General features: G+C 73.0%; 83 protein-coding genes, 5 tRNA genes and 3 pseudogenes. 74 read left to right on the top strand and 17 right to left on the bottom strand.

The window, feature by feature from the left end:
- Window positions 1-70, bottom strand: a pseudogene (locus IE98_RS48505) (roadblock/LC7 domain-containing protein); the annotation flags it as partial.
- 10 nt (window positions 71-80) lie between these two features.
- Window positions 81-3,638 carry a nitrate- and nitrite sensing domain-containing protein gene (locus tag IE98_RS0134485; RefSeq protein ID WP_078661526.1) on the bottom strand — a complete coding sequence of 1,186 codons (3,558 nt, stop codon included), beginning with the start codon at window positions 3,636-3,638 and terminating at the stop codon, window positions 81-83.
- Between the two features lie 462 nt (window positions 3,639-4,100).
- Here IE98_RS0134485 and IE98_RS0134480 point away from each other — a divergent pair, with 462 nt between their 5' ends.
- The 8 genes from IE98_RS0134480 (at window position 4,101) to IE98_RS0134445 (ending at window position 7,399) form a co-directional block, all read left to right on the top strand.
- Window positions 4,101-4,322: a hypothetical protein gene (locus IE98_RS0134480; protein ID WP_030275733.1), complete on the top strand. Its 222-nt coding sequence runs from the start codon at window positions 4,101-4,103 to the stop codon at window positions 4,320-4,322.
- A 152-nt stretch (window positions 4,323-4,474) separates the two neighbouring features.
- Entirely contained in the window at window positions 4,475-5,275 is an 801-nt protein-coding gene (locus tag IE98_RS0134475) for a fumarylacetoacetate hydrolase family protein (protein ID WP_030275732.1), read from the top strand.
- Window positions 5,268-6,773 carry a glutamate--tRNA ligase gene (gene gltX, locus IE98_RS0134470; protein WP_030275731.1) on the top strand — a complete coding sequence of 502 codons (1,506 nt, stop codon included), beginning with the start codon at window positions 5,268-5,270 and terminating at the stop codon, window positions 6,771-6,773. Before IE98_RS0134475 ends, gltX begins: the two co-directional genes overlap by 8 nt.
- Window positions 6,774-6,949: 176 nt before the next feature.
- Window positions 6,950-7,021: transfer RNA gene (locus IE98_RS0134465), tRNA-Gln, on the top strand.
- Between the two features lie 21 nt (window positions 7,022-7,042).
- Window positions 7,043-7,115, top strand: a tRNA-Glu gene (locus IE98_RS0134460).
- 35 nt (window positions 7,116-7,150) lie between these two features.
- Window positions 7,151-7,223, top strand: a tRNA-Glu gene (locus IE98_RS0134455).
- 24 nt (window positions 7,224-7,247) lie between these two features.
- Window positions 7,248-7,320: transfer RNA gene (locus IE98_RS0134450), tRNA-Glu, on the top strand.
- A 4-nt stretch (window positions 7,321-7,324) separates the two neighbouring features.
- Window positions 7,325-7,399 (top strand) — tRNA-Gln (locus IE98_RS0134445).
- Window positions 7,400-7,569: 170 nt separating this feature from the next.
- Here the strand turns inward: IE98_RS0134445 and ndgR are convergent.
- Window positions 7,570-8,283 (bottom strand): IclR family transcriptional regulator NdgR, encoded by a 714-nt coding sequence (ndgR, locus tag IE98_RS0134440; protein ID WP_030275730.1) that lies wholly within the window; start codon window positions 8,281-8,283, stop codon window positions 7,570-7,572.
- Between the two features lie 237 nt (window positions 8,284-8,520).
- Here ndgR and leuC point away from each other — a divergent pair, with 237 nt between their 5' ends.
- The 4 genes from leuC to IE98_RS0134425 all read left to right on the top strand — a co-directional run bounded on the left by leuC (window position 8,521) and on the right by IE98_RS0134425 (window position 11,940).
- Window positions 8,521-9,942 carry a 3-isopropylmalate dehydratase large subunit gene (leuC, locus tag IE98_RS0134435; protein WP_030275729.1) on the top strand — a complete coding sequence of 474 codons (1,422 nt, stop codon included), beginning with the start codon at window positions 8,521-8,523 and terminating at the stop codon, window positions 9,940-9,942.
- Window positions 9,943-9,945: 3 nt separating this feature from the next.
- Window positions 9,946-10,542, top strand: coding sequence for a 3-isopropylmalate dehydratase small subunit (gene leuD / locus IE98_RS0134430; RefSeq protein ID WP_030275728.1), 597 nt, complete (start codon window positions 9,946-9,948; stop codon window positions 10,540-10,542).
- Between the two features lie 374 nt (window positions 10,543-10,916).
- Window positions 10,917-11,105, top strand: a complete 189-nt coding sequence (locus IE98_RS47155) for a hypothetical protein (protein ID WP_078661527.1) — start codon at window positions 10,917-10,919, stop codon at window positions 11,103-11,105.
- A gap of 133 nt (window positions 11,106-11,238) precedes the next feature.
- Window positions 11,239-11,940: an HU family DNA-binding protein gene (locus IE98_RS0134425; RefSeq protein ID WP_030275727.1), complete on the top strand. Its 702-nt coding sequence runs from the start codon at window positions 11,239-11,241 to the stop codon at window positions 11,938-11,940.
- 178 nt (window positions 11,941-12,118) lie between these two features.
- Here IE98_RS0134425 and IE98_RS0134420 read toward each other — a convergent pair whose 3' ends face one another.
- Both IE98_RS0134420 and cofC read right to left on the bottom strand, forming a co-directional pair.
- Window positions 12,119-12,343, bottom strand: coding sequence for a hypothetical protein (locus tag IE98_RS0134420; protein ID WP_030275726.1), 225 nt, complete (start codon window positions 12,341-12,343; stop codon window positions 12,119-12,121).
- A 21-nt stretch (window positions 12,344-12,364) separates the two neighbouring features.
- Window positions 12,365-13,042, bottom strand: coding sequence for a 2-phospho-L-lactate guanylyltransferase (gene cofC / locus IE98_RS0134415; protein ID WP_052391367.1), 678 nt, complete (start codon window positions 13,040-13,042; stop codon window positions 12,365-12,367).
- Window positions 13,043-13,330: 288 nt separating this feature from the next.
- Between cofC and IE98_RS0134410 the strand changes: the two genes are divergently transcribed.
- From IE98_RS0134410 to IE98_RS0134400, 3 genes are read left to right on the top strand one after another with little or no spacing between them, the layout of a single operon-like run.
- Window positions 13,331-14,161 (top strand): lysophospholipid acyltransferase family protein, encoded by an 831-nt coding sequence (locus IE98_RS0134410; RefSeq protein ID WP_052391366.1) that lies wholly within the window; start codon window positions 13,331-13,333, stop codon window positions 14,159-14,161.
- Complete coding sequence (locus tag IE98_RS0134405; RefSeq protein ID WP_030275723.1) at window positions 14,158-15,159, top strand: NAD(P)H-dependent glycerol-3-phosphate dehydrogenase; 1,002 nt, start codon at window positions 14,158-14,160, stop codon at window positions 15,157-15,159. The genes IE98_RS0134410 and IE98_RS0134405 overlap by 4 nt, the downstream gene beginning before the upstream one ends.
- Window positions 15,160-15,198: 39 nt before the next feature.
- The gene (locus IE98_RS0134400; RefSeq protein WP_030275722.1) at window positions 15,199-16,344 is read left to right on the top strand and encodes a D-alanine--D-alanine ligase family protein; all 1,146 of its coding nucleotides are present in this window, start codon (window positions 15,199-15,201) and stop codon (window positions 16,342-16,344) included.
- 134 nt (window positions 16,345-16,478) lie between these two features.
- On the opposite strand, the gene IE98_RS0134395 is transcribed toward IE98_RS0134400, so the two are convergent.
- Both IE98_RS0134395 and IE98_RS0134390 read right to left on the bottom strand, forming a co-directional pair.
- Window positions 16,479-16,982, bottom strand: coding sequence for a DUF3515 domain-containing protein (locus IE98_RS0134395; RefSeq protein WP_030275721.1), 504 nt, complete (start codon window positions 16,980-16,982; stop codon window positions 16,479-16,481).
- A gap of 19 nt (window positions 16,983-17,001) precedes the next feature.
- The gene (locus tag IE98_RS0134390; RefSeq protein ID WP_030275720.1) at window positions 17,002-17,235 is read right to left on the bottom strand and encodes an Lrp/AsnC family transcriptional regulator; all 234 of its coding nucleotides are present in this window, start codon (window positions 17,233-17,235) and stop codon (window positions 17,002-17,004) included.
- Between the two features lie 160 nt (window positions 17,236-17,395).
- Here IE98_RS0134390 and IE98_RS0134385 point away from each other — a divergent pair, with 160 nt between their 5' ends.
- The 3 genes from IE98_RS0134385 (at window position 17,396) to thiD (ending at window position 20,416) form a co-directional block, all read left to right on the top strand.
- Window positions 17,396-18,364 carry a thiamine-phosphate kinase gene (locus tag IE98_RS0134385; RefSeq protein ID WP_030275719.1) on the top strand — a complete coding sequence of 323 codons (969 nt, stop codon included), beginning with the start codon at window positions 17,396-17,398 and terminating at the stop codon, window positions 18,362-18,364.
- 171 nt (window positions 18,365-18,535) lie between these two features.
- Window positions 18,536-19,561, top strand: coding sequence for an ATP-dependent 6-phosphofructokinase (locus tag IE98_RS0134380; protein ID WP_030275718.1), 1,026 nt, complete (start codon window positions 18,536-18,538; stop codon window positions 19,559-19,561).
- Window positions 19,562-19,585: 24 nt separating this feature from the next.
- Window positions 19,586-20,416 (top strand): bifunctional hydroxymethylpyrimidine kinase/phosphomethylpyrimidine kinase, encoded by an 831-nt coding sequence (gene thiD / locus IE98_RS0134375; protein WP_052391361.1) that lies wholly within the window; start codon window positions 19,586-19,588, stop codon window positions 20,414-20,416.
- A 137-nt stretch (window positions 20,417-20,553) separates the two neighbouring features.
- Here thiD and rpmB read toward each other — a convergent pair whose 3' ends face one another.
- The gene (rpmB, locus tag IE98_RS47150) at window positions 20,554-20,739 is read right to left on the bottom strand and encodes a 50S ribosomal protein L28 (protein ID WP_014138233.1); all 186 of its coding nucleotides are present in this window, start codon (window positions 20,737-20,739) and stop codon (window positions 20,554-20,556) included.
- A gap of 325 nt (window positions 20,740-21,064) precedes the next feature.
- Here rpmB and IE98_RS0134370 point away from each other — a divergent pair, with 325 nt between their 5' ends.
- From IE98_RS0134370 to mutM, 10 genes are all read left to right on the top strand, one after another.
- Entirely contained in the window at window positions 21,065-22,702 is a 1,638-nt protein-coding gene (locus IE98_RS0134370) for a DAK2 domain-containing protein (protein ID WP_030275716.1), read from the top strand.
- Window positions 22,703-22,750: 48 nt separating this feature from the next.
- Entirely contained in the window at window positions 22,751-24,952 is a 2,202-nt protein-coding gene (recG, locus tag IE98_RS0134365) for an ATP-dependent DNA helicase RecG (protein WP_030275715.1), read from the top strand.
- A gap of 135 nt (window positions 24,953-25,087) precedes the next feature.
- On the top strand, window positions 25,088-25,600 hold the full coding sequence (locus IE98_RS0134360) for a hypothetical protein (RefSeq protein WP_030275714.1): 513 nt from the start codon (window positions 25,088-25,090) through the stop codon (window positions 25,598-25,600).
- A gap of 125 nt (window positions 25,601-25,725) precedes the next feature.
- Window positions 25,726-26,310, top strand: a complete 585-nt coding sequence (gene rsmD, locus IE98_RS0134355) for a 16S rRNA (guanine(966)-N(2))-methyltransferase RsmD (RefSeq protein ID WP_030275713.1) — start codon at window positions 25,726-25,728, stop codon at window positions 26,308-26,310.
- A gap of 30 nt (window positions 26,311-26,340) precedes the next feature.
- Window positions 26,341-26,826, top strand: coding sequence for a pantetheine-phosphate adenylyltransferase (gene coaD / locus IE98_RS0134350; RefSeq protein WP_030275712.1), 486 nt, complete (start codon window positions 26,341-26,343; stop codon window positions 26,824-26,826).
- A 221-nt stretch (window positions 26,827-27,047) separates the two neighbouring features.
- Window positions 27,048-28,184, top strand: coding sequence for an ATP synthase F0 subunit B (locus IE98_RS0134345; RefSeq protein ID WP_030275711.1), 1,137 nt, complete (start codon window positions 27,048-27,050; stop codon window positions 28,182-28,184).
- Window positions 28,185-28,357: 173 nt separating this feature from the next.
- Entirely contained in the window at window positions 28,358-29,002 is a 645-nt protein-coding gene (locus IE98_RS0134340) for a YceD family protein (RefSeq protein ID WP_030275710.1), read from the top strand.
- 2 nt (window positions 29,003-29,004) lie between these two features.
- Window positions 29,005-29,178, top strand: a complete 174-nt coding sequence (rpmF, locus tag IE98_RS0134335; RefSeq protein ID WP_030275709.1) for a 50S ribosomal protein L32 — start codon at window positions 29,005-29,007, stop codon at window positions 29,176-29,178.
- 20 nt (window positions 29,179-29,198) lie between these two features.
- Window positions 29,199-29,975, top strand: a complete 777-nt coding sequence (gene rnc, locus IE98_RS0134330; protein WP_043175798.1) for a ribonuclease III — start codon at window positions 29,199-29,201, stop codon at window positions 29,973-29,975.
- A 10-nt stretch (window positions 29,976-29,985) separates the two neighbouring features.
- Complete coding sequence (gene mutM, locus IE98_RS0134325) at window positions 29,986-30,849, top strand: bifunctional DNA-formamidopyrimidine glycosylase/DNA-(apurinic or apyrimidinic site) lyase (RefSeq protein WP_030275707.1); 864 nt, start codon at window positions 29,986-29,988, stop codon at window positions 30,847-30,849.
- Between the two features lie 262 nt (window positions 30,850-31,111).
- Here the strand turns inward: mutM and IE98_RS0134320 are convergent, their stop codons facing one another.
- Window positions 31,112-32,032 (bottom strand): hypothetical protein, encoded by a 921-nt coding sequence (locus tag IE98_RS0134320; protein ID WP_052391364.1) that lies wholly within the window; start codon window positions 32,030-32,032, stop codon window positions 31,112-31,114.
- Window positions 32,033-32,215: 183 nt separating this feature from the next.
- Here IE98_RS0134320 and IE98_RS0134315 point away from each other — a divergent pair, with 183 nt between their 5' ends.
- The 5 genes and pseudogenes from IE98_RS0134315 to ftsY form a co-directional block, all read left to right on the top strand.
- Entirely contained in the window at window positions 32,216-33,511 is a 1,296-nt protein-coding gene (locus tag IE98_RS0134315) for a hypothetical protein (RefSeq protein WP_030275705.1), read from the top strand.
- Between the two features lie 174 nt (window positions 33,512-33,685).
- Complete coding sequence (locus IE98_RS0134310; RefSeq protein ID WP_052391360.1) at window positions 33,686-34,009, top strand: acylphosphatase; 324 nt, start codon at window positions 33,686-33,688, stop codon at window positions 34,007-34,009.
- A 399-nt stretch (window positions 34,010-34,408) separates the two neighbouring features.
- Window positions 34,409-34,612 carry a hypothetical protein gene (locus IE98_RS0134305; protein ID WP_030275703.1) on the top strand — a complete coding sequence of 68 codons (204 nt, stop codon included), beginning with the start codon at window positions 34,409-34,411 and terminating at the stop codon, window positions 34,610-34,612.
- A 230-nt stretch (window positions 34,613-34,842) separates the two neighbouring features.
- Complete coding sequence (smc, locus tag IE98_RS0134300; protein WP_052391359.1) at window positions 34,843-38,547, top strand: chromosome segregation protein SMC; 3,705 nt, start codon at window positions 34,843-34,845, stop codon at window positions 38,545-38,547.
- Window positions 38,535-39,617: pseudogene (ftsY, locus tag IE98_RS47145) on the top strand (signal recognition particle-docking protein FtsY); the annotation flags it as partial. The gene smc and the pseudogene ftsY, both read left to right, overlap by 13 nt.
- A gap of 43 nt (window positions 39,618-39,660) precedes the next feature.
- On the opposite strand, the gene IE98_RS0134290 reads toward ftsY, so the two are convergent.
- A complete protein-coding gene (locus IE98_RS0134290; protein WP_030275700.1) occupies window positions 39,661-40,362 on the bottom strand; it encodes a bifunctional DNA primase/polymerase in 702 nt (233 codons plus the stop codon).
- Window positions 40,363-40,912: 550 nt separating this feature from the next.
- Here IE98_RS0134290 and IE98_RS0134285 point away from each other — a divergent pair.
- The 6 genes from IE98_RS0134285 (at window position 40,913) to IE98_RS0134260 (ending at window position 49,382) form a co-directional block, all read left to right on the top strand.
- On the top strand, window positions 40,913-42,367 hold the full coding sequence (locus IE98_RS0134285) for a hypothetical protein (protein WP_030275699.1): 1,455 nt from the start codon (window positions 40,913-40,915) through the stop codon (window positions 42,365-42,367).
- A 354-nt stretch (window positions 42,368-42,721) separates the two neighbouring features.
- Complete coding sequence (locus IE98_RS0134280) at window positions 42,722-44,050, top strand: ammonium transporter (protein WP_030275698.1); 1,329 nt, start codon at window positions 42,722-42,724, stop codon at window positions 44,048-44,050.
- Window positions 44,050-44,388: a P-II family nitrogen regulator gene (locus IE98_RS0134275; protein ID WP_030275697.1), complete on the top strand. Its 339-nt coding sequence runs from the start codon at window positions 44,050-44,052 to the stop codon at window positions 44,386-44,388. The genes IE98_RS0134280 and IE98_RS0134275 overlap by 1 nt, the downstream gene beginning before the upstream one ends.
- A 91-nt stretch (window positions 44,389-44,479) precedes the next feature.
- Window positions 44,480-46,939 carry a [protein-PII] uridylyltransferase gene (locus IE98_RS0134270; protein ID WP_030275696.1) on the top strand — a complete coding sequence of 820 codons (2,460 nt, stop codon included), beginning with the start codon at window positions 44,480-44,482 and terminating at the stop codon, window positions 46,937-46,939.
- Window positions 46,940-47,071: 132 nt separating this feature from the next.
- A complete protein-coding gene (ffh, locus tag IE98_RS0134265; protein WP_030275695.1) occupies window positions 47,072-48,640 on the top strand; it encodes a signal recognition particle protein in 1,569 nt (522 codons plus the stop codon).
- A gap of 199 nt (window positions 48,641-48,839) precedes the next feature.
- Window positions 48,840-49,382 carry a GNAT family N-acetyltransferase gene (locus IE98_RS0134260; protein WP_030275694.1) on the top strand — a complete coding sequence of 181 codons (543 nt, stop codon included), beginning with the start codon at window positions 48,840-48,842 and terminating at the stop codon, window positions 49,380-49,382.
- A 105-nt stretch (window positions 49,383-49,487) separates the two neighbouring features.
- Here the strand turns inward: IE98_RS0134260 and IE98_RS0134255 are convergent, their stop codons facing one another.
- Window positions 49,488-50,306: a class I SAM-dependent methyltransferase gene (locus tag IE98_RS0134255; RefSeq protein ID WP_078661524.1), complete on the bottom strand. Its 819-nt coding sequence runs from the start codon at window positions 50,304-50,306 to the stop codon at window positions 49,488-49,490.
- A gap of 199 nt (window positions 50,307-50,505) precedes the next feature.
- Between IE98_RS0134255 and proS the strand changes: the two genes are divergently transcribed.
- The 18 genes from proS to IE98_RS0134165 all read left to right on the top strand — a co-directional run bounded on the left by proS (window position 50,506) and on the right by IE98_RS0134165 (window position 68,625).
- On the top strand, window positions 50,506-51,918 hold the full coding sequence (gene proS, locus IE98_RS0134250) for a proline--tRNA ligase (protein WP_030275692.1): 1,413 nt from the start codon (window positions 50,506-50,508) through the stop codon (window positions 51,916-51,918).
- 467 nt (window positions 51,919-52,385) lie between these two features.
- On the top strand, window positions 52,386-52,964 hold the full coding sequence (locus IE98_RS0134245) for a hypothetical protein (protein ID WP_030275691.1): 579 nt from the start codon (window positions 52,386-52,388) through the stop codon (window positions 52,962-52,964).
- A 465-nt stretch (window positions 52,965-53,429) separates the two neighbouring features.
- On the top strand, window positions 53,430-53,861 hold the full coding sequence (rpsP, locus tag IE98_RS0134240; RefSeq protein ID WP_030275690.1) for a 30S ribosomal protein S16: 432 nt from the start codon (window positions 53,430-53,432) through the stop codon (window positions 53,859-53,861).
- Window positions 53,862-53,863: 2 nt separating this feature from the next.
- Window positions 53,864-54,103 carry an RNA-binding protein gene (locus tag IE98_RS0134235; RefSeq protein ID WP_030275689.1) on the top strand — a complete coding sequence of 80 codons (240 nt, stop codon included), beginning with the start codon at window positions 53,864-53,866 and terminating at the stop codon, window positions 54,101-54,103.
- Window positions 54,104-54,383: 280 nt separating this feature from the next.
- Entirely contained in the window at window positions 54,384-55,052 is a 669-nt protein-coding gene (gene rimM / locus IE98_RS0134230) for a ribosome maturation factor RimM (RefSeq protein WP_030275688.1), read from the top strand.
- A gap of 1 nt (window position 55,053) precedes the next feature.
- Window positions 55,054-55,872, top strand: coding sequence for a tRNA (guanosine(37)-N1)-methyltransferase TrmD (trmD, locus tag IE98_RS0134225; protein WP_030275687.1), 819 nt, complete (start codon window positions 55,054-55,056; stop codon window positions 55,870-55,872).
- 155 nt (window positions 55,873-56,027) lie between these two features.
- Window positions 56,028-56,378, top strand: coding sequence for a 50S ribosomal protein L19 (gene rplS, locus IE98_RS0134220; protein WP_030275686.1), 351 nt, complete (start codon window positions 56,028-56,030; stop codon window positions 56,376-56,378).
- Window positions 56,379-56,479: 101 nt separating this feature from the next.
- Window positions 56,480-57,319: a signal peptidase I gene (lepB, locus tag IE98_RS43510; protein WP_052391358.1), complete on the top strand. Its 840-nt coding sequence runs from the start codon at window positions 56,480-56,482 to the stop codon at window positions 57,317-57,319.
- Window positions 57,303-58,283, top strand: coding sequence for a signal peptidase I (gene lepB, locus IE98_RS0134210; RefSeq protein WP_030275684.1), 981 nt, complete (start codon window positions 57,303-57,305; stop codon window positions 58,281-58,283). Before lepB (IE98_RS43510) ends, lepB (IE98_RS0134210) begins: the two co-directional genes overlap by 17 nt.
- 239 nt (window positions 58,284-58,522) lie before the next feature.
- Entirely contained in the window at window positions 58,523-59,515 is a 993-nt protein-coding gene (gene lepB, locus IE98_RS0134205; RefSeq protein WP_030275683.1) for a signal peptidase I, read from the top strand.
- A 243-nt stretch (window positions 59,516-59,758) separates the two neighbouring features.
- A complete protein-coding gene (gene lepB, locus IE98_RS0134200) occupies window positions 59,759-60,511 on the top strand; it encodes a signal peptidase I (protein ID WP_052391357.1) in 753 nt (250 codons plus the stop codon).
- A 43-nt stretch (window positions 60,512-60,554) separates the two neighbouring features.
- The gene (locus tag IE98_RS0134195; protein ID WP_234443785.1) at window positions 60,555-61,052 is read left to right on the top strand and encodes an NUDIX hydrolase; all 498 of its coding nucleotides are present in this window, start codon (window positions 60,555-60,557) and stop codon (window positions 61,050-61,052) included.
- 55 nt (window positions 61,053-61,107) lie between these two features.
- Complete coding sequence (locus IE98_RS0134190) at window positions 61,108-61,434, top strand: DUF2469 domain-containing protein (RefSeq protein WP_030275680.1); 327 nt, start codon at window positions 61,108-61,110, stop codon at window positions 61,432-61,434.
- Window positions 61,435-61,887: 453 nt separating this feature from the next.
- Window positions 61,888-62,583 carry a YraN family protein gene (locus tag IE98_RS52360; protein ID WP_324605828.1) on the top strand — a complete coding sequence of 232 codons (696 nt, stop codon included), beginning with the start codon at window positions 61,888-61,890 and terminating at the stop codon, window positions 62,581-62,583.
- 1 nt (window position 62,584) lies between these two features.
- Window positions 62,585-64,240, top strand: coding sequence for a YifB family Mg chelatase-like AAA ATPase (locus tag IE98_RS0134180; RefSeq protein WP_052391356.1), 1,656 nt, complete (start codon window positions 62,585-62,587; stop codon window positions 64,238-64,240).
- A 49-nt stretch (window positions 64,241-64,289) separates the two neighbouring features.
- Window positions 64,290-65,564, top strand: a complete 1,275-nt coding sequence (dprA, locus tag IE98_RS0134175; protein ID WP_078661522.1) for a DNA-processing protein DprA — start codon at window positions 64,290-64,292, stop codon at window positions 65,562-65,564.
- Between the two features lie 1,421 nt (window positions 65,565-66,985).
- Window positions 66,986-67,792: an RNA polymerase sigma factor WhiG gene (gene whiG, locus IE98_RS0134170; protein ID WP_267882380.1), complete on the top strand. Its 807-nt coding sequence runs from the start codon at window positions 66,986-66,988 to the stop codon at window positions 67,790-67,792.
- Between the two features lie 239 nt (window positions 67,793-68,031).
- The gene (locus IE98_RS0134165) at window positions 68,032-68,625 is read left to right on the top strand and encodes a TetR/AcrR family transcriptional regulator (RefSeq protein WP_234443784.1); all 594 of its coding nucleotides are present in this window, start codon (window positions 68,032-68,034) and stop codon (window positions 68,623-68,625) included.
- Between the two features lie 183 nt (window positions 68,626-68,808).
- Here IE98_RS0134165 and IE98_RS47135 read toward each other — a convergent pair.
- Window positions 68,809-69,330, bottom strand: a pseudogene (locus IE98_RS47135) (murein hydrolase activator EnvC family protein); the annotation flags it as partial.
- 916 nt (window positions 69,331-70,246) lie between these two features.
- Here IE98_RS47135 and rpsB point away from each other — a divergent pair.
- The 6 genes from rpsB to rlmN all read left to right on the top strand — a co-directional run bounded on the left by rpsB (window position 70,247) and on the right by rlmN (window position 76,668).
- The gene (rpsB, locus tag IE98_RS0134160; RefSeq protein ID WP_030275674.1) at window positions 70,247-71,161 is read left to right on the top strand and encodes a 30S ribosomal protein S2; all 915 of its coding nucleotides are present in this window, start codon (window positions 70,247-70,249) and stop codon (window positions 71,159-71,161) included.
- Between the two features lie 129 nt (window positions 71,162-71,290).
- Entirely contained in the window at window positions 71,291-72,130 is an 840-nt protein-coding gene (gene tsf / locus IE98_RS0134155; protein WP_030275673.1) for a translation elongation factor Ts, read from the top strand.
- Between the two features lie 282 nt (window positions 72,131-72,412).
- Entirely contained in the window at window positions 72,413-73,177 is a 765-nt protein-coding gene (gene pyrH, locus IE98_RS50260) for a UMP kinase (protein WP_030275672.1), read from the top strand.
- 66 nt (window positions 73,178-73,243) lie between these two features.
- The gene (gene frr, locus IE98_RS50255) at window positions 73,244-73,801 is read left to right on the top strand and encodes a ribosome recycling factor (protein WP_030275671.1); all 558 of its coding nucleotides are present in this window, start codon (window positions 73,244-73,246) and stop codon (window positions 73,799-73,801) included.
- Window positions 73,801-74,835: a phosphatidate cytidylyltransferase gene (locus IE98_RS0134140; RefSeq protein WP_078661520.1), complete on the top strand. Its 1,035-nt coding sequence runs from the start codon at window positions 73,801-73,803 to the stop codon at window positions 74,833-74,835. Before frr ends, IE98_RS0134140 begins: the two co-directional genes overlap by 1 nt.
- A 732-nt stretch (window positions 74,836-75,567) precedes the next feature.
- The gene (gene rlmN / locus IE98_RS0134130) at window positions 75,568-76,668 is read left to right on the top strand and encodes a 23S rRNA (adenine(2503)-C(2))-methyltransferase RlmN (RefSeq protein WP_030275669.1); all 1,101 of its coding nucleotides are present in this window, start codon (window positions 75,568-75,570) and stop codon (window positions 76,666-76,668) included.
- 123 nt (window positions 76,669-76,791) lie between these two features.
- Here rlmN and IE98_RS0134125 read toward each other — a convergent pair whose 3' ends face one another.
- The 4 genes from IE98_RS0134125 to IE98_RS0134110 form a co-directional block, all read right to left on the bottom strand.
- A complete protein-coding gene (locus IE98_RS0134125; protein WP_052391355.1) occupies window positions 76,792-77,928 on the bottom strand; it encodes a hypothetical protein in 1,137 nt (378 codons plus the stop codon).
- A 16-nt stretch (window positions 77,929-77,944) separates the two neighbouring features.
- Window positions 77,945-78,718 carry an ABC transporter ATP-binding protein gene (locus IE98_RS0134120; RefSeq protein ID WP_030275667.1) on the bottom strand — a complete coding sequence of 258 codons (774 nt, stop codon included), beginning with the start codon at window positions 78,716-78,718 and terminating at the stop codon, window positions 77,945-77,947.
- A gap of 200 nt (window positions 78,719-78,918) precedes the next feature.
- The gene (locus IE98_RS0134115) at window positions 78,919-80,313 is read right to left on the bottom strand and encodes an aspartate aminotransferase family protein (protein WP_030275666.1); all 1,395 of its coding nucleotides are present in this window, start codon (window positions 80,311-80,313) and stop codon (window positions 78,919-78,921) included.
- Window positions 80,310-80,783: an Lrp/AsnC family transcriptional regulator gene (locus IE98_RS0134110; RefSeq protein WP_043175796.1), complete on the bottom strand. Its 474-nt coding sequence runs from the start codon at window positions 80,781-80,783 to the stop codon at window positions 80,310-80,312. Before IE98_RS0134110 ends, IE98_RS0134115 begins: the two co-directional genes overlap by 4 nt.
- 267 nt (window positions 80,784-81,050) lie before the next feature.
- On the opposite strand from IE98_RS0134110, the gene IE98_RS0134105 reads away from it, so the two are divergent.
- Together IE98_RS0134105 and IE98_RS0134100 are read left to right on the top strand one after the other, a co-directional pair.
- Window positions 81,051-82,496, top strand: a complete 1,446-nt coding sequence (locus IE98_RS0134105) for a gamma-aminobutyraldehyde dehydrogenase (protein ID WP_030275664.1) — start codon at window positions 81,051-81,053, stop codon at window positions 82,494-82,496.
- 157 nt (window positions 82,497-82,653) lie between these two features.
- Window positions 82,654-84,012, top strand: a complete 1,359-nt coding sequence (locus IE98_RS0134100; RefSeq protein ID WP_030275663.1) for an aspartate aminotransferase family protein — start codon at window positions 82,654-82,656, stop codon at window positions 84,010-84,012.
- A 79-nt stretch (window positions 84,013-84,091) separates the two neighbouring features.
- Here the strand turns inward: IE98_RS0134100 and IE98_RS0134095 are convergent, their stop codons facing one another.
- Window positions 84,092-85,747 carry a PucR family transcriptional regulator gene (locus IE98_RS0134095; RefSeq protein ID WP_030275662.1) on the bottom strand — a complete coding sequence of 552 codons (1,656 nt, stop codon included), beginning with the start codon at window positions 85,745-85,747 and terminating at the stop codon, window positions 84,092-84,094.
- Between the two features lie 431 nt (window positions 85,748-86,178).
- On the opposite strand from IE98_RS0134095, the gene IE98_RS0134090 reads away from it, so the two are divergent.
- From IE98_RS0134090 to IE98_RS0134050, 9 genes are all read left to right on the top strand, one after another.
- Window positions 86,179-87,696, top strand: coding sequence for a gamma-aminobutyraldehyde dehydrogenase (locus IE98_RS0134090; RefSeq protein ID WP_030275661.1), 1,518 nt, complete (start codon window positions 86,179-86,181; stop codon window positions 87,694-87,696).
- A 47-nt stretch (window positions 87,697-87,743) separates the two neighbouring features.
- Complete coding sequence (locus IE98_RS0134085) at window positions 87,744-89,003, top strand: polyamine ABC transporter substrate-binding protein (RefSeq protein WP_030275660.1); 1,260 nt, start codon at window positions 87,744-87,746, stop codon at window positions 89,001-89,003.
- Between the two features lie 43 nt (window positions 89,004-89,046).
- Window positions 89,047-90,219 (top strand): ABC transporter ATP-binding protein, encoded by a 1,173-nt coding sequence (locus tag IE98_RS0134080; RefSeq protein WP_030275659.1) that lies wholly within the window; start codon window positions 89,047-89,049, stop codon window positions 90,217-90,219.
- A complete protein-coding gene (locus tag IE98_RS0134075; RefSeq protein ID WP_030275658.1) occupies window positions 90,216-91,142 on the top strand; it encodes an ABC transporter permease in 927 nt (308 codons plus the stop codon). Before IE98_RS0134080 ends, IE98_RS0134075 begins: the two co-directional genes overlap by 4 nt.
- Window positions 91,142-91,945 carry an ABC transporter permease gene (locus IE98_RS0134070; RefSeq protein ID WP_030275657.1) on the top strand — a complete coding sequence of 268 codons (804 nt, stop codon included), beginning with the start codon at window positions 91,142-91,144 and terminating at the stop codon, window positions 91,943-91,945. The genes IE98_RS0134075 and IE98_RS0134070 overlap by 1 nt, the downstream gene beginning before the upstream one ends.
- Before the next feature lie 71 nt (window positions 91,946-92,016).
- Window positions 92,017-93,411 (top strand): NAD(P)/FAD-dependent oxidoreductase, encoded by a 1,395-nt coding sequence (locus IE98_RS0134065; protein WP_030275656.1) that lies wholly within the window; start codon window positions 92,017-92,019, stop codon window positions 93,409-93,411.
- Between the two features lie 317 nt (window positions 93,412-93,728).
- On the top strand, window positions 93,729-94,211 hold the full coding sequence (locus IE98_RS0134060; protein ID WP_324605827.1) for a hypothetical protein: 483 nt from the start codon (window positions 93,729-93,731) through the stop codon (window positions 94,209-94,211).
- Between the two features lie 97 nt (window positions 94,212-94,308).
- Window positions 94,309-94,992, top strand: coding sequence for a hypothetical protein (locus tag IE98_RS0134055; protein ID WP_030275654.1), 684 nt, complete (start codon window positions 94,309-94,311; stop codon window positions 94,990-94,992).
- Between the two features lie 172 nt (window positions 94,993-95,164).
- The gene (locus IE98_RS0134050) at window positions 95,165-96,703 is read left to right on the top strand and encodes a CoA-acylating methylmalonate-semialdehyde dehydrogenase (RefSeq protein ID WP_030275653.1); all 1,539 of its coding nucleotides are present in this window, start codon (window positions 95,165-95,167) and stop codon (window positions 96,701-96,703) included.
- Window positions 96,704-97,108 lie beyond the last annotated feature (405 nt).

Genomic DNA, 97,108 nt, shown 5'->3' with positions numbered 1-97,108 from the left:
GCGACACCCCGGGGGTGTTGTCCACGAAATTGGTGATCAGCCAGTTCAGGTTCTGTGCGGCCTGGCTCATCTGACTCAACTCAACGCTCCTGGTGGTTCTGGCCGAAGCCGTCGAAGCCCTGCTGCTGGCGGCCGAAGTTGTTCTGGCCCTGGCCCTGGGCCGGACCCTGTCCCTGGCCGGCCTGGCGGCCCTGCTGGATGCCGCGGCGCAGGTTGGTCAGGCGGCCGCGGACCTCCTCCGGGCTACGGGAGACCTGCGGTCCGGTCAGCGGCGCCGACTCGGCGGTGCCGGAGACCAGGTTGGCCTGCGGGGTGCGGCGCGGCAGGCCCGAGGTGGTCAGGCCGCTCGTCGAGGGCTCGCGCACCTGCTCGGCACGGCGCCAGCGCTCGTCGTTGGCCGACGGACGCCACGGGGCCTCGGCGGCGTCGCGGCGGCCCGGGTCACCGCCCTGCGGACCGGGGCCCTGCGGACCGGGGCGCTGCGGACCGCCCTGCGGACCCGGACGCTGCGGACCGCCCTGCGGACCGGCCGGCTGCTGCGGCGCCTGCGGGCGCTGCTGCTGGCGCGGCGGACCCTGCGGGGCCTGCTGCTGCGGCGGGACGCCCGCCGAGGTGCCGGGGCGCTGCGGCTGGTACTGCTGCTGCTGCGGGCGCGGCCGGGCCTGCTGCTGGCCGCCGTCCTCCGGACGGAACCACTGCTGGGTGTCCTCCGGGCCGGGGCCGGTCGGCAGGGCCATCGGCTGGGCCTGCTGCGGCAGGGGCTGCTGCGGGGCCTGCTGCTCGAACGGCTGGCCGCCGCCCGGCTGCACGGACGGGTCCGGCAGCACCGGCTCCACCAGGCCGAGGCCCAGCGGGTCGCGCGGGTCGATGTCGCTGGCCTCGAAGCGCGGCCGGCCGAACTGCACGGTGGACTCGACCGGGTTCTCCGCCGGGCCCGGCTGCTGCGGCGCCTGCGGGCGCTGCTGGCCGGGGCCCGCCGGACGGCCGCCCTGCGGGCCGGCCTCCGGACGCGGACGCTCGGGCATCGGGGCACGGCCGCCGGGGCCCTGCTCCGGGCCGCGGCGCGGCAGGCCGCCCTGCGGGCCGGGGCCGCTCGGGCCGCCCTGCGCGCCGGGGGCACCGGACGCGCCCGGGACCCGCCGCGGCTGGCCCTGCAGGCCCTGCTGGCCCTGCTGGTTGTTCTGGCCCTGCTGGCCCTGCTGGCCCTGCTGGTTCGGCGTGTGGTTCTCGCGCAGCGCCTGGCCGACCTCGCGGGTCGGCAGACCGCCGGCGGGACGGCCGCCCTGGGGCTGCTGCGGCTGCTGGGGCTGCTGCGGGGCACCGCCCGGGCCGCCCTGGCCGAGCTGCGGACGGCCCGGCGCACCGGCCGGGGCCTGGCCGAGCGCGGCGGCGGCGCGGCCCGAGAGGGCCTCCGCCGCGGTGCCGCGGCCCTGCTGGCGCGGGGTCGGGGCGAGGCCGCGGCCCTTGCCGGCGGCGGCACCGCCGGCGGGACGCTGACCGGGACGGCCGGCGGCGTTGGTGACGTCGACCGGCAGCATGACGAGTGCGGTGGTGCCGCCGGAGTCGCTGGGGCGCAGCTGGATGCGGATGCCGTGTCGCAGGGACAGGCGGCCGACCACGAAGAGGCCCATGCGGCGGGAGACGGAGACGTCGACGGTGGGCGGGCTCGCGAGGCGCTCGTTGATGTCCGCGAGGTCGTCCGGGCTGAGGCCGATGCCGGTGTCGTGGATCTCGACCAGCACGCGGCCGTCGGGCAGCGCGTGGCCGGTGACCCGGACGCGGGTCTGCGGGCTGGAGAACGAGGTCGCGTTCTCCAGCAGCTCGGCGAGGAGGTGGACGAGGTCGTTGACGACGCGGCCGGCGACCTCGGTCGACGGCACCGCGGCGAGTTCGATGCGCTCGTACTGCTCCACCTCGGAGGCGGCGGCGCGGAGCACGTCGACCAGCGGGACGGGGCGGGTCCAGCGGCGGCCCGGGTCCTCACCCGCGAGGACGAGCAGGTTCTCGCCGTTGCGGCGCATGCGGGTCGCGAGGTGGTCCAGCTTGAAGAGGCTGGCCAGCTGGTCCGGGTCGGCCTCGCGGCTCTCCAGCTCGGAGATGAGCGACAGCTGGCGCTGGATGAGGCCCTGGCTGCGGCGCGAGAGGTTGGTGAACATCGCGTTGATGTTGCCTCGCAGGAGGGCCTGCTCGGCGGCGAGGCGGACGGCCTCGCGGTGCACCATGTCGAACGCGGAGGCCACGTGGCCGATCTCGTCCGCGGAGTCGACGCCGACGGGCTCGACGGTGACGTCGACGTCGTGCGGGTCGCTCTCGGAGAGGGTCTTGACCAGCTCGGGCAGGCGGCGCTCGGCGACGTCCTCGGCCGCGGCCTGCAGACGGGTCAGCGAGCGCACCATCGAGCGGGCCACGATGGCCGCACCGGCGATGGCGACGATGAGGACGACGGCGATCAGCGCGGCGTTGACCAGCGCCTCGGTGTCGGCGTCCGACTGCAGCTTCTGGGCCTTGCCGTCGAGGTCCTCGAGCAGCTGGGTCTCGATGCGCTGCTCGGCGTTGATCTTGACGCTGGCGGCGTCGTACCAGTCCGTGTAGGTGCGCGGGTCGGTCTGCCGGATGCCGTTGGTGTTCAGCACCTGCTGGGTGTACCGGTCGGTGTCCGCGATGGTCTGGTTGAAGCTCAGGCTGGAGCGCTTCTTGCGGGCCTCTTCGTCACCGTAGATGGCGGTGAAGTTGGCGAGCGCGGACTCCTCGGAGACCTGGAGCCGGATGCCGAAGGTCTCGTCCGAGGGGGAGAGGTCGGCCTTCCCGGGGCGGGCCAGCGCGGCGGAGATCAGCGCGCGCTGCATGGACGCGTTCTCCTTGGACAGCGCGAACTGGCTGAGCGCCCGGGTGATCTTGATCAGCTCGGTCGAGTTCGACGCGATCGCGATCTCCTCGGTGATGCCGATGAGACCCTTGATGATCACGTCGTAGTTCAGGACGGTGGCCTGAATGTTGTCGATGTTGGTGTACGCGGAACCGCGTGCCTCCGACAGCTGGTTGAGGTCCTTGCGGACCTGCAGCAGCAGCGCCTTTCCACCGGCGAGGTCGAGCTCGTCGAACTTGTCGGCGCTGGTGGCGAAGGCCTTGCTCAGCTGGTCGGTGTTCTTCTGGGCGTCCATGACGTCCGGGTCCTGGCGCTCGCCCGGCTTGGCGGTGAGCGGGCCGGCGCTGATGTCGCGCTCGGTCTCCAGGGCGTCGGCCAGCGCGGTCGCCCGGCGGGCGAGGTCCGCGAGGTCGGTCATCTGCGCCAGCTGGCGGGAGTTCTCCATCGAGGTCTGCACGCGCAGACCGCCGAGGACGAGCGCCACCATCACGGGGAGCAGCAGCAGCGCGATCAGGCGCGTGCGGATGCGCCAGTTGCGCAGCGCGAACCTGTTGAGGCCGGTCGCCCGGCGGTAGTTGAGCGTGCTGCGGAGCCGCGAACGGCCCGACTTGCCGTCGGCCGCGTCGTGGCCGTCCGTGACCGTGTCGTCGGCGGGCTCGGCGCTGCCGCCGGCCTGGCCTGCTGTCGGCGCTGCCTGGTGGGGGCCGGTCACCGGCTCGCGCGACTCCGGGTCACCCGCGGCGCCGCTGCCCCTCTTGAAACGTCCCTGCACTGGCGTCGCAACCTCTGGACCGGGCGCCCCTCCCCGCTGGCGCGGAGGGGGACGGTGTCGAGTTTTTCCGTGGCATTCCAGCACAGCGCGAGAAGTCCAACAAGGGCCGTTATGACTCGGTGTCCTGAGCTACCGACCGCGCGCAGGCTCTCACGGTCTGTGCGGTTACGCGCCGGTAATACGGCTCTTTTCGGACACGCAGCACCCTTCGGCCGACTGGGCGGAGCCCGGGCATGTGCAACCAATGTCCGAAATGGGCGGTATGTCGGAATTCTCGAACCGCCCCGAATGCCCCGAAAGCCGAAGTGGATCACGCAATTGTGACCAAAGTCACAGATTAATGTGTAGCTTTGGTCACGGCTCGTGTGACAGGAGATCCTTACCCTTGGCGGGGCCGCGGAGAGCCTTCCCAGGTCCGCGCCCGTCCAAAAGTCCCCCTCGCGAAACCAAGGTGCCCCGCCCATGTCCCAGCCGACCAAGGCCGCGAAGTCCACGCTCACCGTCCGGCCCACCGCCAACCCGCGTCGGACCACCCTGGCCTCGGTCGAGGACTTCGCCCAGCTGCCCGGTGCGGTGGCCTCGCAGCAGCCGCGCGAGTACGCCGCCGAGCTGCCCGACAGCACCGCCAACCCGCGCCGCACCCAGCTGATGGTGGCGCCCGCGCCGCGCCTCCCCCTGGACTGAGCGCACCCGCCCGACGGAGGGGCGCCGACCGTTGCGGTCGGCGCCCCTCCGCGCTTCCCGGGCGCCCCGGCGGCCGTGCGCGCCCGGGCCGGCGGCACCCCGCGCGATAGCCTGGGAACGATCGAGCAGGTCACCGACCGAGAGGCTGCAGGGTGCGCATCGCCAGGTTTTCCGTCCGGGAAGGGAGCCCTGCCGCCGGCAGCGTCTCCTTCGGCGTCGTCGAGGGGGATGCGGCCCGACCCGATTCCCTGGTCGTCCACGCGCTGGCCGGCCACCCGTTCGGGCCGCCGCAGCTGTCCGGCGAGAGCTTCCGGATGCAGGACGTCCGGCTGCTGGCGCCGATGCTGCCGAACAAGATCGTCGCGGTCGGCCGCAACTACGCGGCGCACGCCGCCGAGCTCGGCAACGAGGTCCCGGACGTCCCGCTGACCTTCTTCAAGCCGTCCACCGCGGTCGTCGGCCCCACCGAGTCCATCGCCTACCCGCCGTTCTCCTCGGACGTGCAGCACGAGGCGGAGCTCGCCGTGGTGATCGGCCGGATGTGCCGCGAGGTGCCGCTGGAGCGCGTCCCCGAGGTGATCCTCGGCTACACCTGCGCCAACGACGTCACCGCGCGCGACGTCCAGCAGCGCGAGGGCCAGTGGGCCCGGGCCAAGGGCTTCGACACCTCCTGCCCGCTCGGCCCGTGGATCGAGACCGAGCTGGACCCGTCCGACCTGGCGATCACCTGCACCGTCAACGGCGAGCTGCGGCAGACCGGCCGCACCTCGCTGATGGTGCGTTCGATCCCCGAACTGATCGCGCACATCTCCGAGGCGATGACGCTCCTGCCGGGCGATGTCGTCCTGACCGGCACCCCCGCGGGCGTCGGCCCCCTCAGCATCGGCGACGAGGTCGCCGTCTCCGTCGAAGGCATCGGCACCCTCACCAACAAGGTGATCAAGCGTGGCTGACACCCCCGCGGGCCCGGACGTCCGGGTCCGCTTCTGCCCGTCCCCGACCGGCAACCCGCACGTCGGGCTGGTCCGCACCGCCCTGTTCAACTGGGCCTTCGCCCGCCACCACGGCGGCACGCTGGTCTTCCGCATCGAGGACACCGACGCGGCCCGCGACTCCGAGGAGTCGTACGGCCAGCTGCTCGACGCGATGCGCTGGCTCGGCTTCGACTGGGACGAGGGCCCCGAGGTCGGCGGCCCGCACGCGCCCTACCGGCAGTCCCAGCGGATGGACGTCTACGCCGACGTCGCCCGCCGGCTGCACGAGGCCGGGCACGCCTACCACTGCTACTGCTCCACGGAGGAGCTCGACGCCCGCCGCGAGGCCGCCCGCGCCGCCGGCCGGCCGTCCGGCTACGACGGCCACTGCCGCGAGCTGAGCGAGGACCGGGTCGCCGTGTACCGGCTGGAGGGCCGCAGCCCGATCCTGCGCTTCCGGATGCCCGACACCACGCTCGCCTTCGACGACCTCGTCCGCGGCCCGGTCGCCTTCGACCCCAAGGACGTGCCGGACTACGGCATCGTCCGGGCCAACGGCGCCCCGCTGTACACCCTGGTGAACCCGGTCGACGACGCGCTGATGGGCATCACCCACGTGCTGCGCGGCGAGGACCTGCTCTCCTCCACCCCCCGTCAGATCGCGCTGTACGCGGCCCTCGCCGACATCGGCGTGGGCGGCGGCGCCACGCCGCGCTTCGGCCACCTGCCGTACGTGATGGGCGAGGGCAACAAGAAGCTCTCCAAGCGCGACCCGCAGGCCTCGCTCAACCTCTACCGCGAGCGCGGCTTCCTGCCCGAGGGCCTGCTCAACTACCTGGCCCTGCTGGGCTGGTCGCTCGCCGAGGACCGGGACCGCTTCTCCATGGCGGAGATGGTCGCGGCCTTCGACATCGCCAAGGTCAACGCCAACCCGGCCCGCTTCGACCTCAAGAAGTGCGAGGCGATCAACGCCGAGCACCTGCGCGCGCTCGACCCGGCGGAGTTCGTCCGCCGGCTGGTGCCGTACCTGCAGGCCGCCGGCCTGCTGCCGGCCGAGCCCGCCGCGCACCAGCTCGACCTGCTGGCCCGGATCGCCCCGCTCACCCAGGAGCGGATGGTCGTGCTCGGCGAGATCGTCCCGATGGCCGGCTTCCTGTTCGTCGACCCGGCGGACTTCGCCGTCGACCCGGACGACGCCGCCAAGGCGCTCGGCGCGGACGCCCGGCCGGTGCTGGAGGCCTCGGTGAAGGCGCTGGAGGAGCTGGCCGACTTCACCCCGGACGCGATCCAGGCCGCACTGCGCGAGGCCCTGGTGGACGGCCTCGGGATCAAGCCCAAGTTCGCCTTCACCCCGCTGCGGGTCGCGGTGACCGGGCGCCGGGTCTCCCCGCCGCTGTTCGAGTCGATGGAGCTGCTGGGCCGGGCCGAGACGCTGCGCCGGCTGACGGCCGCCCTGGAGCCCGCAGCGGCCTCCTGAGGCCGCCCGCCACGCCTGCGGCCCGGGTGCGCTGACCAGGGCCGCAGGCGTCCGGCGCCCTGCCTGCGGTTATCGATTTTGGAGCGGGGCCTGGCGTCGGGTAATGTTCTTTCTGCGCCGCCCGGGCAGGGAGGCGCGAGACACCGAGCGAAGACCCCGCAGGGGTTGAACTCTGGTGGGGTATGGTGTAATTGGCAGCACGACTGATTCTGGTTCAGTTAGTCTAGGTTCGAGTCCTGGTACCCCAGCGCAGTACAGCAGTAGTGCAAGCCCCCGTTGTGTAGCGGCCTAGCACGCCGCCCTCTCAAGGCGGTAGCGCCGGTTCGAATCCGGTCGGGGGTACGCAGTTTCTCGAAAATTGCAGAGTGAATGAGTATGCCCCCGTTGTGTAGCGGCCTAGCACGCCGCCCTCTCAAGGCGGTAGCGCCGGTTCGAATCCGGTCGGGGGTACTCAGCACCACCTCGGTGGTGCGGGCCCCCGTTGTGTAGCGGCCTAGCACGCCGCCCTCTCAAGGCGGTAGCGCCGGTTCGAATCCGGTCGGGGGTACTTTTGGGGTATGGTGTAATTGGCAGCACGAGTGATTCTGGTTCATTTAGTCTAGGTTCGAGTCCTGGTACCCCAGCCAACAAGCTCCGGGTGACCGGGGCTTTTTTGTTTTCCGGACCGTCCTGTTCGTCGGACGGTTCTGCTTACCGGACCCTCCCGCGGCCCGGGCCGTCCCCGGAATTCCCGTGCGCGCCGAAGGGCCCGCCCCCGTGTTCGGGGCGGGCCCTTCCGTCGTTCCCGGTGCGGGCGTCAGCCGCGGCGCAGCGCCTCGGTGAGGCGGTTGGCGGCCTCGATGATGGCCTGGGCGTGCAGCCGGCCGGGGTGGCGGGTGAGGCGCTCGATCGGGCCGGACACCGAGACGGCGGCCACCACGCGGTTGGAGGGGCCGCGGACGGGCGCGGAGACGGACGCCACGCCGGGCTCGCGCTCGCCGATCGACTGGGCCCAGCCACGGCGGCGGACGCCGCTGAGGGCGGTCGCCGTGAAGCGCGCGCCCTGCAGGCCGCGGTGGAGGCGCTCGGGCTCCTCCCAGGCGAGCAGGACCTGGGCGGCGGAGCCGGCCTTCATCGGCAGGGTGGAGCCGACCGGGACGGTGTCCCGCAGACCCGAGAGCCGCTCGGCGGCGGCGACGCAGATGCGCATCTCGCCCTGGCGGCGGTAGAGCTGGGCGCTCTCGCCGGTGACGTCCCGCAGGTGCGTGAGCACCGGACCGGCGGTGGCGAGCAGGCGGTCCTCGCCCGCCGCGGCGGAGAGCTCGGCGAGTCTGGGGCCGAGGATGAACCGGCCCTGCATGTCCCTGGTGACCAGGCGGTGGTGTTCGAGTGCGACGGCGAGTCGGTGGGCCGTTGGCCGCGCCAGACCGGTGGCGGCGACCAGCCCCGCCAACGTGGCGGGGCCAGACTCCAGTGCGCTCAGCACCAGAGCGGCCTTGTCGAGAACGCCGACGCCGCTAGTGTTGTCCATGTCTCGATACTGCAGTCTCAGTGGGCGAGACGCAAGTTCAATCTTCCGAGAAAAGCGCCACTCTTGATGCAGCAGCCCGGGAGACACCCAGGATGGACCCTCACCAAAGCGTCCACATCCTGGACAGACGATCCGGCGTGCAGGTCGCGACTCCGCAGCGAGCCTCACCAGGGCAGCACCGGAAGAGACCCCGACGACACGAGAAGGCCGGCAATGCGGCCGGCTGGAGGGAAAGCGATGGGACGGACACTCGCAGAGAAGGTCTGGGACGACCACGTCGTCCGGCGCGCCGAGGGCGAGCCCGACCTCCTCTTCATCGACCTGCACCTGCTGCACGAGGTCACCAGCCCCCAGGCCTTCGACGGCCTCCGGCTGGCCGGCCGCAAGGTCCGCCGCACCGATCTGACGATCGCCACCGAGGACCACAACACCCCGACCCTCGACATCGACAAGCCGATCGCCGACCCGGTCTCCAGGGTCCAGCTGGAGACGCTGCGCAGGAACGCCGCCGAGTTCGGCGTGCGCATCCACTCGCTGGGCGACGTCGAGCAGGGCGTCGTGCACGTCGTCGGCCCGCAGCTCGGGCTGACCCAGCCGGGCACCACGGTGGTCTGCGGCGACTCCCACACCTCCACCCACGGCGCCTTCGGCGCGCTGGCGTTCGGCATCGGCACCAGCCAGGTCGAGCACGTGCTGGCCACCCAGACCCTGCCGCTGGCCCCGTTCAAGACCATGGCCATCACCGTCGAGGGCGAACTGCCCGAGGGCGTCACCGCCAAGGACCTGATCCTCGCCATCATCGCCAAGATCGGCACCGGCGGCGGCCAGGGCTACGTCCTGGAGTACCGGGGCTCCGCCATCCGCAGCCTCTCCATGGAGGCCCGGATGACCATCTGCAACATGTCCATCGAGGCGGGCGCCCGGGCCGGCATGATCGCCCCGGACGACACCACCTTCGACTACCTCAAGGGCCGCCCGCACGCCCCCGAGGGCGAGGACTGGGACGCCGCCGTCGCGTACTGGCGCACGCTGGCCACCGACGAGGACGCCGTCTTCGACGCCGAGGTGTTCATCGACGCCAACTCGCTGACCCCGTTCGTCACCTGGGGCACCAACCCGGGCCAGGGCGCGCCGCTCGGCGCCAACGTCCCGAACCCCGAGGACTTCGAGGACCCGCAGGAGCGGACCGCCGCCGAGAACGCCCTGAAGTACATGGGCCTGGAGGCCGGCACCCCGCTGCGCGAGGTCTCCGTCGACGCCGTCTTCGTCGGCTCCTGCACCAACGGCCGGATCGAGGACCTGCGCGCCGCCGCCGACATCCTGGACGGCCGGCAGATCGCCGACGGCGTGCGGATGCTGGTCGTCCCCGGCTCCGTCCGGGTCGCCCTGCAGGCCGTCGAGGAGGGCCTGGACAAGGTCTTCACCGCGGCCGGTGCCGAGTGGCGCCACGCGGGCTGCTCGATGTGCCTCGGCATGAACCCGGACCAGCTGGCCCCGGGCGAGCGCTGCGCCTCGACCTCGAACCGCAACTTCGAGGGCCGCCAGGGCAAGGGCGGCCGCACCCACCTGGTCTCCCCGCAGGTCGCCGCCGCGACCGCCGTGCTGGGTCACCTGGCCTCGCCCGCAGACCTGTCCGACCGCGTCGCCGTGGAGGCCTGAGCCATGGAGAAGTTCACCACCCACACCGGCCGGGCCGTCCCGCTGCGCCGCAGCAACGTGGACACCGACCAGATCATCCCGGCGCACTGGCTGAAGAAGGTCACCCGCTCCGGCTTCGAGGACGGCCTGTTCGAGGCCTGGCGCAAGGACGAGGACTTCGTCCTCAACCGCCCCGAGCGGCAGGGCGCCAGCGTCCTGGTCGCCGGCCCCGAGTTCGGCACCGGCTCGTCCCGCGAGCACGCCGTCTGGGCGCTGCAGAACTACGGCTTCGAGGCCGTGATCTCCTCGCGCTTCGCCGACATCTTCCGCGGCAACTCGCTGAAGAACGGCCTGCTGACCGTCGTCCTGCCGCAGGAGACCGTCGAGCGGCTGTGGGAGCTGGTCGAGGCCGACCCGACCGCCGAGATCACCGTCGACCTGGAGGCCCGCGAGGTCCGCGCCGAGGGCGTGACGGCCTCCTTCGAGCTCGACGACAACGTCCGCTGGCGGCTGCTGAACGGCCTGGACGACATCAGCATCACGCTGCAGAACGAGGCCGACATCGCCGCTTTCGAGGCGACCCGCCCCTCGTACAAGCCGCGCACCCTGCCGGTCGCCTGACCGGCGGCAGTTCCCCGCGTACGCCGGATGGCCCGCCTCCCCTCGGGGGGGCGGGCCATCCGCCGTTCGGGCGTCCCGCCGCTCCGCCGCGACCCTTCGGAGCGGCCGGAGTTCGAGTCCGAGTTCGGGTCTGACGCCCACTCGGAACAGCAGCGGGCATTTGCCCAAGAGCCCCCTTGCACAGGGCACATCACAACAGATGGCACAATCGTTGCATGCACCGGCACGACGAACCTCCGTACGCGGGTGGCGATCCCGCGCACCCGGAGGTGAACGGCGGTGCAGCCGGCGGTCGAATTGACGGCCGGACGGACGACCAGACCTCACCTGCTGAGGAACCGGACGACCCGGAAGCCGAAGCGCTCTACGCGCTTGTGGCCGAGCGGTTGAAGCAAGCCCACGCTCGCGTATCTGCGCTGAACGTGTCAGCGGAAGCAAAGACCGCTCTCACCCGTCAACTGCTGATCGTCACGGAGACCGCCAAGCGCGATCTCCCGGGGGCGGCCCGGCGGTTGAGTCGCTTTGTGCAGGACCTCGACGCGGGGCGCCCGCCGCTCGGCTGAGGTCGCGAACGCGCAAATCCATTGCGACACTAGGGTGATTCACGCGTTTGGTAATTGAAAGTCCGCAGATACATACCTAACGTGCGAAATGAACGGATGGATTCATCCGGCGCCCGTTTCCGAAGGGGAAGACGTGAACAAGGCTCAGCTTGTCGAAGCGGTGGCCGAGCAGCTGGGCGGTCGCAAGGCTGCCGCAGAGGCCGTCGACGCAGTGCTCGACACCATGGTGCGTGCCGTCGTGGCCGGTGACCGGGTCTCGGTCACCGGCTTCGGCACCTTCGAGAAGGTGGAGCGCTCCGCGCGCTTCGCCCGCAACCCGCAGACCGGCGAGCGCGTCAAGGTCAAGAAGACCTCCGTCCCGCGCTTCCGTCCCGGCCAGGGCTTCAAGGACCTCGTCAGCGGCTCCAAGAAGCTGCCGAAGGAAGGCCCCTCGGTCAAGAAGGCCCCCAAGGGCTCGCTCACCCCGGGCAAGAGCGCCACCACCACGGCCGCCGCCAAGCGCGCCGCCACCAAGCGCGTCGCGGCCGCCACGGGCACCGCGGCCGCCGCCACCAAGAAGACGGCCGCGAAGAAGACCACCACCACCACGCGCACCACCGCGGCGGCGAAGAAGACCACCGCGACGGCCAAGAAGGCGGCTCCCGCCAAGACCACCGCGGCGGCGAAGAAGACCACCACGACGGCCAAGAAGGCGGCTCCCGCCAAGACCACCGCGGCGGCGAAGAAGACCACCACCGCCGCCGCCAAGAAGACCACCGCGACGGCCAAGAAGACCGCCCCGGCGAAGAAGACCACGACGCGCAAGACCACCGCGCGCAAGACCGCCGCCAAGTAGGCTCTGTCGGCCCTTCGGGCGTCGGCCGGTCAGACCACGGCGAGAGCTGCGGCGGCCCGCAGGTCCGGGACTCCCGGAGGCGGGCCGACGCAGCTCCTTCGTGTGGCGTCGGTGGCTCCGCGGCGGCTCACAGCACAGCACGCACAGCACCGTCGGGCCGGGCCGGCCCGACCGGGGATCAGCCCTCGGCGCCCGGGTCGGGGAAGCTCTGCAGGGTCACGAAGACCACCCGGCGCTCCGCGCCCTCGCCCTCGGTGCGGATCCGCACCCGCTGGCCGGGCCGCAGCAGTCGCAGGCCCCCGGCGTCGAAGGCCGCCGCGTCGAAGGGCACCGGCGTGCCGTCGTCGAGCAGGACGGAGCCCGCCCGGGTGCCGGGGTCGAAGGTGAACGCGGTGGCCTGCATGGCCGACAGCATAGCGAGCGGTCACACCAGGGCGGCCGCCGCGGCGGCCGTCAGCGGTCCCACGCCGAGGGCCAGCGCCTCGCGCAGGTCCTCCCCGGTGTCCACGTCCCGCCGCACGGAGGCGACACCGGCCAACTCCAGTTCGCACGCACCGCCGAGGGCGTGCCGCAGCCGCGAGCCGTCCCCGAACGCCGGCCGCAGCTCGGCGCCGGTCGGCGCGGCGAGCAGCGTGGTGCCCAGCCCCGGGGCGTCCGCCAGGAAGGCCCGGCCGCCGGGCGGCACCGCGGCCAGCACGCGGGCGAGTTCGCCCGGCCGCAGCGCCGGCAGATCGGCGGAGAGCGCCGCCACCGGGGCGTGCGGGGCGAGCACCGCGGCGCGCGCGGCGCCGTGCGCCAGGGCGGCGTTGAGACCGCCGCCGGGTTCGTCCGGCACCACCAGCGCACCGAGGCGGGCGAGTTGCTCCCCGGCCGCGCCGTCCCGGGTCACCGCCAGCACCCGGCCCACCGCCGGACACGCCAGCGCCGCCCGCGCGGTGTCCAGGGCGAAGGCCAGCGCCAGCCGCGGCCGGTGCGGCCCGGCGAACGGCTCCAGCCGGCTCTTGGCCACCGCCGGCGGCTTCACCGGCAGCACCAGCGACCACAGCGCCGGGGCCGGTGGCAGCGGCGGACGGCCAGCGGGGCGTACGGTGTCCTCGGTCATCGGCGCCATTGTGGCGTCGGCTCCCGGCCCCGGGCCAGGCGGCCGCGATTCGCGTGCGTTTGGTCACTCGCCCGGGGCCTGCCCAGGGCGGCTGCTCGACAGCCGGTCCGCCCGCGGGTGAGACTGGTCGGCGCCCCGGGCCCTCCCGGCCGCCCAGGCCGGTGGAGAGCAGCAGGTCACACCCCGTCGAAACGCGGCAGCGAACGGCGTACGGGGGCCGGCGCCGGGGCCCCGACCGGGCACACCGGACGGCGATCGAGGACCGCGGCACCCCACGTGCCGCACCGGATGAGGAGGAGCTGGGTGGCCCGCCGCTCGTACGCCAGTTTCGGCAACGCCGACTACGGGATCTGGTACCGCTTCGCGGCCGTCCTCGTGAAGCCGGTGACCAATGCACTGGCGAAGACCGAATGGAGCGGCTGGGAGAACCTGCCGAAGGAGGGCGGCTTCATCGCGGCCGTCAACCACAATTCGGTGATCGACCCTGTGTTCTACGCCCACTGGCAGTACAACAGCGGCCGCCCGCCGCGGATACTCGGCAAGTCCCAGCTGTTCTCGGTGCCGTTCATCGGCTTCATGCTGCGCAAGACCGGCCAGATCCCGGTGTTCCGCGAGTCCACCGACGCCGCCGAGGCGTTCCGGGCCGCCATCGACGCCATCGACGGCGGCCAGTGCGTGCAGTTCTACCCGGAGGGCACGCTGACCCGCGACCCGGACCTGTGGCCGATGACCGGCAAGAGCGGCGCCGCCCGCGTCGCGCTGATGACCGGTGCGCCCGTCATCCCGGTCGCCCACTGGGGCGCCCACGAGATCATCCCGCCGTACGGCCGCGGCGGTAAGGGCAAGTACCACCTCTTCCCGCGGCACACCGTGAAGGTCGCCTCCGGACCGCCGGTCGACCTGAGCAAGTACCAGGGCCAGGAGCTCACCGCGCAGGTGCTCCGGGACGCCACCGAGGACATCATGGCGGCCATCACCGCCGTCCTGGAGGGCATCCGCGGCGAGGAGGCCCCCGCCGAGCGCTACGACATGCGCAAGGCCGCCCGCGAGCGCGCCGCCGCCGCGGCCGCCAAGCGCGACCGGGCCCGCAAGGGCGACGCCGAGGAGCGTGCCGAGTGACCCGCTGCGCCGTCTTCGGCACCGGATCCTGGGGCACCGCCTTCGCGATGGTGCTCGCCGACGCGGGCTGCGAGGTCGTGCTCTGGGGGCGCCGCAAGGAGCTCGTCGAGGCGATCGACCGCACCCACGAGAACCCGGACTACCTGCCGGGCATCGAACTGCCCGCCCGCGTGCGGGCCACCACCGACGCCGCCGAGGCGCTGGCCGGCGCCGACTTCGCGGTGCTCGCCGTGCCCTCGCAGACGCTGCGCGCCAACCTGGCCGCCTGGGCGCCGCTGATCGAGCCGCAGACCGTCCTGGTCAGCCTGATGAAGGGCATCGAACTCGGCACCGCGGAGCGGATGAGCGAGGTGATCCAGGAGGTCGCCGGGGTCGGCCCGGAGCGCGTCGCGGTGGTCTCCGGCCCCAACCTGGCGATGGAGATCGCCCGCCGGCAGCCGGCCGCCAGTGTGGTCGCCTGCACCGACGAGGCCGTCGCCCAGCGCTTCCAGAAGGCCTGCCACACCCCGTACTTCCGGCCCTACACCAACACCGACGTGGTCGGCTGCGAGCTCGGCGGCGCGGTGAAGAACGTCATCGGCCTGGCCGTCGGCATGGCGGCCGGCATGGGGCTCGGCGACAACACCAAGGCCACCCTGATCACCCGCGGCCTGGCCGAGACCACCCGGCTCGGCCTCGCGCTCGGTGCCGACGCGCACACCTTCGCCGGCCTCGCCGGCATGGGCGACCTGGTGGCCACCTGCTCCTCGCCGCTGTCGCGCAACAACACCTTCGGCATGAACCTCGGCCGGGGCATGACCCTGGAGGAGACCGTCGCCGCCACCCGGCAGACCGCGGAGGGCGTGAAGTCCTGCGAGTCGGTGCTCGACCTGGCCCGGCGCAACGGCGTCGACATGCCGATCGTGCAGGCCGTGGTGGACGTCGTCCACAACGGGCGCCCCACCCAGGAGGTGCTCGCCGGTCTGATGGCGCGCTCGGCGAAGCCGGAGCGACGGTGACCGGAACCGCGGGTTTCGCACGGTAGTCTCACGTCCGATATGAGCATCGAACAGACCTCCCCGAACCAGTCCGGCGGCAAGCCCCGGGTTGCGATCGTCTTCGGCGGCCGCAGCTCCGAGCACGCGATCTCGGTCGTCACGGCCGGCAGCGTGCTCAAGGCGATCGACCGGAGCAAGTACGAGGTGCTGCCGATCGGCATCACCCACGAGGGCCGCTGGGCGCTGGTCGGTGACGAGCCGTCCCGGATGGCCATCACCGACGGCCGGCTGCCCGACGTCGACCGGGTCGCCGAGTCCGCCGAGGGCCAGGTCTCGCTGCCGATCGCGCCGGGCAACCGCGAGGTCGTCCTCAGCGAGCCCGGCAGCACCCCCAAGGTGCTCGGCGAGGTGGACGTCGTCCTGCCGCTGCTGCACGGCCCCTGGGGCGAGGACGGCACCGTCCAGGGCATGCTGGAGCTCTCCGGGGTGCCGTACGTCGGCTCCGGCGTGCTCGCCAGTGCGGCGGGCATGGACAAGGAGTTCACCAAGCGGATCCTCGACTCGCACGGCATCGGCGTCGGCGACTGGACGGTCGTCCGCCCGCGCGACTGGGAGACCGAGGAGGGCCGCACCGCGGCCCGCGAGCGGATCGCCGCACTCGGCCTGCCGCTGTTCGTGAAGCCCTGCCGGGCCGGCTCGTCCATGGGCATCAGCAAGGTCAAGCACCTCGCCGACCTGGACGCGGCGATCGAGGAGGCCCGCCGCCACGACCCCAAGATCATCGTGGAGCGGGGCGTCGAGGGCCGCGAGATCGAGTGCGCCGTCCTGGAGTTCGAGGACGGGCCGCGCGCCAGCCTGCCCGCCGAGGTCCTGGTCGGCGGCGACTTCGAGTTCTACGACTTCGAGGCCAAGTACATCGACTCCTCCGAGGTCGAGATCCCGGCGAAGCTCACCGCCGAGGAGACCGCCGAGATCCGCCGCCAGGCCGTGGCCGCCTTCGAGGCGCTCGGCTGCGAGGGCCTCGCCCGGGTCGACTTCTTCCTGCTGAACGACGGCCGGTGGATGGTCAACGAGATCAACACCATGCCCGGCTTCACCCCGATCTCCGCCTACCCGAAGATGTGGGAGGCCACCGGGATGCCCTACCCGGAGCTGATCGACCGTCTGCTGCAGGCGGCCCTGCGCCGCTCCACCGGCCTGCGGTGAGCGGGGGACCGGCTTAGGGACGCGGGTGTCATGACTGCACGGGCCGTGCCCGGGCCGTACGGTGGCCCGCATCCGAATCGCGCGGTTCCCCGCGTCCCTCGGTGCCGCCCTCCCGGGCCCCTTCGGGTCACCCCTCAGAGGCCCTCGGGGATCGCGGTCCTCACCGCGTCGGAGATCGCCGGGATCGGGTCGGCGTAGTTCGGGTAGGCGCCCTTCGGCACCAGCACCTCCACGTACGCCTTGCGCAGCGTGGTCACGAACCGGTACCCGCCGTCGCCGTCCCGGGAGAAGCCCCACTGCACCCCGTTGATCTCGGGGGAGTTCTTCAGCGGGTCGTCGTCGAGGTAACCGGGCCGCTCGATGCCGCAGCGCAGCACCGTCCGCGGCGAGCTCGCCCAGGCGGCGGTGTACGGCGAGGCGGGCGTCGGGTCCCTGCGGGCGTGGCCCTGGACGGACTGCGGCAGTGCCCGGTCGAGCGCCTCGCAGTACCGCGCAACCGCGGCCGACGGCGCCGGCGGTGCGACCTCGTCACCGCCGCCGTTGCCGACGAGCAGCAGCGTGCAGCCCAACAGCGCCGCGGGCGGGGCGAGCCAGCGGACGGGGGCGGGGAGCGACGCGAGCGGACGGGAGGAGGCCACCCGCCGATGGTATCCGCGCCTACAGGCGCACCACCGGACAGGTCAGCGTGCGCGTGATGCCCTCGATCTGCTGCACCTGGGCGACCACCAGCCGGCCCAGGTCGTCGATGGACCCGGCCTCGGCGCGCACGATCACGTCGTACGGGCCGGTGACGTCCTCGGCCTGGACGACGCCTTCGATCTTCGCGATGGACTCGGCGACCGCGGTGGCCTTGCCCACTTCGGTCTGGATCAGGATGTACGCCTGTACCACGGGAGACCTCCAGGCGGCTGGGGGGGTGGGCTGGCCGTCAGTCCGATCACCACGCTACCGCGCCCCTCCCCGGGGAGGGGAGACTTCTGCAGGGCCCGAGGGCGTACGCTGCGCGCGGGGGCGCGCGAGGACCGCGCCGGTTGATTCGAGAGGACGGCAGATGCAGGGGACCGTGGGCGAGCTCGGCGAGTTCGGACTCATCAGGGAGCTCACCGCCCGGCTGGAGCCGACACCGGCCGTCGACCTCGGCCCCGGCGACGACGCGGCCGTGGTGAAGGCCCCCGACGGCCGCGTGGTGGCCACCACCGACGTGCTGATCGAGGGCCGGCACTTCCGCCGGGACTGGTCCACCGCCTACGACGTGGGCCGCAAGTCCGCCGCGCAGAACCTCGCCGACGTGGCCGCGATGGGTGCCGTGCCGACCGCGATCCTGCTCGGCTTCGTCGCCCCGGCCGACCTGCCCGCGACCTGGGCCACCGAGCTGATGGACGGGCTGCGCGACGAGTGCAAGGTGGCCGGCGCCGCCGTCGTCGGCGGCGACGTGGTGCGCGGCGACGCCGTGACCCTCGCCATCACCGCCCTCGGCGACCTGCAGGGCCGCCGCCCGGTGCTGCGCTCCGGCGCCCAGGTGGGCGACGTGGTCGCCGTCACCGGCTGGCTGGGCTGGTCCGCGGCCGGACTGACGGTCCTCCAGCGGGGCTTCCGCTCGCCGCGGGCCTTCGTCGAGGCGCACCGCCGTCCCGAACCGCCGTACCACGCGGGCCCGGCCGCCGCCGACCTGGGCGCCACCTCGATGGTCGACGTCAGCGACGGCCTGGTGGCCGACCTCGGGCACGTCGCCGCGGCCAGCGGCGTGGACATCGACCTGCGTGCCGCCGACTTCGACGTCCCCGCGCAGATGGCCGACATCGGGCAGGCGGTCGGCGTGGACCCGCTGCTGTGGGTGCTCTCCGGCGGCGAGGACCACGCCATCGTGGCGACCTTCCCCAAGAGCGTTCAGCTGCCCGCCCGGTGGCGGGTGGTCGGCGAGGTCGTCCGCACCGCCCGGCCCGGCCGCGGCGGCCGGGTCACCGTCGACGGGGCGCCCTGGGAGCGGGTCGGCGGCTGGGACCACTTCGCCGCCGAGTGACCCCGGACGGGTGAGTCCGGGCCTGGCGCGGTGGGGCTCCCGGCACGGTTGCAGCGCGTAGTCTTGCCGGTGGTGCCGGGGCGGCCGACCCGTCCGGCCCGGCCGCCCGGTGCCGACCGGCCCGGACGCCACCGACTCGGGGCCGCCCCGCCCCAGGGAGACCAGGCCACCATGCGTATCGGCGTCCTCACCAGCGGCGGCGACTGCCCCGGCCTCAACGCGGTCATCCGCTCGATCGTCCACCGCGGCACCGACGTGCACGGCGACGAGATCGTCGGCATCGAGGACGGCTTCCTCGGCCTGATCGAGGGCCGGGCCCGCACCGTCTCGCACGACGACGTGACCGGCCTGCTCACCCTCGGCGGCACCGTGCTCGGCTCCGCGCGGGTGCGGCGGGACCGCATCGAGCAGGCCGTCCGGGAGAGCCGCGAACTCGCCGGGGCCCTCGGCATCGACGCCCTGATCACCATCGGCGGCGAGGGCACGCTGACCGCCGCCCGGATGTTCAGCGACGCCGGGCTGCCCGTGGTCGGCGTGCCCAAGACCATCGACAACGACATCGACGCCACCGACGTCACCTTCGGCTTCGACACCGCCGTGCACGTCGCCACCGAGGCGATCGACCGGCTGAAGACCACCGCCGAGTCGCACCAGCGGGTGATGGTGGTGGAGCTGATGGGACGGCACACCGGCTGGATCACCCTCACCGCGGGCATGGCCGGCGGCGCCCACGGCATCCTGATCCCGGAGAAGCCGTTCGACATCGAGGCCGTGGCGCGGATGGTCGAGGAACGCTTCCGGCGCGGCAAGAAGTTCGCCATCATCGCCGTCGCCGAGGGCGCCCGGCCGATGCCCGGCACGCTGCGCTTCGACCACGGCGGCGTCGACCAGTACGGGCACCAGACCTTCGGGGGCATCGGCAACAAGCTCGCCCGCGAGCTGGAGGACATCCTCGGCACCGAGGCCCGGCCGGTGATCCTCGGCCACACCCAGCGCGGCGGCTGCCCGACCGCCCGCGACCGGGCCCTCGCCACCCGCTTCGGCTGGCACGCCGTCGAGGCCGTCCACAAGGGCGCCTTCGGACACTTCACGGCCCTGCGCGGCAGCGAGGTCGAACTGCTGCCGATCGCCGACGGGGTGCGGGAACTCAAGACCGTCCCCGAGTACCGCTGGCTGGAGTCGGAGGCCGTGCTCTGAGGCCTCCCCGGTAGGTTGTCGGGCATGGCTCCGACTGAACCGACCCCCGTGCCCGCCGGCCCCGCCGCCCCGCCCCGTGTGCTCACGGTGGCCGGATCGGACAGCGGCGGCGGCGCCGGGATCCAGGCCGACCTGAAGGCGATGCTCGCGCTCGGCGTGCACGGGATGAGCGTGATCACCGCCGTGACCGCGCAGAACTCGCTCGGCGTCCAGGGCTACTGGGAGCTGCCCGCGGAGGCCGTCCGCGCGCAGTTCCGCAGCGTGGTCGACGACATCGGCGTGCAGGCCGTGAAGACCGGCATGCTGGCCTCGGTCGAGCTGGTCGGGACGGTCTCCGAACTGCTCGCCGACGTCGGTGCGCCGGTCGTGGTCGACCCGGTCGGGGTGTCCAAGCACGGGGACGCGCTGCTCGCCGCCGAGGCGGTCGCCACCGTCCGCGAGCTGCTGCTGCCGGTCGCGACGGTCGCCACCCCCAACCTGCACGAGGTGGCGCAGCTCACCGGGGTCGTCGTCGAGGACGAGAAGGACCTGCCGGCCGCGGCCGAGGCGGTGCTCGCGCTCGGCCCGCGCTGGGCCCTCGTCAAGGGCGGCCACCTGGCCGGCGAGGCCGTCGACCTGCTGGCCGGCGCCGACGGGGAACGCCACTGGTACCGGGCCGCGCGCTACGACAACCGGCACACCCACGGCACGGGCTGCACCCTGGCCAGCGCGATCGCCGCCGAGCTCGCCAAGGGCAGCGAGGTGCCGGAGGCCGTCGGGGCCGCCAAGGCCTACGTCACCGGGGCGATCGCGGCCGGCTTCGCGCTGGGTGCCGGGATCGGCCCGGTCGACCACGGCTGGCGCACCCGCGGCTGACCGCCGCACCCGTGCGGGGGCCGGCCACGGCCCCCGCACGGGTGCGGCGGCATGCCGGAACGGGCGGGAGAAGCAGGAAAGCCGACCCACCCGAGGGTGGATCGGCTGTCCGGAGGACCGGCTTACCGGTCTGCGCGTCAGCGCGAGACCTTACCGGCCTTGATGCACGAGGTGCAGACGTTGAGCCGCTTCGGCGTCCGCCCAATCACAGCGCGCACCGTCTGGATGTTGGGGTTCCAACGACGGGGGGTACGGCGGTGAGAGTGGGAGATGCTGTTGCCGAAGCCCGGCCCCTTGCCGCAGACGTCGCAGTTGGCAGCCACAGGAGTCACTCCAAGACTTCAGATCAGGTACGTTCGAAAACCCCGGCTGAACCCACCGACACCACGCACGTGGGGCGAATCGGATCAAGGGGTGAGCCCGGGTCGTTCCGGGCAACCGGGAGAGCATACAACGCCTGCTCCCGAGCTACGAAACTACCATGTCGGTGCCGGTGATCGTGCCCGGGCGGCGCGCGGGCCGCGGACGCTCCCGGCCGCGACGCCCCCGCCCGGCCCCGATAACCTGCCAGCATCGCCCCACCGCCACCGCCTCCGGCAGCCCCCGCGCCGGCGGGCGCTCCCGTGGCGTTCACCCGGAGGAGACCTGGTGCTGGACACGCTCGACGCCACGGCCGTCCGCACCTGGTGCCGCCTGGCGCTGACCGCCCTCGGCCAGGCCCGGGAGGAGATCGACGCGCTCAACGTCTACCCCGTCCCGGACGGCGACACCGGCACCAACCTCTACCTCACCGTCGAGGCCGCCACCGAGGCCGCCGAGGAAGCCTCGGGCGACCCGGCGGCCGACGGCGACGGCCTCGGCCCGGTCACCGCCGCGATGGCCCGCGGCGCGCTCATCGGTGCCCGCGGAAACTCCGGCGTGATCCTCGCCCAGTGGCTGCGCGGCCTCGCCGAGGGCCTGGCCGACGGCGGCGACGCCCCCGCCCTGCGCCGCGCCCTGCCGCGCGCCGCCGAGGCCGCCTACCTGGCCGTCGCCGACCCGGTCGAGGGCACCCTGCTCACCGTCGCCGCCGAGGCCGCCCGCGCCGCCGCCGCCGAGGACGGCAGCCTCGCCGACACCGCCCGCACCGCCTGCACCGCCGCCCGGGCCGCCCTCCAGCACACCCCCGAGCAGCTCGACGTCCTCGCCGAGGCCGGCGTGGTCGACGCCGGCGGCCGCGGCCTGGTCGCCGTCCTCGGCGCGCTCGCCGACACCGTCCTCGGCCACACCCCGATGGGGCCGATGGCGCTGCGCCACGAGACCGTCCGGCCGCTCCCCGCCCACCACGACGACTGCGAGGGCCACGCCCGGCTGCCCGGCCACCCCGCCTTCGAGGTCATCTACCTGCTGGAGGCCGACGAGGACGCGATGCCCGCCCTGCGCACCCGGCTCGCCGCCCTCGGCGACTCCCTGGTGGTCGGCGGCGGCGACGGCCTGTGGAACGTCCACGTGCACGTCGACGACGCGGGCGCCGCCGTCGAGGCCGGCGTCGAGGCGGGCCGGCCCTACCGGATCCGGATCACCCACTTCGCCGAGGCGGCCGCCCGCGCCGGCGCCGCGGGCAGCCGCCCCGAGTCCTCCGCCCCCGCCCGCGCGGTGCTCAGCGTCGTCAGCGGCCACGGCCTCGCCGACCTCTGCGAGCAGGCCGGCTCCGCCGTGCTGCACGCCGACCCCGACCGCCCGCCGGTCAGCGCCGAACTCGCCGACGCCGTCCGCCGCTGCGCCGCGCGCGAGGTGATCGTGCTGCTCAACGACCCCGAGCTGCGCGCCGCCGCCGGCGCCGCCGCCGACCAGCTGCGCGAGGAGGGCCTGCGGATCGCCGTGCTGCCCACCCGCTCCCCGGTCCAGGGGCTCGCCGCGCTCGCCGTCCACGACGCCGGCCGCCGCTTCGACGAGGACGTGGTCGCCATGACCTCCGCGGCCGGCGCCACCCGGCACGCCGAACTCGCCGTCGCCGAGGGGGAGTCCTGGACGATGGCGGGCGTCTGCCAGGCCGGCGACATGCTCGGCCTGATCGACGGCGACGTCGCCGTCATCGGCACCGACACCGCCGAGACCGCCGGCACCCTGCTCGACCGGATGCTCGCCGCCGGCGGCGAACTCGTCACCCTCGTGCTCGGCGCCGACGCCCCCGAGCACCTCGCCGAGGACCTCGTCGCCCACGCCCGGCGGCAGCGCCCCGAGGTCGACACCGTCGTCTACCACGGCGGCCAGGAGTCCGAGCTGCTGCTCATCGGCGTGGAGTGAGCCCGCACGGGCCCGCGGTGTCGTCGCCGTGGTGTCCAATAGGGCGTGATGGGCGCTCTCGATGAACCACTGACCAAGCTGGTCGGCGACCGCACCGCCAAGGTCCTCGCCGACTCCCTCAAGCTGCGCACGGTCGGCGACCTGCTGCACCACTACCCGCGCCGGTACGTCGAGCGCGGACAGCTCACCAGCCTCGACGAGCTGGAGGTGGACGAGCACGCCACCGTCCTCGCCCGGATCGAGAAGGTCACCCTGATCCCGTTCCGCGGCCGCAAGGGCGACCGGCTGGAGGTGATCGTCACCGACGGGCGCAGCCGGCTCACCCTCGTCTTCTTCAACCAGGGCTGGCGGCAGAAGGACCTCCGCCCCGGCGCGCAGGGCCTGTTCGCCGGCAAGGTCGGCCTCTTCAACCGCACCCGCCAGCTCGCCTCGCCCGACTACCAGCTGCTCGACGAGGACGCCGACAGCGGCGTCGCGAGCGCCTTCGCCGGCCGGCTCATCCCGGTCTACCCGGCCAGTGCCCAGATGCCCAGCTGGAAGCTGGTCAAGTGCGTCGAGATCGCCCTGGACAAGCACCTCGCCGACGTCGGCGAACCGCTGCCCGCCGAGCTGCGCGCCGCGCACGGACTGATCCCGCTGCCCGAGGCCCTCGAACTGATCCACCGGCCGCGCACCCAGGCCGACCGCGAACGCGCCCAGGCCCGGCTGCGCTGGGACGAGGCCTTCGTGCTGCAGGTCGCCCTCGCCCGCCGCCGCGCCGCCGACTCCGCACTGTCCGCCACCGCCCGGCACCGCCGCCCCGGCGGCCTGCTCGACGCCTTCGACGCGCGGCTGCCGTTCCGGCTGACCGACGGTCAGCAGAAGGTCTGCGCCGAGATCTTCGACGACGTCGCGAGCGAGCACCCGATGCACCGGCTGCTGCAGGGCGAGGTCGGCTCCGGCAAGACCCTCGTCGCGCTGCGCGCCATGCTCGGCGTGGTCGACGCGGGCGGCCAGGCCGTGATGCTCGCCCCCACCGAGGTGCTCGCCCAGCAGCACCACCGCTCGATCGTGGAGATGATGGGCGACCTCGCCGAGGGCGGCATGCTGGGCGGCTCCGAACTCGGCACCAAGGTGGTGCTGCTCACCGGCTCCATGGGCGTGCCCGCCCGCCGCCAGGCGATGCTCGACATGGCCTGCGGCGACGCCGGCATCACCATCGGCACGCACGCCCTGATCGAGGACAAGGTGCAGTTCCAGGACCTCGGCCTGGTCGTCGTCGACGAGCAGCACCGCTTCGGCGTCGAGCAGCGGGACGCGCTGCGCGCCAAGGGCGAGCAGCCGCCGCACCTGCTGGTGATGACGGCGACGCCGATCCCGCGGACGGTCGCGATGACCGTCTTCGGCGACCTGGAGACCTCCGTCCTCGACCAGCTGCCGGCCGGCCGCTCGCCGATCTCCAGCCACGTGGTGCCCGCCGTCGAGAAGCCCACCTTCCTCGCCCGCACCTGGGAGCGGGTGCGCGAGGAGGTCGGCAAGGGCCACCAGGCGTACGTGGTCTGCCCGCGGATCGGCGACGAGCCGGAGGAGCCCCGGAAGAAGCGGAAGGCGGCCGAGGAGGACCTGGAGGACGTCGGCGCCGCGGGCGACGACCGCCGGCCGCCGATGTCCGTGGTCGAGACGGCGGGGATGCTCGCGAAGGGGCCGCTCGCCGGCCTGCGGATCGAGATCCTGCACGGCCGGCTCGCCCCGGAGGCCAAGGACGACGTCATGAAGCGCTTCGCGGCCGGGCAGGTCGACGTGCTCGTCGCCACCACCGTCATCGAGGTCGGTGTCAACGTCCCCAACTCCACCGTGATGGTGATCATGGACGCCGACCGCTTCGGCGTCTCGCAGCTGCACCAGCTGCGCGGCCGGGTCGGGCGCGGCAGCGCGCCCGGGCTCTGCCTGCTGGTCAGCGACATGCCGGCGGCGAGCCCGGCCCGCGCCCGGCTGGACGCGGTGGCCGGCACCCTGGACGGCTTCGAGCTGTCCCGGATCGACCTGGAGCAGCGCCGCGAGGGCGACGTGCTCGGACAGGCGCAGTCGGGTGTGAAGTCCTCGCTCAAGGTGCTCAGCGTGCTGGCGGACGAGGACGTCATCGCCACCGCCCGCGAGGAGGCCACCCGCCTGGTCGCCGCCGACCCGGACCTCACCGACCACCCCGATCTGCGCACCGCCCTGGAGAGCCTGCTGGACGAGGACCGCGCCGAGTACCTGGAGAAGGGCTGACGGAGGGCCCCGCAGGCCGCCGGCAGGCCCGCCGGCGGCCCCGTGCCCCCGGTGGTTGTCAGTGCCCGGAGGGAGAATGGTGTTGTTCGGGCGCACTCCCAACAGGCTTGCCCGGCACGACACTTGGGGGTCTCCATGGCATTCCGCCATCTCAACGAACTGCCGCTCGGCGACAAGGTCTTCCGGATCGAGCTCGCGAGCGAGGACGACCGCGAGGTCACCCTCACCCTGAACGGCTGGCGCGAGGGGGCGGCCGCCACCCCGTTCGCCTCCGGCCGGCTCCGGCTGCCGGTGGAGGACGTCGCGAGCCTGCGGATCGCGCTCAACCGGGCGCTGCGCGCCCTCGCGATCGTCGCCGACGTCGCCGAGCCGATCCCCGACCGCGACGTGCTGCGCGAGCTGTACCCGGGCCACGGCGCCCCCTGGGTCCCGCAGCACGAGGAGGAGCTCGTCCGCCGCTTCCACGACGGCGAGACGATCGCCCGGATCGCCGCCCGCTACGGCCGCACCCCGGACTCCGTCCGCACCAAGCTCCGCGAGCTCGGCCACGACCCGCGCCGTCCGGAGCACTGCCCGCCGGACGGCTGCCTGTCCTGGTCCCGGTTCGCCTCGCCGGCGCTGCTGGGGTCGGCCGCCGCCGCCGAGTGACGCACCGCTCCGGGCGGGGCGGCGGCCGGGTGGCGCGTCCGGCCGCGCGGCACGCTTGAATGGGGGAGCCCCGCGGTCCGCCGGCGGGGCTCCGCAGCGACAGGCACGAGAGGACCGCGCACCCCATGACCCGCGTCATCGCCGGCACCGCCGGCGGCCGCCGGCTGGCCGTACCGCCCGGCCGGACCACCCGACCCACCTCCGACAAGGCGCGGGAGGCGATGTTCTCCACGCTGGAGGCGCTGCGCGGCACCGTGCGCGGGGCGCGGATGCTCGACCTGTTCGGCGGGTCGGGGGCGGTCGGCCTGGAGGCGCTCTCGCGCGGCGCGGAGCACGCGCTGCTGGTCGAGTCGGACGCGAGCGCCGCCCGGGTGATCCGGGAGAACGTGCGCACCCTGGGCCTGCCGGGCGCCGAGGTGCGCGCCGACCGGGCCGAGCGGGTGATCGCCGGGCCCGCCCCGGCGGTCCCGTACGACCTGGTGTTCATGGACCCGCCGTACTCGGTGACGGACGACCAGGTGCGGGAGATGCTGATCACACTCCGTGCCGGGGGCTGGATCGCGGAGGACGTTCTGGTCACCGTGGAACGCAGCACCCGCGGTGGCGAGTTCGGCTGGCCGGAGGGCTTCGAAGCGCTGCGCTCGCGCAGGTACGGCGAGGGCACCCTCTGGTACGGTCGCGCCGCCGACGAGCCCGATCGACACTCGTAGCACCGGTTACCCCACAAGGGAGCACACGACATGCGCCGCGCCGTCTGTCCGGGGTCCTTCGACCCCATCACCAACGGACACCTCGACATCATCGAGCGGGCCTCCCGGCTCTACGACGTGGTCCATGTCGCCGTCCTGATCAACAAGAACAAGCAGGGCATGTTCACCGTCGAGGAGCGCATCGGGCTCATCGAGGAGACCACCGCCAAGCTCGGCAACGTGAAGGTCGAGTCGCACAACGGCCTGCTGGTCGACTTCTGCCGGGAGCGCGGCATCCCGGCGATCATCAAGGGCCTGCGCGCGGTCAGCGACTTCGACTACGAGCTGCAGATGGCCCAGATGAACCACGGGCTCAGCGGGGTCGAGACGCTCTTCGTGCCGACCTCGCCGACCTACAGCTTCCTCTCCTCGACGCTGGTCAAGGAGGTCGCCTCGCTCGGCGGCGACGTCTCGCACCTGCTGCCCGAGACGGTGCACCGCCGGCTGGTCGACCGGATCGCGGAGCGCCGCGGCTGAGGCGGGGCCCGGTCGCCGCGTTCGGAACACTCCGCTCGAAACGGACAATCCCGGCGAACCGTCACGGCCGCCGGCGGGGCCGGAACGCCCGGCCCCGCCGGATGTTGTGAGCCGCGCCCCCTGTGGCCGTACAGTCTGTAGTCCTGCCCCGCGGCGCCGCCGTGCTCCGGGGTCTGCCTCCGCCAGGACCCCCGGCGGCACACGGAAAGACAGAAGCGCCCGTGGACGTGCAGCAGCAACTGGACGAGATCGTCGCGTCGGTGGAGAACGCCCGTGCCATGCCGATGTCGGCGTCGTGTGTGGTGAACCGGGCCGACCTGGTCGGCATGCTCCGTGACCTGAAGGCCGCGCTGCCCGCCGAGCTCGCGCAGGCCCAGTCGGTGGTCGCCGACCACCACCAGGTGGTCGCCGACGCGCAGGCCCAGGCCGAGGAGATCATCCGCGGGGCGCACGACGAGCGCGGCTCGCTCATCTCCGACACCGAGGTCGTGATGCGCGCCCGCGCGGAGGCCGACCGGATCCTCGCCGAGGCCCGGGCCGAGGTGGAGACCAAGCGCGCGGAGGCCGACGACTACGTCGACTCCAAGCTCGCCAACTTCGAGGTCGTGCTGACCAAGACGCTGGGCGCGGTCGGCCGCGGCCGGCAGAAGCTGCGCGGCGCGGGCGTCTACGAGCCGGAGGGCGAGCAGGGCGAGGACGGCGAGGAGTTCCAGCCGCGGGTCAGCCCGAGCCCGGAGGCCGACGAGTACGTCGACGTCAAGCTCGCCACCCTGGAGGCCGTGCTCGGCGCCACCCTGGAGGCGGTCGGCAAGGGCCGCGACAAGCTGCTCGGCAAGAAGCCCATCGACGAGCTCGGCGCCTACCTGGCCGCCGCCGACGAGGCCCAGCAGCAGAAGGACCGCGCCGAGGCGGTGGCCGCCGGCTTCGCGACCGAGGGCGAGGAGCAGCCCTGGTACCGCGAGGAGGTGCCGCAGCAGCAGGCCTGGCCCGACCAGACGCCCGCCGCGGCCGGCTGGCAGAACCCGGGCGAGGACCCGTACGGCAACCAGGGCGCCCCGCAGTACGCCGACGTGTACGGCGGCGGCTACGACCCCTCCGCGGGCGGCCAGACCGACCCGTACGGCAACCAGTACGGCTACCAGCAGCCCGCCGCGGCCTACCAGGGCCAGGAGGGCGTGGCGGACGGCTACTACCAGCAGCAGGGCTACCAGGCCGACCCGTACGGCGCGCAGTACGGCTACCAGCAGCAGCCGCAGGGCCAGGTGCCGCACCAGCAGCAGGCCGGCCTGGACGAGACGAGCTTCTTCGACACCAGCATGATCGACATGACCAAGCTGCGGGAGCTCGGCGGCCGCTGACGGACGGCGGGTCGGGCACCGACTTTGGGCCTGGCCCGACTCTCCGGTAGTCTGACCACTCCGGCCTGTTCGCACCGGCCCCGTCGTGTGCCCGCACACCGGCCACGCACACCCCCGTAGAAGGCTCCGCGGAACGCAGGGATGCGTACCGCCCCCCAGGAAGTCAGGACACCTTGAACCGCCTCGACCACCGCGACCCGCTCGTGTTCGACACGCACGAACTCGGTCGTCGCCCCGGCTCGATGCGCACGGTGTCGCGGACCCTGGAGGCCCCGCAGGGCCTGGGCATCGCGGACGTCATCGGGGTGCCGGAGAAGAGCGAGATCGCGCTCGACCTCCGCCTGGAGTCGGTCGTCGAGGGCGTGCTGGTCACCGGCACCGCCGAGACGCACGTCGAGGGCGAGTGCGTGCGCTGCCTGGAGCCGATGGACGACGACCTGGAGGTCGACTTCCAGGAGCTCTACTACTACCCGGAGTCCGACGAGCGCCACCGCGCCCGGACGGCCGGGACGGAGGACCTCGACGAGGACTCCGAGGACGAGACTTACCGACTGGAGGGCGACTTCTTCGACCTCCAGCCGGTGCTGCGTGACGCGGTGGTGCTCGCACTGCCGCTGCAGCCGGTGTGCCAGGACGACTGCCTGGGCCTCTGCTCCGAGTGCGGGGCACGCCTGAGCGACGACCCGGACCACCACCACGACGCCGCCGACCCCCGGTGGGCGGCTCTGCAGGGACTCTCCGCCGCCCCCGGCGACGAGGGTGACGAGAACAAGAACAGCGACACCCGTGAGGGTCTCGCCGAGAACCAGGAGAAGTAGCCGTGGCTGTTCCGAAGCGGAAGATGTCGCGCAGCAACACGCGCCACCGCCGGTCCAACTGGAAGGCCGTCGCGCCGGCGCTCGTCGCGTGCGACCGCTGCCACGAGCCGAAGCTGGCGCACATCGCGTGCCCGAGCTGCGGCACGTACAACCGTCGCCAGGTCCTCTCGGTCTGATCGGCGGGGTGCACGGATCGATGTCGGACGGCAACTCCTCCCGCAAGCCGGGCCCTTCGAACGGGGGCAAGGGCGGCGGGCCGGCCTCGACCGAATACGACGTCCTGGAAGGGCGCCTCGGGTACGAGCTCGAGCGCGCCCTTCTGGTACGCGCCCTCACCCACCGCTCGTACGCGTACGAGAACGGCGGGCTGCCCACCAACGAGCGCCTCGAATTCCTCGGTGACTCGGTGCTGGGCCTCGTGGTGACCGACACCCTCTACCGCCTCCACCCGGAGGTCGCCGAGGGCACGCTCGCCAAACTCCGCGCCGCGGTGGTGAACTCCCGCGCGCTCGCCGAGGTCGGCCGCGGCCTGGAGCTCGGCACCTTCATCCGCCTGGGCAAGGGCGAGGAGGGCACCGGCGGCCGCGACAAGTCGTCGATCCTCGCCGACACCGTCGAGGCCGTGATCGGCGCCGTCTACCTCGACCGGGGCCTGGACGCCGCCACCGAGTTCGTCCACCGGCTGTTCGACCCGCTGATCGAGGAGTCCTCGCAGCTCGGCGCCGGCCTGGACTGGAAGACCAGCCTCCAGGAGCTCACCGCGGCCGTCGGCATCGGCGTGCCGGAGTACGTGGTCTCCGAGTCCGGTCCCGACCACGAGAAGACCTTCGACGCCGCCGCCCGCGTCGCCGGCCAGGACTTCGGGCACGGCAGCGGCCGCTCGAAGAAGGAGGCCGAGCAGAAGGCCGCCGAGAGCGCCTGGCGCGCCATCAAGGCCAAGTACGCCGAGAGCACGCCCGACACCACCGGCTGAGGCGGCCCGTATGCCCGAGCTCCCCGAGGTCGAGGTCGTCCGGCGCGGTCTGGCCCGCTGGACGGCCGGCCGGACCGTGGCCGAGGTGCAGGTCCTGCACCCGCGCTCGGTCCGCCGGCACACCGCGGGCGGCGAGGACTTCGCCGCCCGCCTCGCCGGCACCACCTTCGGCGAGGCCCACCGCCGCGGCAAGTACCTGTGGGTGCCGCTCGCCGGCACCGGCCACTCGATGGTCGGCCACCTCGGAATGAGTGGACAGCTGCTCGTCCAGGACCCGGCCGCCCCCGACGAGACCCACCTGCGGGTGCGGTTCCGCTTCACCGACGGCGGCCGCGAACTGCGCTTTGTCGACCAGCGGACCTTCGGCGGCCTCGCCGTCGAGGAGGCCGAGGACGGCGACCCGGAGGCCACCCCCGTCTCGCTCGCCCACATCGCCCGCGACCCGCTGGACGAGCGCTTCGACGACACCGCGTTCGTCGCCGCCCTGCGGGCCCGGCGGACGACCGTCAAGCGGGCCCTGCTCGACCAGACGCTGATCAGCGGCGTCGGCAACATCTACGCCGACGAGTCGCTCTGGCGCGCCAGGCTCCACTACGACCGGCCCACCGCCGGCATCACCCGCCCCCGCGCCGCCGAACTCCTCGGCCACGCCCGGGACGTGATGAACGCGGCGCTCGCCGTCGGCGGCACCACCTTCGACAGCCTCTACGTCAACGTGAACGGCGAGAGCGGGTACTTCGCCCGCGACCTCGACGCGTACGGGCGCGAGGGAGCGCCGTGCCACCGCTGCGGGACGCCGATCCGCCGCGCCGCCTGGATGAACCGCTCCAGCTACTTCTGCCCCCGCTGCCAGCCGGTCCCGCGCCAGCGGTAGGCGCGCGGCAGACCCCCTGGGGGCGCGGGGAACTGCGCAATGGGGGGAGCGGGCCACCGTACAGATTCAGGGCATGACCGATTGCGCACCGGTGCCCGATCCCGGACTGCGCAGTTCTCCCCCAGCCGTCGGCCGGGAGGTACCCCCACACGCCCCCTCAGGTGCTGCTGCCTGAGGTGCTGCCCTGGGGTGCCGCCCTGAGGTGCTGCCCTGGGGTGCCGCCCTGAGGTGCTGCCCTGAGGTGCCGCCCCGGGGCGGGGTTTCAGTGGTCGGCGAGTTCGGGCTGGTGGGGTTCGGCGCCGTGGAGGGCGCCCTCGTCCTCGCCGAACCAGGCGACGCCGACCGCGCTGACCACCGCCAGGACGAAGCCGATCGCGGCCAGCCAGCCCAGGCCGTCCCGCGAGGAGTCGCCCAGCCAGATCACCCCGACCGCGCCCGGCACCACCGTCTCGCCGACCACCAGTGCGGCGGTCGCCCCGTTCACCGAGCCGACCTGCAGCGCCACGGTGTGCAGGTACATCCCGCCGAGGCCGCCGACCAGGATGGTGTACAGCGCCGGGTCCGACACCAGCGCCGCCAGGTCGAACGGCTGGACGCCGTCGAGGATCCGCACGCCGATGCCCAGCGCGCCGAAGCCGAGGCCGGACAGCAGGCCCGCCACGATCGCACCGCTGCGCCCCAGCCGCCGGACCAGCAGGCTGCCGCCCGCGATCAGCACCACCGTCACCGCCAGCAGCCACCAGTGCACCGACCGGGCGACCACGTGGCCGCCCTCGGGGCCGGCCGCGACGGCCAGCATCACCAGGGCCCCGCACAGCACGCCGATCGACACCCACTCCAACTGCTTCAGCCGCAGCCCGAGCAGCTTGACGCTGAGCAGCGCGGTGATGACCAGGTTGGCGCTGATGATCGTCTGGGAGAGGAACAGCGGCAGCAGCCGGGCGGCCAACGCGCCCAGCCCGAAGCCGACGAAGTCCAGCACCGTACCGAGGATGAACTCCCAGGTCACCGCGGCCTTCGCGGTCGAGGAGAGGCTGGGGCCGCCGTGCTCGGTCAGCGACACGCCGCCCTCGGACCGGGCGGCCTCCTCGCGCGCCGAGCGCCGGGCGCCGAGCGCCTGCAGGACGGAGCCGGTGCCGTAGCAGGCGGATGCCGCGACGGCGGTGACGAGGCCGATGAACACGAAGGCTCCGATCATGAGCGGACTGGCAGGCACCACTATGCCCCGTCCGCGGCGGCACCCGGCACCGCCGGGGGGTCTTCCGGCCGGTCGGCGGGGGAGGGATCAGACCGGGGGTGCAGATCGGGGCGCCCGACGTGCGACCGCAGGAGGGGGAGCGGCAGTGCGGGCGGTAGCGTCGGAGGCATGAGAACCCTCCTGCACCGCCCGGCGGTCGCGCTGACCGCGCTGCTGACCGGCGTGCTGCTGCTCCTCGCGCCGGCGGCGTCCGCGGCCGGCGTGTCCGACGCCGCGGCGACCCTCAAGCAGGGCAAGGTCTACGTCGACCCGTCGATGACCGGCCGTTTCTCCGAGGCCCAGGCCGCCGACCTGACCAAGAGGATCGCCGACACCGACAAACCGATCTTCGTCGCGGTGGTCCCGGCGAACGACCAGTACCCCGCGGCCACCTTCCCTCTGGACCTGCGCACCGAGGTGGGCGTCGTCGGGGTGTACGCGATCTGGCGCGGTGAGCAGTTCAAGGCGTTCTCGGACCGTCAGGCCCTCCCGAAGGCCTCCGCCGACCGGATCGCCGGCGCCGCCTTCCGGGCCCACCCGAACGACATCGGCGCCACCCTGAACGACTTCGTCGACCAGGCCGCGCCGCAGACCCGCGGGCACGGTGTGGCCTCCGGCGGGGTGAGCACCGCGGCGATCGTGGTCCCCCTCGTGCTGCTGGCCCTCGCCGGCGGCGGCGCGCTGCTGCTCTTCCGGCGGGCCAGGCGGCGCAAGGAGGAGCAGCGCCGGGCCCAGCTCGCGCAACTGCGGACGGTCGTCGACGAGGACATCACCGCCTTCGGCGAGGAGCTCGACCGGCTGGACTTCGATCCGCGCGCGGCCGACGCCGACGACGAGCAGCGCGCGGACTACGCCCGGGCGCTGGACTCCTACGAGCAGGCCAAGCAGCGGATGGACGCGGCCGCCGGGCCGGAGGACGTCCGGCCGGTGACCGAGTCCCTGGAGGACGGCCGGTTCTCGCTGGCGGTGCTCGCCGCCCGGCGGGAGAAGCGGCCGCTGCCCGAGCGCCGGCCGCCGTGCTTCTTCGACCCGCGGCACGGGCCGTCCGCGGAGGACGCCGACTGGGCGCCGGCCGGCGGGGCGCCGCGCAGCGTCCCGGTCTGCGCGCAGGACGCCGCGCGGCTGCGCTCGGGCCTGGACCCGGACATCCGCACGGTGCCCACCGAGCACGGCCGCGAGCCGTACTGGAACGCCGGGCCCGCCTACAGCCCCTGGGCCGGCGGCTACTTCGGCTCGGGCATGCTGCCCGGGCTGGTCGCCGGCACCGTGCTCGGCTCGGTGCTGGCCTCGCCGGGCAGCGCCTGGGCCGCCGACGGGTACCAGGGCGGCCCGGAGGGCGGCGAGTACTCCGGTGCCGACTTCGACCAGAACGACTTCGGCGGCTTCGACGGGGGCGGCGGCGGTGACTTCGGCGGCGGCTTCTGACCGGCCGGCCGCCGGACCGCCCGGGCCCGCTGCCGTACGGGTGAACCCGGCCCGCCGCGTGACGCTCATCCGTCCGGGGGACTCGCGAAGGGCTCCGCAGGGTCGCGGAGGTGCGGTGCGGGTGCGGTGAAACCGCTTCGCACCGACCGTCCGGGGTCGCACTATGGTCGTGGCATGCACGGTCACGACAGTTACGGCCACCACACGCTGGGGCACGACGGCGTCCGGCCCGTCCGGGTCACCGCCTGGATCCGCGGCCGGGTCCAGGAGGTCGGCTTCCGGTGGTGGACCAGGGCCCGCGCCCTGGAGATCGGTCTGACCGGGTACGCCGTGAACCTCGGCGACGGCCGGGTGCAGGTCGTGGCCGAAGGACTGCACGCCGACTGCGAGGAACTCCTCGTCCTGCTGCGCGGCCCGGACACTCCGGGCCAGGTCAGCGGGGTCACCGAGATCTGGACCGCGACCGGGGACGGGTACGACGGATTCGCGATCCGCTAGCACACCGCAGTTGCCGGAGGGATGGAGAGACCCTCCGGCAACTGCCGGTGTCATCCGGTTGCCAATCGGGCAGACTCGTGGTTGACTCCGCACCAGCAGTGATCCACCGGCTCAGGTGGCCCGCCCGACCCCCGTGGTGTGACGCATCCGCCATGCAGGTGAGAGGGGCGCGGTAGCGTGCGGTGATCGTGTTGACCCGTACCGTCTTTGGTGAGACGCTGGAAGCCCGCGCACCAGTCCGCGTTTACCCGGCAGGGTGGATCCGTCGTGTGCCCAGCTCACTGCGGCCGCTCTGGAGTGCCCAGCCAGCACGTTCGGGTGGACGAGGAGTGCGCACCCCTTCCCCCTAGACCAGTACCGCAAAACGGTTCGGTCACTCAGCGTGGAGGACCATACATCATGGCAAAGGCGCTTCTCGGGTACGTCGGCGGCCCCGACCCGCGAATGCTCTCCGAGGTGCGACGGCTGCAGCAGCGCGTTCACGATCTGGAGGCCGAACTCCTCCGGCTCCGGACGGAGAACGACGCTCTCGCCGCTGTCGCCGACGAGCACTCGCTGCTCACCAGCATCGACATGGATCACCGGGAGCCTGCGCTCACCTGATCCTCGCACGATCCGATCGATCGACGCCGTCGGTGCGCTGAGCTTCCCGAAAGGGATCGCAGCCTGCAAGGGACGTCCGGTGTGGCGTCCCTTCGTCGTGTCCGGAGCCCTCCCCGCGCGAATGCTGCCCATGCCGCGTCGCAGCCAAACCGCCTCCTGACGCCGTGTCCCGCCCATGGCCGGATACAGTCGCCAGCACAGCGCCGCACGCTGGCGAGGAGGTCGGACGGGTGCACCTGAAGAGTCTGACGCTGCGCGGGTTCAAGTCGTTCGCCTCGGCCACGACCCTGCGGTTCGAACCCGGCATCACCTGCGTGGTCGGCCCGAACGGATCCGGGAAGTCCAACGTCGTCGACGCCCTCTCCTGGGTGATGGGCGAACAGGGCGCGAAGTCGCTGCGCGGCGGCAAGATGGAGGACGTCATCTTCGCCGGCGCGGGAGGCCGCGCCCCGCTGGGCCGCGCCGAGGTGAGCCTCACCATCGACAACACCGACGGCGCGCTGCCCATCGACTACTCCGAAGTCACCATCACCCGGACGATGTTCCGCAACGGCGGCAGCGAGTACGCGCTCAACGGCACCGTCTGCCGGCTGCTCGACATCCAGGAGCTGCTCTCCGACTCCGGCATCGGCCGCGAGATGCACGTCATCGTCGGCCAGGGCCGGCTGGACTCCGTCCTGCAGGCCGACCCGATGGGCCGCCGCGCCTTCATCGAGGAGGCCGCCGGTGTCCTCAAGCACCGCAAGCGCAAGGAGAAGGCGCTGCGGAAGCTCGACGCGATGCAGGGCAACCTCAACCGCGTCCAGGACCTCGTCGCCGAACTCCGCCGCCAGCTCGGCCCGCTCGGCCGGCAGGCCCGGATCGCCCGCCGTGCCGCCGGGATCCAGGCCGAACTGCGCGACGCCCGGCTGCGCCTGCTCGCCGACGACCTGCTCGCCCTGCGCCGCGCCGTCGAGGTCGAGATCGCCGACGAGCTCGCCCTCAAGGTCCGCCGCACCACCGTCGAGCAGCAGCTCGCCGGAGCCGTCCAGCGCGAGGCCGTCCTGGAGGCGCAGGTCGAGCAGCTCGGACCGCGACTGGAGGCCGTCCGGCAGACCTGGTACCGGCTCTCCGCACTGACCGAGCGCACCCGCGGCACCATCGGACTCGCCGAGGCGAAGGTCCGGCACGCCCAGGCCGGCCTCCAGGGCGAGGAACGGCGCGGACGCGACCCCGAGGAACTCGCCGCCGAGGCCGCCCGGGTCCGCGAGGAGGAGGCCGCCCTCGCCGAGGCGCTGGAGGAGGCGCAGTACGCCCTCGCCGAGACCGTCGAGACCCGCGGCGAACTGGAACGGGCCCTCGCCGCCGAGGAAGCACGGCTGAAGAGCGCGGCCCGCGCCATCGCCGACCGCCGCGAAGGACTCGCCCGGCTGCAGGGCCAGGCGACCGCCGCCCGCTCGCGGGCCGCCGCCGCCGGGGCCGAGATCGGCCGGCTCACCGAGGCCGCCGCCGAGGCGCGGCAGCGCGCCGACGCCGCCCAGCAGGAGTACCGGCAGCTCCAGGACGAGAGCGACGGCCTCGCCGCCGCCGACGACGAGCAGGAACGCGCCCACGAACAGGCCCGCGCCGACCTGCAGGAGGCCGAACGCGTCCTCGCCGCCGCCCGGGACGCCGCCGCGGCGGCCGAACGCGAACGGGCCGGCCTGACCGCCCGTCACGAGGCGCTCTCCCTCGGGCTGCGCCGCAAGGACGGCAGCGGCACCCTGCTCACCGCCGCCGACCGCCCGCCCGGCGTGCTCGGCTCCGCGGCCGAACTGCTCACCGTGCACCCCGGCCACGAGACCGCACTGGCCGCCGCCCTCGGCGCCGCCGCCGAGGCCGTCGCCGTCGACGGACCGGACACCGCCACCGAAGCGCTCCGGCTGCTGCGCAAGCAGGACGCCGGACGGGCCGTCCTGCTCCTCGCCGACGCCCCCCGACCGGCCGCCGACCCGTCCGCCCGGCCCGAGCTCCCCGACGGCGCCCGCTGGGCGGCCGACCTGGTGGACGCCCCCGCCGGCCTGCGCGCCGCCGTCGACACCCTGCTCGCCCGGACGGCCGTCGTCGCCGACCTCGCCGCCGCCGGCCGGCTGACCGCCCTCCACCCGGACCTCACCGCCGTCACCGCCGACGGCGACCTGCTCGCCGCCGCCTGGGCCCAGGGGGGTGCCGCCGGCGCGCCCAGCCTGCTGGAGACCCAGGCCCAGGTCGCCGAGGCGGCCCGCCGGATCGACGAACTCGACGCCCGCTGCGAGCGGTTGGCGGAGGAACTGGCCGCTGCGGCCGAGCACCGCCGCGAACTCTCGCTGGCCCAGGACGAGTCGGCCGCAGCGCGCCGCCGAGCGGAGAAGGAGCGCGCCCAACTCGCCGGCGCCCTCGGCCGGTCGGCCGGACAGGCCAGGGCCGCCGCCGGCGAGGCCGAACGCCTCGACGCCGCCGCGGCCCGCGCCGAACAGGGCCTGGCCGAGGCCCGGGACGCCGCCGAGGAGCTCGCCGCCCGGCTGGAGGCCGCCGAGGAACTCGACGCCGAGGGCGAGGACGAGCCCGACACCGCCGAACGCGACCGCCTGGCCGCCGCCGGGACCACCGCCCGGGCGGCGGAGGTGGAGGCCAGGCTCGCCGTCCGCACCCACGAGGAGCGGGTCCGCTCGCTGGCCGGCCGCGCCGACCAGCTCGACCGCGCCGCCGCCGCCGAACGCGAGGCCCGCGCCCGCGCCGCCCGCCGACGCGCCCGCGCCCGGCACGAGGCCGAGGTCGCCACCGCCGTCGCCGCCGGCGCCCGGGTGCTGCTCGCCGCCGTCGAGGCCTCGCTCGCCGCCGCCGACGCCGAACGCACCGCCGTCGAGGCGGACCGCACCGGGCGGGAGGCCGACCTGCGCACCGCCCGCGAGCGCGGCCGCGAACTCAAGGCCGAACTCGACCGGCTGGTCGACGCCGGCCACCGCGACGAGGTGCTGCGCGCCGAGAAGCGGCTGCGCATCGAGCAGTTGGAGTCCCGCGCACTGGAGGAGTTCGGCATCGGCGGCCAGGAGCTGATCGACGGCTACGGCCCCGACCAGCCCGTCCCGCCGCCCGTCCCGGAGGACGGCGCCGAACCCGGCGAACCCCGCCCGTACGACCGGGCCGAGCAGGAGAAGCGGCTCAAGGCCGCCGAACGCGCCCACCAGCAGCTCGGCAAGGTCAACCCGCTGGCCCTGGAGGAGTTCGCCGCACTGGAGGAACGCCACCGCTTCCTCGGCGAGCAGCTCGACGACCTCAAGAAGAGCCGGCGCGACCTGATGGACATCGTCCGGGACGTCGACGCCCGGGTCGAGCAGCTCTTCAGCGCCGCCTTCCAGGACACCGCCGCCCAGTTCGAAGGGGTCTTCTCCCGGCTCTTCCCCGGCGGCGAGGGCCGGCTGGTGCTCACCGACCCCGAGTCCATGCTCACCACCGGCGTCGAAGTGGAGGCCCGGCCGCCCGGCAAGAAGGTGAAGCGGCTGTCCCTGCTCTCCGGCGGCGAGCGCTCGCTGACCGCCGTCGCCCTGCTGGTCGCCATCTTCAAGGCCCGCCCCAGCCCCTTCTACGTGATGGACGAGGTGGAGGCGGCGCTCGACGAGACCAACCTGCGCCGGCTGATCGCGATCATGGAGGAGCTCCGGGAGAGCTCCCAGCTGATCGTCATCACCCACCAGAAGCTCACCATGGAGGCCGCCGACGCCCTCTACGGCGTCACCATGAAGGGCGACGGCATCTCCCAGGTGATCAGCCAGCGGCTGCGCGCGGGGGCACCTCCCGGCCGCCAGGCCGGGGGAGAGCACAAGGAGAGGCCCACCCCGGCCCCGGCCGGCCCACGGACGGTGAGCGAGCCACGCCGTCCGGCTACTCCCGGCGGCACGGGGGCGTCGCCGATACTGGGGGGGTTATGGAATACGTGATCCTTGCCGTAGTCATCGCCGTGGTCGCCGTCGGCGCGATCGCTGGCCTCGTCGTCAACGGCAGACGACGCAAGCCGGTGCCTCCCAAACCCGAGGCACCCGTCATCACGCCGCCGCGCGAGCCGCAGGTCGGCGAGGAGTCCGCCCCGCCCAGCGAGGCACCCGTCCAGACCATCGAGGAGGTGCAGCTCCCCGAGGCCCCCGAGGCCCCCGAGGTCGCGGTGGAGGCACCGGCGGAGGCCGCGGCCGCGCCGGCCGTCGAGGTACCCGAACCCACCGCGGGCCGGCTCGTCCGGCTGCGCTCCCGGCTCTCCCGTTCGCAGAACGCGCTCGGCAAGGGCCTGCTCACCCTGCTCTCCCGGGACCGCCTCGACGAGGACACCTGGGAGGAGATCGAGGAGATCCTGCTCACCGCGGACATCGGCGTCGCGGCGACCCAGGAGCTGGTCGACAACCTCCGCACCCGGGTCAAGGTGCTCGGCACCCGCACCCCCACGGAGCTGCGCGGCCTGCTGCACGAGGAGCTCGTCGCGCTGATCGGCCCGGACGCCGACCGCACCGTCCGCTCCACCAAGCACGAGGAGGGCCCGGCGGTCGTGCTGGTCGTCGGCGTCAACGGCGTCGGCAAGACCACCACCACCGGCAAGCTCGCCCGCGTGCTGGTCGCCGACGGCCGCCGGGTGGTGCTCGGCGCGGCCGACACCTTCCGTGCCGCCGCCGCGGACCAGCTGCAGACCTGGGGCGAGCGGGTCGGCGCGCACACCGTCCGCGGACCCGAGGGCGGCGACCCGGCCTCGGTCGCCTTCGACGCGGTGAAGGAGGGCATCGCCGAGGGCGTCGACACCGTCCTGATCGACACCGCGGGCCGGCTGCACACCAAGACCGGCCTGATGGACGAGCTCGGCAAGGTCAAGCGGGTCGTCGAGAAGCACGGCCCGGTCGACGAGGTGCTGCTCGTCCTGGACGCCACCACCGGCCAGAACGGCCTCGTCCAGGCCCGGGTCTTCGCCGAGGTCGTCGACATCACCGGCATCGTGCTGACCAAGCTCGACGGCACCGCCAAGGGCGGCACTTCCGAGGGGCGGCGGCCCGCCGCTTTCCGTCCCGCTCGGCTCAGGAGGCCAGCCAGGCCGGCTCGCACGCGCGGGCCCGGCCGCGGTGGCAGGCGTACGCCAGGGTGCCGAGCAGCAGGCGGGCCTCCGGCGGACAGGCCGCGCTCTCCCGGGTCGGCCGGCGCAGCCAGCGCATCGGCCCGAGTCCGCCGAGCACGGTCGGCGGCGCCGCCACGTACGCGCCGGCGCCGTGGCAGACCAGGTCGAGCGAGGCGTCGTCCCAGCCCGTCCGGTAGAGCAGTTCGGGCAGCCGGCGCGCGGTGCCGGGGGCCACGAAGAACAGCAGCCGCCCGGTCGGCGAGGCGATCACCGGGCCGACCTGGGTGCCCATCCGCTCCAGCCGCACGAGCGCCTGCAGACCCGGCTGCTCCGGGACGTCCAGCACGTCGAAGTGCAGGCCGGCCGGCAGCAGCACCGGCGCGTCCGCGGCGAGCAGCGTGCGGAGTTCCTCCGCCGGGGTGCCCGGTGCGGCCTTCGGGCCGGGGGCGGCGTGCAGACCGGGGGCGGCGCAGTGCGAGGCGGCGCAGTCGCAGACCGCGGGGGAGCGGTGGTGGCCGCGGGCCGCCCCCGCGACGACCGTCCAGCCGAGGCGGGAGGTGTACTCGCCGGCCGCCCGGAGGGTGGTGGCCCTGGTGCGCCGCAGGGTGCCGCGCGGCGCCAGCCGCAGGTGCCGCAGCCGGAGTTCGCCGAACAGGTTGTCCATGCCTCCCCCAACAGGTTCTGGATGCCGGTGGTTACGGGAATGTGACGGTGCGTCGGACGGCCTGCGCGGTGCGGGTGGTGCACCGGAGGCGCGCGCCTGCGGGTGCGCTCCGATTCGTGTGGCGCGTTCCAGCAGCAGGCGGGCCCCGGAGCTGCGGAGACCGGGAGGTCGCAGTCGCACGAGGGTTCCTCCGTCGTCTGGTGGGGCGTCAAAACCGGTAGCATCGGCGGCAGTTGATCCGCCCCGAGGGCGGGAGCCCATCCGACGGGCATGTGCCGGGGTCACTGCGAACCGGCTACCAGTGAAGCGCGGCGCGGCCACTCTTCGTTCACTCTCAGGGGTGGCGAAAGGTGGCGTTTCCTCGGCGGTGCTCCCCCGGATGGCGGAAATCACGTTACGTTCGGCACACGGAGCACAGCGGACCGTCCACAGTACGGGGGTCCGCCTCCTCGGCAGTCGAGCAGGCACGGTACGTCGAGCAAGCGCCCGAACCGTCGGGCACCACGAGCGGGGCCCCGAGTCAGGGGCCGGGCGGGATGGGGACGTTCCCATGGGAGAGAAGCAACCGAACGAGAAGCTGACATCGTGGTTCGCCCGAAGCGGCTGGTCCAAGGGCGAGTTGGCGCGTCAGGTCAACCGTCGGGCCCGCCAGATCGGCGCCCACCACGTCAGCACCGACACCTCCCGGGTGCGCCGCTGGCTCGACGGCGAACAACCGCGCGAGCCCATCCCGAAGATCATGTCCGAGCTGTTCTCCGAGCGCTTCGGCTCGGTCGTCTCCGTCGAGGACCTCGGCCTGCGCACCGCCGTCCCGGTCTCCACCGTGGGCGGCGGCGTCGACCTGCCCTGGAGCGGCGACCAGACCGTCCAGCTGATCAGCGAGTACTCGCGCAGCGACCTGATGCTCAACCGCCGCGGCTTCCTGGGCACCTCGCTCGCCCTGACCGCCGGCGCCGCCCTGATCGAGCCGATGCAGCGCTGGCTCACCCCCGGCCCCGGCGGCGCGCCGACCCCGATCCTCACCGCCGCCAACGGCGGAGAGCCGTACACCGGCCGGCTCTCCGAGCCCGAGATCCAACTGCTGGAACAGACCACGGTGATGTTCCGCCAGTGGGACGCGCAGAACGGTGGCGGCCTGCGCCGCAAGGCGGTGGTCGGCCAGCTCCACGAGGTCACCGACCTCCTCCAGGAGTCCTATCCGGAGCCCACCACCAAGCGCCTCTTCCGCCTGACCGCCGAACTCGCCCACCTCGCCGGCTGGATGTCCTACGACGTCGGCATGCACCCCAGCGCCCAGAAGTACTACGTGCTGGCCCTCCACGCGGCCAAGGAGGCCGGGGACCGCCCGTTCGGCGCCCTGATCCTGACCGACATGAGCCGCCAGATGATCCACCTCAACCGCGGCGAGGACGCCCTGGAGCTCATCCACCTCGCCCAGTACGGCAGCCGCGACACCGCCACCCCCCGCCAGCAGGCGCTGCTGTACGCGATGGAGGCCCGTGCCTACGCCACCATCGGCGAGGTCAACCGCTGCGCCCGGGCCGCCCGCCTGGCCGAGGACACCTTCAGCGACTGCCGCACCGGCGACGGCGACCCGAACTGGCTCAGGTTCTTCTCCGAGGCCGAGCTCAACGCCGAGAACGCGCACTCCTTCCGCGACCTGGCGTACCACTCCAGCCGCAGCCAGCTGTACGCCTCGATGTCCGCGCCGGTGATGGAGCGCGCCGTCGACCTGTTCCGGCAGGACGGCGACCACGTCCGCAGCTACGCCTTCAACCTGATCGGCATGGCCAGCGTCCACCTGCTGCAGAACGAGCCGGAGCAGGCCGCGGTGATGGCCGAGCAGGCCGTCGACATCGCCACCAAGGTCCGCTCCGAACGGCTGAACACCCGGGTCCGCAAGACCACCGAGGCCGCCAACCGCCAGTACAAGGGCGTGCCCGAGGTGGCCCGGCTCGCCGAGCGGGTCGTGCAGGACATCCCGGAGTTCGCCTCGGCGGTCTGACCGCCCCGCGAGGGCCGGATTCCGGCCACTCGCACCCCCGACCCCGACCGTGGGGGTCCGTGCGGCCTCGTATCCGTACGGGCTCCCCCGCCCTCCGGCCCACGGGCCCCCACGGTCGGTGAACCACCCCGTACCCGCTGTACCGAGCGGCGGAACGGTAACGCAAGATCTGTCATGGCACGGCCGTGGTTCACGCGCTCGTAACGCCCCCGTCGGTTGCGTCACGGCAGCGAAACACCGAGCCGCATCGGCCGAAATCAGCCTTCGGCACTCTCCTTCACATCGCCGACACCCCGGGTGGCACGGGACAGGGATCCCGGGCGTGGAGCGGCTTCCATTCACGAGGAGACGCCGATGCCGGACGGCTTCAGCGCGGGCGATACCGCCTTTGTGTTCATCTGTGCGGCCCTGGTCATGTTGATGACCCCGGGTCTGGCCTTCTTCTACGGAGGCATGGTCAGGGTAAAGAGCACCCTCAACATGCTGGTCATGAGCTTCATCACGCTCGCGATCGTCAGCGTCCTGTGGGTCCTCTACGGCTACAGCCTCGCCTTCGGGCCGGACGCCGGCGCCGGCCTGATCGGCAACCTGGACTTCCTGGGCTTCCGCGGCATCGGGATGAACGACCTCAGCGGCACCATCCCGGTCACCGGGTTCGCCGCCTTCCAGCTGATGTTCGCGATCATCACCCCGGCCCTGATCAGCGGCGCCATCGCGGACCGCGCCAAGTTCACCGCCTGGTCGCTGTTCGTGGCGCTCTGGGTCACCGTCGTCTACTTCCCGGTCGCGCACTGGGTGTTCGCCTTCGACAAGGGCAACGGCGGCTGGCTCGGCGACCGCAACGGCGTCATCGACTTCGCCGGCGGCACCGCCGTCCACATCAACGCGGGTGTCGCGGGCCTGGCGCTCGCCCTGATCCTCGGCAAGCGCATCGGCTTCAAGAAGGACCCGATGCGCCCGCACAGCCTCCCGCTGGTGATGCTCGGCTCCGGCCTGCTGTGGTTCGGCTGGTTCGGCTTCAACGCCGGCTCCGCGCTGGCCGCCAACGGCGTCGCCGGCATGGCGTTCATCAACACCCAGGTGGCCACCGCCGCCGCCGTCCTCGGCTGGCTCGCCTACGAGAAGATCAAGCACGGCGCGTTCACCACCCTGGGCGCCGCCTCCGGTGCGGTCGCCGGCCTGGTCGCCATCACCCCCGCCTGCGGCTCTGTCTCCGCGCTCGGCGCCATCGCCATCGGCATCATCGCCGGCGTCGCCTGCGCCGCGGCGATCAGCCTCAAGTACAAGCTCGGCTTCGACGACTCGCTCGACGTGGTCGGCGTCCACCTCGTCGGCGGCGTCATCGGCTCGCTGCTGATCGGCCTCTTCGCCACCGGCCACGTCGGCCAGACCGCCCAGGGCCTGTTCTACGGCGGCGGGTTCGAGCAGCTCGGCAAGCAGGCGCTCGGCGTCGTCGCGGTCGCGGCGTACTCCTTCGTCGTCACCGGCATCCTGGGCCTGGCCATCCACAAGACGATCGGCTTCCGGGTCTCCGAGGAGGTCGAGGTCTCCGGCATCGACCAGGCCGAGCACGCCGAGTCCGCCTACGACTTCACCGCCGTCGGTGCCAGCCTCGTCCGCGCCGTCTCCGCCGCTCCCGCCGCCACCGCCAGCACCGCCGAGAAGGCCGAGGTCGACGCCTGATGAAGCTCATCACCGCAGTCATCAAGCCGCACCGCCTGGACGACGTGAAGGAGGCCCTGCAGGCCTTCGGCGTCCACGGCCTGACCGTCACCGAGGCCAGCGGCTACGGCCGGCAGCGCGGCCACACCGAGGTCTACCGGGGCGCGGAGTACACCGTCGACCTGGTGCCCAAGGTCCGCATCGAGATCCTGGTCGAGGACGACGACGCCGAGCAGCTGATCGACGTCGTGGTCAAGGCCGCCCGCACCGGCAAGATCGGCGACGGCAAGGTCTGGGCCGTCCCGGTCGACACGGCGGTGCGCGTCCGCACCGGCGAGCGCGGCCCCGACGCGCTCTAGCATCAGCACCACACGCTCTTGGCGGACCTGCCCACCGGCAGGTCCGCCGGACGCGCATCCGGCACCCCGCCCCACGGATGGGATCTCCGACGTGACCACGACCGAAGCCCACCCCTCCGACCCGGCCCGCCCGGACGACCACGGTGCCGCCCGCGCCCGGCTGCTCGCCGACCCCGGTCTCGGGGGCGCCGCCCGCCGCACCGCCCTCGCCCGGCTCACCGACGGCTGGCTCGCCGGGCTGCACCGGGACGCCGGGGCACCCGCCGGCACCGCCCTCGTCGCCGTCGGCGGCTACGGCCGCGGCGAACTCTCCCCGCGCAGCGACCTCGACGTCCTGCTGCTGCACGACGGCCCGATCGACCCCCGGCTGCCGGAACGCATCTGGTACCCGGTCTGGGACTCCGGCGCCGCCCTCGACCACGCCGTCCGCACCCTCGACGAGGCCCGCGCCGTCGCCGCGGACGACCTCAAGGCGCAGCTCGGCCTGCTGGACGCCCGCCACATCGCCGGCGACCCCGCGCTCACCGCCTCGCTCCGCTCCACCCTGCTCGCCGACTGGCGGGCCGGCGCCGCCGGCCGGCTGCCCGAACTCCAGCAGCTGTGCGCCGAACGCGCCGAGCGCCACGGCGAGCTCTCCTTCCTCCTCGAACCCGACCTCAAGGAGGCCCGCGGCGGCCTGCGCGACGTGGTCGCGCTCAAGGCCATCGCCGCCACCTGGCTCGCCGACGCCCCCCGCGACGGCCTGGAGGCCGCCGCCGCCCGCCTCGCCGACGTCCGCGACGCCCTGCACCTGACCACCGGCCGCGCCACCGAGCGCCTCAGCCTGCAGGACCAGGACCAGGTCGCCGCCCGCCTCGGCGTCCTCGACGCCGACACCCTGCTCCGCCAGGTCTACGAGGCGGCCCGCACCATCACCTACGCCTCCGACGTCACCTGGCGGGCCGTGGACCGCGTCCTCGCCGCCCGCAGCAGCCGCGGCCGCCGGCTCTCCCGGATCGCCTTCCCGTTCACCGGCACCGGCCGCGGCGCCGGCGCGGTCGCCAAGGGAGCCGTCGAGCGCCGTCCGCTCGCCGAGGGCGTCGTCGAGCAGGACGGCGAGGCCGGGCTCGCCCAGGGCGCCCGCCCCGCCCAGGACCCGGTGCTGCCGCTGCGCGCCGCCGCCGCGGCCGCCCAGGCCGGCCTCACCGTCGCCTACGCCACCGTCCGGCGGCTGGCCGCCGAGACCAAGCCGCTGCCGGTGCCCTGGCCGGACGAGGCCCGCGAGCAGCTGATCACCCTGCTCGGCGCAGGCGAGGCCTGCCTGCCGGTCTGGGAGGCGCTGGAGGCCGAGGGGCTGATCACCCGGCTGCTGCCCGACTGGGAGCGCGTGCGCTGCCGCCCGCAGCGCAACGCCGTGCACCGCTGGACGGTCGACCGGCACCTGATCGAGACCGCCGTCCGGGCCGCCGCGATGACCCGCCGGGTCGCCCGCCCCGACCTGCTGCTCGTCGCCGCCCTGCTGCACGACATCGGCAAGGGCTGGCCCGGCGACCACTCCGAGGCCGGCGAGGTCATCGTCCGCGACGTCGCCGCCCGGATGGGCTTCGACAAGACCGACACCGACACCCTCGCCCTGCTGGTCCGCCACCACCTGACCCTGGTGGACACGGCCACCCGCCGCGACCCCGACGACCCGGCCACCGTCGACGCGATCACCAAGGTGGTCGGCACCCTGCCGCACCTGGAACTGCTGCACGCCCTGACCGAGGCCGACGCCACCGCCACCGGCCCGGCCGCCTGGAGCACCTGGCGCGCCTCGCTGGTCGGCAACCTGGTCGCCCGGGCCGCCGCCCGCCTCGCCGGCGGGGTCGGCCATCCGCCGGCCGGCGACCCGACCGCCGAGCAGGAGCGGCTCGCCGTGGAGGCCGCCCGCACCGGCGGCCCCGCGCTCTCGCTGCACGCGCACACCGAGGCCGGCGGTACCGGCAGCACCGGCAGCACCGGCACCGAGCCGATGGGCGTCGAACTCACCCTGGCCATCCCCGACCGGCCCGGACTGCTCGGCACGGTCGCGGGCGTGCTGGCGCTGCACCGGCTCACCGTGCGCTCCGCCTCGCTGCGCGAGCTCGACCCGATCGACGCCGGCCCGGTGCTGCTGCTCTCCTGGACGGTCGCCGCCGAGTACGGCGAACTGCCGGAGGCGGCCCGGCTCCGCGCCGACCTGCGCCGGGCCCTCGACGGCTCGCTGGACGTCGCCCGCAAGCTAGCCGAACGCGACGCCGCCGCGCCCCGGCGGCGCGGCATCGCCACCCCGCCCCCGGTGGTCTCGGTCGCCCCCGGCGCGTCCTCCAGCGCGACCATCCTGGAGGTCCGCGCGCACGACGCCCCCGGCCTGCTGCACCGGATCGGCCGGGCCCTCGACGCGGCCGGGGTGCGGGTGCGCACCGCCCACGTCTCCACCCTCGGCGCCGACGCGGTGGACGCCTTCTACGTCACCGACGCGGAGGGCCTGCCGCTGGCCGCGGCCCGTGCCGCGCAGGTCGCCCGGGCGGTGCAGGAGGCGCTCGGCTGAGCCCCGCGCGGGCGGCCGGGGAGCCGGCGAGCCCGCGGGAATCCCGGGGTGGAGACCGTTCGCCGGGCGGCCGGATACCCTGGGGGGCGACGACAGTACCCGTACCCATGCCGCAAGGGACCCGCGACCGACGTGTTCGACACTCTCTCCGACCGCCTCGCAGCGACGTTCAAGAACCTCCGGGGCAAGGGCCGCCTCAGCGAGGCGGACATCGACGCCACCGCCCGCGAGATCCGGATCGCGCTGCTGGAGGCGGACGTCGCGCTGCCCGTGGTGCGGGCCTTCATCAAGCAGGTCAAGGACCGGGCCCTCGGCGCGGAGGTCTCCGGCGCGCTGAACCCGGCGCAGCAGATCATCAAGATCGTCAACGAGGAGCTCATCAGCATCCTCGGCGGCGAGACCCGCCGCCTGCGCTACGCCAAGAACGGCCCGACCGTCATCATGCTGGCCGGCCTCCAGGGCGCCGGCAAGACCACGCTCGCCGGCAAGCTCGGCCACTGGCTGAAGCAGCAGAAGCACACCCCGCTGCTCGTCGCCTGCGACCTCCAGCGCCCCAACGCGGTGAACCAGCTCGGCGTGGTCGCCGAGCGCGCCGGCGTGGCCTTCTACGGCCCGGAGCCGGGCAACGGCGTCGGCGACCCGGTGAAGGTCGCCCGCGACTCGATCGAGTACGCCCGCCAGAAGCAGTACGACGTGGTCGTCGTCGACACCGCCGGCCGCCTCGGCATCGACGCCGAGATGATGCAGCAGGCCGCCGACATCCGGGCCGCGGTCAGCCCCGACGAGGTCCTGTTCGTGGTCGACGCCATGGTCGGCCAGGACGCGGTCACCACCGCGCAGGCCTTCCTCGACGGCGTCGACTTCACCGGCGTGGTGCTCTCCAAGCTCGACGGCGACGCCCGCGGCGGTGCCGCGCTCTCGGTCGCGCACGTGACCGGCCGCCAGATCATGTTCGCCTCGAACGGCGAGAAGGTCGACGACTTCGACGCCTTCCACCCGGACCGGATGGCCTCGCGCATCCTCGGCATGGGCGACATGCTCTCGCTCATCGAGAAGGCCGAGCAGACCTTCTCGCAGGCCGAGGCCGAGAAGATGGCCTCCAAGCTGCAGGGCGGCGGCAAGGACTTCACGCTGGACGACTTCCTGTCCCAGCTGGAGCAGGTCCGCAAGATGGGCTCGATCTCCAAGCTGCTGGGGATGCTGCCCGGCATGGGCCAGATCCGCGACCAGATCAACAACATCGACGACAAGGACGTCGACCGCGTCGGCGCGATCATCAAGTCGATGACCCCGGCCGAGCGCACCGACCCGAAGCTGATCAACGGCTCGCGCCGGCTCCGCATCGCCAAGGGTTCCGGCGTCCAGGTCGGCGAGGTCAACAACCTGGTCGAGCGGTTCTTCGAGGCCCGCAAGATGATGTCCGCGATGGCCTCGGGCAAGGGCATCCCCGGCATGCCGGGCATCCCCGGGATGGGCGGCGGCGGCAAGCGCTCCGCCAAGAAGGCCCCGGTCGCCAAGGGCAAGCGCAAGTCCGGCAACCCGCTGAAGCGGGCCCAGGAGGAGGCGGCCGCCGCCGAGCGCCGCGCCCTCGGCCCGGCCGGGCAGGGCCAGCAGGCCGCGCCGGGCGGCGCCTTCGGCCTCGGTGCGGGCAAGGGCCCGTCCGACTTCGAACTGCCCAAGGAGTTCAAGGACCTGCTCTGACGGTTCCCGACCGACGGCCCGCCGCCCCCTCGCCCGGGGCGGCGGGCCGTCGGCGTCTCCGGAGCCGATCCTGTGCCCGGGGCTCCGGGCCGTGACCCTCCGGCCGGGTCTCCGGAGCCCTGCGCCCGGGCCCGTCGCGGCCGGTCGGCCGACACCGCCGACGCCGTCCGGCGGGGCCGCCCGGCGGCCGACCGCACACATGCCCGATGATGGTGGTGTGCGAGTGAGGATCAGGGAACCCCGACCGGACGACGTGGCTCCGTACGCCGAGGCGGTGCGCCGCTCGGCCGAGCACATAGGGCGGTGGAACCCGGTGGAGCCGGACGGCCTCGCCGAGCTGCTGGACCGTCAGGGGCCCGGCCTGCACACCTTCCTGATCGAGGACGTCGCCACCGGCGGGCTCGTCGGCAAGTGCAACGTGGCCAACATCGTGATGGGCCGCTTCTGCAACGGCGCCCTCGGCTACGACTCCTACCTGCCGTACGCCGGCACCGGGCGGATGTCCGAGGGCATGCAGCTGGTGGTCGACCGGTGCTTCGCCCCGGGCGAGCGCGGCGGACTGGGCCTGCACCGGCTGGAGATCAACGTCCAGCCCGACAACGCCCGCTCCATCGCCATGGCCGAGCGGCTCGGCTTCCGGCACGAGGGCTTCACCCCGCGGATGCTGTTCCTCTCCGGCGCCTGGCGCGACCACGAGCGGTACGCGCTGACCGCAGAGGAGTGGGCCCCGCTCGACCGCTGAGCCGGTCGGCCACCGGCCCGCGGGCCCGTCGCGGTGAGCGTTCCGGCCCGAGCGCGTCCGGGGCCGGGGCGGGCGTCCGTACGTCCGCCCCGGGCCCGCGGTGGATCAGCGGGGCTGCTCGGCCACCACGTACCGGAACACGTTGGCCATCCGGACGGAGGCGTCCGCCTGCACGAAGGGGTGCAGCGCCTCCTCCAGCTCCTTGGTCACCAGCGCCGGCCCCCACTCCTCGATCGCGCCCTCGTACAGACCGGTGGAGAGCATGCCGCGCACCGCACTGTCGAGGTCCGGGTACGCGAAGGGGCAGCTGACCCGGCCGCTGCCGGCGGGTCGGAGCCCGACGCCCGCGCACAGTTCCTCCAGTGCGCCGGGGGCGCTCAGGGCGAACGGGTCGGAGGACGGCGTCCGGGCCGACCGGCGCCGGGCCACCTCCAGCACGCCCGCGCTCTCGCACCGCTCCGGCGGACCCCAGCCGGCCAGCACCACGTGCCCGCCCTGCAGCGTGAGCGCCGCGGCCTCCAGCACGAGCACCGCCGGATCCGCCACGTAGGCGAGCTCCTCGAAAACGGTGACCAGCGAATACGCCGAGCGGGGGACGGGTTGACCCGACCGGTCGACACCGCCGACTCCCGCCACCCGCAGCCGCCGGCCCTCCGCGAGCTCGCGCAGCTCCGCCTCCGGCTCCAGCCCGGCCACCTGCGCGCCGCGTTCCGCGGCGAGCAGCAGGGCGAGCCCCGAGCGGCAGCCGAGGCCGAGCAGGCTCGTCGCCGGACCGACCTCCAGCCGGCGGTATACCGCCTGGTAGAGCGGCACCAGCATCCGCTCCTGGATCTCCGCCCAGTCACGCGCCCGACCGTGCGACCCCGCTCCGCCGCCCGCGTGCGGGCGCTGCGCGGTCGTACCGGTCACCTGCGCTGAAGCCATCGCGGCCTCCCATTCGGTGTGTGCGTCCGATGCTCCGGCTCCCCCCGGTCGTGTCCCGCCCCGCCTCCCAGCGAACAGCGCCCGGGCCCCGCCGTCCAGAGGTGTGCAGGGAGTGTCCGTGCGCCGAGGTGTGCGCCCCCGCAGTGCGCCGGTGAAACGGATTCACGGTCGACAGGTCGATCGCCGTACCATTCGCCCCATGGCCAAGACACCCGTACTCACTCCCCAGTCGGAAGACTTTCCCCGCTGGTACCAGGACCTGATCAACAAGGCCGAGCTGGCCGACAACGGTCCGGTGCGCGGAACGATGGTGATCCGACCGTACGGGTACAGCCTGTGGGAGCGGATGCAGCAGGAGATGGACGCCCGCATCAAGCGCGCCGGCGCCCAGAACGCGTACTTCCCGATGTTCATCCCGCAGTCCTACCTGACCAAGGAGGCCGAGCACGTCGAGGGCTTCGCGCCCGAGCTCGCCGTGGTCACGCACGGCGGCGGCAAGGAGCTGGAGGAGCCGGTCGTCGTCCGCCCCACCTCCGAGACGATCATCAACGAGTACTTCTCGAAGTGGGTCCAGAGCCACCGGGACCTGCCGCTGCTGATCAACCAGTGGGCCAACGTCGTCCGCTGGGAACTGCGCCCGCGCGTCTTCCTGCGCACCACCGAGTTCCTCTGGCAGGAGGGCCACACCGCCCACGCCACCTACGAGGACGCCCGCGCCTACGCCTCGCGCATCCACACCGAGGTGTACGGCGACTTCATGACCAACGTGCTGGGCATCGACGTGGTGCTCGGCCGCAAGACCGCCCGCGAGCGCTTCGCCGGCGCCATCAACACCCTCACCCTCGAAGGCATGATGGGTGACGGCAAGGCCCTGCAGATGGGCACCAGCCACGAGCTGGGCCAGAACTTCGCCAAGGCCTTCAACACCACGTACCAGCTGCAGGGCGCCGAGCGGGAGCACGTCTGGCAGACCTCCTGGGGCGTCTCCACCCGCATGGTCGGCGGCCTGATCATGTCCCACGGCGACGACAGCGGCCTGCGGGTGCCGCCGCGCCTGGCCGCCGTCCAGGCCGTGGTGCTGGCGATCAAGGGCGACGACGCCGTGCTCGCCAAGGTCCGCGAGATCGGCGCCGCCCTGGAGGCCGCGGGCGTGCGCGTCGTGGTCGACGACCGGACGGACACCCCGTTCGGCCGCCGCGCCGTCGACTGGGAGCTCAAGGGCGTTCCGCTGCGCATCGAGGTCGGCCCGCGCGACCTGGAGAACGGCACCGCGATGCTGGTCCGCCGGATCGCCGGCGGCAAGGAGCCCGTCTCCGTCGACTCCCTGGCCGCGGTCGTGCCCGGCATCCTCGACGAGGACCAGGAGCTGCTGCTCCGCCAGTCCCGCGAGCGCCGCGAGGCCCGTACGGTCGACGTCGCCTCCGTCGAGGAGGCCGTCGAGGCCGCCGGCACCGGCTGGGGCCGCATCTCCTGGGCCGACCTCGGCCCGGAGGGCGAGGCCGAGCTGGCCGAGCAGGGCGTCTCGGTGCGCTGCATCGTCGCCGCCGACGGCTCCGTCCCGGAGACCGACGACCAGCCCGGCAACATCGCGATCGTCGCCCGCGCCTACTGACCGGCCGACCGTCCGGGGCAGCCGGGGCCGTCGGGGCCGTCAACGATCGTGGAACGGATGACCGGCACCGGGCCGGGAACGGTACAAACCGAAGCCGTTACGGAACCGGGTCCGTTGCAATTCGATGCCGATTCAGCGGATTGTTAACCGAGGTTTGCACACTGCTCGTCGATGCTACTCGCCGGTCAACTCCCGGCGGTGCGAAACAAGCGGTACGGTATACGGCCCGTGGCCCTGTCAATTTTGACCGGGCTGCGGGCCGTCCGCCTAGGGGCGGCGTGCGCGTTCCCGGGTGATAGCCGAGAGCCCGCCGAGAATCGACGGGTCCACAGATGCAGGGGGTTGGTCTTGCGTCAGGTCAGAACAACGCAATTCAGGAGCGGGTGCGCATTCCTGAGAGATTGCTGGGAATTCCCGGTGAGCGGGAACTCGCGGAACATCGGCCCTCTCTCCATCGTTGGTCCAGCGTGAGCACGACACAGCCTCTCGTCCTCGCGGCCGAACTGGCCGCCGCCTGGAGCGACATCCAGGCCCACCACCAGGACCTGCCCGATCTCGCCTCGCCCGAGGCGCTGATCGGCGAGTCCTCCTCGGCGTGCGGCACCCGGCTCGGTTTCGAGCGCCTGCTGCACGAAGCCGCCCACGGACTGGCCGCCGCGCGGGAGATCCGCGACACCTCGCGGGCCGGTCGCTACCACAACCGGCGCTTCCTGATGCTCGCCTCCGAGCTCGGGCTGGCCCACCCGGTCGAACCGCACGCCAGTAGCGGCTTCTCCCAGGTGACCATGCTCAAGGAGACGCAGGACAGGTACGCCGACACCATCGAGCGGCTGGAGCGCGCCCTCGGCGCCCACCAGCTCGCCGTCGCGGGCGAGGGCGGCCACCGGGCCTTCCGCGGTCCTGCGGCGCGGCACGGCTCGTCCGGTGGCGGCGTGCGCGTCAAGGCGGTGTGCGGTTGCGGGCGGAACGTCCGTGTCGTCCCCTCCGTGCTCGCACAGGCGTCCATCGTCTGCGGCGCCTGCCAGCAGCCGTTCAAGATCGGCTGAGTACCGTCCGGCGGCCCTCGTGCCGTCGGTGACCACCCTCCGTTTCGACAGTTCGCTGTGCTCGGCTCTACCGGGGGCGGGGGCCCTCGGTCGGGCCGGTCTGCAGTGCGGTCGTCCGCGCTGTCGCCGTGCACCGCCCCCGGCAGAACGCTGCCGGGGCTCCGTGTCGTGCCCGGCGCCCTCCTCGTCCGGCTCCCCGGCGGTGCCGGTGCGTTCTCACGCCCGAGCCGCCGTCCCGTTCCGAGCCGCTGCCTCGGCTCCTTCCGCGTCCTCGCCCCGCCGGTGCCCGCGCGGGCCGGTTCGGGTGCCCGGCCGAGCTGTGGCAGAATGGACAGCTGAGTACTCGGCAGCCGGGCAGGACCCCTCTCTCCTACGGCTGGCGTGTCCCTTGAACGGCCGGTCGCCGCAACCCCACGCGGTGGCAGCGGCCGCTCACCCACGTCAACTCCAGGAGAATCCACTCCCGTGGCAGTCAAGATCAAGCTGAAGCGTCTCGGCAAGATTCGCTCCCCGCACTACCGCATCGTCGTCGCCGACTCCCGCACCAAGCGTGACGGCCGCGCGATCGAGGAGATCGGCATCTACCAGCCGACCTACAACCCCTCGAAGATCGAGGTCGACGGCGACCGCGCCCAGTACTGGCTGTCCGTCGGCGCCCAGCCGACCGAGCCGGTCCTCGCCATCCTCAAGCTGACCGGTGACTGGCAGAAGTTCAAGGGCCTGCCCGCGCCGGAGCCGCTGAAGGTCGCCGAGCCCAAGGTCGAGGACTTCTCGCACCTGTTCGCCAAGGCCGTCGCCGGCTTCGAGGACAGCACCACCGGTGTTGCCATCACCCCGAAGGCCAAGAAGGCGGACAAGGCCGAGGCTGACGCCGAGGCCGCCTCCACCGAGGCCTGAGCATGATCGAGGAAGCCCTCGACCACCTGGTGAAGGGCATCGTCGAGCACCCCGACGAGGTGCAGGTGCGTTCGCGCAACCTTCGCCGGGGCAACACCATCGAGGTCCGGGTGCACCCCGACGACCTCGGCAAGGTGATCGGCCGCGGGGGCCGTACGGCCCGCGCACTGCGTACCGTGGTGGGTGCGCTCGGCGGCCGCAACGTCCGGGTCGACCTCGTCGACGTGGACAGCATCCGCTGACGCGGAGCCGTCAGGTCATCGTCAGGTACCAGGGGCCGGCCGGGACGCACGTCGTCCCGGCCGGCCCTTCTGGCGTTCACCGTCCGGCGGGCGGATCCGGGCCGGTCGAGGTCGGCCCGGGTCGGCCCGGGCAGGACCGCGCGGGACCGGTCGGCGCAGGGGCGGCCGAGGTCGGGACGGTCGCAGCCGGGCCCGGTGGCAGCCAGGTCAGTCAGAGCCAGGTCAGTCAGAGCCAGGAACGCGCCGTGGAGCGCGGCAACACCCCAGGAGAACGATCACCGTGCAGCTCGTCGTCGGCCGGATCGGCCGTGCCCACGGCATCAGGGGCGACGTCAGTGTCGAAGTCCGCACCGACGAACCCGAACTCCGGCTCGGGCCGGGCGCCGTCCTGCTCACCGACCCCGCGTCCACCGGCCCGCTGACCGTCGAGTCCGGCCGGGTGCACAGCGGCCGGCTGCTGCTCCGCTTCGCGGGCGTCAAGGACCGCACCGCCGCCGAGGCGCTGCGCGGCACCATGCTGATCGCCGAGATCGACCCGGACGAGACCCCCGAGGACCCGGAGGAGTACTACGACCACCAGCTGATCGGCCTGGACGTCGTCCTCACCGACGGCACCCTGGTCGGCGAACTCTCCGAGGTCCTCCACCTGCCGTACCAGGACCTGCTGACGGTCGTCCGGCCGGACGGCACCGAGGTGCTGGTGCCGTTCGTCGAGCAGATCGTCCCCACCATCGACCTGGAGAACCAGCGCGCCGTGATCACGCCGCCGGCCGGGCTGATCGAGCCGCTGGAGTCCGCGGCCGGGTCCGGGGCCGGGGCGGAGTCCGAGCCCGAGCCCGGGTCCGGGTCCGGGTCCGGCGGTGCTGTGGACGGTGACGCCGAGGGCGGCGAGGGCGGCGAGGGCGGCGAGGGCGGCGAGGAGCCGGCGGGTGGTTCCGGGCGTGAGTGAGATGCGGATCGACGTCGTCACGATCTTCCCCGAGTACCTGGAGCCGCTGAACGTCTCGCTGGTCGGCAAGGCAAGGGCGCGCGGCCAGCTCGACGTCCACCTGCACGACCTGCGCAGCTGGACCACCGACGTGCACCGCACCGTCGACGACACCCCGTACGGCGGCGGGCCCGGCATGGTGATGAAGCCCGAGCCGTGGGGCGCCGCCCTGGACGCCGTCCTCGCCCAGGGGCCGGCCGGCGAGGTGCCGACCCTGGTCGTCCCCACCCCGAGCGGCCGCCCCTTCACCCAGGAGCTCGCCCAGGAACTGGCCGGCCGCTCCTGGCTCGCTTTCGCCCCGGCCCGCTACGAGGGCATCGACCGCCGGGTCATCGACGAGGCCGCCACCCGTATGCCGGTGGTCGAGGCGTCGATCGGCGACTACGTGCTGGCGGGCGGCGAGGTGGCCGTCCTGGTGATGGTCGAGGCCGTCGCCCGGCTGCTGCCGGGCGTGCTGGGCAACGCCGAGTCCCACCGGGACGACTCCTTCGCCCCCGGTGCCATGGCCGACCTGCTGGAAGGCCCCGTCTACACCAAGCCCGCCGAGTGGCGCGGCCGCGAGGTGCCGGAGGTGCTGCTCAGCGGCCACCACGGCAGGATCGCGCGCTGGCGGCGCGAGCAGGCCTTCGCCCGGACCCTGGCCAACCGGCCCGACCTGGTCGCCCGCTGGCAGCAGGGCGCCTTCGACAAGAAGGAGCGCGAGGCGCTCAACCTGCTCGGCCTGGTCTGGGACGAGGAGGCCGGCCGATTTCGGCCGACAGCCGGAGCTGTGGAAGAATAGGCGACTGTTGTCTGTCGCTGGGCGTCCTCTCGGGGCCGCCACGTGGCCCGATGCGCCCGCCACAGGGGGTTCGTCGCCAGCCGATGCGGCCCGCATCACCATCCTTTCTCACGATCTTCCGTGGACGGCCTGTGGCGTCTGCGATGGAGAGCACCATGAGCAACAAGCTCGCTGCTGTCGACGCCGCTTCGCTGCGGTCCGACGTCCCCGCCTTCCGTCCGGGTGACACCCTCAAGGTTCACGTCCGGGTCATCGAGGGCAACCGCTCCCGTGTCCAGGTCTTCCAGGGCGTCGTCATCCGCCGTCAGGGCTCCGGCATCGGTGAGACCTTCACCGTCCGCAAGGTCAGCTTCAACGTCGGCGTGGAGCGCACCTTCCCGGTGCACACCCCGGTCGTCGAGAAGATCGAGGTCGTGACCCGCGGTGCCGTCCGCCGCGCCAAGCTGTACTACCTCCGTGACCTGCGCGGCAAGGCCGCGAAGATCAAGGAGAAGCGCGACAAGTGATCCGTCGTCCCGGTCCGCCGGGACACGGACCATCGGGTCGGGCCCGAGGTTCCCGGGCCGTAGGCCTTGGCCTCTCAGGCCCGGGAGATAAGCTCAGCCCGATGACCACGCACGAACCTTCCACGGACCGCGACGGAGGGTCCGCACCTGCCGGTGCGGACCCGCCGGCGCGGTCCGTGGTCGTTTCCGCCGGTCCGGACCGGGATGCCGGCCGCGAGGACGGTTCGGAGCCGGGCCCGGAGGACGGCGCGGAGTCCGACTCCGAGGACGGTTCCGGCCGGGGGTGGGGGCGGGACCTCCTGCTGATCGCCGGGACGTGCCTGGTCCTGCTGCTCGTGACGAACGCCTTCGTGGCGCGGCCGTTCTCGGTGCCGTCCGGTTCGATGGAGAACACGCTGCGGCCCGGCGACCGGGTGGTGGCCAATGAACTCGCGTACGCCTTCGGCGGGCACGTCCGGCGCGGCGACATCGTTGTTTTCGACGGCACCGGATCCTTCCTGCCGTACGCCGACGAACCCTCGGCCGGCCGGAAGCTGCTCGACCGCCTGGGGCTCTTCCCGGGCGGCGACTCGGTGTTCGTGAAGCGGGTCGTCGGCGTGGCCGGTGACCGGGTGACGTGCTGCGGATCGGACGGACGGCTGAGGGTGAACGGGGTACCACTGGACGAGAGCGCCTACCTGGCGCCGGGGGACGCGCCGTCGCGCGTGCCCTTCGACGTGGTGGTGCCGACCGGACGCCTCTGGGTGATGGGGGACCACCGCAGTGACTCCCGTGACTCCCGCGACCACCTCGGGGAGCCCGGCGGCGGCTTCGTCCCGGAGTCCGAGGTGATCGGCCGCGCCGAGTGGGTGGTCTTCCCGTTCGGCCGCTGGACGTCGCTCGACCGGCCGGAGGCTTTCGCCGCAACAGGGGGGACTGGTGGCCATGGGCACCCGAGGTAGGGGCAGGACGATCGAGGCGGAGCCGGAGACCGGCCCTTCCCCCGCTCCGACGCGCGGCCGCGCCGACCGGCGCCGGACGGCCCAGCGGGCCGCCCGCCGGCGACGGCGCTCGCTGCTGCGCGAGATACCCCTGGTGGTCGTCGTGGCGCTGGTGATCGCGCTGGTGCTGAAGACGTTCTTCGTCCAGGTCTTCGTCATCCCCTCGGGGTCGATGGAGGAGACCATCCAGATCGGCGACCGCGTCCTGGTGGACAAGCTCACGCCGTGGTTCGGCAACGAGCCCGACCGCGGCGAGGTCGTCGTCTTCCGCGACCCCGGCGGCTGGCTGGAGACCGACCACGGGTCGTCGAGCGACGGACCGGTGGTCAAGAAGGTCAAGCAGGTCTTCTCCTCCGTGGGCCTGCTGCCCTCCGACAACGAGCACGACCTGATCAAGCGGGTCATCGGCGTCGCCGGGGACACCGTGGAGTGCTGCGACGCCCAGGGGCGGGTGAGCGTCAACGGCAAGCCGGTGGACGAGCCCTACCTGGCCCCCGGCAACGTGCCGTCCCGTCAGCCCTTCAAGGTCAGCGTCCCCGCGGGGCGGCTCTGGGTGATGGGCGACCACCGCGACCTCTCGGCGGACTCCCGCTTCCACATGTCCAACCCCGGCAACGGCACCATCCCGGTGAGCAACGTCGTCGGACGCGCCTTCCTCATCGCCTGGCCGCTGCCGAGGCTCGGTCAACTCGACGTTCCGACGTCACTCTCCTCGATCCGGGCGGGTTCGGCGGTCGGCACCTCTCCCGCCGCGCCCGGTTCGACGGCCCCGTCCGCGGCCGCGGCACTGCCCGCACCGACGGGATTGGTCGGCCTTCCGCCGACTCCTGCGGAACCCTCGCTCGTTATGGGTGTGTTGGGCGTCCTCCCGTTCGCCGTCAGGCGGAGGTCGACCGGGCCCCGGCGGACTCGCCGGTCCGGTTGATGGATCGGCCTGCCGTGTGGGAGCACGGGCGGGCCGATCGGGAGTGATAGAGAAGTGCTGGAATGCTCGGCGCATGGTCTCTCGTGGCCTTCCCGGGTTCTCGGGTCGCCACCGGTGTCGGACCAGCCCTCTGCGGGCAGGCTGATGCGGGTCGACGGTCGGTTACGGAGCGTGGTGCCCGCTGTGCGGCACTGGTGAGCGCGGGCGTGCGTGCGTCCGCACAGCAGGGAGGAGATGTCGTGGGGGATCTGGTGGTCGGTGCCCGCTCGGGCGCCCCGGAGCCCGAGGGCACGGGGGGCCGCGCGGTCCGGTCGGCCCAGTCCGGACAGGCCGTGCAGTCCGCCGACGCGGGCACGGCTGCCGCCGCCGGCGGTAGGCTCGTCGGTGCCCCGAACGACGCGGAGGACGTGGTGAGTGAGGCCGCGGAGGAGAACGACACCGCGCAGGACAGCCCCGATCGGGCCGCGCAGCGGCCGCAGCGGCAGCGGTCGTTCTGGAAGGAACTGCCGATCCTGATCGGCATCGCGCTGATCCTGGCGCTGGTGATCAAGACCTTCTTCGTCCAGGCCTTCTCGATCCCGTCGGGCTCGATGGAGCAGACGCTGAAGATCGGCGACCGCGTCCTGGTCGACAAGCTCACCCCCTGGTTCGGATCCGAGCCGGAACGCGGTGAGGTCGTGGTCTTCCACGACCCGGGCGGCTGGCTGAACGACGAGCCGACCCAGCAGACCAACAACGCCTTCGTCCGCGGCATCCAGAACGTGTTCAGCTTCATCGGCCTGATGCCGTCCTCCAACGAGAAGGACCTGATCAAGCGGGTCATCGCGGTGGGCGGCGACACGGTCGAGTGCCAGGGCAGCGGCCCGGTCAAGGTGAACGGCGTCGCCCTCGACGAGCCGTACCTGTACCCCGGCAACACCCCGTGCGGCGAGAAGCCCTTCGGCCCGGTGAAGGTCCCCGACGGCCGGATCTGGGTCATGGGCGACCACCGGGGCGACTCGCTGGACTCCCGCTACCACCAGGACCAGCCCGGTGGCGGCACGGTGCCGGTCAAGAACGTCGTAGGCCGCGCCTTCGTCGTCGCCTGGCCGATCGGTGACTGGGCCACCCTGCCGGTGCCGGACACCTTCGACCAGAAGGGCCTCTCCGCCTCCGCGCCGCTGCTGCCGCCGATGGCCGGCGCCGCAGCCGCCGTGCCGGCCGTCTGGCTGCTGCGCCGACGCCGTCGCTGACCCCGGCGCCGGGACGGCCCTCCGGCCGCCCCGCCACGGGGGCCGGAGGGACGGGCCACCGGAAACGGACCGCCACCGATCCACCGCCGACTCTTGCGCGAGCCGCGGTACCGACGAGTAATCTGCTCGGACGTGCCGCGGCTCGCCGGCTCTCCGGAGCCCGGTGCAGTGCCCGTACCGCAGGCGCGGACCACTCGGGGGCGAGCCGGACGGGCCCGCACCCACCAGGAAGGTGCGACCGCGATGAGCAGTGTCACGGAGCGTCCGGCCACCGCGGCGACACCCCGCAGGCCCCGCCGGAGCATCGCCTCGGTGCTGCAGGGCGTCGCCATCGCCGTGGGCTTCGCGATGCTGGTCGGCGGATTCGCCCTCCTCGCGGTGCAGTACGAGCCCTACCGGATCCCCACCACCTCGATGACGCCCACCCTGCGGAACGGCGACACCGTGCTCGCCCGCCGGACCGACGGCGCGTCCGTGGGCCGCGGCGACATCGTCGTCTTCAGCGAACCCTCCTGGGGCGGCGCGACCATGGTCAAGCGGATCGTCGCCGTGGGCGGCGACACCGTCGCCTGCTGCGGCTCGGACGGCCGCCTCACCGTCAACGGCACCGCCGTCGACGAGCCCTACACCGACCAGCGCCTCGGCCCCGGCGAGGGGTACCGGATCACCGTGCCGCAGGGACGGATCTTCCTGCTCGGCGACTCCCGGTCCAACTCGCTCGACTCCCGCAGCCACCTCGACCTCGCGAGCGGTACCGTGGCCGCGACCGACGTGGTCGCCCGGGTCGAGGGCGTCGTCTGGCCCTCGGCCAGGATCGCCGCGGTGCCGCGGACCGGCGCCTTCGACGCCGTGAAGGGACCGGCCGCCTCGAAGCACGGGCTGCTCGTCCCCGCCGCGTACGCGTCGGTCGGCGGCGGCGCCCTCGTCCTCGCGGCCGGCGCCGCCGGCTGGGCGGTCTCGCTCGTCAGCTGGGTGCGCCGCCGATCCCGCCGCTGACGCCGCCCGCCGCGGCGGGCCGTGGGACCAGGAGGTGAACGGAGTGGACGACGCCCTGCACCGCCGCGCCGCCCGCGTGCTGCTGCTCGACCGCAGCGACCGGGTGCTGCTCCTGCGCGGCCTGGACCCGGCCGTCCCCGGCACCAGCTGGTGGATCACCCCGGGCGGAGGGCTGGAGCCGGGCGAGAGCGTGCGCGAGGCGGCGCTGCGCGAGCTGGCCGAAGAGATCGGGCCGGCCGAGGTGGAACTGGGGCCCGTGGTCGCGTACGGCACGGTGTCGTTCTCCTTCCGGGGGCAGGCGTACGAGCAGGAGCAGTGGTTCCACCTGGCCCGGACCGGGGCCGAACCCGACGCGTTCGGCCTCGTCGACGCCCGGGCGGCCGGTCCGGGGCCCGACGAGCACGCCCTGCTGCTCGCCGCCCGCTGGTGGACGGTCGAGGAACTGCGCGACACCGCCGAGACGGTCTACCCTGCGGGCCTGGCCGAGCTGGTCGAACAGCTGGTCACGGAAGGCCCGCCAGTCCCGCCGGTACGGCTTTGACGGTGGGTGCGGTGGTCCACAATGGGGTGGACGTGACGAGTGAGGGGACGCCTGGATGAGTGCCGAAGACCTCGAGAAGTACGAGACCGAGATGGAGCTCAAGCTCTACCGGGAGTACCGGGACGTCGTCGGGCTCTTCAAATTCGTGATCGAGACCGAGCGGCGGTTCTACCTCACGAACGACTACGACCTGCAGGTCCACTCGGTGCAGGGCGAGGTGTTCTTCGAGGTGTCGATGGCGGATGCGTGGGTCTGGGACATGTACCGGCCGGCCAGGTTCGTCCGCAAGGTGCGGGTCCTGACCTTCAAGGACGTCAACATCGAGGAGCTGGCGAAGAGCGACCTGGAGCTGCCGTCCGACGACGCGTCGTTCGGGAACTGAACGGCCTGCGTCCGGCAGGAGCCGTCCGGAGCGGGACCGACGCCGGTCCGCGCCCGACCGGCCGACCGCGCCCGGTGCCGCGGTCCACCGCCGGCGCCCACCGCCGGACCTGTGGAGGCCACGGCCGGCGACCGCGGTGAGCGGCGACCGCTGTGAGCGGCGACTGCTGGGACCTGGGCGGGCTGCGATCCGTCCGGTTGCGACTTCCGGGTGCTTCCACCCGGGGACGCTGTGACGACAGCGATCGGCGGCATCGGCTGTCGGCAGCGGGCGGCGCCGCGTCCGGAGCACCGAGCATGGACGGGTCGATCGACCCGTGTCCAGACCGGCTCCCGAAAGCCACCCCTGCGAGGGACCCGGGTTTTCCACAGGACCGAGTTGTCCACAGGTTCTGGGACCGCGCCGCTCCCGCCGTGGCCCGCACGGCAACCTCCTGGCACGGAGGTGATGACCGTGAAGAGTCCGAACAACAGTCTCGGCCGCTACGGCGAAGAAGTGGCCGCCCGCAGGCTCGCCCACGAGGGCCTGCACATCCTCGAACGCAACTGGCGGTGCGTCGAGGGCGAACTCGACATCGTCGCGCTGGACGGCGACACCCTCGCGATCTGCGAGGTCAAGACGCGTTCGGAGAACGCGTTCCAGCAACCCACCGAGGGCATCGACCGGCCGAAGGCCGACCGGCTGCGGAGACTCGCCGAGCGCTGGCTCGCCGAACGGTGGCCCACCTACTTCGAACTGCTCGCCGAGCGCGTCACGTACCTGCCCCGGAGCGACGGCCTGCTCGTTCTGTCGAGGACGGACGGGTCCGCCCTGCCGGACCTCCCGGGCCGGGACGGTGCGGACCACGGCGTCGCGGTTCCGGCGGCCGCCGCGGGTGCACGCCCGAAGCTGAGGACCGCCGCGAAGCGCGCCGGGAAGCCGTCCGAGGAACGGTCCGGAGCGCCGGACGAGACGCCGACCGGCGGGAAGGGCCGGACCCGGAGGCGGACCACTGCGAAGGGCGGCTCCTCGGCCCCCGTGGAGACGGCGGCCCTCCGCGCCGGCCCGCCGACACCGCCGCCACCCGGCGGCGTCCGCATCGATCTGGTGGCCGTGGTCAACCGGGTCAAGGGCGCTGCCCGGGTCGAGCACCTCCGAGGGGCGGTGTGAGATGACCTTCGCCCGTACCTGCTCGGTCGCGCTCGTCGGCGTCGACGGCGTGGTGGTCGAGGTCCAGGCCGACCTCGAACCCGGCGTGGCCGCGTTCACCCTGGTCGGACTGCCCGACAAGGCGCTCTCGGAGGCCCGCGACCGTGTCCGCGCCGCGGTCGTCAACAGCGGGGAGAGCTGGCCGCAGCGCAAACTCACCGTCGGCCTCAGCCCGGCCTCGGTGCCGAAGAGCGGCAGCGGCTTCGACCTGGCCGTCGCCTGTGCCGTGCTGGCGGCGGCGGACCGGATCGACCCCGCCGCCATCGCCGACCTCCTCGTCATCGGCGAGCTCGGCCTGGACGGCCGGGTACGGCCGGTCCGCGGTGTCCTGCCGTCCGTCCTGGCGGCGGCCGACGCCGGATACCGGCAGGTCGTGGTGGCGGAGCAGACCGCCGCGGAGGCCTCCCTCGTACCGGGTGTCTCGGTGATGGGCGTCCGCAGCCTGCGCCAACTGATCGCACTGCTCACCGACGCCAGCCCGCCCGAGGACGAACCGGAGAAGCGCCTCGGCCGACCGGACCCGCTGCTGGCCGGGCTGCTGCTGCCCGGCATGGGTGTCCGCGACATCGCCGCCGAGAACGTGATCCGGGCCGACCTCGCGGACGTCGCCGGCCAGTACGAAGCCCGCCACGCCCTGGAGATCGCGGCTGCCGGCGGCCACCACCTCTACCTCAAGGGGCCGCCCGGCGCGGGCAAGACCATGCTGGCCGAGCGCCTTCCGGCGCTGCTCCCACCGCTCACCGAGAAGGAGGCGCTGGAGGTGACGGCCGTGCACTCGGTCGCCGGCCTCCTCCCGCCCAACCGGCCGCTCATCGACAGCCCGCCCTACTGCGCGCCGCACCACTCCACGACGATGCCCGCCATCGTCGGCGGCGGCAGCGGGATGCCCCGGCCCGGTGCCGTCTCCCTGGCGCACCGCGGAGTGCTCTTCCTGGACGAGGCGCCCGAGTTCCCGGTGCGCGTCCTCGACGCCCTGCGGCAACCGCTGGAGTCGGGCGAGGTGATGATCGCCCGTGCTGCCGGGTCCATGCGGCTGCCGGCCCGGTTCCTGCTCTGCCTGGCGGCCAACCCGTGCCCGTGCGGGCGCCACTCGATCCGCGGCGAAGGCTGCGAATGCACACCGACCATGGTCAACCGGTACCAGGCCCGGCTCTCCGGCCCGCTGTTGGACCGCGTCGACCTCCAGGTCCGGGTGTCCTCGGTCTCGCGTGCCGAACTGATGACCCGCGACACCGCGGCCGAGTCCACCGCCGTGGTGGCCGCCCGCGTGCTGGCGGCCCGCCACCGTGCGGCCGCCCGGCTGGCCGAAACACCGTGGCGCACCAACGCGGAAGTCCCCGGCCACGAGCTGCGGACGAGGTGGCGGCTGCAGCCGGACGCGCTCACCGATGCCGAACGCGACCTGGAGCGAGGGCTGCTGACGGCCCGCGGGCTCGACCGGGTGCTACGGGTGGCGTGGACGATCGCCGACCTGTCGGGACGCGACCTACCCGGGCGGTCCGACGTCCGTACGGCCCTCGCCCTGCGGACGGGCGTGCACCGCGGCCCGATGGCCGAGCGTCCGCGACTCCCGCGCAACGCGCACCCCGACCACGGCGAGTGCACCGCCGACCTGTGACCGCACGGCCGGCCGAACCGGGCCCGGCGCGACAACCCAGGAGTCCACCATGGACGGCACGAGTACCAGCACCACCACGAACAGCGGCACCGGCACCAGTCTCTCCTCAGCCTCGCCCCGTGCGGCCGACATCGAGGGCACGCGTCCGCACCGGTGCCTGCCGGGCGATGCGGCGCGGGCATCGCCGCCCGGTGGAGCGCCGGCGCCGTCACCGGAGCGGCTGGCCAGAGCCGCCCTGACCCGGCTGATCGAACCCGGTGACGCGGTGATGGGCCGTTGGCTCGGCGAACACGGCGCCATCACCGTCGTCGACGTCCTGCGGGGCCGGCTGCATCCCGGTCCGCTCGGCCTAGACCCGGGGCGGGTCACCGACTACCGGGCCCGGTGCGCGGGGCTCGATCCCGCCGCGGACCTCCGCCACGTCCGGAGCCACGGCGGCCGGTTCATCATTCCGGGCGATCCCGAATGGCCCAGTCAGCTCGACGATCTCGGGGAGGGGCGGCCGGTCGGTCTCTGGGTGCGGGGCACCGGGTCGCTCCGGTTGCTGGCCCTGCGCTCCGTTGCCCTCGTCGGCTCCCGGGCGTGCACTGCGTACGGTGCCCACGTCGCCGGTGAGATCGCCTCTCAACTGGCCGAGCGCGGCTGGGTGGTGGTGTCCGGAGCGGCCTACGGGATCGACTCGGCCGCTCACCGCGGCGCCCTCGCCGTGGGTGGTGCCACCGTCGGCGTCCTCGCCTGCGGGGTCGACATGAGCTACCCGCCCGGCAACACCGAGCTCATCCGCCGGATCTCCGAGCAGGGCCTGTTGGTGAGCGAGCTGCCACCGGGCGTCCACCCCAACCGCTTCCGCTTCGTCCTGAGGAACCGCGTGATAGCGGCGCTGACCCGGGGCACCGTCGTCGTCGAGGCGGCCGTCCGCAGCGGAGCCCTGAGCACCGCCCGGCGGGCCCGGGACCTCAACCGGCACACGATGGGCGTGGCCGGCCCGGTCACCTCGGAGCTGTCCGCCGGCGTGCACGCGCTGATCCGCAGCGGCGCCACGCTGGTGACCGACGCCTCCGAGATCGCCGAACTCGTCGGGGCGATCGGAGACGACCTCGCACCGCCCCGCTCCGGCCCCGTCCTGCCCCGGGACCTGCTGGAGCCGTCGGTGGCCCGGGTGCTGGAGGCCGTCCCCGGCTGCGCGGACGGAGCACCGGTCGACCGACTCGCCCGGGAGGCGGGACTTTCTCCGGACGCCGTGCTGCAGCATCTGTACGAGTTGGTCTCGCTCGGCCACGTCGAGCGATTCGGCGCCCACTGGCGCTTGGTGAGGCGTCGTTGAAGGTCACGACACCACCCGGCGCGCGTCGCGGGCACGCGCCGGGTGGGCCACCGGATCGGGCGACGACCGAGTGGCGGTAGCACACCGCAGCGACGTGGTCACGCTACGCTCCCTTGTGGCTTCCCTATCAGCACATGACTCGGCAGAACGGCGCAGACCAACGCATGCCCACAAACATTCCGGGACACAGGGTGACCGGTGACGCCCGGTCTGCGGGAACGGTTGGGGCCGGGGCCCGTCCCGCTGCGGACCTCGGCCCGCAGGGGCCGACGCTGTTGAACCCCGCCCGGTCGGTGGGCCCGACCCGAGTACCGGGTCGGCCGATCTCACCAGGCCAGCAGGACGCCCGCAGCGCAGCAGCCCAGCCCTCCTCGCCCGCGCGGCCCGGCCAGACCGCACCCGCGCCGCCCGTCGCCCCGCCCGCCCCGGCGCAGCCGTTGGTGCCGCGCGCCCCCACGGGCCCGTCTGCCACAACACCGTCCCGAGGGCCGGGCGAGCCCGCCGCGCATGCGCGGTCGGCAGATCCGCCGACCGCGCCGACCGCGCCGACCGCGGCGGAAGCGGCCTGCGGACCGCAGGCGCACGGGTGGACGCGCGACGAGCAGCCGGGCCGCGCAGCCGGTGCGGAGGAGGCCCCGCTGGGTGCCGTCCGCCAGCGGTACCCGGAGGCGCGTCCCGAGCAGCGGCGCTCAGCCGAGGGCAGTGCAGGCGGACGGGCCGTCCGCGGTGGGGCGCGCAATGCCGACCCTTACGAGGCCGAGCCGAGTCACTCCCGCGTCCACGCCCGTGCGGACCAGCCGCCGCCGGCCCGGAGCGCGCCGTCGGCACCGGCCGGGGGCCGGCCCTGGCCGGCCGCCCGCCTGGCCGGAGCCGACGGCGCCGCAAGCCCCGGCGGGGCCGGCGGCACGGACCGTGCAGCGGTGCGGAGACTTCCGGGCCCTGTGCGGTCGGTACCGATGCCGCCGGGCGGTGGGGGAGGAGGGCACGAGCGGGTGCCGGACGGCGTGGAGACCGTCGGTCGGCCGGTGGCACCCCGGGAGCCCGCACGCCCGGTGTCGGCCGACCCGGAGCAGGCCGGCACCGACCCGTCCGCCACGAAGGTCGTCCACCCCGCGCCCGTGCTCGCGCCCGCACCCTCGTCAAGGCCGTCGCCGGCGACGGCGACCCCGGGGCCGACGCCAGGGCCCGGGCCGATCCCGGGGCCGACGGGCGCACCGGCTTCCGGGCCGGTCGGCGGCGTGGATCCCGGCCGGGCGGACGACGTGCGCGCGGAGTCCGGAGGCCATCGATCGGCGGACCCCGAACGCGGCACCTCCGCAGCGCCCCACCCGGAGGTCACCCCAGCCAGGACGGTGCCGGCCCCCGTCAAGCCGCCCGAGGCACCGGCTGCGGCCGAGCCCCCGGCGTCGACGGCCGGGCGGCTGGGTCAGCAACCGTCGGCCGGTCGTACGGCGAAGGTGCCGAGCGAGCGCAGCGCACTGGAGATGCTCTGGCGCTCCTACAAGGAGTCGGGTGATCCGCGGCTCCGCGAGCAGTTGATCCTGCACTACTCGCCGCTGGTCAAGTACGTGGCGGGCCGGGTGGGCGTCGGCCTGCCCGCCAACGTGGAGCAGGCCGACTTCGTGTCCTCCGGCGTGTTCGGGCTGATCGACGCGATCGAGAAGTTCGACATCGATCGCGCGATCAAGTTCGAGACCTACGCGATCAGCCGGATCCGCGGGGCGATCATCGACGAACTCCGCGCGCTCGACTGGATCCCCCGGTCGGTGCGACAGAAGGCCAAGACCGTCGAGCGGACGTACGCCACGCTGGAGGCCCGGCTGCGGCGCACACCGCACGAGCCCGAAGTGGCCGCCGAGATGGGCATCACGCTGGAGGACCTGCACGCGATCTTCAGCCAGTTGTCGCTCGCGAACGTGATGGCCCTCGACGAGCTGATCCACCCCATCGGGGAGAGCGGCGACGCCCTCACGCTGATGGACACCCTGGAGGACACCGGTGCGGACAACCCGGTGGAGATCGCGGAGGACCGCGAACTCCGCCGCCTGCTCGCCACCGCGGTCAGCACCCTGCCCGAACGCGAGAAGACGGTGGTGACGCTCTACTACTACGAGGGCCTCACCCTGGCGGAGATCGGCCAGGTGCTCGGGGTGACCGAGAGCCGGGTCAGCCAGATCCACACCAAGTCGGTGCTGCAGCTGCGGGCGAAGCTCTCGGACGTCCGCTGACGGACGCAGTCGGCCGGCCGGCTGCTCGCGAGCCGTTCCCCCGGCTGCCCGCCGACCTCCTCCCGTCCGAACCCGGCCCGAGCACCGTCCAACGGGCCGGCCCGGATCCGACCGGACCTGATCGGCCCGGGCGCCACCGTGACGGGATGCGGCGCGCGGGTTCGGGCGTGCGCCGGGCGACGGCGGGCGGATCGCGTGGTGGCGGTCGGCCCTGCCGTAAGGCTCCGTACAGTAGGAGTGTGCCGAAGATCAGGGCCGCCACGGTGGCCGAGCATCGCCAGTTGCAGCGGGCTGCACTCCTGGATGCCGCCCGTCAGCTGCTCGCCGAGGGTGGCCGGGAGGCCTTGACCTTCGCGGCCCTCGCGGCCCGGACCGGCCTGGCCCGGTCTTCCGTCTACGAGTACTTCCGCTCCCGGGCGGCCGTGGTGGAGGAACTGTGCGCGGTCGACCTCCCGCTCTGGACCGCCGAGATCGAGGCGGGGATGGCCGTGCGTGACAACGCCCGGGACCGGCTGGAGGCGTACGTCCGCGGACAACTGCACCTGGCGGCCGATCCGCGGCACCTCGCAGTGACGGCCATCTCCGAAGCGGAACTGGACGACGCGGCGCGCGAGCGCATCCGGGCGGCGCACAGCGGTCTGGTCACGCTGGTCGTCGAAGCCCTCGCCGAACTCGGCCACGCGAACCCGCGCCTCGCCGCGGTGCTGCTGCAGGGCGTGGTCGACTCGGCCTCGCGCCAGGCGGAGCGGGCCACGCCCGAGGACGCAGCAGTGATCACCGACGCAGCCGTCGCCCTCGCCCTGGACGGGCTGGCCGGCATCGACCGCAGGTAGGCGGCCCGGGATCCGGGAGACCGGTCGTTGACCGTCGCGCCGAACACCGGGGAGTGCCGACTCGGGTTCCCCGCTCGTCGCCACCGCCCGACTGCCGTTGCCGCCGCCACCGCTGGGGCGGCCGTGGTCCAGCGGGAGCAGCCGGACGCGGCCCGTGCCGAGCAGGGCGAGCGGGTCGAGGTAGCGCGGGCCGCGCAGCAGCCCCCAGTGCAGACAGTTCCCCGCGGCGCAGTGGTGGCCGCTGTCGGCGAGGGTCCCGATGACCTCGCCGGCGCCGACGGCCGTACCCGCGGCCACCGAGCCCTCGACCGGCAGGTAGGTCGTCCGCAGCGGTGGATTCCCGGAGGCGGGGTGGGTCACCGTCACCACCGGGCGGCCGGCCACCGATCCGGCGAACGAGACGACGCCGGGAGCGGCGGCCCGGACCGGGGTACCGATGGGCGCGGCCACGTCCACGCCCCGGTGCCCGGCCGCCCAGCGGGCGGCCGGCGGTTCGAACCGGCGGAGCAGCGCGCCGGGCCCGCCCACGGGCCAGCCCCGACCGCCGGACGGCCCGGAGGTTCCGCCCCGGTCGACGAGCCGAGCACCCCGACCGCTGCTCGGTGCCCGTCCGTCCTGCGAGGCCGCCACGGTGCCGATCAGCCGGACCGGCCCCGGTCGGGCCGAGCGGTGGGCGCCGGCCCCGGGCTGCGAGGGCGGGAGCATGAGGCAGACCGTCCCGGCCAGTATCAGCGCGAGCAGCAACCCGCCCCGGGAGTCGGGCGCCGGCGGAGGAGCCGGCCGGGCCGTCCCGATCCGGCCGCCCCCGGGACGCACCCCGAAGGCCTTCCCTGCCCACCGCATCGGGCCCGACGAGGCGGCCCGCTCCGTGGACGGCCCTGCCGGAAGCCCCGCAGGCCGCACCGACGACGTCCACCGACCCGGCCCCGGTGACCGAGCCGGACGTTCCCCGGGCGGCGCCGGCGCCCGTCGGCCCGCGGACACCACCGGCCCCCGCGCCGTCAATCTCCGGAACGGGGACGGCCACGGCCGGAGCACGAAGGGCAGCCACGGCCACGGCAGAAGCGACGACCACGGTCGCGTCGGAAGGATCGGACGGTTCATGCCGGCCAGGCTGGCCCGCGGACGCCGGGGCCGCGGACCGCACCGCGAGACCTGTGGACAACCCCGCCCTGTGGACAACCGCCCTCACCCGACCGGGTGAACAACGACGGACCACCGGGGAACGGTTCACGACCCGGAGCGAACGCCGTCCCGCGCCCCGCCGAACCGATCCCCGTTCACACCCGTCCGCCCCGGTGCACCCGACCGCCGGAGTCGCCCGCAACTCGGGCCTTCCCGTACACTTCACACGCGACCCGGTCCACCGGGTCGACTTCGCACGCCCCGCCACCGGTGGAGCGGCCGCCCCGCAAGGGGTCGGCGTGGTCTCCGTCCGGTGCGAGTGCCGCTCGGTCCGCCGAGCCTGCCGGCCCCAGTGCCGACCAGGCCGCGGCGGCTTGGCACGCCCGGGGCGTCAGGCGTGGCGGTCACCCGGCCGCCACGGACACAACCGAGAGACCCGGTTCCCCGTTCCCTCCGCGGAGCGGCTCGCCGGGCGCAAAACCTGAGGAGCACGGCCATGGCCGTCGTCACGATGCGGGAGCTGCTGGAGAGCGGCGTCCACTTCGGTCACCAGACCCGTCGTTGGAACCCGAAGATGAAGCGCTTCATCTTCACGGAGCGCAACGGCATCTACATCATCGACCTCCTGCAGTCGCTGAACTACATCGACCGCGCCTTCGAGTTCGTCAAGGAGACCGTTGCCCACGGCGGCAGCATCCTCTTCGTCGGCACCAAGAAGCAGGCCCAGGAGGCCATCGCCGAGCAGGCCACCCGCGTGGGCATGCCCTACGTGAACCAGCGCTGGCTCGGCGGCATGCTGACCAACTTCTCGACCGTCTACAAGCGTCTGCAGCGCCTCAAGGAGCTCAGCGAGATCGACTTCACGGATGTGGCCGGTTCCGGCCTCACCAAGAAGGAGCTCCTGGTCCTCCAGCGTGAGTACGACAAGCTGGAGAAGACCCTCGGCGGTATCCGCGACATGCAGCGCGTTCCCAGCGCCGTCTGGATCGTGGACACCAAGAAGGAGCACATCGCGGTCGGCGAGGCCCGGAAGCTCAACATCCCGGTCGTCGCCATCCTCGACACCAACTGCGACCCCGACGAGGTCGACTACAAGATCCCGGGCAACGACGACGCGATCCGCTCCGTCACCCTGCTGACCCGTGTGATCGCCGACGCCGTCGCCGAGGGCCTGAAGTCCCGCGCCGGTGTCGCCAAGGGCGACGCGAAGGCCGAGCCGGGCGCCGACCAGCCGCTGGCCGACTGGGAGAAGGACATCCTCGAGGGCCAGAAGGCCGCCGAGGCTCCCGCCGCCGAGGCTGAGGCCGCCGAGGCTCCCGCCGCCGAGGCTGAGGCCACCGAGGCTCCGGCCGCCGAGGCCCCCGCCGAGGCCCCCGCCGAGGCTCCGGCCGCCGAGGCCGAGCAGGCCTGACGTACCAAGGGTGAGGGGCACCCACCGGGTACGACACCGGTAGGTGCCCCTCTCTCCCGTGCGGGGGCCGAACCAACGGCCCCCGCACCACCCCACGCAGACACGCGAGACGTGAGAAGAGATCACACCATGGCGAACTTCACCGCCGCGGACGTCAAGAAGCTCCGTGAGCTCACCGGCGCCGGCATGATGGACTGCAAGAAGGCCCTGGACGAGGCCGAGGGTGACGTCCAGAAGGCCGTCGAGCTCCTCCGCATCAAGGGCCAGAAGGGCGTTGCCAAGCGCGAGGGCCGTGACGCCTCCAACGGCGCCGTCGCCTCGCTGATCGCCGAGGGCAACAAGGCCGGCGTCCTGGTCGAGCTGAACTGCGAGACCGACTTCGTCGCCAAGGGTGGCAAGTTCGTCGAGGTCGCCAACGCGATCGCCGCGCACGTCGCCGCCACCTCCCCGGCCGACCTCGAAGCCGCCCTGGCCTCCGAGATCGCCGCCGGCCAGACCGTCCAGCAGTTCGTGGACGAGGCCAACGCCACCCTCGGCGAGAAGATCGTCTTCCGTCGCTTCGCGCAGTTCGACGGCGAGGGCTTCGTCGGCGTCTACATGCACAAGTCGGACCCGGACCTCCCGCCGACCATCGGTGTCCTCGTCGAGCTCGACAAGGAGAACGCCGAGGTCGCCAAGGACGTCGCGCAGCACATCGCCGCCTTCGCGCCGAAGTTCCTGTCCCGCGAGGACATCCCGGCCGAGGACCTCGAGAACGAGCGCCGCGTCGCCGAGGCCACCGCTCGCGAGGAGGGCAAGCCCGAGGCCGCCCTGCCGAAGATCGTCGAGGGTCGCGTCACCGGCTTCGTCAAGGAGAACTCCGTCCTGGAGCAGGCGTTCGCCAAGGACAACAAGAAGACCGTCGCCAAGGTCCTCGAGGAGAACGGCGTCGCGCTCAAGCGCTTCGTCCGCTTCCGCGTCGGCGCCTGAAACCCGTTCCCCCGCGCTTCCGGCCTAAGGTAGGAAGCGCGCCGGGCCGCAGCAGCGGCCGGGAACGCGCCGATCGGGCTCTCCAGCACCCCTCGGGGGGCGCGTCGGCACCATGAACGACGAGGAGGCCATTGCCGTGCAGGACACCGTACCGGTTCCCGCGGCAGTGGCCTCCTCGCGTGTACGCGCCCGGCGCGTACGCACAGAGCCGGGCACCGCACTCCCGGTGTTGTGAGCAGCACATGCAGCCCTGCGAGTCCGCAGGTGGAGAAGGAGAAGTCCATGCAGGAGACGCTGGAGACCGGCCGGGACACGCAGGACGGTTCGCGCCGCCGGGTGCTGCTCAAGCTGTCGGGTGAGGCCTTCGCCGGCGGCGGCGGCCTCGGCGTGGACCCGGACGTGGTGCACGCCATCGCCCGCGAGATCGCGACCGTCGTCCGTGCCGGCACCGAGGTCGCCGTGGTGATCGGCGGCGGCAACTTCTTCCGCGGCGCGGAGCTGCAGGTCCGCGGCATGGACCGGGCCCGCTCCGACTACATGGGCATGCTCGGCACCGTAATGAACTGCCTCGCGCTGCAGGACTTCCTGATCAAGGAAGGCATCGAGACCCGCGTCCAGACCGCCATCACGATGGGCCAGGTCGCCGAGCCGTACCTGCCGCTGCGCGCGGTGCGGCACCTGGAGAAGGGCCGCGTGGTGATCTTCGGCGCCGGTATGGGCATGCCGTACTTCTCCACCGACACGACCGCGGTGCAGCGCGCGCTGGAGATCCACGCCGAGGTGCTGCTGATGGGCAAGAACGGCGTCGACGGGGTCTACGACTCCGACCCGCGCACCAACGCGGCGGCGGTCCGCTTCGACTCGCTGGACTACACCGAGGTGATCGCCCGCGACCTCAAGGTGGCGGACCTGACGGCCATCACCCTGTGCAAGGACAACGACCTGCCGATCCTGGTCTTCGAGCTGCTGGCCGAGGGCAATATCGCCCGGGCGGTGAAGGGTGAGAAGATCGGCACACTCATCAGCCAGGAATCCGCCCGGCCCTGAGCAGCAATCAGCCGTCCGGGGCACCGGTACGGGACTACAGCAGATGAACCGGACAGGGAGCAGACAGTGATCGAAGAGACCCTCCTCGAGGCCGAGGAGAAGATGGAGAAGGCCGTCGCCGTCGCCAAGGACGACTTCGCCGCCATCCGGACCGGCCGTGCCCACCCGGCGATGTTCAACAAGATCGTCGCGGACTACTACGGCGCCCTGACGCCGATCAACCAGCTCGCGTCCTTCTCCGTGCCGGAGCCGCGGATGGCCGTCATCACGCCGTTCGACAAGAGCGCGCTGCGCAACATCGAGACCGCGATCCGCGACTCGGACCTCGGCGTCAACCCGTCGAACGACGGCTCCATCATCCGCGTGGTGTTCCCGCAGCTGACGGAGGAGCGCCGCAAGGAGTACATCAAGGTCGCGCGCGGCAAGGGCGAGGACGCCAAGGTCTCGATCCGCTCGATCCGCCGCAAGGCCAAGGACGCCATCGACAAGCTCGTCAAGGACGGCGAGGTCGGCGAGGACGAGGGCCGCCGCGGCGAGAAGGAGCTCGACGACGTCACGACCCGCTACGTGGCCCAGATCGACGAGCTGCTGAAGCACAAGGAAGCCGAGCTCCTCGAGGTCTGATGAACGACGCCCCCGACGCCCAGGGCATCCGGGGCGGAACCGAAACGCTCGCCACCGAGTTCTCTGCTGCGAGTGGCCCCCGTGCCGACGCCCCCGCTCGGCCCCGAACGGGTCACTCGCAGCAGCCTGTGGTGTACCGAAGGGGCACTGCGGCACAGAATCGGACCATGCCCCCCGCGCAGGAGACACCCGTGGCCCCAACCGACCAGCAGCCCCGCAAGCAGCGCGGCGGCCGCAACCTGCCCGCCGCGATAGGCGTGGGAGTCGGCCTCGGCGCTGTGATCGTCGCTTCGCTCTTCTTCGTGAAGGCGCTCTTCCTGGTGGTCGTGGTCGCGGCCGTCGCGGTGGGCGTCTGGGAGCTGAACTCCCGCCTGGCGGAGACCAAGGGCGTGCACGTGCCGATGGTCCCGCTGATCGCCGGCGCAGTGGCGATGCCGCTGGTCGGCTACACCGCGGGCGGGCAGTGGGCGTCCGCCGTGCTGGCGCTCACCGGCCTGGCGGTGCTGGTCTGGCGGATGAGCAAGCCCCCGGAGAACTACCTGCGGGACGTGACGGCGGGTGTCTTCACCGCCTTCTACGTGCCGTTCCTGGCGACCTTCGTGGCCCTGATGCTGGCCGCCGAGGACGGGGCCTGGCGGATCCTGATCTTCCTCGTGGTCACCATCTGCAGCGACACCGGCGCGTACGCCGTGGGCTACAAGTTCGGGCGGAACAAGCTCGCGCCGACGATCAGTCCGGGCAAGACCCGGGAGGGCCTGGCCGGCGGCATCGGCCTGTCGATGATCGCGGGCGCGCTGCTGATGGAGTACGCGATCGACGACGGCGCCTGGTGGCAGGGCCTGATCCTGGGCGGCTGCGCGGCGGTCACGGCGACGCTGGGCGACCTGGCCGAGTCCATGATCAAGCGCGACATGGGCATCAAGGACATGGGCACCCTGCTGCCGGGTCACGGCGGCATCATGGACCGGCTCGACTCGCTGCTGCCGACGGCCCCGGTCGCCTGGCTGCTGCTCGCAGCCTTCGTCGGCGGCTGAACCGCACCACCCGCTCCACCCACCACGAGCCCCGGGCGCCCACCGCCCGGGGCTCGCGGCGTTCCCCGACTCCGGGGCCGGACCCCGCGGACACGCTCAGCCGAACTCGGAGCCCCCGTCCACGCGTGACCCACCCGGGGCCGGTCCGGGCGGAGACCGATCCCCCCGACCGGGCGGGAGACGGGCCGGCCTGCACCACTGGATGCACCATGCCTGAGCCCTGGAACCGGCCTCAGGCCGGCTTACTGACGGCGCCCGGCCGCAGTGGGGCGCGATGTCGGCGCGGAGAGCCCCTGCTGGTCCCGCTCCGAGCGGCGGCGGTGGCTCAGGTCGCCGAGTACGGAGGCATCCACGGCTGGCAGGCCTTCCGCTGCCATCTCGTGCTTCATGAGCGCACCGTCATGGAGGCCCTGGTGGACAGGGCCCGGAACAGCACACTGGGGCGCTTCCACCCCTTCACCAGTCACGTCGCACTTTGCTCCAGTGCCGGCCCTCGCTTCTGGGCGGGTGAGGGCGACGTCCTCACGGTGTCCGTCGCACTCACTCCTGAGGGGACACCTACGTCGTGCACGCCGAGGGACGGGGCGCGGTGCTCGAAACGGCCAGTGCTGACGAGGGCTCGGGCCGTCCGGGGCCGTGGGGGGGGCAAGCGACGGCGGGCGGCGGCCGGACCGATCCCCCCGGACGAGCGGGAGACGGGGGGCTCCGGCGATCTGCGACACTGGATGCACCATGCCTAAGCCCGGAGAACTGACCTTCGTCGCGCCGCGCGGCGCCAAGCCCCCGCGACACCTCGCCGACCTCAGCCCCGCCGAGCGCAAGGAGGCCGTCGCCGAGCTGGGCGAGCAGCCGTTCCGCGCCAAGCAGCTGTCCAACCACTACTTCGGCCGGCTGTCCGACGACCCGGCGACCTGGACGGACATTCCTGCGGGCAGCCGCGGGAAGCTCACGGAGAGCCTGCTGCCGGACCTGATGTCGGTGGTCCGGCACGTGTCCTGCGACGACGACGCCACCCGCAAGACGCTGTGGAAGCTCTTCGACGGCACCCTGGTCGAGTCGGTGCTGATGCGCTACCCGGACCGGGTCACCATGTGCATCAGCTCGCAGGCCGGCTGCGGCATGAACTGCCCGTTCTGCGCGACCGGTCAGGCGGGTCTGACCCGCAACCTGTCGACCGCGGAGATCGTGGAGCAGATCGCCTCCGGCATGCGGGACCTGAAGAGCGGTGCCGTGCCCGGCGGTGAGGCCCGGCTCTCCAACGTGGTCTTCATGGGCATGGGCGAGCCGCTGGCCAACTACAACCGGGTGCTGGCCTCGATCCGCCGGCTGACCGACCCGGCGCCGGACGGCTTCGGCCTCTCGCAGCGCGGCATCACCGTCTCCACGGTCGGCCTGGTGCCCGCCATGCACCGCTTCGCCGACGAGGGCCTCAGCTGCCGGCTGGCGCTCTCCCTGCACGCGCCCGACGACGAGCTGCGCGACGAGCTGGTGCCGGTGAACACCCGGTGGAAGGTCGACGAGGTGCTGGACGCCGCGTGGAACTACGCGGACAAGTCCGGCCGCCGGATCTCCATCGAGTACGCGCTGATCAAGGACATCAACGACCAGGCGTGGCGGGCCGACCTGCTCGGCCGGCTGATCAAGAACCACCGGGTGCACGTGAACCTGATCCCGCTGAACCCGACGCCCGGGTCCAAGTGGACGGCGTCCCGCCCGCCGGACGAGCGCGAGTTCGTCCGGCGGCTGCAGGCCCACGGGGTGCCGACGACCGTCCGCGACACCCGTGGCCAGGAGATCGACGGCGCCTGCGGCCAGCTGGCCGCCGCGGGCTGAGCGGCCCTCAGCGGAGCTGCGGCCGGAACGTCCCGGACGTGGAAGAGCGGTGGACACCCTCGGGTGTCCACCGCTCTTCCGTTCCGGCGCAGGCCGCGGCCCGACGCCGTGCGGGCCGGGGTCTCAGACCAGGCAGGCCGCCGCGAAGAGCGCGGTCAGGCCGCCGGTGAGGAGCAGCACGACGCCGGCGGCGGCGGCCCGTACGGCGACGGCCGCGCGCAGTGTCGCCGGTTCGGCGCCGAGCCGGACCAGGGCGGCGGTCACCTCGCGCCGGGCCGCGCGGATCTCCAGGGCCCGGGCCACCACCGCGCCGACCGCGCAGCCGGTGACCAGGAGGACGGCCGCGCGGACGGGCAGGTCGGGGTCGTCGCCGTAGGCGATCGCCGCGAGGAGCACCGCGAGGCCGAGGACGAGCACGGCGAGCGGGCCGGCGAGCGGCCGGGCCTCCGCGGTGAGCGACCGGGCGGCGAGCAGCCGCACCGGGCCGGGCCGGCGCACCGCGAGGATCCGGCCGGCCAGTGCCAGCAGAGGTGCGGTGAGCAGCGCGAGCCCGAGGGCGGTGAGGGCCCAGCCGACGAGTGCGGCGGTGCCGACCGAGCCGAGGTGGGCGGGGAGTTCGAGGGGTCGGCCGTCCTGCTCGGCTCCGGGCCGCAGTCCGTACAGCTCCAGGGCCGCGCCGACGACGGCGAGCCCGATCGGCAGGGCGATCCGTACCGGGTGGAAGCCGGTGCTGCGGGGTTCGCCCGTCCGGCCGGGCAGGGCGTCGGTCAGCGGGACGGCCGCGGCGGCCGCGCAGCCGGCGACCAGCGGCACGAGGACGAGCAGGGTGACCGGCGCGGCGGCCGGCAGTGAGCTGCCGAGGCCGACGTCGGCGGCGAGCCCGGGCCCGGCGATGTCGTTGCGCAGCACGAGGAAGAGCAGCAGGGCGAGCACGCTGCCGAGGGCGGCGGCGAGCGCCGCCTCGACGGCGATCAGCAGCCGGAGGCGGACCGGGCCGTAGCCGGCCGCGGCGAGACCGGCGATCCGCTCGGGGTGCTGGGCCGGCACGGCGCGCGCGGCGGCGGCGGAGAGCCAGCCGATCGCGGCCAGTGCGGGCAGGGACCACAGCAGCCGGGGCACCGAGGTGGCCGAGGGTTCGCCCAGGGCCCGGCCGAGGGAGCGGAGCAGGAAGGCGGCGGCCGTCGCGGCGGCGGTCGCGGTGAGCAGCCAGCGGACCAGGTCGAGCGCCCGGTACCCCCTGACCAGTCGGAGTGGGAACACGTCGTCCTCTCGGCTCTCAGCGTGCGGCCGTGACGGCCGTGGAGCCGGTGGCGGTGGAGCCGGATGCGGTGGAGCCGGTCGTGGTGCGGCCGGCGGCGGTGCCGGTCGCCGTGCCGGCGATCCGGCCGTCGACGAGGGTGAGGGTGCGGTCGGCCTGGCCGGCCGGCTCCGGGTCGTGGGTGGCCAGGAGCAGGGTGAGGCTGTGCGAGCGGGCGGCGCTGGCGAGTATCCGCAGCACCTGCTCCCGCTCCTCGCGGTGCAGGGGCGCGCCCGGGTCGTCGGCGAAGACCACCCGGGGCAGCGGTGCGAGCGCCCGGGCGACGGCGATCCGCTGGCGCTGGGCCTGGGTCAGTTCGGCGGGGCGACGGGTGGCGCAGTCGGCGACGTCGAGCCGTTCGAGCCATTCGGTGGCGGCGGTGTAAGCGGCGCGGTGGCCGGAGCCGGCGAGCAGCAGCGGCAGGGCGGTGTTCTCGCGGGCCGTCAGCTCCGGCACCAGGTGCGGCTCGGAGCCGACCCAGCCGAAGCGCTCGCGGCGGAGCTTCTCGCGGCCGGTGCGGCCGAGGGTGTGCACGGGGGCGCCGTGGAACCAGACCTCGCCCTCGTCGACGGGCAGCTGGGCGGAGAGGCAGCCGAGCAGGGTGCTCTTGCCGGAGCCGCGGGGCCCGGTGACGGCGAGGACCTCGCCCTCCCGGACGGCGAGCGAGACTCCGCGCAGGGCGGGTGTGCCGTGGTGGGACTTGACGATCCCTCGGGCCCACAGCGCGTCGTTGTCGGGCGGGGCCGCTGACATGGAGAACCGTCCTGGTGGCTTGTCGGGTTATGACAGTCGTCAGATTAGAACGAACAGGTCGCGGTGCGGTTGCGGCACACTGGCCCATCCCCGGGCAAATCACCGTGATTCAGGCGGTCGGATCCGGTGTCCGGTGGAGCGACACGCCGAAGGGCGGCCCCGGTGGACCGGGACCGCCCTGGCGGAGGGTGGGAGGAGGGTCAGATCTTCGCCCACGCGTCGGTGAGGCTGACCCGCAGGATCTGCTCGATCTCGTCGAAGGTCGACTGGTCGGAGATCAGCGGCGGGGCCAGCTGGACGACCGGGTCGCCGCGGTCGTCGGCGCGGCAGTACAGGCCGTTGTCGAAGAGCGCCTTCGACAGGAAGCCGTAGAGGATGCGCTCGACCTCGTCGTCGTTGAACGACTCCTTGGTGACCTTGTCCTTCACGAGCTCGATGCCGTAGAAGTACCCGTTGCCGCGGACGTCGCCGACGATCGGCAGGTCGCGCAGCTTGTCGAGGGTGCCCAGGAAGCGCGACTCGTTGTCGAGCACGTGCTGGTTGAGGCCCTCGCGCTCGAAGATGTCGAGGTTGGCCAGCGCCACCGCGGAGGACACCGGGTGGCCGCCGAAGGTGTAGCCGTGCAGGAAGGTGTTGTCGCCCTTGTAGAACGGCTCGGCGATGCGGTCCGAGATGATCGTGGCGCCGATCGGGGAGTAGCCCGAGGTCATGCCCTTGGCGCAGGTGATCATGTCGGGCTGGTAGCCGAACTTGTCGGCGCCGAACATGGTGCCGAGGCGGCCGAAGGCGCAGATGACCTCGTCCGAGACGAGCAGCACGTCGTGCCGGTCGCAGATCTCGCGCAGGCGCTGGAAGTACCCGGGCGGCGGCGGGAAGCAGCCGCCGGCGTTCTGCACCGGCTCGACGAAGACGGCGGCGACGGTGTCCGCACCCTCGAAGAGGATGGCCTGCTCGACCTGGTCGGCGCACCAGCGGCCGTAGGCCTCCGGGTCGACGGTGCCGTCCGGGCCCTGCAGGTACTCGGGGGCGCGGTAGATGTTGGTGTTGGGGGCCTTGTGGGTGCCGGGCACCAGCGGCTCGAACGGGGCCTTCAGACCCGGCAGGCCGGTGATCGACAGGGCGCCCTGGGGGGTGCCGTGGTAGGCGACGGCCCGGGAGATGACCTTGTACTTGGTCGGCTTGCCGGTCAGCTTGAAGTACTGCTTGGCCAGCTTCCAGGCGGTCTCGACCGCCTCGCCGCCACCGGTCGAGAAGAACACCTTGTTCAGGTCGCCCGGGGCGTAGTTCGCCAGGCGCTCGGCGAGCTCGACGGCCTTCGGGTGGGCGTAGCTCCAGACCGGGAAGAAGGCGAGCTCCTTGGCCTGCTTGGCAGCCGCCTCGGCGAGCTCCTCGCGGCCGTGGCCGGCCTGGACCACGAACAGGCCGGCGAGGCCGTCGAGGTACTTCCTGCCCTTGTCGTCCCAGACGTAGGTGCCCTCACCGCGCACGATGGTGGGGACGGGGGAGTTCTCGTACGACGACATGCGGGTGAAGTGCATCCACAGGTGGTCGTAGGCGGTCTTGGAAAGGTCCTTCTGCGCCGGGTCGGCTGTCATCTGGTGCCCCAGGTGTAGGTCTGTTTCCGGAGCTTCAGATAAACGAAGCTCTCGGTGCTCCGCACGCCGGGAAGCGCGCGGATGCGCTTGTTGATCATTTCGAGCAGGTGCTCGTCGTCCTCGCACACCAGCTCGGCCAGCAGGTCGAACGAGCCTGCGGTGCAGACGACGTAGTCGACCTCGTCGAAGGCTGCGAGCGCGTCCGCGACCGGTTCGATGTCGCCCTCCACCCGGATCCCCACCATCGCCTGCCGGGTGAAGCCGACGGTGAGGGGGTCGGTGACGGCAACGATCTGCATCACGCCCTGGTCGAGCAGCTTCTGGACGCGTTGCCGTACGGCGGCCTCCGACAGGCCGACGGCCTTGCCGATGGCGGCGTACGGGCGGCGCCCGTCCTCCTGGAGCTGTTCGATGATCGCCTTGGAGGCGGCGTCGAGGGGAACGCTGGCGTTCCGGTCGCGGTTGGCCACGTCGCCACTGTGCACGATCGCCGCGCGGCGCGCAAGCCATCGTGTTGCTGATTTCGTCGCTGTTTCCAAAATTGCATGCGGATTGCGTTGCGTTCGAGGATGCGACCTGCCGATACCGTCGGTCATTGGGTAGCCTGGGCCACGTACACACGCAGGCGTGCGCACACCCCCAGTGGACCGCGGCCGGTCCGACCCGGCCAGCCGTGCGCCGGAGGTACCCTGGCGCCGGATTCTGCAACGCCGCAGGCCCAGACCGAGGAGAGACCCGTGAGCGACCTTCGTACGCTGCGCAACTACATCAACGGCGAGTTCGTCGATGCGGCGGACGGCCGCACGCTGGACGTGATCGACCCGACGACCGGCGAGGTGTACGCGACCTCCCCGCTCTCCGGTGCTGCCGACGTCGACGCTGCGATGGCCGCCGCCGCCGAGGCCTTCCCGGTGTGGCGGGACGCGACCCCCTCGACCCGCCAGAAGCTCCTGCTGAAGATCGCCGACGCGGTGGAGAACCGGGCCGACGAGATCGTCGACGCCGAGTGCCGCAACACCGGCAAGCCGCGCGGGCTGACCCTCTCCGAGGAGATCGGCCCGATGGTCGACCAGATCCGCTTCTTCGCCGGCGCCGCCCGCCTGCTGGAGGGCAAGGCCGCGGGCGAGTACATGGACGGCATGACCTCGATCGTCCGCCGCGAGCCGGTCGGCGTCTGCGCCCAGGTCGCGCCCTGGAACTACCCGATGATGATGGCGGTCTGGAAGTTCGCCCCGGCCATCGCCGCGGGCAACACCGTCGTCCTCAAGCCCTCGGACACCACCCCGGCCTCCACCGTCCTGCTCGCCGGGATCATCGGCGGCATCCTCAAGGACATGGAGCTGCCGGCCGGCGTCTTCAACGTCATCTGCGGCGACCGCGAGACCGGCAAGCTGATGGTCGAGCACCCCACCCCGGCGATGGCCTCCATCACCGGCTCCGTCCGCGCCGGCATCCAGGTCGCCGAGTCCGCCTCCAAGGACGTCAAGCGCGTCCACCTGGAGCTCGGCGGCAAGGCCCCGGTCGTCGTCTTCGAGGACGCCGACATCGCCGAGGCCGTGGAGGGCATCTCCGTCGCCGGCTTCTTCAACGCCGGCCAGGACTGCACCGCCGCCACCCGCGTCCTGGTGCACGAGTCCATCCACGACGCCTTCGTCGAGGCCCTCGCCAAGGCCGCCGCCGACACCAAGACCGGCGGCGTCGACGACGAGGACGTCCTCTACGGCCCGCTGAACAACGCCAACCAGCTCGCCCAGGTCGCCGGCTTCATCGACCGCCTGCCCGGGCACGCCAAGGTCGAGGCCGGCGGCCACCGGGTCGGCGACAAGGGCTACTTCTACGCCCCGACCGTCGTCTCCGGCCTGCAGCAGGACGACGAGATCATCCAGCGCGAGGTCTTCGGCCCGGTCATCACCGTGCAGAAGTTCACCGACGAGGACCAGGCCGTCGGCTACGCCAACGGTGTCGAGTACGCCCTCGCCTCCTCCGTCTGGACGAAGGACCACGCCCGCGCCATGCGGATGTCCCGCCGCCTGGACTTCGGCTGCGTCTGGATCAACACCCACATCCCGCTGGTCGCCGAGATGCCGCACGGCGGCTTCAAGAAGTCCGGCTACGGCAAGGACCTGTCCTCCTACGGCTTCGAGGACTACACCCGCGTCAAGCACGTCATGACCGCGATCTGAACCGGGTGAACCCCGCCGGGGCGCGGGGGGCCGCACACGCTGCGGACCCCCGCGCCCCGCGCGTTCCGGCGGCGCTTGCCACCCTGTCACGGCGACGCGCCGATCGGGTGACATGGTGCAACTGCCTCGCGGCCCCCGTGCTCCCTAGGCTGGCCGCATGAGCATCCCCACCGCTGACTCAGCCGCAGGCCAGGCCGTCAAGGCCGCCGACCGCGCGCACGTCTTCCACTCGTGGTCCGCCCAGGCGCTGATCGACCCCCTCGCGGTGGCCGGCGCCGAGGGTTCCTACTTCTGGGACTACGAGGGCAACCGCTACCTCGACTTCTCCTCCCAGCTGGTGAACACCAACATCGGCCACCAGCACCCGAAGGTCGTCGCCGCGATCCAGGAGCAGGCGGCCAAGCTCTGCACCATCGCGCCCGGCTTCGCCGTCGAGCCGCGCAGCGAGGCCGCCCGGCTGATCGCCGAGCGCACCCCCGGCGAGCTGAACAAGATCTTCTTCACCAACGGCGGCGCCGAGGCCAACGAGAACGCGATCCGGATGGCCCGCCTGCACACCGGCCGGCAGAAGGTGCTCTCCACCTACCGCTCGTACCACGGCGCCACCGCCAACGCCATCGCGCTGACCGGCGACCCCCGCCGCTGGGCCAACGAGACCGGCGTCTCCGGCATCGTCCACTTCTGGGGCCCCTACGCCTACCGCTCGGTCTTCCACGCCGAGAACGAGGCGCAGGAGTGCGAGCGCGCGCTCGCCCACCTGGAGCAGGTCATCGCCTTCGAGGGCCCGGCCACCGTCGCCGCGATCATCCTGGAGACGGTCGTCGGCACCGCCGGCGTGCTGATCCCGCCGGCCGGCTACCTGCAGGGCGTCCGGGAGATCTGCGACCGCTACGGCATCGTCTTCATCCTCGACGAGGTGATGGCCGGCTTCGGCCGCACCGGCGAGTGGTTCGCCGCCGACAACTGGGGCATCACCCCGGACCTGCTGACCTTCGCCAAGGGCGTCAACTCCGGCTACGTCCCGCTCGGCGGCGTCGCCATCAACCCGGAGATCGCCGCCACCTTCGACGAGCGGGTCTTCCCCGGCGGCCTCACCTACTCCGGCCACCCGCTGGCCTGCGCCTCGGCCGTCGCCACCCTCAACGCGATGGCGGAGGAGGGCATCGTCGAGAACGCCAAGCGGATCGGCGAGACCGTGATCGGCCCCGGCCTGCGCGAGCTCGCCGAGCGCCACCCCTCGATCGGCGAGGTCCGCGGCCTCGGCGTCTTCTGGGCCCTCGACCTGGTCAAGGACCGCGAGACCCGCGAGCCGCTGGTGCCCTACAACGCGGCCGGACCGGCCAACGCGCCGATGGCCGAGCTGGCCGCCGCCTGCAAGCAGCGCGGCCTGTGGCCCTTCGTCAACATGAACCGCTTCCACGTGGTGCCGCCGTGCACCGTCAGCGCGGAGGAGGCCAAGGCCGGCCTCGCGATCCTGGACGAGGTGCTCACCCTCACCGACGCGCACACCGTCTGACGCGCCGACGGGAGCGGCCCCGGGGCGACCGCGCCGGGGCCGCTCCCGCACGCCCGGATTCCCCTGTGCCCGCAGGCGCTCATCGGCGCACCGCGTCCAGCGCCAGCAGCGCCACGTGCAGCGACAGGCAGGACTCCACCTGGTCCAGGTCCACCCCGAGGATCCGCTCCACCTTGTGCAGCCGGTCGTAGAACGACGGACGGGACAGGTGCGCCGCGTCCGCCGCCGCCGACTTGTTGCGGCCCTGCTCCAGGTAGATCCGCAGCATCCGCACCAACTGCCCGCCGTGCTCCGCGTCGTACGCCAGCAGCGGCCCCAGCTCCCGCTCCACGTACGTCTGCAGCCGCTCGTCGTCGCGCAGCAGGTGCAGCAGACCGCGCAGCCGGACGTCCGGCAGCCGGTAGTAGGCGGCCGCCCGGCCGCCCGGCGCGTCGTGCAGCGCCGCGTCCGCGACCTGGGTCGCCTCCAGCAGGGTGCGCCGGGCGTCGCGCACCGACCCCACCGAGGAGCCCACCGCCACCACCGGCTCCGGCGGCGGCGCCGACGCGTCCCGCGCACCGTCCGCCACCAGCTTGCGCAGCGCCGCCGCGAACGCCTCCAGCGCCGTGTGCTCGTCCTGCTGCGAGCCGAGCGCGATCAGCATCCCGACGCCCTCGTCGTCCAGCGCACCGACCAGCGCCGACAGCCGGCAGCCGCGGATCGCCGTCGCCGCCAGCTCGGTGAAGTCCCGCAGCCGGGCCTGCGCCTCCAGCGCGGCCGGCACCGCCCCGCGGCGCTGCCGCAGCACCACGCCCACCAGCCGCCGGCCCTCCAGCGGTACCCCCAGCGCCTGGGCCCGCAGCGCCACCTCACTGACGGTCAGGGCGTGCGTGAGGATGCCCGACAGCAGCGTGCGGTGGGTCTGCCGCTCAAGGCTCTCCCGGTCGCGCACCACCAGCCGGTTCAGCGCAAGCGTCGCCGCGCCGCGCTCCAGCATCATCGCGTGCGGGTGCGCGGTGCCCTCCGGCAGCGCGCCCGGCCCGCCGATCAGCACCAGCCGTCCCCAGTCCTGGCCGCGCGCGCCGACCGCGGTGACCAGCCAGCCGCTGCGCGGGTCGTGCCCGGTGCGGCCGGGCGGGCGGACCCCGCGCGAACGCGCCTCCCAGCCCTCCAGCAGCTCGGCCTCCGGCCGGCCGGCACTCTCGTGCGCCAGCACCTGGTGCGCCAGGTTCTCCAGTACCACCGGCGCACCGGCCAGCTGCGCCACCTGCCGCACCACCTCGCCGGGCTCGGCGCCCTCCACCGCCAGCTCGTTGAAGACCTGGTGCACCGCCTCGGAGGTGCGCAGCTGCTCCAGCTGGGCGTTGACCACCAGCGCGTGCACCGCCTCGGTGACGGCGACGAAGCGCAGCTCGCGGCGGAGCGCGACCAGCGGCAGGCCGCGCTGCTCGGCCGCGTTGACCAGGGCGCGCGGCAGCGAGTCGAAGTAGCGCCGGCCGAACTCGACGACCAGCCCCGCGGCGCCGACGTCGGCGAGGTCGTGGACGTAGCGGGCCAGGCCCTCGCGCTGCTCGGGCAGGGCGATGCCGGTGGTGAGCACCAGCTCGCCGCCCTGCAGGACGCCGGCGACGTCCGGGAGCTCGCTCACGTGGACCCAGCGGACGGGCCGTTCCAGGTGGTCCGCACCGGCCACCACGTGGGGCAGCCCGCGCCGCATCACGTCCAGGTCCAGCACCCGGGCGACGGTGGGGAGCATCGCGGGCCTCCAGCTGATCAGGGGTGTCAGGGAAATCTTCCCTCGGCCCGGTGCCCGCCCACCCGCCGCGCGGCCTTGCACCCTGTAAACCCCTTGGCGCCGGGCCTGTCGGAGTGACCCTTGTCACCCGATCGCCCGAGACGGCATGGTCAGGCCATCGGAAGTGGCGAAAACCGGGACGCGGCAGCGGAATCCGCAGCGTAACCAGAAGGCAACAGCGGAATCCCTTGTGGAAGAAAACTGGGCCTGTCAGGATCGCGCAATCCCGGTGAACCACCGCTTCGGATCTCTCCGTCTGCTATGCGGCGACTGGACCAGTCTCCGGCCATGGCGTACGGGCATCGCCGCACCGCCGAGGAAGCATGGGCGTGCAGCGGGTTCCGCGCCCCGGAGCGCGGAAGCCGAACCACCGGGCACATGGAGGACAGCAGATGGACCTGACCAGCTTCGGCGCCGGCGCGCAGCACATCGCCGGGCGGGTGGTCCGGGGGAGCGGCGACGAGCGGTTCCGGGTGGTCAACCCGGCCGACGGCAGCACCGTGGAGGAGGTCGTCCTGGCGTCCCCCGCCGACGTCGACGCCGCGGTCGACGCGGCCCGCGCCGCCCTGCCCGAATGGTCCCGGGCCACCCCCGGCGCCCGCGCCGAGGCCCTCAACCGGCTGGCCGCCGTCCTCACCGAGCACGCCGAGGAGTTCGCCCGCGTCGAGACCGCGCAGACCGGCAAGCCGATCAAGCTCTCCACCGGGTTCGACGTCCCCGGCACCATCGACAACACCGCGTTCTTCGCCGGCGCCGCCCGCAACCTGGAGGGCAAGGGCGCCGGCGAGTACTCCGGCGACCACACCTCGTACGTGCGCCGCGAGGCGATCGGCGTGGTCGGCTCGATCTCGCCGTGGAACTACCCCCTGCAGATGGCCGCCTGGAAGATCCTCCCGGCCGTCGCCGCCGGCAACACCATCGTCCTCAAGCCCGCCGAGCTCACCCCGCTCACCTCGCTGATGTTCGCCGCCGCGTGCACCGAGGCCGGCATCCCCGACGGCGTCGTCAACGTCATCACCGGCGCCGGCCGCACCGCCGGCGAGCACCTCGTCTCCCACCCCGCCGTGTCGATGGTGTCCTTCACCGGCTCCACCGCCGTCGGCAAGCGGGTCGCCGAACTCGCCACCGCCACCGTCAAGCGCACCCACCTCGAACTCGGCGGCAAGGCCCCGTTCGTGGTCTTCGACGACGCCGACCTGGAGGCCGCCGTGCACGGCGCGGTCGCGGCCTCCCTCATCAACAGCGGCCAGGACTGCACCGCCGCCACCCGCGCCTACGTCCAGCGCCCCCTCTACGACGCCTTCGTCGCAGGGGTCGCCGACCTGTACGCCGCCGTCCGCCTCGGCGACCCGCGCAACCAGCAGACCGACCTCGGCCCGCTGGTCTCCTTCGCCCACCGCGACCGCGTCGCCGGCTTCGTCGAGCGCGCCCGCCGCGACGGCGCCACCGTCGTGACCGGAGGCGGCACCGGCACCAAGGGCCACGACGGCACCGACCTCACCCTCGGCGCCTACCACCTGCCCACCCTGATCACCGGCGCCGCCCAGGACAGCGAGGTCGTCCAGGGCGAGATCTTCGGCCCCGTCCTCGTCGTCCTCCCCTTCGACAGCGACGAGGAGGGCCTGCGGCTCGCCAACGACACCCCCTACGGCCTCGCCGCGTCCGCCTGGACCCGCGACGTCCACCGCTCGCTGCGCGCCACCCGCGAGATCGCGGCCGGCTGCGTCTGGGTCAACGACCACATCCCGATCATCAGCGAGATGCCGCACGGCGGATACAAGGCCTCCGGCTACGGCAAGGACATGTCGCAGTACTCCCTCGACGAGTACACCCAGGTCAAGCACGTCATGTACGACACCACCGCGGTGGCCCGCAAGGATTGGCACCGCACGATCTTCGGGGACCGATAACCCCGTCCGTCCCCCCGCCCGAGCCCCCATCAGGAGGGTGTCCCCGCATGCAGCTCCACGAGATCACCGACGGCCTGCCGGAGCCGGTACGCAAGGCCTGGGAACGCAGCCTCACCAACGGCCGCGCCGCCCTCAGCCGCCGGACGGTGCTGCGCGCCGGTGCGCTCGCGGCCGGCGCGGGCACCCTCACCGCCTGCGGCATCCCGCCGGCGAAGAGCCCGACCGGGAGCTCCGGCGAGGCCGCCAACGCCGCGGCGAAGGACCTCTCCGACAGCGACAAGGTCGTCAACTTCTCCAACTGGCCGCTGTACGTGGACGTCGACCCCAAGGACGAGCAGAAGCACGGCACCCTCGACGCCTTCACCGCGGCCACCGGCGTCAAGGTCAAGTACACCGAGGACGTCAACGACAACGTCGAGTTCTTCGGCAAGGTCAAGCCGCAGCTCGCCGCCGGCCAGGACACCGGGCGCGACGTCATGGTCCTCACCGACTGGATGGCCGCCCGGCTGATCCGCCTCGGCTGGGTGCAGAAGCTCGACCAGTCCCGGATCACCACCGCGATCACCAACCTGGAGTCCCGCTTCCGCGCCCCCGACTGGGACCCGGGCCGGCTCTACTCCTACCCGTGGGCCGGCATCCAGGTCGTCATCGCCTACAACAAGAAGGCGACCAAGGGGAAGGCCGTCACCAGCGTCTCCCAGCTGCTCGACGACCCCGAGCTCAAGGGCCGCGTCACCTTCCTGTCGGAGATGCGCGACACCATCGGCATGGCCCTGCTCGACATGGGCAAGGACCCGGCGAAGTTCACCGCCGACGACTACGCCGCCGCGATCGCCCGCCTCCAGAAGGGCGTCGACAGCAAGCAGATCCGCAAGTTCACCGGCAACGACTACGGCCAGGAGCTGTCCTCCGGCGACATCGCCGCCTGCGTCGCCTGGGGCGGCGACCTGATCCAGCTCAAGGCCGACAACCCCGACATCGAGTTCGTCGTCCCGGAGGCCGGCTACGTCGCGTCGACCGACAACATGCTGATCCCGGCCCGCGCCCAGCACAAGCACAACGCCGAACGCCTCATCGACTTCTACTACCGGCCCGAGATAGCCGCCCGGCTCACCGCCGGCATCGGCTACGTCTCCCCGGTCAGCGGCGCGCAGGCCGAACTCGCCAAGCTCGACGCCGACGCGGCCGCCAACCCCCTGGTCGTCCCCACCCCCGAGATGGCCGCCAAGGTCCACAACTTCCGCAGCCTCTCCGAGGCCGAGGAGAGCGACTTCGAGGACAGGTTCTCCAAGCTCATCGGCGCCTGACCACCGCCCCCGACCACCGGCCTCGGAGATAGGACCCCGCACCATGACCGACCAGGCGACCGACACCACCGCACCGGCCACCGGCCCCACCGGGACCGCCACCGGCGGCGACGTCCGGCTCACCGGCATCAGCAAGACCTACGGCAGCTCCACCGCCGTCCACCCCCTCGACCTGACGATCCCCCAGGGATCCTTCTTCGCCCTGCTCGGCGCGTCCGGCTGCGGCAAGACCACCACCCTGCGCATGATCGCCGGCCTGGAGGACCCGACCTCCGGCACCGTCCTCATCGGCGGCCAGGACGTCACCGCCCTGCCCCCGTACAAGCGGCCGGTCAACACCGTCTTCCAGAGTTACGCGCTCTTCCCGCACCTCGACATCTACGAGAACGTCGCCTTCGGCCTGCGCCGCCGCGGCAAGAAGGACGTCAAGAAGCAGGTCGAGGACATGCTGGAGCTGGTCGAACTCGGCCCGCTCGCCCGCCGCAAGCCGCACCAGCTCTCCGGCGGCCAGCAGCAGCGCGTCGCCGTCGCCCGCGCCCTCATCAACCACCCCCAGGTCCTGCTGCTCGACGAACCGCTCGGCGCCCTCGACCTCAAGCTCCGCCGCCAGATGCAGCTCGAACTCAAGCGCATCCAGACCGAGGTCGGCATCACCTTCGTCCACGTCACCCACGACCAGGAGGAGGCCATGACCATGGCCGACACCATCGCGGTGATGAACGCCGGACGCATCGAACAGCTCGGCGCCCCCGCCGACCTCTACGAGAACCCCGCGACCACCTTCGTCGCCAACTTCCTCGGCCAGTCCAACCTCATCGCCGCCGAGGTCACCGGCAACTCCGGCGAGGACCTGCTACTCAGCGCCGGCGGCACCCGCCTCGCCGTGCCCCGCGCCCGCTGCGCCACCGACGCCACCAAGGTCCACCTCGGCGTCCGCCCCGAGAAGATCACCATCGCGCACTCCTCCACGGACGTCCCCGAGGACCGCAACCGCCTGGTCGGCACCGTCGTCGACTCCAGCTTCATCGGCGTCTCCACCCAGTACACCGTCCGCACCGGCACCGGCCAGGACATCGCCGTCTTCGAGCAGAACATGGAGCGCGACGGCCGGATCGTCCCCGGCGCCACCGTCCAGGTCCACTGGAACCCCGCCCACTCCTTCGCGCTCGACGCCTCCCAGGCGATCGACGCCGGCACCGCGGAGGAGGACGCGTGACCACCACCACCGAGACGGCCCCCCTCCAGGACGCCGCACCCCCCGCGCCCCGGCGCACCCGCCGCAAGCTCGTCCCCTACTGGCTGCTGCTGCCCGGCATCGCCTGGCTCGTGGTCTTCTTCGCGGTGCCGATGGTCTACCAGGGCTCCACCTCCCTGCAGACCGGCTCGCTGGAGGACGGCTTCCGCGTCACCTGGCACTTCGCCACCTACTGGGACGCCTTCACCGAGTACAAGTGGCACTTCGTCCGCTCCTTCGCGTACGCCGCCACCGCCACCGTGCTCTGCCTCGCCATCGGCTACCCGCTCGCGTACACGATCGCCTTCAAGGCCAGCAAGCGGTGGCGCAACGTCATCCTCATCCTGGTGATCGCGCCGTTCTTCACCAGCTTCCTGATCCGCACCCTCGCCTGGAAGACCATCCTGTCCGACGGCGGCTACGTGGTCGGCGCGCTCAACGCCCTGCACGTCCTCGACGTCACCGACGCGTTCGGTCTCACCGCCGGCCACCGCGTCCTCGCGACCCCGCTCGCCGTGGTCTGCGGCCTGACGTACAACTTCCTGCCGTTCATGATCCTCCCGCTCTACACCTCGCTGGAGCGGATCGACCCGAGGCTGCACGAGGCCGCCGGCGACCTCTACGCCAAGCCCTTCACCACCTTCCGCAAGGTGACCTTCCCGATCTCCCTGCCGGGCGTCGTCGCAGGCACCCTGCTCACCTTCATCCCCGCCTCCGGCGACTACATCAACGCCCAGCTGCTCGGCTCCCCCAGCGAGCAGATGGTCGGCAACGGCATCCAGAAGCAGTTCCTCAACGTGCTCGACTACCCCACGGCGGCCGCCCTGAGCTTCATCCTGATGGCCCTGATCCTCGGCGTGGTGACGGTCTACATGCGCAAGGCCGGAACGGAGGACCTGGTCTGATGAACAAGGTGTCCAGCTGGCTGCGCCGCAACCTCGTCACCCTCGCGGGCGTCCTCGCCCTCGCCTACCTCGTCCTGCCCAACCTGGTCGTCCTGCTCTTCTCGTTCAACAAGCCCGCCGGCAAGTTCAACTACGAGTGGGCCCAGTTCTCCACCGACGCCTGGACGGACCCCTGCGGCGTCGCCGACATGTGCGGCTCGCTCGTCCTCAGCCTGCAGCTCGCCCTCGCGGCCACCGCCGGCGCCACCATCCTCGGCACCATGGTCGCCTTCGCCCTGGCCCGCTACCGCTTCCGCGGCCGCTCCGCCACCACCGGGCTGATCTTCCTGCCGATGGCCATGCCCGAGGTCGTCATGGCCGCCTCGCTCGGCACGCTCTTCCTCAACATGCGCATCCCGTTCGGCTTCACCACGATCCTGATCGCGCACATCATGTTCTGCCTCAGCTTCGTGGTCACCGCCGTCAAGGCCCGCGTCATGAGCATGGACCCGCTCCTCGAACAGGCCGCCCAGGACCTCTACGCCACCCCGGTGCAGACCTTCCTCAAGATCACCCTGCCGCTCGCCGCCCCCGGCATCGCCGCCGGCGCGCTGCTCAGCTTCGCCCTCTCCTTCGACGACTTCATCATCACCCAGTTCAACTCCGGCCCCACGACCGTCACCTTCCCGATGTTCGTCTGGGGCGCCTCGCAGCGCGGCATCCCCGTCCAGGTCAACGTGATCGGCACCGCGATGTTCGTCGCGGCCGTCGTCCTCACCGTCGCCGGACAGTGGATCGGCAACCGCCGGAAGGCCCGCGCCTGATGAACCGCCACACCACCGCCCCGTTCTACTGACCAGAGCCCGAACGACCACCAGAAAGCGGCTGATACGGCATGGACTCCGCCCGTGCGCTCAGTGACGTCAAACCCACCTCGTTCTGGCTGGAGGACCCGGGGCGGCCCGAGGCCCTCCCCGCCCTCGTCGGCGACACCACCTGCGACCTGCTGGTCGTCGGCGGCGGATACTCCGGCCTGTGGACGGCGCTCCTCGCCAAGGAACGCGACCCCTCGCAGGACGTCGTCCTCGTCGAGGCAGACGAGGTGGGCTGGGCGGCCTCCGGGCGCAACGGCGGATTCTGTGCCGCCAGCCTCACCCACGGCTTCGGCAACGGCCTGCAGCGCTGGCCCGCCGAACTGAACCGCCTCGAAGAACTCGGCCGCGCCAACCTCGACGCCATCGAGAACACCCTCAAGCAGTACGACCTCGACTGCGAATGGGAACGCACCGGCGAGATCGACGTCGCCACCGAGCCCCACCAGCTCGACGAACTCCACGAGGTCGCCGAGGCCCTCGCCGAACACGGCCTCGACGTCACCGTCCTCGACGCCGACCAGGTGCGCCGCGAGGTCGACTCGCCCACCTTCCTCGGCGGCCTCTGGGACCGCGACGGCGTCGCCATGGTCCACCCCGCCAAACTCGCCTGGGGCCTCAAGGAGGCCTGCCTGAAGCAGGGCGTCCGCATCCACGAGCGCACCAAGGCCCTCACCCTCGCCGAGCACGGCAGCGGCATGGCCGTCCGCACCCCCTACGGCCGGGTCTTCGCCCACCGCGTCGCCCTAGGCACCAACGTCTTCCCGTCCCTGCTCAAGCGCGTCCGCCCCTACGTCGTCCCGGTCTACGACTACGCACTCATGACCGAACCCCTCAACGACGAGCAGATGGCCGCCATCGGCTGGCGCGGCCGCCAGGGCCTCGGAGACAGCGCCAACCAGTTCCACTACTTCCGGCTCTCCGCCGACAACCGCATCCTCTGGGGCGGCTACGACGCCATCTACCACTACGGCGGCAAGGTCCGCGCCGAGCACGACCAGCGCCCCGACACCTTCCGCACCCTCTCCCGGCAGTTCTTCGAGACCTTCCCCCAACTCGAAGGAGCCCGCTTCACCCACGCCTGGGGCGGCGCCATCGACACCTGCAGCCGCTTCTCCGCGTTCTTCGACACCGCCCACCGCGGCCGCGTCGCCTACGCCGCCGGCTTCACCGGACTCGGCGTCGGCGCCACCCGCTTCGGCGCCGAGGTCATGCTCGACCTCCTCGCCGGCGAACGCACCGAACGCACCGAACTGGAGATGGTCCGCAAGAAGCCGCTGCCCTTCCCGCCCGAACCCGTCCGCTGGGCCGGCATCGAGCTCACCCGCTGGTCGCTCGACCGCGCCGACCGCCACGGCGGCCGACGCAACCTCTGGCTGCGCACCCTCGACCGCCTCGGCCTCGGCTTCGACAGCTGACCGGCACCGACGCCTGATCCCACCGCCTGATCCACCTGCCTGATCCGACCGCCGGCCCGACCGCCGGCCACCGCGGGGCGCACCTCCGGCCACCCGGCCCCGGTGCGCCCCGCGGCGCGTCGGCGTGCCCGGCCCCGTTCCTGCACACCGCCCCGCCCCTGCCCTGGCTCCCGCCCGCCGGGGCCACCGGGAACCGAACCGGCCGGGAACCGAACCGGCCGGGAACCGAACCGGCCGGGAACCGAACCGGCCGGGAACCGAACCGGCCGAAACCGCCGAAAAGCGTGTAAGAACCCGCACCCACCGCCCTCTCCCCGGTGAGCGACCCCGACCCGTCCCCCGAGGAGCACCCGATGCCGCCCACCGCCCGCACCGCCGCAGCCTGGCTCGCCGCGGCCGCCCCCGACCCGCGCGCCTTCCTGCGCAGCTGGGAGCGGACCGGCCGGCGCCCCGCCCCGCTGCCCGCCGGCCGCCAGTGGGACGCCGTCCTGACCCCCGGCCCCTTCGGCCGCACCGCCCTCGACGCCCTCGCCCGCCTCCCCGGCCCGGGCCCCGTCCTCCAGGACCGCGCCGCCGGCACCGTCGCCTTCCTCGTCCCCACCGGCACCGCCGACGGCTGGCTCGGCTCCGGCATCCGCACCCTCGGCCACGGCACCGCCCTCACCGTCCCCCATCCGGACGGCACCGACCGCTCCCTCCACTGGCTGATCCCCCCGGACGGCACCGGTCGCCTCGTCGACCCCCGCCGACTCGAACTCGCCCTCCACGACGCCGCCGCGCGCCTCATCGGCCTCCCGTGAACCGGCCGCCGCCCGGGGCGCCCCACCAGCCGACGGCCCACCCGCCGCACGGTCCCCGCACGACCACCGCGCGGCCGAACCGCGCCAGACTGGACCCATGACCGCAAGCGCGCTCGCCCACGAGCACCTCCGGCTGCTGGAGACCGCCCAGCCGCTCTGCCTCCGGTACGCCCTCGCCCTCGCCGGCCCCGACGCGCTCGCCGCCCACGGCCTCCCCGCCACCCGCTCCACGGGCATCGTCCTCGTCACCGCCGAGGGCCCGCCGCTCGCCGACATCGCCGTGGGCCTCGCCGAACACCTCCGCGCGGCCGGCCACCGCGCCGCCGTCCAGCCCGGCACCCCGCGCCGGACCCAGCTGACCGGCGCACCCTGCGCGATCGAACTGCGCAAGGAACCGCTGCGCCACCCCGCCGTGCTGCTGCCCGGCGCGCCCGTCCCCGTGGTCGCGCTGCCGGACGCCGCCGCGCTCGCCGTGCTCCGCCTCTGCGACCGGGGCCTCCCCGAGGACCTCGCCGCCGTGCACGTGCTGAGCGGCCCGTTCACCGAGGGGGAGCTGCTCGCCCTGGCCGGCGCACTCGACGAGGAGTTCCAGACGGCGGTGCTCGCCGACCGGCTGGAGTCCGCCGCAGCCCTCGTCCACCCGGACGCCGCCCGCTCCGCCTGGGCCCAGGCCTGGGCGCAGGACCTCAGGCTGGACCTGATGGAGGTCCGCGAGGACGACCGAGGACTGCACGACCCCTATCTGGAGGACGTCGAGGCGGAGCAGCCCGACGACCTGTAAGGGTGAATCTCCGTTCCCCGTCATGCTGCTCGTTGAGGCCCGGCCGGACGGTCCGCAGACTGGATTACGAGCGCGGGAGCCCCGTGATCCCGTCGTCCGGACGAAGCCGGGCGGCGCCGTTACCACGTACCGGCGGCCCACACACCGCACGGGACTTCGGAGGCAGACGATCTTGAGCAAGTCCAGCCCGAACAAGCACGTCACCCACTGGATCGGTGGCGCCCCCGTCGCCACTGCCGGCGCCGCGCCCCGCCGCGGTGACATCTTCGATCCGGCCACCGGACAGGTGTCGGGCCAGGTCGACTTCGCCGAGATCGCCGAGGTCGACCAGGCCGTCGCCGCCGCGGCCTCGGCGTTCGCCGAGTGGCGTCGTTCGTCCGTGGCCAAGCGCAGCCAGGTGCTCTTCCGCTTCCGCGAGCTGTTCAACGCCCGCAAGGACGAGCTCGCGTCGATCATCGTCTCCGAGCACGGCAAGGTGCACTCCGACGCCCTCGGCGAGCTCGCCCGCGGCCTGGAGGTCGTCGAGTACGCCTGCGGCATCCCGCAGCTCTCCAAGGGCGGCTTCTCCGAGCAGGCGTCCACCGGCATCGACGTCTACTCGATCCGCCAGCCGCTCGGCCCGGTCGCGATCATCTCGCCGTTCAACTTCCCGGCCATGGTGCCGATGTGGTTCTTCCCGATCGCCATCGCGACCGGCAACACGGTCGTCCTGAAGCCCTCCGAGAAGGACCCGTCCGCCGCCAACTTCCTCGCCGAGCTGTGGAAGGAGGCCGGCCTGCCGGACGGCGTCTTCAACGTGGTGCACGGCGACAAGGTCGCGGTCGACCGCCTCCTGGAGCACCCCGACATCAAGTCGGTCAGCTTCGTCGGCTCCACCCCGATCGCCCGGTACGTCTACGAGAACGGCACCCGCTACGGCAAGCGCGTCCAGGCGCTCGGCGGCGCGAAGAACCACATGCTGGTGCTGCCCGACGCCGACCTCGACCTGAGCGCCGACGCCGCGGTCAACGCGGGCTTCGGTGCGGCCGGCGAGCGCTGCATGGCGGTCTCCGTCCTGGTCGCGGTCGACCCGATCGGCGACGAGCTGGTCGAGAAGATCAAGTCCCGCGTCGCCGCGCTGAAGGTCGGCCCCGGCTGCAACGGCGACTCCGAGATGGGCCCGCTGGTCACCGGCCAGCACCGCGACAAGGTCACCTCGTACGTCGAGTCCGGTCTCGCCGACGGCGCCGAGCTGGCGGTCGACGGCCGCAAGCACGCGATCTCCGCCGAGGACGTCAACGGCGCTCCGACGGCGGACGGCTTCTGGCTCGGCCCCACCCTGTTCGACCACGTGAAGCCGGGCATGTCCGTCTACAGCGACGAGATCTTCGGCCCCGTCCTCTCGGTCGTCCGGGTCTCCAGCTACGAGGAGGGCCTGGCCCTCATCAACAGCAACCCGTACGGCAACGGCACGGCCATCTTCACCAACGACGGCGGCGCCGCCCGGCGCTTCCAGAACGAGGTGGAGGTCGGCATGGTCGGCATCAACGTGCCGATCCCCGTCCCCGTCGCCTACTACTCCTTCGGCGGCTGGAAGGCGTCGCTCTTCGGCGACACCCACGCCTACGGCCCCGACGGCGTCCAGTTCTTCACCCGCGGCAAGGTCGTGACCCAGCGCTGGCTCGACCCGTCGCACGGCGGCATCAACCTCGGCTTCCCCACCAACAGCTGAGCCGCCCCGGCGTAGTGTTCACTGGTCGCTCGGCAGGGAGCACCGGACACGCGTCTGCGCGGACGGTCCCGGAGCGGCCAATCCCTTGAAACACCACTTCCCGGCTCAGGCTGGGTCGCGTCTTGTCGCGGCCCTGTGCGAATTCGGCGTGCGCGTTTATAGGAATTGAACTTCGGACTGGCACCGGATTCGCTTTTCGGAGCGGGGATCGGCTAAGGTTTGAAACGTCGGACGGGCCGTCAGGCCGGTTCCGACAAGGCAGTGAAGAAAGCAAGTCGGTGAAGAGCACGGACTCGGATCTGATAGGCTGGTAACACGAAAGAGCGAAACGCCCGGAGGGTCCGCTGGAAGGCGGTCCGAAGGAAGTGTCCGTTCCTTGAGAACTCAACAGCGTGCCAAAAGTCA

Source organism: Streptomyces sp. NRRL B-24484 (assembly GCF_000717715.1).
Taxonomy (GTDB): domain Bacteria; phylum Actinomycetota; class Actinomycetes; order Streptomycetales; family Streptomycetaceae; genus Kitasatospora.
This window is presented reverse-complemented; position numbering and strand designations above follow the sequence as displayed.

What these genes read in the sequence shown, in the direction of transcription:
- IE98_RS0134480 (WP_030275733.1), top strand. Translation starts at nt 4,101, where the DNA reads ATGTCCCAGCCGACCAAGGCCGCGAAGTCCACGCTCACCGTCCGGCCC.
- ndgR (WP_030275730.1), bottom strand. Translation starts at nt 8,283, where the DNA reads ATGGACAACACTAGCGGCGTCGGCGTTCTCGACAAGGCCGCTCTGGTG.
- leuC (WP_030275729.1), top strand. Translation starts at nt 8,521, where the DNA reads ATGGGACGGACACTCGCAGAGAAGGTCTGGGACGACCACGTCGTCCGG.
- leuD (WP_030275728.1), top strand. Translation starts at nt 9,946, where the DNA reads ATGGAGAAGTTCACCACCCACACCGGCCGGGCCGTCCCGCTGCGCCGC.
- IE98_RS0134420 (WP_030275726.1), bottom strand. Translation starts at nt 12,343, where the DNA reads ATGCAGGCCACCGCGTTCACCTTCGACCCCGGCACCCGGGCGGGCTCC.
- cofC (WP_052391367.1), bottom strand. Translation starts at nt 13,042, where the DNA reads ATGACCGAGGACACCGTACGCCCCGCTGGCCGTCCGCCGCTGCCACCG.
- IE98_RS0134410 (WP_052391366.1), top strand. Translation starts at nt 13,331, where the DNA reads ATGAGGAGGAGCTGGGTGGCCCGCCGCTCGTACGCCAGTTTCGGCAAC.
- IE98_RS0134400 (WP_030275722.1), top strand. Translation starts at nt 15,199, where the DNA reads ATGAGCATCGAACAGACCTCCCCGAACCAGTCCGGCGGCAAGCCCCGG.
- IE98_RS0134385 (WP_030275719.1), top strand. Translation starts at nt 17,396, where the DNA reads ATGCAGGGGACCGTGGGCGAGCTCGGCGAGTTCGGACTCATCAGGGAG.
- IE98_RS0134380 (WP_030275718.1), top strand. Translation starts at nt 18,536, where the DNA reads ATGCGTATCGGCGTCCTCACCAGCGGCGGCGACTGCCCCGGCCTCAAC.
- thiD (WP_052391361.1), top strand. Translation starts at nt 19,586, where the DNA reads ATGGCTCCGACTGAACCGACCCCCGTGCCCGCCGGCCCCGCCGCCCCG.
- recG (WP_030275715.1), top strand. Translation starts at nt 22,751, where the DNA reads ATGGGCGCTCTCGATGAACCACTGACCAAGCTGGTCGGCGACCGCACC.
- IE98_RS0134360 (WP_030275714.1), top strand. Translation starts at nt 25,088, where the DNA reads ATGGCATTCCGCCATCTCAACGAACTGCCGCTCGGCGACAAGGTCTTC.
- rsmD (WP_030275713.1), top strand. Translation starts at nt 25,726, where the DNA reads ATGACCCGCGTCATCGCCGGCACCGCCGGCGGCCGCCGGCTGGCCGTA.
- coaD (WP_030275712.1), top strand. Translation starts at nt 26,341, where the DNA reads ATGCGCCGCGCCGTCTGTCCGGGGTCCTTCGACCCCATCACCAACGGA.
- rnc (WP_043175798.1), top strand. Translation starts at nt 29,199, where the DNA reads ATGTCGGACGGCAACTCCTCCCGCAAGCCGGGCCCTTCGAACGGGGGC.
- mutM (WP_030275707.1), top strand. Translation starts at nt 29,986, where the DNA reads ATGCCCGAGCTCCCCGAGGTCGAGGTCGTCCGGCGCGGTCTGGCCCGC.
- IE98_RS0134315 (WP_030275705.1), top strand. Translation starts at nt 32,216, where the DNA reads ATGAGAACCCTCCTGCACCGCCCGGCGGTCGCGCTGACCGCGCTGCTG.
- IE98_RS0134310 (WP_052391360.1), top strand. Translation starts at nt 33,686, where the DNA reads ATGCACGGTCACGACAGTTACGGCCACCACACGCTGGGGCACGACGGC.
- IE98_RS0134305 (WP_030275703.1), top strand. Translation starts at nt 34,409, where the DNA reads ATGGCAAAGGCGCTTCTCGGGTACGTCGGCGGCCCCGACCCGCGAATG.
- IE98_RS0134290 (WP_030275700.1), bottom strand. Translation starts at nt 40,362, where the DNA reads ATGGACAACCTGTTCGGCGAACTCCGGCTGCGGCACCTGCGGCTGGCG.
- IE98_RS0134285 (WP_030275699.1), top strand. Translation starts at nt 40,913, where the DNA reads ATGGGAGAGAAGCAACCGAACGAGAAGCTGACATCGTGGTTCGCCCGA.
- IE98_RS0134280 (WP_030275698.1), top strand. Translation starts at nt 42,722, where the DNA reads ATGCCGGACGGCTTCAGCGCGGGCGATACCGCCTTTGTGTTCATCTGT.
- IE98_RS0134275 (WP_030275697.1), top strand. Translation starts at nt 44,050, where the DNA reads ATGAAGCTCATCACCGCAGTCATCAAGCCGCACCGCCTGGACGACGTG.
- IE98_RS0134260 (WP_030275694.1), top strand. Translation starts at nt 48,840, where the DNA reads ATGCCCGATGATGGTGGTGTGCGAGTGAGGATCAGGGAACCCCGACCG.
- IE98_RS0134255 (WP_078661524.1), bottom strand. Translation starts at nt 50,306, where the DNA reads ATGGCTTCAGCGCAGGTGACCGGTACGACCGCGCAGCGCCCGCACGCG.
- proS (WP_030275692.1), top strand. Translation starts at nt 50,506, where the DNA reads ATGGCCAAGACACCCGTACTCACTCCCCAGTCGGAAGACTTTCCCCGC.
- IE98_RS0134235 (WP_030275689.1), top strand. Translation starts at nt 53,864, where the DNA reads ATGATCGAGGAAGCCCTCGACCACCTGGTGAAGGGCATCGTCGAGCAC.
- trmD (WP_030275687.1), top strand. Translation starts at nt 55,054, where the DNA reads ATGCGGATCGACGTCGTCACGATCTTCCCCGAGTACCTGGAGCCGCTG.
- rplS (WP_030275686.1), top strand. Translation starts at nt 56,028, where the DNA reads ATGAGCAACAAGCTCGCTGCTGTCGACGCCGCTTCGCTGCGGTCCGAC.
- lepB (WP_052391358.1), top strand. Translation starts at nt 56,480, where the DNA reads ATGACCACGCACGAACCTTCCACGGACCGCGACGGAGGGTCCGCACCT.
- lepB (WP_030275684.1), top strand. Translation starts at nt 57,303, where the DNA reads ATGGGCACCCGAGGTAGGGGCAGGACGATCGAGGCGGAGCCGGAGACC.
- lepB (WP_052391357.1), top strand. Translation starts at nt 59,759, where the DNA reads ATGAGCAGTGTCACGGAGCGTCCGGCCACCGCGGCGACACCCCGCAGG.
- IE98_RS0134190 (WP_030275680.1), top strand. Translation starts at nt 61,108, where the DNA reads ATGAGTGCCGAAGACCTCGAGAAGTACGAGACCGAGATGGAGCTCAAG.
- IE98_RS0134180 (WP_052391356.1), top strand. Translation starts at nt 62,585, where the DNA reads ATGACCTTCGCCCGTACCTGCTCGGTCGCGCTCGTCGGCGTCGACGGC.
- dprA (WP_078661522.1), top strand. Translation starts at nt 64,290, where the DNA reads ATGGACGGCACGAGTACCAGCACCACCACGAACAGCGGCACCGGCACC.
- rpsB (WP_030275674.1), top strand. Translation starts at nt 70,247, where the DNA reads ATGGCCGTCGTCACGATGCGGGAGCTGCTGGAGAGCGGCGTCCACTTC.
- tsf (WP_030275673.1), top strand. Translation starts at nt 71,291, where the DNA reads ATGGCGAACTTCACCGCCGCGGACGTCAAGAAGCTCCGTGAGCTCACC.
- pyrH (WP_030275672.1), top strand. Translation starts at nt 72,413, where the DNA reads ATGCAGGAGACGCTGGAGACCGGCCGGGACACGCAGGACGGTTCGCGC.
- IE98_RS0134140 (WP_078661520.1), top strand. Translation starts at nt 73,801, where the DNA reads ATGAACGACGCCCCCGACGCCCAGGGCATCCGGGGCGGAACCGAAACG.
- rlmN (WP_030275669.1), top strand. Translation starts at nt 75,568, where the DNA reads ATGCCTAAGCCCGGAGAACTGACCTTCGTCGCGCCGCGCGGCGCCAAG.
- IE98_RS0134120 (WP_030275667.1), bottom strand. Translation starts at nt 78,718, where the DNA reads ATGTCAGCGGCCCCGCCCGACAACGACGCGCTGTGGGCCCGAGGGATC.
- IE98_RS0134115 (WP_030275666.1), bottom strand. Translation starts at nt 80,313, where the DNA reads ATGACAGCCGACCCGGCGCAGAAGGACCTTTCCAAGACCGCCTACGAC.
- IE98_RS0134100 (WP_030275663.1), top strand. Translation starts at nt 82,654, where the DNA reads ATGAGCATCCCCACCGCTGACTCAGCCGCAGGCCAGGCCGTCAAGGCC.
- IE98_RS0134095 (WP_030275662.1), bottom strand. Translation starts at nt 85,747, where the DNA reads ATGCTCCCCACCGTCGCCCGGGTGCTGGACCTGGACGTGATGCGGCGC.
- IE98_RS0134090 (WP_030275661.1), top strand. Translation starts at nt 86,179, where the DNA reads ATGGACCTGACCAGCTTCGGCGCCGGCGCGCAGCACATCGCCGGGCGG.
- IE98_RS0134085 (WP_030275660.1), top strand. Translation starts at nt 87,744, where the DNA reads ATGCAGCTCCACGAGATCACCGACGGCCTGCCGGAGCCGGTACGCAAG.
- IE98_RS0134080 (WP_030275659.1), top strand. Translation starts at nt 89,047, where the DNA reads ATGACCGACCAGGCGACCGACACCACCGCACCGGCCACCGGCCCCACC.
- IE98_RS0134070 (WP_030275657.1), top strand. Translation starts at nt 91,142, where the DNA reads ATGAACAAGGTGTCCAGCTGGCTGCGCCGCAACCTCGTCACCCTCGCG.
- IE98_RS0134065 (WP_030275656.1), top strand. Translation starts at nt 92,017, where the DNA reads ATGGACTCCGCCCGTGCGCTCAGTGACGTCAAACCCACCTCGTTCTGG.
- IE98_RS0134055 (WP_030275654.1), top strand. Translation starts at nt 94,309, where the DNA reads ATGACCGCAAGCGCGCTCGCCCACGAGCACCTCCGGCTGCTGGAGACC.